Source organism: Mixta theicola, assembly GCF_002895925.1.
Lineage (GTDB): Bacteria > Pseudomonadota > Gammaproteobacteria > Enterobacterales > Enterobacteriaceae > Mixta > Mixta theicola.
On record NZ_NWUO01000007.1, the window covers coordinates 57,672 to 173,014 of the forward strand.

Consider the following 115,343-nt stretch of genomic DNA (forward strand, 5'->3'; position numbering starts at 1 on the left):
GCTGCGTTGGCGTTACCGCTGGCGCTTCTGCGCCAGACATTCTGGTGCAGGAAGTGATCCAACGGCTACGCGAGTTTGGTGGCGAAGAGGTCACTGAACTGAGCGGACGTGAAGAAAATATCGTTTTTGAAGTTCCCAAAGAGCTACGGCTCGAAACCCGTCAAATTGGTTAATCTAACCGCCCGGAATTGGCTAAATTTCGGGCGGTTCTCTCTTCGTTACTCCCGTCAGGATAAACATATAAGTGTTGGATTTTACTCATGTCCTCCGGTTGCATTGAGTTGCAGGAAGGCCTGCAGTAGCATTTTTCTGTTACGCGCTTTTCAGGCGTTAATTTTCACGTTAAATAGCTATTTATTAACCGGGATAATAAATGCCGCGTGTAGCAATCTACTTATAAAGTTAAAAGGAGTTAAAAATGAGAGAGTTGAATCTTAATGAGGTACAGGCAGTGAGCGGCGGAGCAGGCATGACTGCCGATGCAATGCTTGGCTTGGGCTTTGCTGGCCTGACGGTAACCATTCCCGTTATTGTTGGCGGTGCTATTTTTGGCATCCCAACTTTGGGGCTGGGTTTTATCGCCATGACTGTAGGCATCGTAGGGGCGGCGATTTCAGGCGGGATGGCCATCATGGGCGTCGTTGCTTCCGCTGTCAACAGAGGCCGAGTCGACCCGGTTACGCCAGAAGTCTAATTTTTCCTGTGTGGCGTGAGCGTTAACCGCCGGGCTGTTAATTCAACGCGCCGTAAGTCATTTACGGCGTATTTCCTCTCTTATCAAATCGTGTAAGTTACTTTTCTGATATTACGCAGCCGTCAGCATAAAGTACTGGTTGCTGGTTTTATTGGCGATGTGCCAGCAAGGTTGGGCCGACAGTTAATCCAGGTGATACAGCAGGCTGAGAGGGATGGATGATGTGTAATCGTTGGATTTTACTCATGTCCTCCGGTTGCATTGAGTTGTAGGACTGCCTGCAGGAGCATTTTTTCATTACACGTATTCCAGGCATTAAACTTTAGGTTAATTAACTTATTTATGTCCTGGTTATAAATTCCGCGTGTAACTTACTGTTTATAAAGTTAAAAGCAGTTAAAAATGAGAGAGTTAAACTTTACGGAATTACAGGCCGTTAGCGGCTCAGGCATGCCTGCTAATGTGATGATTGGCATGGGCTTTACTGGCCTGGCGGTATCCATTCCCGTTATTGTTGGCGGCGCGGTTTTTGGTTTTGATACGTGGGGCCTGGGTTATGTCGCTATGGCCGCAGGGATTGTAGGAGCGGCGATTTCAGGCGGGATGGCCCTGATGGGCATTATTTCCAATATTGCCGCCCTTTTTAACCAGGGCAACACCGATCCGGAACTGCCCGTTCTGACTGTATAACTCTTCCCGTCAGAAGTTATAGTAAACATCTGGCATTTCGTCTGGCGCGTCGTAAGCATTTACGGCGTGTTACCTGTCTTGCGCATGCATATAAGTTACTTTTCTGATAATACTCAGCCGTCAGCATAAAATTCTTATTATCTGATTTAATGGTGGCGCGCCCTGCACCCGCTGTTTAACCTAATTGCGCTTTGTATGCACAGACTTAAGTCAGGAATGAATAAATATGAGTAATAATATCCGCATAGCTATTGTCGCGCGCCAGGACGGATGGGGCGACAGTTAATCCAGGCGATACAGCAGGCCGAGGGAGTCTCGCTTGGCGCAGCGCTGGCGCGGGAAGGTTCCTCACTGGTGGGCAGCGATGCCGGCGAACTGGCAGGCATCGGCACGCTTGGCGTGGCCGTAAGCGACAGCCTTGAGGCGGTGGTTAATCATTTCGATATTTTGATCGATTTTACCCGCCCGCAGGCAACGCTGGCCTGGCTGGATTTCTGCCGTCGTCATAAAAAAGGGATGGTGATTGGCACCACCGGGTTTGATGAGGCAGGTAAGGCGGCGATTAAACAGGCGGCGCAGGAGATCGGTATTGTATTCGCCGCTAACTTCAGCATTGGCGTTAATCTGATGCTGAAGCTGCTGGAAAAAACGGCGAAGGTGATGGGTGAGTATGCGGACATTGAAATTATCGAAGCGCATCATCGCCATAAAGTTGATGCTCCGTCCGGCACCGCGCTGGCAATGGGAGAAGCTATCGCCGATGCGATGAACTGGTCGCTTAACGATCATGCGGTTTACGCGCGTGAAGGTCACACCGGCGAGCGCGCCGCGCAAACCATCGGATTCGCTACCGTTCGTGCAGGCGATATTGTTGGCGAGCATACCGCCATGTTTGCCGATATTGGCGAACGTCTGGAGATAACCCATAAGGCTTCCAGCCGTATGACCTTTGCAAAAGGCGCGGTAAAGGCGGCGGCATGGGTTAGCCTGGCGAAAGAAGGGCTTTATGATATGCGTGACGTGTTAAATCTCGATGATTTATGATGTTTTTTAAGCTTTATTAATTTAAATTGCGATTAATTTATTGATTTTAAGGGTTATTAATCTAACCCTTTTTTATTTTTGTAAAAATAAAGGCTTTGAATGTTATATTCGGTTAAATGCGTATTTTTAATTCTTTTTCTGCTTTTTTTGCGCCACTAAAGCTAAATTTGACCATTTGGTCCACTTTTTATCTCTGAGATTTGATTTTATGTACATCCTGCCTCATGCAATCGGTTTTTCCGCCATGAATTGCCTGCTTTTTAAGGCTAATATTATCTTTTTGCTTCAGGATGGCTGAAATAACCATAAAAAAACGCCTTTAGGGTAGACATTCCGGAAGTCGATCATTAGAATGCGCGCAATTTGCCAAAAATCGACTGTAGCAGCGGTTTTTGCATTGATTCAGCCATGCATTATGAATTAATATGCAAATATTATGACTGTTTATTCCCTGGAGGACGTTTTGAATAAGTCAGCGATTTTGGTTCTGGAAGACGGAACCCAATTCCACGGTCGGGCCATTGGGGCGACAGGATCGGCGGTGGGAGAGGTAGTTTTCAATACTTCAATGACCGGTTATCAAGAAATCCTCACAGATCCTTCCTATTCCCGCCAGATTGTCACTCTCACTTATCCCCATATCGGTAATGTCGGCACTAATGCCGCTGATGAAGAATCTTCTCAGGTACACGCGCAGGGCCTGGTTATTCGCGACTTGCCGCTAATCGCCAGCAACTACCGCAATGAAGAGGGGCTGTCGGCTTATCTGAAACGCAACAATATCGTCGCCATCGCCGATATTGATACGCGTAAACTAACGCGTCTGCTGCGTGAAAAGGGTGCGCAAAATGGCTGCATCATTGCGGGCGACGCGCCGGATGCTCAACTGGCGCTGCAAAAAGCGCAGGCGTTCCCCGGCCTGAAAGGTATGGATCTGGCAAAAGAAGTTTGTACCCGCGAAACCTACAGCTGGACGCAGGGGAGCTGGACGCTGGCTGACGGACTGCCAGCCGCAAAAACTGCAGAAGAGCTGCCTTACCATGTGGTCGCTTACGATTTCGGCGTGAAGCGTAATATCCTGCGCATGCTGGTGGATCGCGGCTGCCGCCTGACGGTGGTTCCGGCACAGACTCCGGCAGAAGAGGTGCTGAAGCTCAACCCGGACGGCATTTTCCTGGCAAATGGCCCAGGCGATCCGGAGCCGTGCGACTATGCCATCAGCGCGATTCAACGTTTTCTGGAAACGGAAATCCCGCTATTTGGCATCTGCCTCGGTCATCAGCTGCTGGCGCTGGCCAGCGGGGCAAAAACGGTAAAAATGAAGCTGGGTCATCACGGCGGCAACCATCCGGTAAAAGATATTGATAACAACACCGTTATGATTACCGCGCAAAACCACGGCTTTGCGGTTGATGAGAACGATTTGCCCGCCAGCCTGCGCGTTACCCATGTTTCACTGTTCGATCAGACGGTTCAGGGCATTCACCGCACCGATAAACCCGCGTTTAGCTTCCAGGGACATCCGGAAGCCAGCCCAGGCCCGCATGACGCGGCGCCGCTGTTCGATCACTTTATCGAACTGATTGAAGCGGCCCGTGCCGGCCAGAAATAAATTTCAGGAAAGGAACAGAGATAATGCCAAAACGTACTGACTTAAAATCCATCCTGATTCTGGGCGCTGGCCCGATTGTTATCGGCCAGGCGTGCGAGTTTGACTATTCCGGCGCGCAGGCCTGTAAGGCGCTGCGTGAGGAAGGCTACCGCGTTATTTTGGTTAACTCCAATCCGGCGACCATCATGACCGATCCGGAAATGGCGGATGCCACCTATATTGAGCCGATCCACTGGGAAGTGGTGCGTAAAATCATCGAAAAAGAGCGCCCGGATGCGGTGCTGCCTACCATGGGCGGCCAGACGGCGCTTAACTGCGCACTGGAGCTGGAGCGTCAGGGCGTGCTGGCGGAGTTTGGCGTCACCATGATTGGCGCCACTGCCGACGCGATTGATAAAGCGGAAGATCGTCAGCGTTTCGATAAGGCGATGAAGAAGATCGGTCTGGAAACGGCGCGCTCCGGCATTGCGCACAATATGGAAGAAGCGCTGCAGGTGGCGGCAGATGTCGGCTTCCCCTGCATTATCCGTCCTTCCTTTACTATGGGCGGCAGCGGCGGCGGCATCGCCTATAATCGCGAAGAGTTCGAAGAAATCTGCGAGCGCGGGCTGGATCTTTCCCCCACCAAAGAGCTGTTGATTGACGAATCGCTGATTGGCTGGAAAGAGTATGAGATGGAGGTGGTGCGCGATAAGAATGATAACTGCATCATCGTCTGCTCTATCGAAAACTTCGATCCTATGGGCATCCACACCGGCGACTCGATCACCGTTGCGCCGGCGCAAACGCTGACCGATAAAGAGTATCAAATCATGCGTAACGCCTCGATGGCGGTGCTGCGTGAAATCGGTGTGGAAACCGGCGGTTCTAACGTGCAGTTTGCGGTGAACCCAAAAAACGGTCGTCTGATTATTATCGAAATGAACCCGCGCGTATCGCGCTCCTCGGCGCTGGCGTCCAAAGCTACCGGCTTCCCCATCGCTAAAGTCGCGGCGAAGCTGGCGGTAGGCTACACGCTGGATGAGTTGATGAACGACATTACCGGCGGCCGCACGCCTGCTTCGTTCGAGCCTTCGATCGATTACGTCGTGACCAAGATCCCGCGCTTTAACTTCGAAAAATTTGCCGGCGCCAACGATCGTCTGACGACCCAGATGAAATCGGTGGGCGAAGTGATGGCGATTGGCCGCACCTTACAAGAATCAATGCAGAAAGCGCTGCGCGGACTGGAAGTTGGCGTTAACGGCTTCGACCCGAAAGTCCATCTGGACGATGCCGATGCGCTGACGCGTATTCGTCGCGAGCTGAAAGATGCAGGCGCCGAGCGTATCTGGTACGTGGCCGACGCGTTCCGTGCTGGTCTGTCGGTAGACGGCGTATTTAACCTGACTAATATCGATCGCTGGTTCCTGGTACAGATTGAAGAGCTGGTGCGTCTGGAAGAGCAGGTTGCTCACGAAGGCGTCAACGGTCTGAATGCCGACTTCCTGCGCACGCTTAAGCGCAAGGGTTTTGCCGATGCGCGCCTGGCGGATCTGGCCGGCGTGAGCGAAGCGGAAGTGCGCAAGCTGCGCCAGCAGTACAACCTGCATCCGGTTTACAAGCGCGTTGATACCTGCGCCGCCGAGTTTGCGACCGATACTGCTTATATGTACTCCACTTATGAAGAGGAGTGCGAGGCGAATCCGAACCGGGACCGTGAAAAAATCATGGTGTTGGGCGGCGGGCCGAACCGTATCGGTCAGGGCATCGAGTTTGATTACTGCTGCGTTCATGCTTCGCTGGCGCTGCGGGAAGATGGTTATGAAACCATCATGGTCAACTGCAACCCGGAAACCGTTTCAACCGATTATGACACCTCCGATCGCCTCTATTTCGAGCCGGTAACGCTGGAAGATGTGCTGGAAATCGTGCGTCTCGAACAGCCGAAAGGCGTTATCGTACAGTACGGCGGACAGACGCCGCTGAAGCTGGCGCGTGCGCTGGAAGCAGCAGGCGTACCGGTTATCGGCACCAGCCCGGATGCTATCGACCGTGCGGAAGACCGCGAGCGCTTCCAGCAGGCGGTTGATCGCCTGGGCCTGAAGCAGCCCGCGAACGCCACGGTAACGGCGCTGGAGCAGGCGGTACAGAAAGCGGTAGAAATCGGTTATCCGCTGGTGGTGCGTCCTTCCTACGTGCTGGGCGGACGGGCGATGGAGATCGTTTACGACGAACAGGATTTGAAGCGCTACTTCCAGACGGCAGTCTCCGTATCTAACGATGCGCCGGTGCTGCTGGATCGTTTCCTGGACGACGCTGTGGAAGTCGATGTTGATGCGATTTGCGACGGCGAGCGCGTGCTGATCGGCGGCATTATGGAGCATATCGAACAGGCCGGGGTGCATTCCGGTGATTCCGCCTGTTCACTGCCAGCCTATACGCTGAACAGCGAAATTCAGAACGTGATGCGTCAGCAAGTTGAAAAGCTGGCGTTTGAACTCTGCGTACGCGGCCTGATGAACGTGCAGTTTGCGGTGAAAGATAACGAAGTTTATCTGATTGAGGTTAACCCGCGCGCCGCACGTACCGTGCCTTTCGTCTCTAAGGCGACCGGCGTGCCGCTGGCGAAAGTCGCCGCTCGCGTAATGGCGGGCAAAACGCTGGTGGAGCAGGGCGTAACTGAAGAAATTATCCCGCCTTACTATTCAGTGAAAGAAGTGGTGCTGCCGTTCAACAAGTTCCCGGGCGTGGACCCGATTCTTGGCCCGGAAATGCGCTCTACGGGTGAAGTGATGGGCGTTGGCCGTACCTTTGCCGAGGCGTTCTCTAAGGCGATGCTGGGCGCACAGTCCACTATGAAAAAGCAGGGCCGTGCGCTGTTGTCGGTGCGTGAAGGCGATAAAAAACGCGTGGTTGACCTGGCCGCCAAGCTGCTGAAGTTTGGTTTCGAACTCGACGCCACTCACGGCACGGCGGTTGTGCTGGGTGAGGCGGGTATCAACCCGCGCCTGGTGAACAAAGTGCATGAAGGACGTCCGCATATTCAGGACCGTCTGAAGAACGGCGAGTACAGCTATATCGTCAACACCACGGCTGGACGCCAGGCGATTGAAGATTCTCGCGTTATTCGCCGCAGCGCCCTGCAGTATAAAGTGCATTATGACACCACGCTGAACGGCGGCTTTGCTACCGCGATGGCGTTGAATGCCGATCCCACGGAGAAAGTAATTTCCGTACAGGAAATGCATGCTCAGCTTAAACGTTAATAACGCGTTTTCAGCGACTGGCTGAGGCGATCAACGGCTCCTGCGGGAGCCGTTTTTTATGGCAGCGCTTCAGATGCCTGCGGCGTTTACAGACGTTTTTTACCGGGCGGAACGTCCGCCTTTTCTACGTTAATTATGGTTTCGCCAGGGATGGCGGCTGAAGCGGATGCCAGCCCGATAATATTCGTTTGAGGATTCGCGTCAGGTTTTCTGGAGGTTTCCACGCTCCCCACAAACATGGCGCCCTTTTTCACCGACAGCGTGACATAATCGAGCGCACCGTTAATATTGGCGTGTTCGCCAATATCCATCGATTCAGCTTTGCATTCGCCTCTGACCGTGCCGTTGATAATTAACTCCTGGCTGGTAATATTGCCGTTGACCAGGCCGCTGCGCATAACTTTTACTATTCCCTCGTTGGCGATAATATTTCCCTGCACCTCGCCGTAAATATAAACCTGGCCTACGGCCCTGAGGTTGCCTTCAAAGCAGACATCACGGGCAATCACCGTATTATTTGCCTGATCCTCCGCAGGAGAGGCGCCTTTGTCCATCGATACCGTTGGTATAATAATGTCTTTTTTCGTCTGTATTTCTGCCGATTTATTTTGCTTTTTAAACATAGTGAAAACCTTCCGTTGTAATGCGTAAAGTAAAAATGACCCGGCTGCCAGAAGGCCAAAAATTCCCGCCCAGGTAAAAGAGAAAAAGCTGGCTACCAGCGCCAGCAGCCAGCAGCAGATCCCGCTATTAAAAAAAACATATTGCCTGTCCATAGTTGCGTTATAAAGGCTCCCTGTGCGAGGTAAGACTGTATTAATAATCCGAATCGGTATGGTGTAAAGTGCAGAGTGGTATTATTTACCTGTGGTCATCTGCCCACGTAACGGCGCATCCTTTGCCTGAAGATTTGAACGGATTTGTTATGTTTTTGTTTCGAAATTCATTTCTTCCTGAAATAGATGGTTTTTCTGTGAGTTTTAAATGCAAATAATAAGCCTGACGTTAACCGCTATTCTGGCAATAAATGGATAATCGGGAGTTATTAATTGACCTGTCCTTAAAATTATCGATATTTCAGCAAATATTCAAGCGGTGTTATGCCACTCCTGGCAATGCCGCACAGAAATAATGGCTGAGCATATGAAGAGTCGCTGAATATTATTATCTGTCCGATACAATAATTAAGGGGACAGGAAGTTGCTCGCTTTGGCGATGACGGGCGTCTGGCTATGCTTTTTTCATCCTGAGCCGCCGCGTTGTCATGTCCCTGAAGTGATGAAGAGGAAGGCTAATCTGGCCACAGCGCAGACTAATCTCAGGGTAAACCAGGGGGCCTGCTAAAGCTTGCCGAACCGTAAAAAAATGCTGGGTCGGCGCTGAAGCCGCCGCCGTTGTAACGAATAAGCACGGTTTAAAAACCTTTACGTAAATCCATTCACCAGACTATCGACGAAAGTTTCGCCTTTACGTATGATGGCGCCAATTTTACACCCTGTTGAGTAACTTATGATGATAAGCCTGATAGCGGCTTTAGCAGCCGATCGCGTTATTGGGATGGAAAACGCTATGCCGTGGGATCTGCCTGCGGATTTAGCCTGGTTTAAGCGTAATACGCTGAATAAGCCAGTAATTATGGGGCGTCTGACCTGGGAATCGATTGGCCGTCCGCTGCCGGGACGCCATAATATTGTGGTCAGCAGCCAGCCAGGAAACACAACGGATAGCGTGACCTGGGTTACTTCACTGGAGGATGCCCTGGCTGCGGCGGGCGACGTTGAAGAGATCATGGTGATTGGCGGCGGCCGCATTTATGAGCAGATGTTAGATCGTGCCGATCGTATTTATCTGACGCATATTGATGCCGAAGTGGAAGGCGACACCCATTTCCCGGACTACGAGCCGGACGAATGGCAGTCGGTATTCAGTGAGTTTCATGATGCCGATGAGAAGAACTCCCACAGCTACTGCTTTGAAATCCTTGAGCGCCGCTGATAACGTCGGTTAAACTTCTCTCATCCGCCAGCTGTAACATGGCTGTCATTTTTGCCCTCTAGCATTGCTTTCACTCTGGGAAACCATAATGGGAAGCAATGCTATATGAGCGACAAACTCCTTGAATTAAATCTGGATTCGCTGCCAAGCCCGGCGCGTCGTAAGCTACTGGCCGGAACCGGCGCGTTAGGGCTGGCAGGCTTTCTTAGCGGCGGCGTCAGTTTTTCCGCTTTGGCCAAAATGCAGACGACGCCGAAAGGAAGCCCGCTGCTGGGATTCACGGCAATTCCTGCCTCTACCGCTGATGAAATTGCTATCGCGCCCGGCTACCGGGCAGAGGTGCTTATTTCATGGGGCGAGCCGCTGGTAGATGGCGCGCCGGCGTTTGATCCACAGGGAAACAATAGCGCCGCCGATCAGGAAAAACAGTTCGGTGATAATAATGACGGTATGAGTTTTTTCGCCCTGGATGATAACCGTGGCGTGATGGCCATTAATAATGAATATGTGAATGAACAGTACCTTTTCCCCCACGGCGGTAGTAAAGCCATCAGCCCGGAAGATGTAAAAAAATCGCAGGCGGGGCATGGCGTATCGATCGTGGAGGTCGCGCGTAGCGAAGATAATCGCTGGCGCGTAGTGCGTCCGTCACGCTATAACCGTCGTATCACGGCCAATACCCTGATGCATTTTTCCGGCCCGGCGGCAGGCAATGCGGCGTTGCAAACCCGCGCCGATCCGGAAGGTAAAACGGTACTGGGCACCTTCGGCAACTGCGCGAATGGGAAAACTCCCTGGGGAACCTATCTCACCTGCGAAGAGAACTTTGATACCTATTTCGGCACCAAAGCCGCCGATTTTAGCCCCACGTCCCAGCAGAAGCGCTACACTCTGAACGCCAGCGAGCCTGAGCGCAACTGGTCTGATTTTGATGAGCGTTTTGACGTGGCGAAAAACCCCAACGAATTTAACCGCCATGGTTGGATTGTGGAAATCGATCCGCTCGATCCGCATTCGGTGCCGGTAAAGCGCACCGCGCTGGGTCGCTTTAAACATGAAAACGCGGCGGTTACGGTAGCGAAAAGCGGCGAGCTGGTGGTCTATATGGGCGACGATGAACGTGGGGAATATATCTATAAGTATGTCTCAACGGGCAAAGTTGACCATGCCAATCCCGCAGCGAACAAATCGCTGCTGGATGAGGGCACGCTGTATGTCGCGGTATTCAAGGGTGATAAAAGCGGTACGCCGCTGAAGGGAACGGGCCGTTGGCTGGCGCTGGTTCACGGCGAAAACGGGCTGACGGCGGAAAACGGTTTTCATCATCAGGCGGATATTTTAATTAATGCGCGTGCGGCGGCGGATGTGGTTAAAGCGACGCGCATGGATCGCCCGGAGTGGATAGCTGTCAACCCGCACGATGGCCGCGCCTACTGCACGCTGACCAATAACAACAAGCGCGGCAATGAGAAGATGCCGGTTGATGCGGCTAATCCGCGTCCTGATAACATTTATGGCCAGATTATTCGCTGGGATGAACAGGGCGACGCCACGGCGCAGCAGTTTAGCTGGGACATTTTCGTGCTGTGCGGAAACCCGATCGCGCATCCACAGGGAGTACAGCGCGGTACGCCGAATATCACCGCAGACAATACATTTAATAGCCCGGATGGGCTGGGCTTTGATAGCGCCGGACGTTTGTGGATCCTGACCGATGGCAAATACAGCAATGAGGGCGATTATCAGGGGCAGGGCAATAATCAGATGCTGGTCGGCGATCCGAACAGCGGCGAAATCCGCCGTTTTATGGTAGGGCCGAAATCCTGTGAGCTAACGGGCATCACCTTTACGCCGGATTACCGCACGCTGTTTGTTAACGTACAGCATCCGGGCGAAGAGGGCGATTCTCATTTTCCCCATAATAGCCCGCGGCCACGTTCATCGGTGATCATGATCACCCGCGAAGATGGCGGTATTGTTGGGGCCTGATAATCATTACCGGGCCGTCTGGTCCGGTAGTTACTCAGCGCGCAGCGCGGCCGGGGCGGTTTCACCGGCTTCGCTGGTCTGCTGGCGGTTAGAAGGCTGGATAAACAGCTGGCGGTCTTCCCAGCGCAGCATGGTCAGCGTGCCTCCCCAACAGCAGCCGGTATCCAGGCCAATAATCCCTTCCGGGGTGCCTTTACCTTCCAGCGAAGCCCAGTGACCAAAAATAATCGTATATTCACGCGCAACCGGGCCAGCGATAGTAAACCACGGCTTAAGCGGCGGCGGAGCAGAGTCGGGCGCGTCTTTGCAGATCATATCCAGCTGTCCATTCGGAAAGCAGTAGCGCATCCGCGTTAGCGCATTGGTGCTGAAGCGCAGGCGCGCCAGTCCGGTGAGCTCAGGCGTCCAGTTGTTCGGCATATCGCCATACATCGCATTAAGAAAAAGCGGATAGCTGTCGCTGGAGAGCACGGATTCCACTTCCCGAGCGCATATTTTCGCCGTTTCAATGTCCCATTGCGGCGTAATGCCGGCATGGGCCATAACCAGCTTTTTCTCTTCATCCACCTGCAGCAGCGGCTGACGGCGTAGCCAGTTAATCAGCTCATCCACGTCCGGTGCTTCCAGCAGCGGGGTGATACGATCTTTCGGTTTATTACGGCTGATCCCGGCGAAAACCGCCAACAGATGCAAATCGTGATTGCCCAGCACCAACCGCACGGCGCTGCCCAGCGAGCGCACATAGCGCAGCACTTCCAGCGAGCCTGGGCCGCGAGCGACCAGATCGCCGGTCAGCCACAGCGTATCTTTTTCAACGTCAAAGGCGACCTGCTGCAGCAGGGAATGCAGTTCATCGTAGCAGCCGTGAACATCGCCAATAAGATATGTACTCATGAAATAATTATCCGGAGAAGAAACGGCAAACCCGGCCGCAGCCGGGTTTCTCATCAGTGAATGCGCGAAGGCACGGCGAGGCGAAAGACGGGAATATCGACATGAAACTGTTCGCCCCGTTCGTCAATCATCACATAGTGTCCCTGCATGGTACCCATCGGCGTTTCCAGCACCGCGCCGCTGGTATACTGGAATTCATCGCCCGGCGTAATATAAGGCTGTTCGCCGATTACGCCGTCGCCCTGAACTTCCGTTTCGCGCCCGTTGCCGTTGGTAATTAACCAGTAACGGCTACGTAGCTGCACTTTTTCGCGCCCCAGATTGCGGATGGTAATGGTATAGGCGAACACGTAGCGATCTTCATCTGGGGCAGACTGCGACTCGACGTAAAAACTCTGTACCTGAACACAAACTCGGGACGACTCAATCATGCGTTTAGCTCTCCTGCGGCTCGGGATGCGCAGATAACCAGTTTGCTAACTGGCAATATTGTGCAACGGTAACATTTTCCGCACGCAGACTGCCATCAACGCCCAGATTTTCCATCACCTCAGCGCTGAACAGATGGCCGAGGCTATTACGCAGCGTTTTGCGGCGCTTGCCAAAGGCTTCGGTAGTAATGCGGCTCAGCACGCGAATATTCTCAACCGGATGTGGCTGCACCGCGTGCGGAACCAGCCGTACCACGGCGGAATCCACTTTTGGCGCTGGCGTAAAGGATTCCGGCGGCACTTCCAGTACCGGAATAACCTGACAATAATATTGCGCCATCACGCTTAAGCGTCCATAGGCTTTACTGTCAGGGCCGGCAACCAGGCGGTTGACTACCTCTTTTTGCAGCATAAAGTGCATATCTTTGATCGCACTAGTATAGCTGAAAAGGTGGAACATTAACGGCGTGGAGATGTTATAGGGCAGGTTGCCGAAGACACGCAGCGGCTGACCGCGCTCAGCAGCGAGCTGAGCAAAATCGAAGGTCATGGCATCCTGCTGAAAAATGGTCAGCTTAGGTCCCAGGAACGGATGGGTTTGCAGACGCGCAGCCAGATCGCGATCCAGCTCAATAACGGTCAGCGCATCAAGGCGCTCGCCGACGGGTTCAGTCAGGGCGCCAAGGCCGGGCCCGATCTCTACCATCGCCTCGCCGCGCTGAGGATGAATAGCCGCAACGATGCTGTCGATAATGTAGGAGTCGTTAAGGAAGTTTTGCCCAAAACGTTTACGGGCGAAATGACCCTGGTGGACGCGATTATTCATTGATTTATGATCATATTAATGGCGAGATTAAGCGCCGTAATGAAGCTTCCCGCATCAGCGTTGCCCTGACCGGCCAGTTCCAGCGCGGTGCCGTGGTCAACGGAGGTGCGGATAAATGGCAGGCCAAGGGTGATATTCACCGCGCGGCCAAAGCCCTGATATTTTAGTACCGGCAGGCCCTGATCGTGATACATCGCCAGAACCGCGTCGGCATGCTGCAGATATTTTGGCTGGAACAGCGTATCCGCCGGCAGCGGGCCGGTAAGCTGCATTCCCTGCTGACGCAGTTTATCCAGCGCCGGGATAATGGTATCGATCTCTTCGCGGCCCATATGTCCGCCTTCGCCAGCGTGTGGATTCAGGCCGCAAACCAGAATATGCGGCTGGCTGATGCCGAACTTACGCTGTAAGTCCTGATGCAAAATAGTAATTACTTCATGCAGGCTGGCTTCGGTAATTGCGTCCGCCACCGCTTTTAGCGGCAGATGCGTGGTCGCCAGCGCCACACGCAGTTCTTCGGTCGCCAGCATCATTACCACGCGCTCACAGGCGGCGCGATCGGCAAAAAATTCGGTATGGCCGCTGAAGGCAATACCGGCATCGTTAATCACGCCTTTATGCACCGGGCCGGTAATCAAGGCGGAAAACTCCCCGCTGAGGCAGCCGTCGCAGGCGCGGGCAAGAGTATCCAGCACATAGTGGCTGTTAGCCACCGCCAGCTGCCCGGCGATAACCGGCGTAGCCAGCTCAACCGGTAAGATAGTCAGCGTGCCAGCCTGTTGCGGCTGCGCTGGGGTATCTGGTTGATATTGCCGCAGCGACAGCGGTAGTCCCAGCCGTTGCGCGCGTTCAATCAGCAGCTGGGGCGAGGCGCACACCACCAGTTCAACCGGCCAGTCGCGCTGCGCCAGTTGTAGGGTAACATCAGGACCAATCCCGGCGGGTTCGCCGGGAGTGATAACGACGCGAGCATTACTGAGCATTGGCATCCAGAACTTTCACATAGGCGCTGGCGCGCTGTTCCTGCATCCAGGTTTGCGCTTCTTCAGCGAATTTACGGTTAAACAGCAGACGGTAAGCGCGCTCTTTCTGCGCCGCATCGGTCTTATCAACCTGACGCGTGTCCAGCAGCTGAATCAGATGCCAGCCAAAAGAGGAGTGAACCGGCTGACTGGTTTCGCCTTTATGCAGGCGCAGCAGCGCATCACGGAAGGCCGGATCGAAGATTTCCGGTGAACTCCAGCCCAGATCGCCGCCCTGGTTTGCCGAGCCCGGATCGTCAGAGAACTGCCTGGCTGCCGCTGCAAAGCTGGTTTTTCCGCTTTTAATGTCGCTGGCAATCTGCGTCAGTTTCTGGCGCGCCTGGTCATCGGTCAGAATCGGCGACGGCTTAAGCAAAATATGACGCGCATGTACTTCGGTCACCGAGATATTCTGTTTTTCGCCGCGCAGGTCATTAACTTTCAGGATATGGAAGCCGACGCCGGAACGAATAGGCCCCACGATATCGCCTTTTTTCGCCGTGCTCAGCGCCTGAGCAAACAGGGTCGGCAGCTCTTCGATTTTGCCCCAGCCCATGTTGCCGCCCTGCAAAGCCTGCGGATCGGCGGAGTAGGTCACCGCCAGCTTACCGAAATCAGCGCCGCTGTTCAGTTCGCTCATCAGCTGCTTCGCCAGGGTTTCCTGATCGTCAACCTGCTGCTGCGTCGGGTTTTCCGGCAGCGGCAGCAGGATATGGCTGATATTCAGCTCGGTGCCCTGCGTATTTTGTGCGGAGATCTGCTTTGCCAGCGTATCCACTTCCTGCGGCAGAATGGTTACGCGACGGCGCACTTCATTGTTACGCACTTCCGCAATCTGCATCTCTTTGCGGATCTGCTCACGGTAGGCGTTGTAGTTCACGCCGTCATACGCCAGACGGCTGCGCATCTGATCCAGCGACATATGGTTCTGGGCGGCAATATTGCTAATCGCCTGGTCCAGCTGTTGATCGGAGATCTGTACGCCCATCTGCTTGCCCATCTGCAGGATAATATTATCCATTACCAGACGTTCAACAATTTGATGGCGCAGCGTGCGGTCATCGGGCAGCTGCTGTCCAGCCTGCTGCGCCTGCGCTTTCACCGAATGCATCATGCCATCAACATCACTTTCCAGTACGACGCCGTTATTGACCACGGCGGCGACTTTATCAACTACCTGCGGGGCTGCGATCGCGGCGTTAGCGGCCAGCGCCACACCCAGTATCAGCATTCTCCAGTTCTTCATACTTTTTCCATTTTCTTTCCGCACTGCGGGTTTGCCTGTCAAACATTACAACATCAGAAAGCGCGCTGGTAAGGCAGAATGCCCTGACGTAGCATTTGGTTGGAGCCCAGTCCGTAGTTCGGGCTCAGGCCACGCAGCTCAATGTTGAATGAGATTTGGTTTTCATACTTACTGTCGTCGTTTTCCCAGCCGTTAATTTTACGCTGGTAACCCACGCGGACGGCATAACAGCACGAACTATACTGTAAGCCCACCAGTTGCTCAGCCGCCTTTTTCTCTTTGGTGTCGTAGTAGTACGCGCCTACCACGGCCCAGGAGTCAGCAATTGGCCAACTGGCCGTCATCCCAACCTGCGAAATACCGTTTTCGTAAATCGGATTGTTGGTAATGTTGCGGTTCAGCGCGCTGGCCACATATTCCGGGCTGCTGTAACGGTAGTTCAGCTGCACCATGCGGTCAGCATCACGACGGTATTCCACTACCGCGTTGCCCTGCGCAATATTATCCAGACGCGTATCGTACTGAACGCCGCCACGTACGCCCCAACGGTCGCTGACGCGCCACCAGGTATCACCGGCCCAGATCAGGCTTCCGGTATCATCTTCGTCGCTGGTGGTATTCAGCCCGGTACGCGACGGGGTAAACGAGTAGATTTGACCTACGGATACGTTAAAACGTTCAACCATATCGGTATCATAAATACGCGTGGTCAGGCCGCTGGCGACCTGGTTGGCTGAAGCGATACGATCCAGGCCGCTGTAGGTACGGTCGCGGAACAGGCCGGTATAGTCGGTTTGCAGCAGCGTGGAGTCGTACGCCTGGATATGGCTCTGGTCGCGATACGGCACATAAAGATACTGTATGCGCGGTTCAAGCGTCTGGGTGTAGCCTTCCGCCCAGTTCATATTGCGCTCGAACACCATGCGTCCATCCATTTTGAACTGCGGCATGACGCGGTTAACATCTTCTTTTAATTGATTATTTTCATTGCCACTCAGGGAGTTATAATAATCAATATTGCTTTGCTGGTAGTGGGTCGCCAGCAACTTCACCTCGGTGTTCAGGCTGCCCCATTCATTAGCCAGCGGCAGGTTGATGGTCGGCTCCAGATGCAGGCGCACCGCATCCGGACGATCGTCATTAACGTTGGTAAATTGTACCGCCTGCGCATAAAGATGCATGTCAAACGGGCCAACGTCATTCTGGTAATAGTTGAAGTCAAACTGCGGCTGCGCACGATAAATGTTGCGCGTGCTGTTGGTGTCAAAAATCTGGAAATCTTTACTGGAGAGCGTGGCGTCCCAGTGGGTATCCGCATAGCCGACGCTGAATTTCTGCGAAGCGTAGCCATCGGTAGTGGAATAGTACTTAGAGTCGAGATCGTTGAAGTAATAGGGATCGCTGACTTTGGTGTAGTTAGCGCTAAAGCGCCAGTGCTGCTGATAAACGCCGGCATGGCGCCAGTAGAACAGCCAACGGTTAGCGTCGCCATCGTCGCTGCCGCGCGCCGCTTCGTCACGCTTGTATTCATCATCGCTCGGCAGATAGTCAAACTCGACCAGGCCGGTACCGGCGGTGGTGAGATAGCGGAATTCGTTCTGCCACTGCAGGCCGCGCTTGCTCTGGTAGTTTGGCGTGATGGTGGCGTCCATCTGCGGCGCGATATTCCAGTACCAGGGCAGCGCAAACTGAAAGCCGTCATTGTTACTGTATTTAGCGTTGGGGATCAGAAAACCAGAGCGGCGACGATCGCCGATCGGCAACTGCAGGTAAGGGCTATAGAAGACCGGGACGGCGCCGATTTTAAAGCGCGCGTTCCAGATTTCAGCCACTTCCTCTTCACGGTCCTGAATGACCTGCGAGCCGACCACGCTCCAGCTATTGCTGCCCGGCAGGCAAGAGGTAAAGGAGCCGTTTTCCAGGATGGTGTAGCGGCTGTTGCCGCGCAGTTTCATCTGATCGGCGGTGCCGCGCCCCTGACGACCGACCATCTGATAATTGCCGTTCCAGACGTTGGTATCTTTGGTGTTCAGGTTAGACCAGGCTTTTGGCCCTTTCAGAATGACCTGGTTGTCATCATAGTGCACATTGCCCAGCGCATCGACGGTGCGAAGCGGCGTGGTCTGGCCTGGCTGTTGGCGCTGATGCAGCTGAACTTCGTCGGACTGCAGGCGGCTGTTGCCCTGCTGAATATCCACCTTGCCGGTAAACACCGCATCGTCGGGATAGTTACCCTTCGCATTATCAGAATGTATCGTTACCGGCAGTTGATTGGCGTCACCCTGAACCACGGGACGAGTATAGTTTGGTACGCCCAGCATACACTGCGACATTAAATCGTCGGCGAGGGCGTGCTGACTATAAAGCGCTGCGCCAATCATTGTGGCCAGCAGTGTGGGTATACGTTTTTTCATACGCGGTATCGAGAATTCCGTAATTACTGGCATCATGCCGACAAAACGGTCAGAGACTAACGTACTGAACTGCGTTGCGCCAGTGTTAATCCTTGTCTGTCCGCGTTGCCGTTAGGCAGTGAGATAAATGACAGGTATGATAATGCAATTTTTAGCCTTCGGCATGGCGAATTGAGGAGTATATGCGCTATTGGGGAAAAGTAATTGGTCTGCTGCTGGGATTGTTATCCGGCGCGGGCTTTTGGGGTTTGCTGTTAGGGCTGATGCTTGGCCACCTGGTAGATAAAATCCGCGCAACGCAGGGAAAATCCTGGTTTTCTAACAATCAAACCCGGCAAACCATTTTTTTCCGCACCACGTTTCAGGTGATGGGACATCTTACCAAGTCAAAAGGGCGGGTAACCGAAGCGGATATTCAGATCGCCTCACAGCAGATGGATCGTATGCGGCTGCATGGCGCGGTGCGCACTCAGGCGCAGCAGGCGTTTCGTGAAGGCAAGCAGAGCGATTATCCACTGCGCAACAAGCTGCGTGAGCTGCGCAGCGCCTGTTTTGGTCGCTTTGATCTGATTCGAATGTTTTTAGAAATTCAGATTCAGGCCGCGTTTGCTGATGGCTCACTGCATCCTAACGAGCGTCAGGTGCTGTACGTGATAGCTGAGGAGCTGGGAATTTCGCGCATGCAGTTCGAGCAGTTTCTGCGCATGATGGAAGGCGGCCAGCAGTTTGGCGGCGGGCAGCATTCATGGGGCGGAGCCGGGCAGGGCTATGGCGCGCAGCAGGGACCGACGCTGGAAGCAGCCTGTAAGGTGTTGGGCGTGAAACCTACCGATGATTACATGACGATTAAGCGCGCCTGGCGTAAGCAGATGGCGGAGCATCATCCCGATAAGCTGGTGGCGAAAGGCTTGCCGCCGGAGATGATGGAGATGGCGAAGCAGAAGGCGCAGGAGATTCAGGCCGCCTGGGATCTGATTCGCAAGGAACGAAATTTTAAATAATTTTTCGGGAAGGCTGAGTCAGTCTGCAACAGGTTGGTGCCGGTTGCGGCAGGGCTGGTTCAGTCTGCAACGGGTTCGTGCTTATTGCGGGAAGGCTGGTTCAGTCTGCAACAGGTTCGTGCTTATTGCGGGAAGGCTGAGTCAGTCTGCACCAGGTTCGTGGCGGTCGCGGAAGGGCCGGGTCCATCGGCGGCACGGCATGAACCCATCCCTGGGGCCTCCGCCCACGCCTTCCCTGGCGCGGGAGGTCCGCCTCCCGGCCCCGGCCCTTCCACTCCCTCAATCCCGCGCTTCGATACTTAACCATACAAACCACATTGTTATCTAATCAGCGGCAAACAGAAATCACCACCGTTGAAACAGCGGCGCACAGGCGACTCAGAAGTGTGGGAACGGGCCGCCCGCCGCTGACGGCTCCATAATCAACAAACCACGCACACCTGCCGCTGTGTCACCATAACCATCGGCCACACAAACCCGCCGCAAACAGCACCGCAAAACCAATCAAAAATCGGCAGGCTGGCGAAAAGTCATCTTATTGCCAAACGCGGGATGCGTAATGGTTAGCCACTCCGCATGCAGCTGCAGACGCGGCGCCATCGCCAGGGCCGCCTCGTGCGCATAAAAACGATCGCCTAAAATTGGATGTCCTAACGCCTGCATATGCACGCGCAGCTGATGCGAGCGTCCGGTAATCGGCTTCAGCTGGATGCGGGCGCTATTATCCGCCGCCCGCTCCAGCACCTGATACTCCGTTTGCGCCGACTTGCCGGTATCAAAGCACACCTTCTGCATCGGACGATTCGGCCAGTCGCAAATCAGCGGCAAATCCACCACGCCTTCATCTTTCTGTGGATGGCCCCAGATGCGGGCAACGTAGCTTTTTTCCGGCTCGCGCTCGCGAAACTGACGCTTCAGTTCGCGCTCGGCGGCCTTGGTCAGCGCCACAACCAGCACGCCGCTGGTGGCCATATCCAGACGATGTACCGATTCAGCCAGCGGGAAATCGCGCTGAACGCGGATCATTACGCTATCCTTATGCTCCTCAAGACGCCCAGGGACAGACAATAACCCGCTCGGCTTATTGACCACCATAATGTGATCGTCCTGATACAGAATATGCAGCCAGGGTTCCAGCGGCGGGTTATAGGGTTCCATAGCCTGTGTGTTCTCCGGTTAGCTTACTGATGAGAAACGACGATCAGACGCAGCGCATCCAGACGCCAACCGGCATCGTTCAGGCTGGCTAACACTTCGCTGCGATTGCTTTCCAGCGCGGCTATCTCATCCTCACGGATATTCGGGTTAACCGCTTTCAGCGCCTGCAGACGCTCCAGCTCGGCGCTCAGCTTCTCATCCGCCTCAACGCGTGCCGCGTCAATCAGCTTACGTGCCGCTTCCGCTGCCTGCGGCTCCGCCAGCTGAAGAATAGCGTGCACATCCTGCTGCACCGCATTCACCAGCTTACTGCCGTTATGACGATTCACCGCGTTCAGCTGACGGTTAAAGCTCTCAAACTCCACCTTATCGGCCAGATTAGTGCCTTTACGATCGACCAGTAGACGCATCGGCGTCGGTGGCAGGAAACGCGTCAGCTGCAGATGCTTCGGCGCCTGCGCCTCAACCACGTAAATCAGCTCCATCAGCAATGTGCCGACCGGTAGCGCCTTATTCTTCAATAGCGACAGGGCACAGCTGCCGGTATCGCCCGACAAAATAAGATCGAGGCCGTTGCGAATAATCGGATGCTCCCAGGTTATATACTGCGCGTCTTCACGCGACAGCGCCTGAGCGCGATCGAAGGTAATGGTACAACCTTCTTCCGGCAGGCCTGGAAAATCAGGCACCAGCATATGATCGGACGGCGTCAGTACAATCAGATTATCGCTGCGATCTTCCTGATTAATGCCGACAATATCGAACAGGTTGAGCGCGAAATTCACCAGCTCAATATGATTATCCTGCAGGCTGATTTCATCGGCCAACGCTTCGGCTTTCGCGCCGCCGTTGGAATTCAGCTCCAGCAGCCGGTCGCGGCCCTGTTCCAGCTGGGAACGCAGCGCGTTGTGCTGCTTGCGGCAGGCCTGAATAAATTCGTCCAGCCCTTCGCTGTTCTCCGGCGCGGCCAGATACCCGATCAGCTGCTCATGCACGCTATCGTACACGGTGCGGCCGGTCGGGCAGGTATGCTCAAAGGCGTCCAGTCCCTCGTGATACCAGCGCACCAGCACCGACTGTGCGGTCTTCTCCAGATACGGCACCATGATCTCAATATCACGCGCCTGACCGATACGATCGAGACGGCCAATACGCTGTTCCAGCAAATCAGGGTTAAACGGCAAATCGAACATCACCAGCCGATTAGCGAACTGGAAGTTACGGCCTTCTGAACCGATCTCAGAGCAAAGCAGCACCTGCGCGCCATCCTCTTCCGAGGCGAACCAGGCAGCGGCGCGATCGCGATCGATCAGCGAAAGACCTTCATGGAATACCGCAGCGTGAATACCTTCACGTTCGCGCAGCACCTGCTCCAGCTGCAGGGCGGTCGCCGCCTTGGCGCAGATCACCAGGACTTTCTCATCGCGGTTACTGGTCAGATAGCCCATCAGCCATTCGACGCGCGGATCAAAATTCCACCAGGTGCCGCTGTCGCCTTCAAATTCCTGATAAATCTGCTCCGGATAAAGCATATCGTGCGCGCGCTCTTCGGCCGATTTGCGCGCCGCCATAATGCCGGAAACCTTAATTGCCGTCTGATACTGCGTCGGCAGCGGCAGACGGATCTGATGCAGCACGCGCTGAGGGAAGCCTTTTACCCCGTTACGGGTGTTGCGGAACAGCACGCGGCTGGTGCCGTGACGATCCATCAGCATACGAATCAGCTCTTCGCGCGCCGCCTGCTTGCCTTCGCCCTTACCGTTAGCGGTCTGCAGCAACGGCTCAATATCCTGCTCGCCGATAAGATCGCTCAGCGCGTTCATCTCATCGTTACTGATTGCCTTATCTTCCAGCAGCGTGGCGACCGCATCGGCCACCGGGCGGTAATTTTGCTGTTCGGCGACAAACTGCTCAAAATCGTGGAAACGATCGGAGTCCAGCAGGCGCAGACGGGCGAAGTGGCTCTCCATGCCCAACTGTTCAGGCGTTGCCGTCAATAGCAGCACGCCGGGGATCTGCTCCGCCAGCTGCTCAATCACCTGATATTCACGGCTCGGCTCGCCTTCGCTCCATGCCAAATGGTGCGCTTCATCCACCACCAGCAGATCCCATTCGGCGTCGGCCAGCAGTTCCAGACGCTGCTTGTTACGGCGCACGAAATCAAGCGAACAGATAATCAGCTGCTCGGTATCGAACGGGTTATCGCTGTCGTGCTGGGCTTCAGCATAGCGCGCGTCGTCAAACAGCGAAAAGCGCAGGTTAAAGCGGCGCAGCATTTCCACCAGCCACTGATGCTGCAGCGTTTCCGGCACCACGATCAGCACGCGATCGGCGCGACCAGCCAGCAGCTGTTGATGAATAATCATCCCGGCTTCGATGGTTTTGCCCAGGCCAACCTCATCCGCCAGCAGCACGCGCGGCGCATGGCGACGGCCTACATCATGGGCAATATGCAGCTGATGCGGGATCAGGTTAGTGCGCATTCCGCGCAGCCCGCTGATGGGCAAACGATACTGCTCGCTCTGATAGCGGCGCGCACGGAAACGCAGCGCAAAGCGATCCATACGATCAAGCTGACCGGCGAACAGACGATCCTGCGGCTTGCTGAACACCAGCTTGCTGTCGAGCAGCACTTCGCGCAGCTCTACGGGTTCCTGAGTATCCAGACGGGTACCGATATAGGTTACCAGGCCATTATCATTGCGCACTTCGACCACTTCCAGCTGCCAGCCTTCATGGCTGGTAACGGTATCGCCGGGATTGAAGATCACACGGGTAATGGGAGAATCATTTCGGGCATAGAGACGGTTTTCACCGGTAGCAGGGAAAAGCAGGGTAACCATACGGGTATCCAGTGCAACCACAGTTCCCAGTCCCAGTTCGCTTTCCGTGTCGCTGATCCAGCGTTGACCAAGTGTAAAAGGCATAGATAATTAGCTCGATTCTCGTAATAACAGATGTCATGCTCCCGCTCGGACAATAGCGTTGCGGCCAGGCAATAATGTGTCTGGTTGATGCTCAGGAGCGGTGAAGTTCAGGAAGGGCGCTATGGTACTGGAAGGTAATGGATTCGTCACCTGTCAAAAAAGCCCCAGCTGCCCGGTAATCAGTGTAGCAAAGTCATCCTGCACAAAGGGCAATATCCCGTCGGCCACCGGCTGCAGCTGCTTATGCAAATAATGATCGTAGTCCAGCGGCGACGTTCGCGCCTCCAGCGGCTCCGGGCCGGAAGTGGCGATCACGTAGCGAATAGAACCGCCTTTTTGATACTGCAGCGGACGGCCCAGCTTTTTATTATGCTCGTCTGCCAGGCGGCCGCGCGCACGTGCGGCGGCACATTACGCTCATATTCGTGCAGCGGACGGCGCAGCCGCTTTTTATACACCAGCTGCGCATCCAGCTCGCCGTTCAGCAGCTGGCGCACCGTGGTGCGAATATAGTCCTGCCAGGGCTGCCCACGAAAAATACGACCATACAGTTCCTGCTGGAACTGCTGCGCCAGCGGCGTCCAGTCGGTACGTACCGTTTCCAGCCCTTTAAACACCATCCGTTCCCTGTCGCCTTCGCGAATTAAACCCGCGTAGCGCTTTTTGCTGCCCTGTTCCGCGCCGCGAATGGTCGGCATCAGAAAACGGACAAAATGCGTTTCATATTCCAGCTCCAGCGCGCTTTCCAGCTGATATTCCGCCTGTAAATGGGTGCGCCACCACTGATTTACGTGGCTGACCAGCTGTCGGCCAATGGTATCGGCGCTGGCGCTGTCATGAGGGGCTTTCAACCAGACAAAGGTGGAATCGGTATCGCCATAAATAACCGTGAAACCCTGTGCCTCTATTAGCTGGCGCGTCTGCTGCATAATTTCGTGCCCGCGCAGGGTAATCGACGAGGCCAGACGCGGATCGAAAAAGCGACAGGCGCTGGTGCCCAGCACGCCGTAGAAGGCGTTCATAATAATCTTTAATGCCTGCGACAAGGGTTTATTGCCCTGACGTTTCGCCTCTTCCCGTCCCTGCCAGATTTGGTTAACCATCGCGGGCAAACAGTGGTTATGCCGGGAAAAGCGCGCGTGACGGAAACCGGGCACCGAGGCGTCATCTTGCGGATGCGCCAGCCCTTCGATCAGGCCCACCGGATCAATTAAGAAAGTACGAATAATAGCGGGATAAAGGCTTTTATAATCCAGCACCAGCACCGAGTCGTACAGGCCGGGACGCGAATCCATCACATAGCCGCCGGGGCTGGCCTCCGGCGCAATCTCGCCGAAATTAGGCGCAACAAAGCCGGCGCGATGCATACGCGGAAAATAGAGCTGGCTGAAGGCCGCCACCGATCCGCCGTGCCGATCCGCCGCCAGGCCGTTGACGCTGGCGCGCTCCAGCAAAAAAGGCATCAGCTCGGTTTTCTGGAAGATGCGCGTGACCAGCTCGCAGTCTTTCAGGTTATAGCGCGCCAGCGCGGGCTTATCGCTGGCGAAGCGCTGATTGATCTCTTCCATCCGCTGCCACGGATTATTAATCGCCTTACCTTCGCCCAGCAGCTGTTGCGCAACCGACTCCAGGCTAAACGAGTCGAAGCTCCAGAAGGCGGACTTCAGCGCCTCGATGCCGTCGATAATCAGACGGCCCGTCGCCTGCGCAAAAAACACGCCGGGCTTAAAACCGTGTTCGCGCCATTCCAGCGGCTGCTGGTTGCGCCCCAGACGCAATGGAATGCCATAGCGGTCGGCATGTTTTTGCAGGACGCGCAGATCAAACTGCACGACGCTCCAGCCAATCAGCACATCAGGATCGTGCGCGGCGAACCAGGCGTTCAGTTTTTCCAGCAGCTGCGGGCGGCTGGCAACATAGTGCAGCTCAAAATCGATCTGGCTGGCATCGCCGTTTTCCGGCCCTAACATCCAGACAATGCGCTGACCGCAGCCTTCTATGCCAATGCAGTAGAGTTCGCCGTGCTGGTTAGTTTCAATATCGAGCGAGGCCCACTTCAGCGGCGGACGATAATCGGGATGCGGCTTAAGGCGGGCATTGATTAAATCAACGCCCGCTGGCTCACCGCTAAACCAGACCGGCGCGGTAATAAAGCGCTCCATCAGGAAACGATCAGGCGGACGCACGTCCGCTTCATACAGTGGGATGTTGTTTTCACGCAGCAGCTTTTCCAGCCGCTGGAGCTGGCGATACTGTGAACAGTAAAGGCCCAGCACCGGACGCTGACGGAAATCTTTCAGATCGAGCGGCGTCAGCCGCCAGTGGCGTTCATTGGTCAATAGCCGCTGCGCTTGCTGCTGATATTCGGCGGGCAAAAAGGCGACTGATTCCTGCGGCGGCAGCACCAGACGCTGCGGCCCGTTATCGGTCGCCAGCCATAGTACGATCTCGGTGCCGTTTGGCGTATCGCGCCAGTGGCGCGTTAGCAAAAAGCCTGCGCGGATATTGCTCACCAGAAGCCTCTGAAAACCTGAAAACTGCGCTGATTATAACATGTTTATTTATACAGTGCTCAGGCCGCTTGCGACGTGGCGAAGGGTTTGAATTCGGGACAGGTCTTGCATCAGCTTCTCATTTTCACCGGTATCAATGAGCGGTTAACGATACCGCATTGGACGCGGCTGCGTAAAAAGCCGCGTCGGCAGGGAGCGCACTGAATGACAGCTTTAACCTTTCCTTGTACTGTTTTTTCTACTCAGAGAAAAATGGATGACAGGGCGGCGGCGGATATGCGATACGGCGACCTGACGGCTTCCCAGCTGAAAAAGGGTTATCTGCTTACGGACGTATCGGAAAAAGTCGATCCTTATAGCGGCACGCAGCTTACGCCGTTTAATTTACCGCAGTCGCGCTTTTACACCCATCCTTCCGCCAGAAATGCGGAAACCTGCTCGTATGAGGCCAGCGCGAAGCTGCTGTTTGATGAAATGCGCAGCCTTAGCTGGCCTTTTTCTGTTTACAGTCCCTATCGGCAGCTGATTAATAAGATGATTGACCATATGCAGTACGGTAACGGTATGCCCTTCAGCGATGCGGCACTGGATATGGCGCTGAGGAATCAGAACTGGAAGATAATTCGGATGATAGCTCTTTGAAAGCGATAAGAGGAACCCTTGACAAATATGTTGATTACAAAAATCTTACCTATTCGCAAGACATTATCTCATTATTAAATAATGCTATTAGTAAAACCAGATTGCCTAAGTTCAATAGTACAAGCGATAATGCTAATGGTTTAGGTATTACGGTGCATGATATTTATTCGGTTAAAATAGAAGTATTGGCATTGGAATTTAATGAGAAAAACTGGCAGGTCAGGCTGCGATATAGAGCTCAGGATCATTTCGGTCTCGACGATAACGATATTATGCAAAAAAAATTTCATCAGTTTAATTTTTTTAGAATTTGGTTCGTTTTACAAAGATTTGAAAAATTTGGCTTTAAGCCCTTCTTTACTAATATGAGTGCGGGTATAAATATTAACGGCGAAAATAAATGATGAAATTAATAGAGCTCATACTATTGGTGGGTATTATTGCAGTTAGTATAGCCTTATGGGGCTTTTATTTTGGATGGAGAGAGGTGAGAATTATCGCCGTACATAAAGATAAATATAGTTATTCTGTGTTGGTGGATGATTTCCCTAAGCTAGCCAGGCAAAAAATTATCTGGTGGGTAAAAAATAAAGAAAGGGTGATAAATATGTATGGTCTGTCAGATTCCAGTGATACGGCGGATTTTAATATCTATTTTTGGCGCTTTGGCGATGGTTATAATGAACTGGGGAAATATGATCGCCTTTGCTTTGAAGATATGCCGCCGCCAAAAAACTGCATTGAGAAAGATCGGCTGATGTATATTACCTTAACCCGTAATGGTGAGGTCAGCTACTGGCTGAACGATACCCGCTATATCCAGAAAGCAGACGGCAGGCTTGTAGAAGTGGGATTTAACTAAGCCGTGAAACATCCGGTCGTCACGCCAGTATCAGAGCAAATGCAAAGGCCTTAATATGGCAGGCGCAACGCTTCTTATCCCGCACGACGCTGCAATAAAGCTTCCTGCCAGCACCTGACAATATCCCCATACAAATCATCCCTTGACGCTATGTCATCTGCTCAGGACAATCCAGCCGAAGATTATTCTGAGGTAGCTTATGGAAGCCTGGCTGGAACACCTGATTACCCAATCGCTTGAATGGGCGCTGTTTGCCGTGGCGCTGGTGACGTTTCTTGAGTCGCTGGCGCTGGTAGGGCTGTTGCTGCCCGGCACGGTGATGATGGCCAGCCTGGGCGCGTTAATCGGCGGCGGCCAGCTGGGGCTTTATCCCGCCTGGGCGGCAGGTCTGGTGGGCTGCCTGCTGGGCGACTGGCTTTCTTATGGCATTGGCTGGAAATTCCAGGGGCCGCTGCATCGCTGGCCGTATCTGAAAAAACATCAGAAAATGCTGGATAAAACCGAGCATGCGCTGCACCAGCACAGCATGATCACCATTCTGGTAGGACGTTTTGTTGGGCCGACGCGGCCGCTTATTCCGATGGCGGCAGGGATGCTGGAACTGCCGGTGCGTAAATTTGTGCCGCCGAGCGTGATCGGCGGTATCTTTTGGCCGCCGCTTTATCTGCTGCCGGGCATTCTGGCCGGGGTTGCGATTGACGTGCCGAAGGATGCGCAGAGCGGCGGATTTACCTGGCTGCTGCTGGCGGTGGCGCTGCTGGTCTGGTCTGGCGCGTGGCTATGCTGGCGCTGGTGGCGTGCCGACAAACAGCGTGACTGGGCGACGCGCTGGCTGCCCGTGCAGCGGCTGCGCTGGTTGGCGCCGCTTGGCTTTATTCTTGGCGTTGGCAGCCTGACGGCGATCCAGTTTCATCCAATGATGCCGATTTTCCGCCAGCTGTTATGGAAGGTATTTGTCGGTTAAGCCTGTTTAATTCTGGGCAAATATCAAAAGCGAACCCGGTAGCCTGCTTACTGACCGCTTCCGGCGTGGCGAAAGGTTTGAATTCGGGACAGGTCTTGCATCAGCTTCTCATTTTTGCCAGCATCAATGAGCGGATAACGATACCGCATTGGGCGCGGCTGCGTAAAAAGCCGCGTCGGCAGGGAGCGCACTGAATGACAGCTTTAATCTTTCCTTGTACTGTTTTCTCTACCCAGAGAAAAATGGATGACAGGGCGGCGGCGGATATGGCGCTGAGGAATCAGTTACTAAAGGATAATTCTGGGAAATCCTCGTTAAAAGCGATTGAGTCTGTTATTAACAATGGTATTAATTATAAACAAAAAAACTTTCCTAAAGAAAAATTTAGAAATTTTGATATTGCTATTCAGACAACTATACTTCCTAAGTTTGCCAGAAAAGAGGATAGTATAAACGGGTTAGGTATAACCGTACATGATATTTATTCTATAGAGATAAAATTGTTATCATTGCAGATATTTGATTGTTCATGGGAAGCTGCAATGCAATATGTAGCTCAGGACCACTTTGGTCTTGATGATAATGACATTATGAAAAATAAGTTTCGCCAGTTTAAATTTTTCAGGATTTGGTTTATTCTGCAACATTATGATGATTTTGGTTATAAGCCTTTCTTTACTAATATGAGTGCTACAATTAAACTGAGCGGTAGTAAAAAATGAACTGCAGATTGAAAGTCTTCTTAATATTACTGGCGTCAGTTTTTATTGCCGTAATTATTGGGGTTGTATATCTGTCATGTCAACTGATTAACATAGTTGCTACTCATCAGTATTATAGCCGAAGTGATATTCTTGTTAATCGATTTCCGTGGACTGATAAGGGTAAAATAAAATGGTGGGAAAATAATAAGCTTTTTTTTCCAAAATAAATATCATATTCCTAAACCCGATGGCTCAGGCGACTATAGTATTGCTGTCTGGCGCTTTGGCGATGGCTATAAAGAGCTGGGAAAATATGATCGCCTCTGTTTTGACGATATGCCGCCGCCAAAAAACTGCATTGAAAAAGATCGGCTGATGTATATTACCTTAACCCGTGACGGAGAGGTCAGTTACTGGCTGAACGACACCCGCTATATTCAAAAGGCGGACGGCGAACTGGTTGAGGTAGGATTTAACTAAACCGTAAAGCGTTCAGTAGCCCAGCCAGGTTTCATCCGAACGCATCCACTTTCTGATACAGCGCATTGAGCCACTCTGGCAGCGGTAACGTGCCCGTCAGCGCCTGGCAATATGCCATACAAATACTGCTGATGGCGCATAGCAAAAGCTAATGCTGATAGCGGATACCCAGCACTTCCGCCGCCTCGGTTTCTCCACGCAGCAGCGTGTCGGTTGCGCCGTCCCAGTAAATTCGCCCGTCAACCACCAGTACGCTGCGTGCGGCAATTTGGGCGGCATCTTCCAGGCTGTGCGATACCATCAGCAACGTAAGCTTACGTTCGCGGCAAACTTCATCCACCAGCGTCAGCATCTCTTTACGCAGCGCCGGATCGAGCGCGGAAAACGGCTCATCCAGCAGCAAAAGCGGTTTTTCACGCACCAGACAGCGTGCCAGCGCGGCCCGCTGGCGTTGGCCGCCGGAAAGCGCGCCCGGCAGACGATCGAGACAGGCTTCCAGTCCTACCCGCTGCGCAATCTTCTCAACCTGTTGCTGCTGCGCCGCATTCAGTTTTAAGCCCGGATGCAGCCCAAGCCCAATATTTTGCGCCACGGTCAGGTGCGCAAATAAGTTGTTGTCCTGAAACAGCATCGATATTGGCCGCTGCGCGGGCGTGCTGTGCGTATGATCTGCGCCGTTCAGCACGATGCTTCCACTGTGCGGCGTCAGAAAACCGGCCACCAGGCTGAGCAGGGTACTTTTACCGGCGCCGCTTGGCCCCAGCACCGCCACGCGCTCGCCCGGCTGCAGCGACAGTGTGAAACGCATCGGCAAATGATGGTACATCCAGGTGAGGTTAGTCAGCGTTAGCATGGCGTCCCGGTAGCTTTTCAATAAGGGTGAACAGAATAAAGCAGAGCAGCAGCAGCAGCAGCGCCGTTACCGCGCCATCGGCGCTGCGATAGGCGCCAATCTGCTGATAAAGATAGAAGGGCAACGTACGGAAATCGGCGCTGCCAAACAGCGCCACCACGCCAAAGTCGCCAATGGAAAGTACGCAGGCAAAGGCCAGCGCCTGAGCCAGCGGCCGCTTCAGCGCCTTCAGCTCAATCATCCGCACCCGCCGCCAGCCGTGAATATCCAGCGATAAACAGAGACGATGATAGCGTTCGGTAATGTCATACATGGGATTTTCCAGCACTTTCATCGCGTACGGGATCGCCATCAGCGCGTTGGTAAAAATCACGATGCCGTCCGCCTGCTGTGGCAGCCCGACAGAGCCGTTAAGCAGCAAAAAGAAGCCGGTCGCCAGCACAATGCCCGGCATGGCGAGGATTAGCATCCCGCTCAACTCCAGCGCTTGTCCGGCCAGCAGGCGTTGACGCTGACGCAGCTCACGGCTGCTCCACAGCAGCAGCATGGTCAACAGCACGGCAAACAGGCCGGCGGCCAGCGCGATACGCAGTGAGGTCCAGGCCGCCTGCCAGAGAGCAGGCTGGTGCAGCAGGCCGCTAAAGCCCTGACGCGCGCCGTCAACGATGACCGCCAGCAGCGGCGGCAGCAGTAACAGCAGCGCCAGCATAATAAATAGCGTATCCCGCAGCCGTGAGCTCAGGCTGCTATTGGCCGCGCGCCAGCCGCTCAGGGAAGCATTGCCGGTTGGCAGCGCCTTGCTCAGACGCTGGCTTAGCATCACCAGCCCCAGGCAGCAAACCATCTGCAACAGAGAGAGCAGGGCAGCACGGGCGGGATCGTAGTCGTAGCTGAGCGCCTGGAAGATCGCCAGTTCAATGGTGGTCGCCTGCGGCCCGCCGCCCAGCGACAGCACGGTGGCAAAGCTGGCGAAGCAGAGCATAAAAATCAGCGCTGCCGCCGGTAAAACCTGGCGGCGCAGCCAGGGCCACTCGACCAGGCGGAAAAAATTGAAACCCTCAATCCCCAGTTGAGCCGCCAGCTGACGTTGCTCGCCGGGAATATTTTCCAGCGCCTGCAACAGCAGGCGCGTCGCCAGCGGCAGGTTAAAGAACATATGCGCCAACAAAATGCCCTGTAACCCATACGGGGAAAAATCATACCTGATGCCGAACAGCGTACAGAGCTGCGCCAGCCAGCCTTCGCGTCCGTAGACGCTCAGCAGGCCGAACACCGCTACCAGCACCGGCAGCACCAGCGTCATCGCGCACAGTCGCAGCAGCAGCTGGCGTCCGGGAAAGCGTCGCCGCCAGAGCGCACGGGCCAACGGAATTGCCGGAACCACCGACAAAAGCGCGGAAAGTAACGCTTGCCAGAATGAAAAGGCGACGACATGCCGCAGATAGCTATCCTGCAGCAGGCTGCGCCAGTCGTTGTCCGGCGCGTTAAACCACAGCGCGCCAAAGGCCAGCAGCGCCACGCCAACCAGCAGCGTGGCGGTCAGCAGACCCGGCCACAGCCAGCCGGGGATCAGCGGCTGACGGCGCGTTGCCATGCGTTAATCCATTCAGCGCGCTGCTGCGCGACCTGTTGAGGCGTAAATTCCAGCGCGGTTTTCGGTACCGTCATCTGGTTGAAACCGTCAGGCAGTACGGTTTTGGTGACCGGATACATCCAGTTGCCGGTGGGGATAGTCTGCTGGAACGGCTCACTGAGCATAAACTGTATAAACTGCTGCGCCAGCTGCGGGTGGCTGCTGTTTTTCAGCTGCGCCGCCACTTCAACCTGCAGGTAATGCCCTTCAGCAAAATTCGCCGCCGCATAATGATCCTTTTTCTCAGCAATCAAGTGATAAGCCGGTGATGTGGTATAGCTCAGCACCAGATCGCCTTCGCCTTTCAGGAACAGGCCGTAGGCTTCGCTCCAGCCTTTGGTGACGGTAACGGTTTTTTGCGCCAGCTTCTGCCACGCCTGCGGCGCATCGTCACCGTACACTTTTTGCATCCACAGCAGCAGGCCCAGGCCCGGCGTGCTGGTGCGCGGATCTTCATAAATCACCCGCCACTTTTGATCGCTTTCAACCAGTTCTTTCAGGCTTTGCGGCGGATTTTTCAGCTTGTTTTTATCGTATACGAAAGCGAAATAGCCATAGTCATAGGGAATAAAAGTACGGTTATGCCAGCCGCCCGGCAGCGTCAGGCTGGCGGTATCGACGTTGCCGGGCGTGAACAGGCCGGTCTGTTCTGCCGCCTGTACCAGGTTATTATCCAGGCCAAGCACCACGTCAGCCTTGCTGTTTTTACCTTCCATCCGCAGACGATTCAGCAGCGATACGCCATCTTCCAGCGCGACAAACTTCAGCTCGCAGCCGCATTGCGCTTCAAACGCTTTCTTTACCGCCGGGCCGGGGCCCCATTCAGCCGCGAACGAGTCATAGGTATAAACGGTTAAGGTGGGTCTGGCAGCAAAAACCGGGGCGGACAATAACAGCAGGACGGGCAAAGCTTTTTTTAACACGTTGCGCTCCTTAAGGAGGAAAAATAACAGGGCGCATGATCTGAGGGGATACCGCATCTCAAATCCCTACGCCGGTATCAACCGGATCAGGTTCGACGGGTTTCTCTCAGTGGAAAACAACCGCGCTTTCCACACCCCGTTGAGAACGGCTGTTAGTGTAGTGTTTTCGTTGGGTTTACGAAAGCGTCAGGTTTCCGGCGGCGCAAACCACGCCGATTTAAAATCAAACCAACCCAGCGTATTCATCCGTACGCCGCGCATGCTGCGCTGTCCCTCCAGCAGAAGCCAGTGATGAAACAGCGGATGCAGATAATGGCCGTCCACCAGATTTTTACACCAGTCCGCCAGCGACAGTTCCTGCTGACGCCAGCGCCCGGCATCAGCCTCCCAGTCAATGTCGATGCAGTGATGCAACAGCGGCAGCTCATACAGCAGGGCAAAAACGGAAAACTTCAGCGGCAGGGTGAAGTTAACGCTGCCCAGCCAGAGATCGCTTTCCGCTGTGCCGTGATACCAGCAGGCGTAATCTACCTCCTGAGTAATCAAGCGGATACCCTGCGCCGCCAGCAGCGGCTCCAGCAGTCTGGCGATACCCTGATGCTCAATATGATCGCTGTACCAGGTCAGCGTCAGCTCAGTTAGCCCTTCCGGCTTAGCGGCGATAGGCTGTTCCGGGCGATGTTGCCAGCGTGGCAGCAATCCCCAGGCGGGAAACCAGTAGCGTTGATAGCCGGCACTGGCGTTGTTCAGCAGGTTTATTGGGTTTAACAGCGTGCTGACCCAGCGGCGTATCTGCCGATCGCGTCCTTTTTCTGAACGCCGATCGAACAGCAAAAAGTAGCAGCCTTCTTCCAGCCGACTCTCTTCCGATTTTTCATCTTCGCTGCCGCCCTGCAGCTTAACGCCAGCGTAAACCAGCTCTTCGCTGATCTCAGGCAGTACCCAAATATTGACCTCGTCAATTAACGCGCGATAGCCGAAATAGTCATCAAACGCCTGTATCTTAAGCTGCGACTGCTGGTTGTGGATGACCGCATAGGGGCCGGTGCCGATCGGCTGGCGGCTATAGTCTGGCAGCTCTGGCCACTCCTGCGGCAGGATCATGGCGCTGGCGCTGCCCAGCAGCCACGGCAGCCAGCGATCGGGTTGGCTAAGGTGAATATCCAGCGTCCATGACGTGGGCGATTCGATCGCGGTCAGATGGGAAAATAGCGGCTGCGACGTCAAACGTTGCAGGCTGTAGATCACATCCGCCATATCCAGCTCGCGGCCGTGGTGAAACTGAATGGCCGGACGCAGATAAAAGCGCCAGTGACGTGGCGAAAGGCACTGCCAGTGGTGGGCAATATCCGGTTCCGGTTCCCCATTTTCCTCATTTATGCGCACCAGACTGCTAAAAATTTGCCGTGCCAGATGCGTTTCCGAACGGCGCAGCGGCGAGCCGGGCAGCAGGTTAAGTAGCGGACGATAATAGAGAATGCGCAGGATATGCTTGCCCTGACGGAAGCTGCGTCCCAGCCGCGCGGTAATCATCTGTCGCGCCTGGTTTTTATCACCGACCAGCTGTACCAGCTGGTCGATGCGATCTTGCTCCAGCAGCTCTGCGGCACGCTGCTGCTGCAGCGCCAGCCCGCTGGTATAGAAATGCAGCCGTGAGCGTTTGCCGCGTCCCGCCTCCGCCTGCCAGCTCAGCCAGCCTTCGGCCTGCATCGCATTTAACAGGTTACGCATATGGCGACGCGAGCAGTGCATCTGTTGCGCCAGCTGCTGCAGCGTGGTTTCCTGCGGCTGGCCGTTACAGTTTTGCCACAGGCGAATAAAATGATGTTGCAGGCGCGATGAAGGCATAAAAGAGGAACTCTGTTGAAAGATTGGTCAGTTTTTTTGTTCCCTTATTATGGCGATAATTGCGACGGATAAAAGTGCGGGAGGCAGCCTTATCGGCTGGCGTACTTTTATCCTGACGGGGCGCGTTTGATGTTGTGGAACCGTAGCCCCGTTATTTCATCTGAGTAGAGTGCAATTACACCGCCAGCAGGCATTTACGCTGCTGGCTTTTTTCGTTTTCCTGTGCTTTCTTCTACAACGATAACTGCTGCCATATGCCTTACGTCTGCCTGCGGCGTCTCTTTTGCGGGTATTTGCCGTTCTCTTTTTCCAGGTACAGGAAAACTTATGAAATTTCTGCTGACGCGCCGCCGCCGTCTCAATCCGGTTTATCTGGCTTTTATGGCCGTCTCTTTTATGGTGGGCATCGCCGGCGCCCTGCAGGCACCGACGCTGAGCCTGTTCCTTTCGCATGAGGTGGGCGTACGGCCCTTTTGGGTTGGCCTGTTTTATACCGTTAACGCCGTGGCCGGGATTGTGGTCAGCCTGCTGCTGGCGAAGCGCTCGGATAACCGGGGCGATCGCCGTAAGCTGATCCTGTTTTGCTGTTCGATGGCGTTGGTTAATGCCCTGCTGTTCGCCTTTAACCGCCATTACCTGACGCTGATAACCCTTGGCGTGCTGCTCTCCTCGTTGGCCAGCGTTTCCATGCCGCAAATCTTTGCGCTGGCGCGTGAATATGCCGATCGCTCGGCGCGTGAAGTGGTGATGTTCAGTTCGGTAATGCGTGCCCAGCTTTCGCTGGCGTGGGTTATTGGGCCGCCGCTCTCTTTTGCGCTGGCGCTGAATTATGGTTTTACCACCATGTTTGTAGTGGCGGCGATCCTGTTTCTGATTTGTCTGGCGCTGGTGGGCTTCGCGCTGCCTTCGGTGCCGCGCGTAGAGCAGTCGCCAGAAGTGCTGCTGACGCAGATCAGCGCCTGGCGTAATAAAGATGTGCGTCTGCTGTTTGTCGCATCCATGATGATGTGGACCTGCAATACGATGTATATCATCGATATGCCGCTTTATATCAGCACGGTGCTGGACCTGCCCGAACGGCTGGCCGGTCTGCTGATGGGCACCGCCGCCGGGCTGGAGATCCCGATTATGCTGCTGGCCGGGCATTTCGTAAAACGCACCGGCAAGCGGCGTATTATGCTGATCGCCGTCGCATCCGGCGTGCTGTTTTATCTGGGGCTGGTGCTGTTTCAGTCGCGTACCGCGCTGATGGCTCTGCAGATTTTTAACGCGCTGTTTATCGGCGTTATCGCCGGGATTGGTATGCTCTGGTTTCAGGATTTAATGCCGGGGCGGCCTGGGGCGGCAACAACGTTGTTTACTAACAGTATTTCAACCGGCACGATTCTGGCCGGGCTGTTACAGGGGACGCTGGCGGAGTCGTTTGGACACTATACGGTTTACTGGCTGGCGTTGGGGCTGGCGATGATAGCCTTTGCCCTGGCGACGCGGGTGCGCAACGTATAAGGCTTGACAGAAAAGCAGAAGCCTTCCGGGCCGAAGCGCCGGAAGGTCCGTTATCGATTAATGCAGGAAAGCGGGCTGTTTCTGCTCGTAGTCGGCGATAGCCGCATCGTGTTGCAGCGTCAGGCCAATACTGTCGAGGCCGTTAATCATACAGTGGCGACGAAAGCTGTCGATTTCAAAAGTATAGATTTTATCGCCGGCGTTAACGGTCTGGCTGGTTAAGTCAACCGTAAACTGAATGCCAGGCTGCGCCGCGACCAGACGGAACAGCTCATCCACTTCCTCTTCGCTTAACCGTACCGGCAGCAGCTGGTTATTAAAGCTGTTGCCATAAAAAATATCGGCAAAGCTGGGGGCGATCACCACCTGAAAACCGAAGTCGGTTAATGCCCAGGGCGCATGCTCGCGCGACGATCCGCAGCCGAAGTTTTCTTGCGCTAGTAAAATGCTCGCGCCGTGAAACTGCGGCTTATTCAGCACAAAATTCGGGTTCGGCTGCGTGCCCGCGTCATCTTCAAAACGCCAGTCGTGAAACAGGTGCTGTCCAAAGCCGGTACGGGTAACCTTTTGCAAAAACTGCTTGGGGATAATCGCATCGGTATCCACGTTAGCCGCATCCAGCGGGGCGACAATGCCGGTATGTTGGGTAAATTTTTTCGCCACGATCGATTCCTCAGTTCAGTTCACGAATATCAGCAAAGCGGCCGGTTACGGCGGCGGCGGCGGCCATCGCCGGGCTGACCAGATGCGTGCGTCCACCACGGCCCTGACGGCCTTCAAAGTTACGGTTGCTGGTGGAGGCACAGCGCTCGCCGGGATTCAGGCGATCGTTATTCATCGCCAGGCACATAGAACAACCCGGCAGACGCCATTCAAAACCCGCCTCAAGGAAGATTTTATCCAGACCTTCCGCTTCCGCCTGCGCTTTTACCGGGCCTGAACCTGGCACCACCATCGCGACCACGCCCGGCGCAACTTTACGCCCTTTGGCGATTTCAGCCGCGGCGCGTAAATCTTCAATGCGTGAGTTCGTACAGGAGCCGATAAAGACTTTATCGATGTTCACCTCGGTCAGCTTAATGCCTGGCTGCAGATTCATATAAGCCAGCGCTTTTTCCGCCGATGCGCGCTCTACCGGATCGGCAAAAGAGGCGGGGTCGGGGATCTGCTGATTAACAGCGATCACCTGGCCTGGGTTGGTGCCCCAGGTGACCTGCGGCGCGATCCCGGCTGCATCCAGCGTAACCACGACATCGAAGTGCGCGTCGCTGTCTGATTTCAGGGTACGCCAGTAGTTAACGGCCTGTTCCCACTGTGCGCCCTGCGGCGCAAACTGACGACCTTGCAAATAGTTAAAGGTGATGTCATCGGGCGCGACCAGGCCCGCTTTCGCCCCCATTTCAATCGCCATATTACATAACGTCATGCGGCCTTCCATGCTCAGCGCTTCAATCGCCGGGCCACAAAATTCCACTACGTGACCGGTGCCGCCCGCACTGCCGGTTTTACCGATAATCGCCAGCACAATATCTTTCGCCGTAATGCCCGGCGCGGCCTGGCCTGTCACTTCGATTTTCATCGTTTTGGCGCGGCCCTGCTTCAACGTCTGCGTCGCCAGCACGTGTTCCACTTCCGAGGTGCCGATGCCGAAGGCCAGCGAACCGAAAGCGCCGTGGGTTGCAGTATGCGAATCGCCACAGACGATGGTCATGCCCGGCAGCGTCATACCCTGTTCCGGGCCGATAACATGCACAATACCCTGATAAGGATGGTTCAGGTCATACAGCTGTACGCCGAACTCAGCGCAGTTTTTAATCAGCTCCTGCATCTGAATACGCGCCATCTCGCCGGAGGCGTTGATGTCTTTGGTTTGCGTCGAGACGTTATGGTCCATGGTCGCGAAGGTTTTAGACGGCTGGCGAACCTTACGGCCGTGAGCGCGCAGGCCGTCGAAGGCCTGCGGTGAAGTCACCTCATGAACCAGGTGACGATCGATATACAGCAATGGCGTCTCGTTGGGCGTTTCATACACGACATGGGCATCAAACAGCTTCTGGTATAATGTTTTGCTCATTTTTTAGACTTCCTCGGCGATAAAGCGGGCGATAATCGAGCCCATCTCATCGGTGCTTACAGACGGACCATTACCGGCCAAATCACTGGTGCGATAACCTTCTTCCAGCGCGCGGTTAATGGCGCTTTCAATCGCGTTAGCGGCGTCATCCGCATCCAGGCTATAGCGCAGCAGCAGCGCCAGCGACAGGATTTGCGCAATCGGGTTGGCGATATTTTTACCGGCAATATCAGGAGCTGAGCCGCCAGCCGGCTCGTACAGACCAAAAGCCTGCTCGTTCAGGCTGGCCGAAGGCAGCATCCCCATCGAGCCGGTGATCATCGCGCACTCGTCAGACAAAATATCGCCAAACAGGTTAGAGCAGAGCAGAACGTCAAACTGCGAAGGATCTTTAATTAACTGCATGGTGGCGTTATCGATATACATATGGCTCAGCTGTACATCGGGATAATCTTTTGCCACTTCGCTGACGATTTCACGCCACATCACCGAGGTTTGCAGCACGTTAGCCTTATCGATCGAGGTGACTTTGCTGCGACGCTTGCGCGCCGACTCAAAGGCGATACGGGCGATGCGTTCGATTTCGAAGCGGTGATAAACTTCGGTATCAAACGCTTTTTCATGCATACCGCTGCCTTCGCGGCCTTTCGGCTGACCAAAGTAGATGCCGCCGGTCAGTTCACGTACGCACAGAATATCGAAGCGCGCGCGGCAATATCGCTGCGCAGCGGACAGAAAGCTTCCAGACCGTTATATAAACTGGCAGGACGCAAATTGCTGAACAGTTTGAAATGCTTACGCAGCGGTAACAAAGCGCCGCGTTCCGGCTGCTGGGCGGGCGGCAGATGTTCCCACTTCGGCCCGCCGACCGATCCAAACAGAATCGCGTCTGCCTGTTCACAACCGGCCACCGTAGCCGCAGGCAGCGGCTCACCGTGACGATCAATAGCGATGCCGCCCACGTCATATTCACTGGTGGTAATGCGCATGCCAAAACGCTGACGAATCGCCTCCAGCACTTTTACCGCCTGAGCCATTACTTCAGGACCAATGCCGTCACCCGGTAATATTGCGATATGATGAGTTTGCGTCATGGTTATACCGTTTCCTTCTGTTCTTTAATCGATTTACGCTGGAGCTCCTGCTCCACCTGTTTGGCACGCCAGATATTATTTAATGCGTTAACCATCGCTTTAGCGGAGGATTCAACAATATCGGTCGCCAGGCCAACGCCGTGGAATTTCCGGCCGTTGTAGTTGATAACAATATCTACCTGACCCAGCGCATTTTTACCGTGGCCCTTAGCGGAGAGCTGATAGTTGACCAGTTCGGTATCAAACGTGGTGATACGGTTAATCGCCTGGTAAACGGCATCAACCGGGCCGTTGCCGGTGGCGGCCTCTGACTGAATCTCATCGCCGCAGGTCATATGTACCGAGGCGGTGGCGGTAATTGAGGAGCCTGACTGGACGTTGAAATCTTTCAGCTGAAAATATTCCGGCTCTTCGTTTTGCTTATTGATAAAGGCCAGCGCTTCCAGGTCATAGTCAAATACCTGACCTTTTTTATCCGCCAGCTTCAGGAAGGCGTCATACAGGGAATCGAGGTTATAATCGCTTTCCTGATAACCCATCTCTTCCATACGGTGTTTTACCGCTGCCCGGCCAGAGCGCGACGTCAGGTTCAGCTGTACCTGATTCAGGCCGATCGACTCCGGCGTCATGATTTCGTAGTTTTCACGGTTTTTCAGCACGCCATCCTGATGAATACCGGAAGAGTGGGCGAAAGCGTTGGAGCCAACCACCGCTTTATTGGCCGGGATCGGCATATTACAAATTTGGCTGACGGTTTGGCTGGTGCGCCAGATTTCATGGTGTTGAATATTGGTGTGAACGTTCATCATGGCGGCGCGGGTCTTAATCGCCATAATGACCTCTTCCAGCGCGCAGTTACCGGCGCGTTCACCCAGCCCGTTCAGCGCACCTTCAACCTGGCGGGCACCAGCCATTACCGCCGCGATAGAGTTGCCGACCGCCATGCCTAAATCATCATGGGTATGGACCGACAAAATCGCTTTATCAATATTAGGGACACGCTCACGCAGCGAAGCGATAATGTGGGCGTATTCCTGCGGCAGGGTATAGCCAACGGTATCAGGGATATTGATAGTGGTAGCGCCGGCATCAATCGCCGCTTCCACGATGCGGCACAGATCGTCAATCGGCGTACGGCCGCCATCTTCACAGGAAAACTCAACGTCACTGGTATAATTACGGGCGCGCTTTACCATATAGACCGCACGCTCAATAACTTCCGGCAACGTACTGCGTAACTTGGTCGCAATATGCATCGGCGAGGTGGCGATAAAGGTATGAATGCGGAAAGCTTCTGCTATACGCAGCGCTTCATAAGCGGCATCAATATCTTTCTCAACGCAGCGCGCCAGCGCACAGACGCGGCTGTTTTTAATGGTGCGGGCAATGGTCTGAACGGATTCAAAGTCGCCAGGCGATGAGACCGGAAAGCCGACTTCCATTACGTCAACGCCCATACGTTCCAGCGCCAGTGCAATCTGCAGTTTTTCTTTAACACTCAGGCTGGCCTGCAAAGCCTGTTCGCCGTCGCGCAGAGTGGTATCGAAAATAATGACTTGTTGGCTCATCGTATTTTTCCTTTCAGTTTGGCTTTTACCGGTTCGCCTGTGTCACGAGCATAAAAAAACCCGCGCATCGGCGCGGGTTTTTTCGTTTTGTGAACCTGAATCAGCGACTGATTCCGCCCACACGACTACCGCGCAAGTGATATGCGTTTAGTAGTAGTCCGAGTAGGCGAAATGAACGAATCATTGAATCAGGCTCCCTAAATTTCTGTGCTGTTTTTATTGGTACTTGATTGCGTCAGGGATGTCAACCCTGCCCGTAGCCGCGAGTTGCATAAATGGAGCTGATGGAAAAGAGATAAATGCCACAGCCGCGGATGTCAGCAGAATATATGATGGTTATTGTAATTAAATCAATTTAAAGCATTAATAATCAATTGCTTAGTTATTTCTCCTGGTGCGGGTTATTGAATGTTAAGGAGTTATTAATGCAAAAGCAGAAATTTTTATGCCAAAGCATTGGCGCATTCACCGGATAAAATAGCAAAGCCAATGGATACGGTAGAATATCTTACCGGCGTTATTTTTTTGGTCTTTTCTTACCGGGCAGCGGCAAGGGTGAAAAAACTAATAATGATAAGTTATTGCCATGAATAAACCGATGCGCAGCACAATACGCTGATATTAAGCGGCTGTTGTAGCGTTTTTTCTGCCAATCAGCCAGGTTAACAGCTGAATAAAGAAAACCTGGCGGAAGCCGCCGATAAGTTTAGGGTTTACCCAACAAGATTTCTGCGGTTATGGTAATTGTCCAAAGCCAAGATAAAAATCTGCAAGGGCTTCATTTCCCCTGTACCTGCCCCTGAAAATACATTTCAGGGTTTGAGCATTAACACTGTTTAACTCTGCGTAAAGCCATCGCCGGGCGCTGGCGCGGTGATGGTGGGTAACGACCTGAGTAGAGAGCAAACTGAAAGCCGGGAGGCAAAAATGGAGATGTTATCAGGAGCTGAGATGGTGGTCCGATCGTTAATCGATCAGGGCGTAAAGCATGTATTTGGTTACCCCGGCGGGGCAGTGCTGGATATTTATGACGCGCTACAAACCGTAGGCGGCATCGATCATGTGCTGGTGCGTCATGAACAGGGCGCGGTGCATATGGCCGATGGCTATGCGCGCGCTACGGGAGATGTCGGCGTGGTGCTGGTCACCTCCGGTCCCGGCGCAACCAATGCCATTACCGGCATCGCGACTGCCTATATGGATTCTGTTCCGATGGTGGTGCTGTCCGGCCAGGTTCCTTCTTCGCTTATCGGCTACGACGCGTTTCAGGAGTGCGATATGGTGGGCATTTCACGCCCTGTCGTAAAGCACAGCTTTCTGGTGAAGCAGACGGAAGAGATCCCGACCATCATCAAAAAAGCGTTCTGGCTGGCCGCCAGCGGTCGTCCTGGTCCGGTGGTTATCGATCTGCCAAAAGATATACTCAATCCTGCCAATAAGCTGCCGTATGTCTGGCCGGAAAGCGTCAGTATGCGTTCTTATAATCCGACAACCCAGGGGCATAAAGGCCAGATTAAACGCGCGGTTCAGGCATTGCTGGCTGCTAAAAAGCCGGTGATGTACGTGGGCGGCGGCGCCATTATTTCCGGCTGCGATGAAGAGCTGCGGACCCTGGCGGAAAAGCTGAATTTGCCGGTCACGAATTCGTTAATGGGGCTGGGCGCGTTTCCGGGAACTCATCGTCAGAACCTCGGCATGTTGGGGATGCATGGAACCTATGAAGCCAATATGACGATGCATAACGCCGACATTATTTTTGCCGTTGGCGTACGTTTTGACGATCGCACCACCAATAACTTGGCGAAGTATTGCCCGAACGCCACCGTACTGCATATTGATGTCGATCCGGCGTCAATTTCAAAAACCGTGGCGGCGGATATTCCGGTAGTTGGCGATGCGCGTCAGGTGCTGCAACAGATGCTGGAACTGCTGCCGGAGGGCGATACGCGGCAGGATTTCGATAGCCTGCGCGACTGGTGGCAGAGTATTGAAGGCTGGCGCGCGCGTCAATGTCTGGAATTTGACCGCAGCAGCGACAAGATCAAGCCGCAGGCGGCGATCGAGACGCTGTGGCGTCTGACCAAAGGCGAGGCGTACGTTACTTCCGACGTGGGTCAGCATCAGATGTTCGCTGCGCTCTACTATCCTTTTGATCGCCCGCGCCGCTGGATTAACTCCGGCGGTCTCGGCACCATGGGCTTCGGCCTGCCTGCGGCGATCGGCGTTAAGCTGGCGCTGCCGCAGGAAACGGTGGTTTGCGTCACCGGCGACGGCAGTATCCAGATGAATATTCAGGAACTTTCCACCGCTCTGCAGTATAACCTGCCGGTTCTGGTGCTAAACCTGAACAACCGCTATCTGGGCATGGTTAAGCAGTGGCAGGATATGATCTACTCAGGTCGCCACTCCCATTCCTATATGGAATCGCTGCCGGATTTTGTGCGTCTGGCTGAGGCCTACGGCCACGTTGGCATCTCCATTTCTCATCCGTCAGAACTGGAAGAGAAACTGGCGCTGGCGCTGGAAATGGTAGCACGGGATCGCCTGGTATTTGTTGATGTTAACGTAGACGGCAGCGAACACGTTTACCCGATGCAGATCCGCGGCGGCAGTATGGACGAAATGTGGTTAAGCAAAACGGAGAGGACTTAATTATGCGTCGTATTTTATCGGTTCTGCTGGAAAACGAATCTGGCGCATTGTCCCGCGTGGTTGGGCTGTTTTCACAGCGCGGCTACAATATCGAAAGCCTGACGGTCGCGCCTACTGACGATCCGACGCTGTCACGCATGACGATCCAGACCGTTGGCGATGAAAAGGCGCTGGAGCAGATTGAAAAGCAGCTGCATAAGCTGGTCGATGTACTGCGCGTTACCGAACTGGGGCAGGGCGCGCATATTGAACGTGAAATCATGCTGGTGAAAATTCAGGCCAGCGGCTACGGACGTGAAGAGGTAAAGCGTAGCGCGGAAATTTTCCGTGGGCAGATTGTTGACGTGACGCCAACGCTTTATACGGTTCAGCTTGCCGGCACCAGCGATAAACTGGATGCATTTCTCAATACGCTACGTGACGTAGCGGAAATTGTCGAAGTTGCGCGCTCCGGCGTGGTAGGGGTTTCACGCGGCGATCGTATTATGCGTTAATTACCTATTGTGATAATCCATTCTGTTGCTAACCCGGCGTTCTGCCGGGTTTTTTTATTTTCTGATGCGCCTCATTTTTGCATTAAAAGCGGTTGCCCGCTGGCGCTTTCTGCGGTTAGATGTAAAAAAAGCTTATCCTTAGCCATGCTGCGGCTATTGGCCGGCATCATGACGTTACCGATGTGGAGTGATTGTGAAACTGGATGAAATAGCGCGTCTTGCCGGCGTGTCGCGTACCACCGCCAGCTATGTCATCAATGGCAAGGCCAGGCAGTATCGTGTCAGCGATAAAACCGTTGAGAAAGTAATGGCCGTCGTGCGCGAGCATAACTACCATCCAAATGCGGTAGCCGCCGGTCTCAGAGCGGGCAGAACGCGCTCGATCGGCTTGGTTATTCCTGATCTGGGGAATACCAGCTATACGCGCATTGCTAACTATCTGGAGCGGCAGGCACGCCAGCGCGGCTATCAGCTGCTTATCGCCTGTTCGGAAGATCAGCCGGACAACGAAATGCGCTGTATTGAACATCTGTTGCAGCGTCAGGTCGATGCCATTATCGTTTCAACCTCGTTGCCGCCGGAACATCCCTTCTATCAACGCTGGGTGAATAACGCTTTACCGATTATTGCGCTGGATCGCGCGCTGGATCGTGAACACTTTACCAGCGTCGTCGGCGCCGATCAGGAAGATGCGCAGGCGCTGGCAGCTGAATTGCGTCAGCTGCCAGTAAAAAATGTGCTTTATCTGGGCGCATTGCCTGAACTCTCGGTGAGCTTTCTGCGTGAAATGGGCTTTCGGGAAGCCTGGCGCGACGATCGGCGGCCCATTGATTTCATCTATGCCAATAGCTTTGAACGCGTAGCGGCGGCGGCGCTGTTTGAAAAGTATCTGGAAGATCATCCGATGCCCGATGCGCTTTTTACCACCTCTTTTGGCCTGTTGCAGGGCGTGATGGATGTGACATTGCAGCGTGAAGGCCGTTTGCCGACCGAACTGGCCATCGCCACCTTTGGCGATCATGAGCTGCTGGATTTCCTTGAGTGTCCGGTTTTGGCGGTGGCGCAGCGCCATCGCGACGTTGCGGAGCGCGTACTGGAATTAGTACTGGCCAGCCTGGATGAGCCGCGCAGGCCAAAGCCGGGTTTAACCCGAATCCGACGTAATCTGGTTCGCCGGGGGAAATTAAGCCGGGCGCAAGGTTAAAAGTAACGCGCAAGGTTAAAAGGGAAATAGCAAAGGCAGCCCACGCTGCCTTTTTTACATCTTTAAATACTTTTGCTTTTAAATTCGCCAGTAATAAAGAAAAGGGTTATTTCAAAACCACCTGAAGAAATACTAAGTAAATTAAAGTAAAGCAGCAGCAACCTTTTTTCTCACGGAGCCATTTTTCTATTCTCTTAACCTGCGTCAGGCCCGCTGCCGCACGCTTTCCCGGCGCGCCGCGTGATTTTTATCGGAATGTCCCTAAAATGTCGCCTGTGTCGCAAACCGTCACCCTGCCTGACAGCGAATAAAAATTGCTCTCTTTTTACCCGTTTTTATTTTCGCTCTGATTTTTTTACCACTATTCATTAGTTTATTTTTTTTATAAGCCTGCTGATTAAGTTCATTCTTAACTTTTATCTTTTTATTACCTAAGAAATAATTCCGCTTCGCCCATTGGGCGGCTTGACAATGATTTCCTCCGCTCCGTAAACTCCTTTCGTGGGAAATTGTGGGGTAAAGTGGCAAAAAAGGGTAACTGAGGGCATTAGCTGACATGTTTCGTGGCGCAACCTTAGTCAACCTCGATAGCAAAGGGCGGCTGGCCGTGCCTACGCGTTATCGCGAAACGCTGATTGAGGAATCGCAAGGCCAAATGGTATGCACCATTGACCTCCATCAGCCTTGCCTGCTGCTTTATACCTTACCCCAATGGGAAATCATTGAACAAAAATTATCTCGCTTATCCAGCATGAACCCTGCAGAGCGCCGCGTGCAGCGGTTGCTGTTAGGACATGCGAGCGAATGTCAGATGGATAGCGCAGGGCGTTTGTTGCTGGCCGGTACGCTACGCCAGCACGCCAGTCTGACAAAAGAAGTGATGCTGGTTGGACAGTTCAATAAGTTTGAGCTGTGGGATGAACAGACCTGGTATCAACAGGTCAGGGAAGATATTGACGCTGAGCAAGCCGCTCAGGAGCCGCTTTCAGAGCGGTTGCAGGATTTGTCGTTATAACTATGGATAATTTTATACATACCACGGTGCTGTTGGATGAAGCTGTCAACGCGCTCAATATTAAAGAAGATGGCATTTACATCGATGGTACCTTCGGTCGAGGCGGACACTCACGCCTGATCCTTTCTCAGCTGGGAGAGCAGGGCAAACTGTTTGCTATCGATCGCGATCCGCAGGCGATTGCCGCTGCCGCAGCGCTTGACGATCCGCGCTTTAGCATTATCCACGGCCCGTTTTCAGCCCTGGCGGATTACGTTGAGGCCCGCGCTTTAACCGGCAAAATCGACGGTATTTTACTGGATTTAGGCGTCTCTTCGCCGCAATTGGATGATGCCGAACGCGGCTTTTCTTTTATGCGTGACGGGCCGCTGGATATGCGCATGGATCCGACGCGCGGACTTTCGGCCGCCGAATGGCTGCAGCAGGCGGAAGAAAACGATATTGCGTTTGTATTGAAAACCTATGGCGAAGAGCGTTTCGCCAAGCGCATTGCGCGCGCCATTGTTGAACGTAATCGTCTGCAGCCGATGACGCGCACCAAAGAGCTGGCGGAGGTCATTGCCGCCGCGACGCCGGTGAAGGACAAATTCAAGCATCCTGCCACGCGCAGCTTTCAGGCTATTCGCATTTGGGTTAACAGCGAGCTGGAAGAGATCGAACAGGCATTAAAAGGCGCGCTGGTCGCACTGGCTCCGGGCGGACGCCTGTCAATTATCAGCTTCCATTCGCTGGAAGATCGGCTGGTAAAACGGTTTATGCGGGAACAGAGCCGTGGGCCGCAGGTGCCGGCCGGGCTGCCGATGACGGAAGCGCAGCTGCAAAAACTGGGCGGTCGTCAATTAAAAGCGCTGGGTAAAATGATGCCGGGTGAAGCGGAAGTCGCTGAAAATCCCCGTGCGCGTAGCTCGGTGCTGCGTATCGCGGAGCGTACCGCATCATGATCGGGAATGAGCGGCACAGCCTGCCTGGCGTTATCGGCGGCGATCTGCTGCGGCACGGCAAGATCTCGCTGCTGCTGCTGATTGCTGTGCTGGTTTCAGCGGTGCTGGTGGTTACCACCGCGCATAAAACGCGTTTGCTGACGGCACAGCGTGAACAGCTGGTTCTGGAGCGTGACGCGCTGGATATTGAATGGCGCAACCTGATCCTGGAAGAGAACGCGCTGGGCGATCATAGCCGCGTTGAGCGCACGGCGACGGAAAAATTACAGATGCAGCATGTCGACCCGGCACAGGAAAACATCGTGGTACAGCAATAAGGAATCCCGGACTCCATGAGATCCGCTACCAAAGCGCTTAAGTTGAAAAAACAGGAAGATCAGGCCAGCTTTGTCAGCTGGCGTTTTGCGTTGCTGTGCGGCGGCATCTTTCTTGCGTTAATGGGATTACTGTTGCGTGTTGCCTGGTTGCAGGTCATTAATCCCGACAGGCTGGTACGCGAAGGCGATATGCGTTCCCTGCGCGTCCAGTCCATTCCCACCGCGCGCGGTATGATTACCGACCGTGCCGGCAGGCCGCTGGCGGTTAGCGTACCGGTTAACGCCATTTGGGCCGATCCTAAAGAGCTGCACGATCGCGGCGGCATTACGCTCGACAGCCGGTGGAAAGCGCTGGCCGATGCGCTGTCCGTACCGCTCGATCAGCTGGCTAACCGCGTTAATGCTAATCCTCAAGGCCGCTTTGTCTATCTGGCGCGCCAGGTTAATCCGGCCATTGGCGATTACATCAAAAAACTCAAGCTGCCGGGCATCCACTTACGGGAAGAATCCCGCCGCTACTATCCTGCCGGCCAGGTGACCTCTCATCTTATTGGCTTTACCAATATTGACGGGCAGGGCATTGAAGGGGTGGAAAAAAGTTTTGACCGCTGGCTAACCGGCCAGCCGGGCGAAAGGACGGTGCGTAAAGATCGCTTTGGCCGCGTCATTGAAGATATTTCCTCAGTGGATAGTCAGGCGGCGCATAACCTGGCGCTCAGTATCGATGAGCGTTTGCAGGCGCTGGTTTATCGCGAACTGAACAATGCCGTGGCTTTTAACAAGGCGGAATCCGGCACGGCGGTACTGGTTGATGTCAACACCGGCGAAGTGCTGGCGATGGCTAACAGCCCGGCCTACAACCCAAACAATCTCAGCAATACGCCAAAAGATGTGATGCGCAATCGCGCCATTACCGACATCTTTGAACCCGGCTCGACGGTGAAGCCGATGGTGGTCATGACCGCGCTGCAGCGCGGCGTGGTGCGCGAAAACAGCGTGCTGAATACGCTGCCTTATCGCGTTAACGGCCATGAGATCAAAGATGTGGCGCGCTACAACGAGTTAACCCTCACCGGGGTTCTGCAGAAGTCGAGTAACGTCGGGGTATCAAAACTGGCGTTAGCGATGCCCTCCTCAGCACTAGTGGAAACATATTCACGCTTTGGACTGGGCAAACCAACCAATTTGGGGTTGGTTGGGGAAAGCAGTGGCCTGTATCCCCATAAACAAAGGTGGTCCGATATTGAAAGGGCCACCTTCTCATTCGGCTATGGGCTGATGGTAACGCCGTTACAGCTGGCGCGCGTTTACGCCACCATCGGCAGCTATGGCATCGCTCGTCCACTGTCGATTACCAAAGTGGACCCGCCGGTACCGGGCGAACGCGCCTTTCCTGAACCGCTGGTGAAAACCGTGGTTCATATGATGGAAAGCGTAGCGCTGCCGGGCGGCGGCGGCGTAAAAGCCGCGATCAAAGGTTATCGTATCGCCATCAAAACCGGGACCGCGAAAAAAGTCGGCCCTGATGGCCACTACGTGAATAAATATATCGCCTATACCGCCGGCGTGGCGCCTGCCAGCCATCCGCGCTTTGCGCTGGTGGTGGTCATTAACGATCCGCAGGCGGGTAAATATTATGGCGGTGCGGTGTCGGCACCGGTATTTGGCGCCATCATGGGCGGCGTTCTGCGCACCATGAATATTGAGCCGGATGCCTTGCCGACCGGTGAAAAGAATGAGTTGGTTAACAACAAGAAAGAGGAATCAAGTGACAGATCGTAACTTGCGCGACTTACTGGCTCCGTGGGTGCCTGGCGCGCCGGAGCGTCCGCTTCGTGAAATGACCCTGGACAGCCGCGTGGCGGCGTCCGGCGATCTGTTTGTGGCTGTTGCCGGCCATAACGTTGATGGGCGACGTTTTATTCCTCAGGCTATCGCACAGGGCGTTTCGGCGATTATCGCTGAAGCTGCCGGCGAGGCGGAGGATGGTGAAATTCGCGAGATGCATGGCGTACCGGTTATTTATTTGTCGCAGCTGCCGCAGCGTCTGTCGGCCCTTGCCGGGCGCTTTTATCAGCAGCCTGGCGAGCAGCTGCGTTTAATCGGCGTGACCGGTACTAACGGTAAAACCACCACTACGCAGCTGCTGGCGCAGTGGGCGAATCTGCTCGGCGAAACCGGCGCGGTCATGGGCACCGTCGGTAACGGGCTATACGGCCATCTGATCCCGACTGAAAACACCACCGGTTCGGCGGTAGATGTACAGCATATGCTGAACTCACTGGTTGAGCAGGGGGCGACCGTGGCGGCGATGGAGGTCTCCTCGCATGGCCTGGTGCAGCATCGCGTGGCGGCGCTGCCTTTTGCCGCCGCGGTGTTTACCAATCTGAGCCGCGATCACCTGGATTATCACGACGATATGACGCGCTATGAATCCGCTAAGTGGCTGCTGTTTTCTGAACATCAGGTTGGCGAAGCGATCATTAATGCCGACGATGAAGTCGGGCTGCGCTGGCTGGAAAAACTGCCGGATGCCGTTGCCGTCACGATGGCCAATAATGTGCTGCCCGCCAGGCATAACCGCTGGCTGAAAGCCACCGACGTTCATTATCACGATAATGGCGCAACTATTCGTTTCGCCTCCAGCTGGGGCGATGGCGAGCTGGAAAGCCGCCTGATGGGCGCTTTTAACGTCAGCAATCTACTGCTGGCGTTAGCGACCCTGCTGACGCTGGGTTATCCATTGGCCCGGTTGATTGTCAGCGCACGACAGCTGCAGCCCGTTTGTGGACGAATGGAAGTATTTAGCGCGCCGAATAAGCCAACGGTGGTGGTGGATTATGCCCATACGCCGGATGCGCTGGAAAAAGCGCTGGAAGCGGCGCGTCTGCACTGCAAAGGCCAGCTGTGGTGCCTCTTTGGCTGCGGTGGCGATCGCGATAAAGGCAAGCGTCCGTTGATGGGTGCCATTGCCGAACAGTTTGCCGATATTGTGGTGATCACTGACGACAACCCACGCAGCGAAGACCCCGGCGCGATCGTTGAGGATATTCTCAGCGGCCTGCTCGATCCGGGCCGCGCCCGCGTAATGGCGGGACGTGCGCAAGCGGTAACTAATACTATTATGCAGGCCGGGCCGCAGGACATCGTATTGGTCGCGGGTAAAGGCCATGAAGACTATCAGATCGTCGGTAATCGCCGTCTGGACTACTCCGATCGCGTTACCGTCGCGCGTTTACTGGGGGTAATCGCATGATTCCTGTTTCCCTGGAAACGCTGGCGCAGGTAACTAACGGTACGCTAGCCGGCAATGACCTGCAGATCGCCGAGGTGACCACCGACACGCGTAAGGTCACCGCGGGCTGTCTGTTTATTGCCCTGAAGGGCGAGCGCTTCGATGCGCATGATTTTGCCCGCGAAGCGGTTGCCAACGGTGCGGCAGCATTATTAGTGAGTAAGCGCTTGCAAATAGATGTGCCGCAGGTGGTGGTAAGTGATACGCGTATCGCCCTGGGAGAGCTGGCCGCCTGGGTTCGCCAACAGGTGAATACCCGTGTGGTGGCGCTGACCGGCTCTTCCGGTAAAACCTCGGTAAAAGAGATGACCGCCGCAATTCTGCGTCAGTGCGGCGAAACGCTCTATACCGCAGGCAACCTGAATAATGATATTGGCGTGCCGCTGACGCTGTTGCGCCTGACCGGGGCGCACCAGTATGCGGTGATTGAGCTGGGTGCTAACCATCAGGGCGAGATCGCCTGGACTACCGGATTAACGCGTCCGGAAAGCGCGCTGGTGAACAACCTCGCCGCCGCGCATCTGGAAGGCTTTGGTTCTCTGGCTGGCGTTGCGAAAGCGAAAGGCGAAATTTTTCTCGGCCTGCCGGCAAACGGTACGGCAATTATTAATGCCGACAGCAATGACTGGCCGCGCTGGCAGACCCAATTAACCCAGCAGCGTGTCTGGCAATTTTCTGCCACCGCAGGGGCAACAGCTGATTTTTATGCCTCCGGTGTGACGGTGAAGCCACAGGGAACGGCTTTTACCCTGCATACGCCGCAGGGCGAAGTGGTGGTGCTGCTACCGCTGCCGGGACGTCACAATGTCGCCAATGCGCTGGCGGCCAGCGCGCTGGCGCTGTCGGTTGGCGCGCCGCTTGAGGCCATTGCGCAAGGATTAGCGACGCTGCAGGCGGTGCCGGGACGTCTGTTCCCGATTATTCTCGGCCCGCAAAAGCTTCTGCTGGATGATAGCTACAACGCCAACGTGGGGTCGATGACCGCCGCTGCGCAGGTGCTGGCGGATATGCCGGGCTACCGCGTGATGGTTACCGGCGATATGGCGGAGCTGGGCGCGGAAGCGGTTGAATGCCACCGTCAGGTTGGCGATGCCGCCCGACAGGCCGGTATCGATAAGGTGCTGAGTGTCGGATCGTTAAGTCAGCATATCAGCGACGCCAGCGGCGTCGGCGAACACTTCAGCGATAAAGCGGCGCTGAGCGCACGTTTATTGTCGCTGCTTGCCGGGCATCCGGTGATTACCGTTTTAGTTAAAGGCTCTCGTAGCGCCGCCATGGAACAGGTAATACAAACCTTACAGGAGAAAGGAACATGTTAGTTTGGCTGGCCGAACATTTGGTCGCTTTTTATTCCGGCTTTAACGTCTTCTCATATTTGACGTTTCGCGCCATTGTCAGCCTGCTGACCGCGCTGTTTATCTCATTGTGGATGGGCCCGCGACTGATCGCCTGGCTGCAAAAATTACAGATTGGACAAGTCGTGCGTAGCGAAGGGCCGGAGTCGCACTTTAGCAAGCGCGGCACGCCGACCATGGGCGGCATCATGATCCTGACCTCCATTACCATTTCGGTATTGATGTGGGCTTATCCATCCAACCCTTACGTCTGGTGCGTGCTAACGGTGCTGATCGGTTATGGCATCGTGGGCTTTGTGGACGACTACCGTAAAGTGGTGCGTAAGGATACTAAAGGCCTGATCGCCCGCTGGAAATATTTCTGGCAGTCGCTGATCGCGTTGGCGGTCGCCTTCACCATGTACGCTATTGGGAAAGATACGCCGGCGACGCAGCTGGTGGTGCCGTTTTTCAAAGATATTATGCCGCAGCTGGGGCTGCTTTATATCCTGCTCTCCTACTTCGTTATCGTCGGCACCAGCAACGCGGTTAATCTGACCGATGGGCTGGACGGCCTCGCGATTATGCCGACGGTCTTCGTTGCCGCCGGTTTTGCGCTGGTCGCCTGGGCGACCGGTAATATGAACTTTGCGGCCTATCTGCATATTCCTTATCTGCGTCACGCCGGTGAACTGGTGATTGTTTGCACCGCCATCGTGGGTGCCGGGCTGGGCTTCTTATGGTTTAACACCTATCCCGCTCAGGTCTTTATGGGCGATGTCGGCTCGCTGGCCTTAGGCGGCGCGCTGGGCACCATCGCGGTGCTGCTGCGTCAGGAGTTTCTGCTGGTGATTATGGGCGGCGTGTTTGTTGTGGAAACGCTGTCGGTCATTCTGCAGGTGGGGTCCTTTAAGCTGCGCGGCCAGCGTATTTTCCGTATGGCGCCGATCCACCACCACTATGAACTGAAAGGCTGGCCGGAGCCGCGCGTTATCGTGCGTTTCTGGATCATTTCGCTGATGCTGGTGCTGATTGGCCTGGCAACCCTTAAGGTGCGTTAATTATGGCTGACTATCAGGGTAGAGAAGTTGTCATTATCGGGCTGGGGCTGACCGGGCTCTCCTGTGTTGATTTCTTTTTAGCGCAGGGCGTAACGCCGCGCGTGATGGATACCCGTGTGTCACCGCCTGGCCTGGATAAGCTGTCTGACAGCGTGGAACGTCATCTGGGATCGCTTAACGGCGACTGGCTGCTGGCGGCAGATCTGATTGTCGCCAGTCCAGGCATGGCCCTGGCGCATCCGCTGCTGATGGAGGCGGCAGAGGCGGGCGTTGAAATTATTGGCGATATTGAGCTGTTCTGCCGCGAAGCGCAGGCGCCGATCGTGGCGATTACCGGCTCTAACGGAAAAAGCACCGTCACCAGCCTGGTGGGCGAGATGGCGCGGGCCGCAGGCTGGGCCGTGGGCGTGGGCGGCAATATCGGCCTGCCGGCGCTCAGCCTGCTGCTGCAGCCGGCTCAGCTTTACGTTCTGGAGCTTTCCAGCTTCCAGCTGGAAACAACCCACAGCCTGAAGGCGGCGGCGGCGACCATCCTGAACGTCAGCGAAGATCATATGGATCGCTATCCGCTGGGGCTGCAGCAGTATCGCGCCGCCAAGCTGCGTATTTATGAAAACGCGGCGGTTTGCGTCGTGAATGCCGATGATGCGCTGACCATGCCGGTACGCGGCGCCGATAAGCGCTGCGTCAGCTTCGGCATTGACGTAGGCGATTATCATCTCAATCGTCAGCAGGGCAGCATCTGGCTGCGGGTGCATGGCGAAAAAGTGCTGAATACCGACGAGATGACGCTGGTTGGGCTGCACAACTATACCAATGCGCTGGCGGCGCTGGCGCTGGCGGATGCGGTCGGCATTCCGCGCGCCAGCAGCCTGAAAGCCTTAACCACATTTCATGGCCTGGCGCATCGTTTTCAGCTGGTGCATGAACGCAACGGCGTGCGCTGGATCAATGACTCGAAAGCGACCAACGTAGGCAGCACCGAGGCTGCGCTAAGCGGATTACAGGCGCAGGGCACGCTATGGCTGCTGTTGGGGGGCGATGGCAAATCCGCTGATTTCTCCTCGCTGACGCGCTATTTGCAGGGCGACGCTATCCGCGTCTGGTGCTATGGCCGCGACGGTGCGGCGCTGGCGGCGCTGCGTCCGGAAATCTCCAGCCAGACCGAAACGATGGAACAGGCGATGAGAGCCATCGCGCCACAGGTGCAGCCGGGCGATATTGTTCTGCTGTCGCCAGCCTGCGCCAGCCTCGATCAGTTCCGTAATTTTGAACAGCGCGGCGACCGCTTCGCCCAGCTGGCGCGGGAGCTGGGCTGATGCGTATTCCAGGCTTAGGGCTGGCGGGCGGCGTGGTGACACGCCTGCGCGAGTGGGTGATGGGCAGCCGGGAGAATGGCGATACCGCCACCATGGTGCTGTACGATCGTACCCTGCTGTGGCTGACTTTCGGGCTGGCGATTATCGGCTTTGTGATGGTGACTTCCGCCTCAATGCCCGTAGGACAGCGCCTGTCGGAGGACCCGTTTTACTTTGCCAAGCGTGATGCTTTTTATCTTCTGCTGGCATTCGGCATGGCGCTGGTAACGCTGCGTATACCCATGGAGGTTTGGCAGCGTTACAGCAATATGATGCTGCTGGCCTCGGTATTGATGCTGTTGATTGTATTGGTGGTCGGTAGCTCGGTAAACGGCGCATCGCGCTGGATTGCGCTGGGGCCGCTGCGTATTCAGCCGGCTGAGCTTTCCAAGCTGTCGCTGTTTTGCTATCTCGCCAGCTATCTGGTGCGCAAAGTCGAAGAAGTGCGCAATAACTTCTGGGGCTTTTGTAAACCAATGGGCGTAATGGTAGTGCTGGCCGTGCTGCTGCTGGCACAGCCCGACCTGGGAACGGTGGTGGTGCTGTTTGTCACCACGCTGGCCATGCTGTTCCTGGCGGGCGCCAAGCTATGGCAGTTTTTGGCAATTATCGGCTCCGGTATCTTCGCGGTCATTCTGTTGATTATCGCCGAACCGTACCGTATGCGCCGCGTCACCTCATTCTGGGATCCCTGGGAAGATCCGTTTGGTAGCGGCTACCAGCTAACCCAGTCGCTGATGGCTTTTGGACGCGGTGAGTTTTGGGGGCAGGGACTGGGTAACTCCGTGCAAAAACTGGAGTATTTACCCGAAGCGCATACCGACTTCATTTTCTCCATTATCGGGGAAGAACTCGGTTATATCGGTGTGGTTTTAGCGCTGTTAATGGTATTCTTCGTCGCTTTTCGGGCGATGTCCATTGGCCGACGCGCGTTGGAACTCGATCAGCGTTTTTCCGGCTTTTTGGCCTGCTCAATCGGCGTCTGGTTTAGCTTTCAGGCGCTGGTAAACGTCGGCGCGGCGGCGGGTATGCTGCCTACCAAGGGCCTGACGTTGCCGTTAATTAGTTACGGTGGTTCCAGTCTGATCATTATGTCGACGGCCATCGTGTTGTTGTTACGCATAGATTATGAAACGCGTCTGAGCAAAGCACAGGCGTTTACCCGAGGTGCGCGATGAGTGGAAAGCGGTTGATGGTAATGGCTGGCGGTACCGGCGGACACGTGTTCCCCGGCCTGGCCGTTGCGCATCATCTGATGGCGCAGGGCTGGCAGGTACGCTGGCTGGGAACCGCCGATCGTATGGAAGCCGATCTGGTGCCGAAGCACGGCATCGAAATCGATTTTATCCGCATTAGCGGTTTACGCGGCAAAGGTATTAAGGCGCTGCTGGCAGCGCCGGTGCGGATTTTCAACGCCTGGCGTCAGGCACGCAGCATTATGAAAGCCTGGAAACCGGATGTGGTGCTCGGTATGGGCGGCTATGTTTCGGGGCCCGGCGGGCTGGCGGCCTGGAGCTGCGGTATTCCGGTGGTGCTGCATGAACAGAATGGCATTGCCGGGTTAACCAACAAATGGCTGGCGAAGCTGGCGACGAAAGTTATGCAGGCATTTCCTGGCGCGTTTCCCCATGCCGACGTGGTGGGCAACCCGGTGCGTACCGATGTGCTGGCGCTCAGCGCGCCGGAACAGCGTCTGGCTGGACGTGAAGGTCCGGTCCGCGTTCTGGTTATCGGCGGCAGTCAGGGCGCGCGCGTGCTTAACCAGACGATGCCGCAGGTTGCGGCGCTGATGGGCGATGGTATTACGCTGTGGCATCAGACCGGGAAAGGCGCTCAGAGCGAGGTACTGGCAGCCTATGCCGCAGCAGATGGACAGCATCAGCATAAAATCAGCGAATTTATCGATGATATGGCGGCGGCCTACGACTGGGCCGATGTGGTGGTATGCCGCTCCGGCGCGCTAACGGTGAGCGAAGTCGCCGCTGCGGGCCTTCCGGCTATTTTCGTGCCTTTTCAGCATAAAGATCGACAGCAGTACTGGAATGCGCTCCCGCTGGAAAAAGCAGGCGCGGCCAAAATTTTTGAGCAGCCGCAGTTTACTGCGAATGCGGTGGCGGAAACGTTAAAGCAGTGGGATCGACCCACGCTGCTGCTGATGGCGCAAAAGGCGCGTCAGGTAGCGATTCCCGATGCCACCGAACGGGTAGCGGCAGAAGTCAGCGCCGTAGCGCGCTAACAGAATAAAGAGAAGGTACTGCGGTACCGACAGGCAAAAGAAACGATGAATACTCAACAACTGGCGAAACTGCGTTCTATCGTGCCCGAGATGCGTCGCGTCCGGCACATTCACTTTGTCGGCATCGGCGGTGCCGGCATGGGCGGTATTGCCGAAGTGTTGGCCAATGAAGGTTATCAGATTAGCGGTTCCGATTTGGCGCCGAATGCCGTCACGCAGCATCTGACCGCGCTGGGCGCCACCATCTATTTTCACCATCGCCCGGAAAACGTTAGCGATGCCAGCGTTGTGGTGGTCTCCAGTGCGATAACGCAGGATAACCCGGAAATTATCGCGGCGCGTGAAGCGCGTATTCCGGTGATCCGCCGGGCTGAAATGCTGGCCGAGCTGATGCGTTTCCGCCACGGGATTGCGGTGGCCGGCACGCATGGCAAAACCACCACGACGGCGATGGTAACCAGTATCTATGCCGAAGGCGGACTCGATCCGACTTTCGTGAACGGCGGTTTGGTTAAGGCGGCGGGAACGCATGCGCGCCTGGGCAGCAGCCGTTACCTGATTGCGGAAGCGGATGAGAGCGATGCCTCCTTCCTGCATTTGCAGCCGATGGTGGCGATTGTGACCAATATCGAAGCCGACCATATGGATACCTACCAGGGCGACTTCGAAAATCTGAAGCAGACATTTATTAACTTTCTGCACAACCTGCCGTTTTACGGTCGGGCCGTACTCTGCGTGGATGATGCGGTGATCCGCGATTTAATTCCGCGCGTGGGACGTCAGATCACGACCTACGGCTTCAGCGACGATGCCGACGTGCGCATCGAAAATTACGAGCAGCACGGCGCGCAGGGGCACTTTACCCTGGTGCGTCATGACAAACCGCTGATGCGCGTTACGCTCAACGCCCCTGGTCGTCATAACGCCTTAAACGCGGCGGCGGCGGTAGCGGTGGCAACGGAAGAGGGCATCGACGATGAAGAGATCCTCAGCGCGCTGGAAAGCTTCCAGGGCACGGGTCGTCGCTTCGATTTCCTGGGCGAGTTCCCGCTGCAGCAGGTAAACGGCACCGTGGGTTCCGCCATGCTGGTCGATGATTATGGCCATCATCCGACCGAAGTGGATGCCACCATTAAAGCGGCACGGGCGGGCTGGCCGGATAAAAAGCTGGTCATGATTTTTCAGCCGCATCGCTATACGCGCACGCGCGATCTTTATGATGATTTCGCTAACGTACTGTCGCAGGTAGATGTATTGCTGATGCTGGATGTCTATTCCGCCGGTGAGATGCCGATTCCTGGCGCTGACAGCCGTTCGCTGTGCCGGACGATCCGTGGACGTGGCAAGGTGGATCCGATCCTGGTGCCCGATCACGATGCGATCCTGGATTTTCTGGCCCCGACGTTAAGCGGCAACGATCTCATCCTGGTTCAGGGCGCGGGTAACATTGGTAAGATTGCCCGTCGACTGGCTGACCAAAAACTGAAACCGCAGACCAATGAAGAGGAACATCATGGCTGATAAAGTAGCGGTACTGCTGGGTGGTACCTCCGCTGAACGCGACGTCTCGTTAATGTCTGGCGAGGCGGTGATTGCGGGTCTGAAAGAGGCGGGTATTGACGCGCACGGCGTCGATCCGCGTGATTTCCCCGTGATGCGGTTGAAAGAAGAAGGCTATACGAAAGTGTTTATCGCCCTGCACGGTCGCGGCGGTGAAGACGGTACTTTACAGGGCGTTCTGGATTTCCTGCAGATCCCCTATACCGGCAGCGGCGTGATGGCCTCGGCGATTACTATGGATAAATGGCGCTCCAAGCTGCTTTGGCAGGGCGCTGAACTGCCGGTTGCGCCCTATGTCTGGATCAATCGCCAACGGATGGAAGCTGGAATGGATGATGCGCTGGTACAGCGTATCGCCCGGCTGGGGATGCCGCTGTTTGTCAAACCCAGCAGCGAAGGCTCCAGCGTCGGTATTTCACGCGTTAATCAGCCGGCAGATTTGCCAGCGGCGCTGGAAGAGGCGTTTCGTCATGATGATGACGTGCTGATTGAAAAATTTATTAGCGGTCCGGAATATACGGTCGGCATTCTTGGCGAACAAATTTTGCCTTCGATCCGTATTCAGCCAGCCAGTGATTTCTATGACTATGAAGCAAAATACATTTCTGACGATACTCAATACTTCTGCCCAGGCGGATTGAGCGCGGAGAAAGAGGCGGAACTGCAAGAGCTGGTACTGAATGCCTGGCGTAGCCTGGGCTGTAGCGGCTGGGGACGCGTGGATGTCATGATGGACAGCGACGGTGCGTTTTATCTGCTGGAGGTGAATACCTCGCCCGGCATGACCAGCCACAGCCTGGTGCCGATGGCGGCGAAGCAGGCGGGAATGAGCTTCTCCCAGCTGGTGGCGCGTATTCTGGAGCTGGCCGACTAAGATGTCGCAGGCGGCTCTGAACGTACGTCGGGATGCGCAGGAGAAAGCGAAAGCGCGCACCGGTCGCAGCAATGGCTCACGGTTAGCAGGGATTCTGTTTCTGCTGTTGGTGATCGGCACGATGTTGGCGGGTGGCTTCGTGGTGTTGAAGTGGATGAATGACGCTTCGCGCCTGCCGCTTTCAAAGCTGGTGGTGACCGGACAAACGCATTACACCACTAACGACGATATTCGTCAGGCCATCTTGTCGCTGGGTGCACCCGGTACTTTTATGTCACAAGATGTAAATGTGATTCAGCAGCAGATTGAACGTCTGCCGTGGATTAAACAGGTCAGCGTACGCAAGCAATGGCCGGACGAATTAAAGATTCATCTGGTTGAGTATGTGCCGGTAGCGCGGTGGAATGATTTACATATGGTTGATGCGGAAGGCAAATCTTTTAGCGTGCCGGCTAACCATATTGGCAAAGTAACGCTACCGTTGCTGTATGGCCCCGAAGGAAACGAGCAGGATGTACTGGCAGGCTTCCGTCAAATGAATGAGGTTTTAGCGGCCAGCAAGTTTAGCTTAAAAGCAGCATCAATGACCGCTCGTCACTCCTGGCAGCTGGTCACCGGTGACGATGTACGTATTGAGCTGGGCCGTAGCGATAACATGAAGCGTCTTAAGCGGTTTATTGAACTCTGGCCGATGCTCCAGCAGCAGGCCGCCGCGGATAATAAGCGCGTCAGTTATGTCGATTTGCGCTATGACTCCGGCGCTGCCGTTGGCTGGGCTCCGGCATTTATTGAGCCTCAGGACAGTAATCAGCAACAGAATCAGGCACAGGCTAAACAACAATGATCAAGGCGACGGACAGAAAACTGGTAGTAGGACTTGAGATAGGCACCGCCAAGGTCGCCGCTTTAGTAGGGGAAATTCTGCCCGATGGCATGGTCAACATTATTGGGGTCGGCAGTTGTCCGTCCCGCGGTATGGATAAAGGCGGCGTAAACGATCTGGAATCGGTGGTGAAATGCGTACAGCGCGCCATCGATCAGGCGGAACTGATGGCGGATTGTCAGATTTCATCCGTTTACCTTGCTTTATCCGGCAAACATATCAGTTGTCAGAATGAGATCGGGATGGTTCCGATTTCTGAAGAAGAAGTCACGCAGGAAGATGTTGAAAACGTTGTGCATACTGCTAAGTCGGTGCGCGTGCGTGATGAGCATCGCATCCTGCATGTGATCCCGCAGGAGTACGCTATCGACTACCAGGAAGGGATTAAAAACCCGGTTGGGCTGTCGGGCGTGCGCATGCAGGCAAAAGTGCATTTGATCACCTGTCACAACGATATGGCGAAAAATATCGTTAAGGCCGTTGAACGTTGCGGCCTGAAGGTTGACCAACTGATTTTTGCCGGTCTGGCATCCAGCTTTGCGGTGCTGACCGAAGATGAACGCGAGCTGGGCGTCTGTGTAGTCGATATTGGCGGCGGTACGATGGACATCGCCGTCTATACCGGCGGCGCGCTGCGCCATACCAAAGTGATCCCCTATGCGGGGAATGTGGTTACCAGCGATATCGCCTATGCCTTCGGCACTCCGCCGACCGATGCGGAAGCGATTAAAGTCCGCCACGGTTGCGCGTTAGGATCGATTGTCGGCAAGGATGAGAACGTTGAGGTGCCAAGCGTGGGCGGACGTCCACCGCGCAGCCTGCAGCGTCAAACGCTGGCTGAGGTGATCGAGCCGCGTTATACCGAGCTGCTGAATCTGGTTAACGACGAGATCCTGCAGCTGCAGGAACAGTTACGCCAGCAGGGCGTTAAGCACCACCTGGCAGCAGGTATTGTGCTTACCGGCGGCGCGGCGCAGATTGAAGGGTTAGCCGCCTGCGCGCAGCGAGTATTTCATACTCAGGTGCGCATCGGTCAGCCGCTAAATATTACCGGATTAACGGATTATGCGCAGGAGCCTTATTACTCAACGGCGGTTGGTCTCCTGCACTACGGAAAAGAGTCTCACCTGAGCGGTGAGGCGGATGTTGAAAAACGTGCTTCAGTTGGCAACTGGTTTAAACGTATCAACAGCTGGCTGAAAAAAGAGTTTTAATTTTTCTAAAAGGGGATCATGCTAGCTCTAATTTATGATCTCCAGGCGACAGGCACATAACGGAGAGAAATTATGTTTGAACCTATGGAATTAACCAACGACGCGGTGATTAAAGTCATCGGCGTCGGCGGGGGCGGCGGCAACGCCGTCGAGCATATGGTCCGCGAACGTATCGAAGGCGTTGAGTTCTTCGCAGTGAATACGGACGCACAGGCGTTGCGCAAAACTGCAGTTGGCCAGACCATCCAAATCGGCACCAACATTACTAAAGGTCTGGGTGCAGGCGCGAACCCTGAAGTGGGTCGTACCTCTGCGGAAGAAGATCGTGAAGCGCTGCGTTCTGCGCTGGACGGCGCGGACATGGTATTTATCGCAGCCGGCATGGGCGGCGGTACCGGTACCGGTGCGGCGCCGGTCGTGGCTGAAGTGGCGAAAGATTTAGGTATCCTGACCGTTGCGGTGGTAACCAAGCCGTTTAACTTCGAAGGCAAAAAGCGCATGGCGTTTGCCGAACAGGGTATCGCCGAACTGTCTAAGCACGTTGACTCGCTGATCACCATCCCGAACGATAAGCTGTTAAAAGTGTTGGGCCGTGGTATTTCACTGCTGGATGCGTTTGGTGCGGCTAACGACGTGCTGAAAGGCGCGGTTCAGGGTATTGCCGAGCTGATCACCCGTCCGGGTCTGATGAACGTTGACTTCGCCGACGTGCGCACCGTGATGTCCGAAATGGGTTATGCCATGATGGGTTCCGGCGTCGCCTGTGGTGAGGATCGCGCTGAAGAAGCGGCAGAAATGGCTATTTCCAGCCCGCTGCTGGAGGATATCGATCTCTCCGGCGCGCGCGGCGTGCTGGTTAACATCACCGCTGGTTTCGATCTGCGTCTGGATGAGTTTGAGACCGTAGGTAACACTATCCGTGCATTTGCTTCAGATAATGCCACCGTGGTTATCGGTACTTCTCTGGATCCGGAAATGAACGATGAACTGCGCGTTACCGTCGTTGCTACCGGGATTGGCATGGACAAACGTCCGGAAATCACTCTGGTAACCAACAAGCAGGCCACCAGCCAGCCGGTTATGGATCATCGTTACCAGCAGCACGGTATGTCTCCGCTTCCGCAGGAGCAAAAGCCCGCGGCGAAAGTGGTTAACGATCAAAGCTCGCAGCCTGGCAAAGAGCCTGATTACCTGGATATTCCTGCCTTCCTGCGTAAACAGGCAGATTAGGAATATCCTGAGAATTGGGATTCTCCGCTCTTTGTGCTAAAATGTTCGCCCGTCAGTAATATAGACTGACGGTCGGATGATGATTTTGCGAGATAATACGATGATCAAACAACGGACATTAAAACGTATTGTTCAGGCGACTGGTGTCGGTTTGCATACCGGCAAGAAGGTCTCCCTGACGTTACGCCCTGCGCCGGCTAATACCGGGGTCATCTATCGTCGCACTGACTTGAATCCACCGGTTGATTTCCCGGCTGATGCAAAATTCGTGCGCGACACCATGCTAAGTACCTGCCTGGTGAATGATGAAGGCGTACGTATTTCCACCGTAGAGCATCTGAACGCCGCGCTGGCAGGCCTTGGCATCGATAATATCATTGTCGAAGTGAATGCGCCTGAAGTGCCGATTATGGACGGCAGCGCCGCGCCTTTCGTCTACCTGCTGGTCGATGCGGGCGTTGAAGAGCTGAACAGCGCGAAGAAATTCGTGCGCGTTAAACAAGCTGTGCGTGTTGAAGATGGCGATAAATGGGCTGAGATTAAACCCTATAACGGTTTCTCACTCGATTTCACCATCGATTTTAAACACCCGGCGATTGACTCCAGCTCGCAGCGTTATCAGCTGAACTTCTCTACGGAAGCGTTCATGCGTCAAATCAGCCGTGCGCGTACCTTCGGCTTTATGCGTGAAATCGAATACCTGCAGTCCAAAGGTCTGTGCCTGGGCGGTAGTTTAGATTGCGCGATAGGTTTAGACGATTTCCGCGTACTGAACGAAGAAGGTTTACGCTTCGAAGATGAATTCGTTCGTCACAAAATGCTGGACGCCATCGGTGACCTGTTTATGTGCGGCCACAATATTGTAGGTGCGTTTTCTGCCTATAAATCAGGCCATGCGCTGAACAATAAACTGCTGCAGGCGGTACTGGCGAAACAGGAAGCCTGGGAATGGGCGACCTTTGAAGACGAAGCTGAACTGCCGGTGGCATTCAGGGCAACAAATCTGGTTCTGGCGTAACACGCTATAACCTTTTAAAACGACTGGTAGCGCTGGCTCACTCTCTCCGGCCAGCAAAGCCGGTCGTTTTTGTTTCTGCATTGCGGTGCGCGTTATTTGCGCCGTGGTCGATCGGAATGTCGCTGTTTTCTTCTCCTCCCGCTACGATCTGATGTTTCTCGCGCGCAATGATGATAAGATTTGCCCTTGCTAAAGGCGGCAACCGGCGTAATACGCCAGATGGAACAAAGCCGCTAATTATTCATTGAAGAAGGGCAGGTCGCTACCTGCCAGACGGAAACCGTTGTGATCGCTATTTTTCACCGTTGGCGACAATTAGGCAGGCGTTACTTTTGGCCGCATCTGTTATTTGGCATGGTGGCGGCAAGCCTTGGCCTGCCTGCTGCGCACGCCCAGAGTGCTGAACAAAATAATCGCCCTGAAGCCACAGCGAAAAAACTGTTTACCAGCGCCATACGGGTCGATAATCTCGTGCTGCTGCAGGGAAATGTCCGTCGCGCCAATTTTAGCGTGGATTACTGGCATCAGCATGCGATCCGCACCGTAATTCGTCACCTCTCCTTTACGCTTACGCCACAAAATCTGCCCGATGCGGAAGAAACTTTGCCGCTCGCCGTACAGAAAATGGCGCTGCTGGATACGCTTAACGCCCTGCTCACTCACGAGCCGCGTCAACCGGTAATTATCCGCCATACGCAGCAGCCTGCCGTTTCTGTTACGCCGGATTATCATATCGGCATCTGGCTGGCCCAGGTGCGGGGAATCCGCGCGGGTCCTTACATTCTCAGCTGAAGCCTGAGCAGTCCTTAATCCATATACTATAAAAAATGAACCGCAAACACGGCGGTAAAGATGAGAATGTATTTATTATGCTAACTAAGTTGTTAACCAAGGTTTTTGGTAGTCGTAACGATCGTACGCTGCGCCGCATGCGCAAGACGGTTGAAATCATCAACAAAATGGAGCCTGATTTTGAAAAGCTCTCTGATGATGAACTGAAAGCGAAAACCCAGGAATTTCGCGCCCGTCTGGAAAAAGGCGAAGAGTTGGATAGCCTGATCCCGGAAGCTTTTGCCACCGTCCGCGAGGCCAGCAGGCGCGTATTTGGCATGCGCCACTTTGATGTGCAGCTGATTGGCGGCATGGTGCTGAACGATCGCTGTATTGCTGAAATGCGCACCGGTGAAGGTAAAACGCTGACCGCGACGCTGCCTGCTTATCTGAATGCTTTAAGCGGGAAAGGCGTACACGTAGTTACCGTCAACGACTACCTGGCCCAGCGCGATGCGGAAAATAACCGTCCGCTGTTTGAGTTCCTCGGCCTGTCGGTGGGTATCAACCTGCCGGGAATGCCGGCACCTGCCAAGCGCGAAGCCTACGCTGCCGATATTACCTACGGCACCAATAACGAATATGGTTTCGATTACCTGCGCGACAACATGGCGTTCAGCCCGGAAGAGCGCGTCCAGCGCAAACTGCACTATGCGCTGGTGGATGAGGTGGACTCCATTCTTATCGATGAGGCGCGTACGCCGTTGATTATCTCCGGTCCGGCGGAAGACAGCTCTGAACTCTATATCAAAGTAAACAAAATCATCCCGCACCTGATCCGTCAGGAGAAAGAAGATTCAGATACTTTCCAGGGCGAAGGCCACTTCTCGGTGGATGAAAAAGCCCGTCAGGTGCACCTTACCGAACGCGGCCTGGTAACCATTGAAGAGCTGCTGGTGCAGGAAGGCATTATGGCGGAAGGGGAGTCGCTCTACTCGCCGACCAATATTATGCTGATGCATCACGTTACCGCAGCCCTGCGTGCGCATGTGCTGTTCACGCGTGACGTTGACTACATCGTTAAAGATGGCGAAGTGGTTATCGTTGATGAGCATACCGGCCGTACCATGCAGGGCCGCCGCTGGTCAGATGGTCTGCATCAGGCGATAGAAGCGAAAGAAGGCGTTGAGATTCAGAATGAAAACCAGACGCTGGCCTCGATCACTTTCCAGAACTACTTCCGCCTGTATGAGAAGCTGGCCGGTATGACCGGTACAGCGGATACCGAAGCGTTTGAATTCAGTTCTATCTACAAGCTGGATACGATTGTTATCCCGACCAACCGTCCGATGGTGCGTAAAGATCTGCCCGATCTGGTCTACATGACAGAGAAAGAGAAGATCGACGCGATCATTGAGGATATTCGTGAGCGCACCGCAAACGGCCAGCCGATCCTCGTAGGTACGATTTCGATCGAAAAATCTGAAGTGGTATCCAACGAGCTGACGCGTGCCGGCATCAGGCACAACGTGCTGAACGCCAAGTTCCATGCGCGTGAAGCGGACATCGTTGCGCAGGCCGGTCAGCCTGGCGCTGTTACCATTGCTACCAACATGGCGGGCCGTGGTACTGACATTATGCTGGGCGGTAGCTGGCAGGTAGAAGTCGCCGCGCTGGAGAACCCGACCGAAGAGCAGGTTGCAGCCATTAAAGCCGCCTGGAAAGAGCGTCATGAGGCGGTACTGGCATCGGGCGGTCTGCATATTATCGGTACTGAACGTCATGAATCGCGTCGTATCGACAATCAGCTGCGTGGCCGTTCTGGCCGTCAGGGCGATCAGGGCTCATCCCGTTTCTATCTGTCGATGGAAGATGCGCTGATGCGTATTTTCGCCTCCGATCGCGTATCGAATATGATGCGTAAGCTGGGAATGAAGCCGGGCGAAGCTATTGAGCACCCGTGGGTAACCAAAGCGATTGCTAACGCGCAGCGTAAAGTAGAAAGCCGCAACTTTGATATTCGTAAGCAGCTGCTGGAATATGACGATGTTGCCAACGATCAGCGCCGTGCTATTTACTCACAGCGTAATGAACTGCTGGACGTGGCCGACGTTAGCGAAACCATTAACAGCATCCGCGAGGATGTCTTCAAGTCCACTATCGATAGCTACATTCCGCCACAGTCGCTGGAAGAAATGTGGGATGTGGCCGGGCTAGAAGAGCGCCTGAAAAACGACTTCGACCTTGAAATGCCGATTAGTCAGTGGCTGGACAAAGAGCCTGACCTGCATGAGGAAACGCTGCGTGAGCGTATTCTGACGCAGGCGAAAGAAGAGTATCAGCGTAAAGAAGAAGTTGTCGGCACCGAGATGATGCGCAGCTTTGAAAAAGGCGTCATGCTGCAAACGCTGGATTCACTGTGGAAAGAGCATCTGGCGGCGATGGACTATTTACGTCAGGGTATCCACCTGCGCGGCTATGCGCAGAAGGATCCGAAGCAGGAGTACAAGCGCGAATCCTTCGCTATGTTTGCTGCCATGCTGGAATCGCTGAAATATGAAGTGGTCAGCACCCTGAGCAAAGTACAGGTCCGTATGCCGGAAGAAGTCGAGGCGATGGAAGCGCAGCGTCGTGAAGATGCGGAGCGACTGGCACAGCAGCAGCAGCTAAGCCACGTTGATGATGAAACGGAAGCGGCCGCAGCGCTGGCAGCTGAAACCGGCGAGCGTAAGGTTGGACGTAACGATCCTTGCCCGTGTGGCTCAGGTAAAAAATACAAGCAGTGCCACGGTCGTCTGGCCTGATATAAGCTAAAGCGGAAAGGGAGCCGAAAGGCTCCCTTTTTTATTGGGCCGCATTGAGCGGCGCTGGCGCCAGCCTCTCCTGCCTTATTACGCTCTCATTTAGAAAAATTTCTTTGTAAATCAGCGTCCTGATTAGATGAACCGCTAAAGCCTTTACCCGGTCGGCAAGATATACTCGGCTGAACGGAAAACGGATGCCTAAGGAGAGCACTATCATGAACAGCCTTTATCTCAACGTTGATCACGTAGCCGGGGAATCTCAGGACGCGCATCATGCTGGTTGGATCGATGTGCTTTCTCATAGTTGGGGAAACAGGCGCGGCGCGGCTGGCAATGCGCTGGTTAACTATCAAAATTTAACGGTTCATGCGCTGATTGATAAAGCCACGCCGACGATGCTCCTCTACGCTTCTAACGGCTGCAGGCTGCGTAAAGTCGAGCTGTCAGCCTGCAAGGCGGGATTTGGCGCCATCGAATATTATCGCATTACGCTGGAAAACGTATTTGTTGCTCAGGTGATGTTAAATGACAGCGGCGATCTGCCCAGCGTTGAATATGAGTTTGAGGCAGATACGGTGAAAATGCAGTACTGGGAACAAACGGCAAAAGGTGGGAAAGGCGCGGAAACACGCTACGGCTGGGATATTAAAAACCACCGCTCGGTGCTCTGAATAAGAGCGGGCGTTCCCTCTTATTTGAGCAGTTTATCCTGTAATTTTTCCCAATACCAATAGAGCGCAGGAAGAGTCACCGTTCCCCAGTACTCCAGGAAATAAGCTGCATAAAACGCACCCGGCAAAATCAGTAGTAAAAAAGGGAAGCAATCTTCAATAAAGGGCTTAAAAATAGTGACTTTAATGAATCTTAAAATTGCCATAAGCATTAATGATGCTCCTAAGCTACTCTTACTGCCGCTTTAATTGATTAAGAGGGGTTTAATTCACTTGTCCATGCGGGTAAATAACTTTATGAAAAAGTAGCTGACAAAGAAAACGCTAAGTAGCATCAATTTCCCCCAGTGATCGGGGAAATATAAAGAAAAGAAGACACCAGGCAGGACGATAGCGATAACGGGGATGGTTTCCAGTAAAATAAATTCTAAAAATGCTTTTTTTAAAAACTTTATCATGAAACATTCCTTCTTAAAATATCAATGATATTCTTCGGGTTGGGCTCTGGTAACCCATTTATTTCTAAGATTATTTTATAAAGGACAGGTTCAACATAGATATAAAGCATTTCTACATTCGCTTGATAGAGGATTTTATAAAATTATGAATCCAGTTCTTTCAATCGACGTGCGGCTAATGCTAATTTTTAAGCTTTACCATAAAATTGAACCATACTGAAACCATGGAAAGCCGTTGTGTTTAATGCGCTTCTTATGGTGGCGCTGATAAGAAGGGACTCAGAAATAGCTTTTGCTAGTGAGTACGCTAATAGTTTATTGGTTGTTTTTGCGGTAAACCTCTCTGCATTAAAACCGAACGTCTTTACCGCCATGTTTTTAGCATGCTCAATTTTCTTGTTTTGTAAAACATAGTTAATGTAAAATTGAAATATTTCGGCGATTACATCCTTTCTTTTGTAAAGTGACAGTAAAGCTTTATATAACCTGACGTCTTCTGTCTTTAACTGCTTGCAAACATCATGATGCTTATCGATAAAGCAGCTTGAATGCCATGTCAGCCGCTCCGCGCCATGATAAATATCATCCCGCGTTTTGCCCGCCGTAATAAAAGATTGCCGGATGCCTTTCTCCAGCGATTGCGCTATTTTTCTTTCTGCGATTAATTGCCGCTTTAAATAGCAGGGGCGCCGACTCTTATTTAATTAATTTTACATGTAATTTACCCCAGTACCAGCAGAGTGCTGGGATAGTAACTATTGTTAACTTCCCCCAATGATTGGGGATGATAATATAATATATAACAGGTATTGCTATAATTAATAGGATAAAAATAAAATCCATAAGCATATCGATAAATGTGTTTTTTAGCGTTTTGAACATTATTGATATTCCTGAAAGATTTTAATGGCTTCTTCCAGAGTAATGACTGGTAATGAATTTATCTTTTTTATGATCCCGGAGAGTAGTGGCTCTACATATATATAAAGCATTTCCAAATCCATTAGATAAAGAATGTTATAAAAGTTGGGGTCAAGACTTTTCAAACGACGAGAAGCCATTGCCGCCTTTTGAACTTTCCCATAAAACTGTATGGCACTGAATCCGTAAAATATTTTCCTGGTTAATGTTCCCCTCAAAGAAGAACTGAATTTATCTGAAGTAAAAATTGACTTTACTAATGAGTAAGCGATTAACTCTTTAGCGACTTTACCGGTACGATATTCAGCGGTAAAACCGGTTATGCTTACCAATAAACTTCTGGCCTCTACTGAATCAGTGCGCCTCAGTACATAGTCAATATAAGTTAAAAAAATGTCAGCCATAGCATCTTTCTTTTTATAAAGACAAAGAACTGCTTTTATCATCCTTACGTCTTCTGTCTTTAACTGCTTGCAAACATCATGATGCTTATCGATAAAGCAGCTTGAATACCATGTCAGCCGCTCCGCGCCATGATAAATATCATCCCGCGTTTTGCCCGCCGTAATAAAAGATTGCCGGATGCCTTTCTCCAGCGATTGCGCTATTTTTCTTTCTGCGAGCAATTGCCGCTTTAAATAGAGTGACGCATCCATGATTTATCCTCCCTGATTAAATAAGCATCAGGGATTATAGCCGCTGGCAAAGGTGTTGTATATTAACTGACCAGTTAATGCGCTCGCGCTGGGTAGCCTTAAATAACAAAAAGGCGATGAAAGGGGGCGTTTTCAGGTCAGCCTGACCGGCCGTACCCGATACCGCAGCGGTATAAAACGTAACAAAATCAGGCTATACTGCCCCTCATTCTATTAACAAGGATGCGAAAATGAAACATCTTCAGGTTGCCGTTGGCATCATCCGTAATGCACAACAGGAAATCTTTCTGACGCGCCGCCCGGCCAGTTCGCATATGGCGAATATGTGGGAATTTCCGGGTGGAAAAATTGAGCCAGGCGAGAGCGCGGAACAGGCGCTTAAGCGTGAGCTGCTGGAAGAAACCGGCATCGTCGTGCTTGCCGCCACCGCGTTTGGTAATGCCGATCATACCTATCAGGATGTGCGCGTAACGCTACACTTCTTTCTTGTGGAACAGTGGCAGGGTGAGCCGTGGGGCCGTGAAGGGCAGCCGCAGCGCTGGGTGCCGCAGCGCGAACTGATCGCCGACGAATTTCCGCCCGCGAATCACAAACTGGTCACGCGCCTGCTGGCCGAAGCGCGCCCGTAATCAGGGGCAGCATCGCTGCCCTGAATGTTAATGGCGAGGGAGCTCTTCTTCGCTCCAGTCATCGCTATCTGACAGATCGTTACTGCTGGCGATGCGTTTTTCTTCAGCAGCCCATTCGCCCAAATCGATAAGCTGGCAGCGTTTACAGCAGAATGGTCGAAACGGGCTCTGTTCTCCCCAGATGACCGCCTTGCCGCAGGTTGGGCAGGCGACCGTAGTAATATCTTTGTTCATCATTACACCTCTAACAACAGGCCAGCTCGAAATCGAGACGTGCCGGTATTTCGCCACGTTCGCTGTCGAGCGGTAAAAAACGAATCGCATAGCGGGTTTTATGGCCCGAAACCTGCGGATAAAGACTGGCTTCCAGTGCCAGCTGCAGGCGCAGCAAATCAGCGCCTTCGGCGTTGTCCTGATAAAAGCCGTTCAGGCTGGTCTGATGGCGAAAGACGCCGGATTGACGAATCAGTTCCAGAATCATAAACAATGCCTGTCGTAGCGGATCAAGCGTCCCCATCCAGCTGGCGACCTGAGCATCCCGCAACGATTGATCGAGATGCAGCCAGACGTGCAGCGTAGGCAAGTCAAAACTGCAGCAGCCGCCGGGAATACTCAATCGCTGACGCACCAGCGCAATTAGGCGATCTTCACGTAAGGCCTGACCAATACGCGGCGCCGCCATCAGTTCGCTGGTATACAGTTTTAGCTGCTGACGCAGCGCGCCCACCCGTTCCGTATCCACGCCCGGAACATCACTCCATGCCAGCAGCTTTTGCTGCTGGCGATCCAGCTCTTTAAGGATCTCGGTACGCAGTTCTCCACGCTCAAGGACATCTAACAGCTCACTGATATTGCGGAAAAATGTCAGAGCGGTAAGGTGACTGGTTATATCAATGCTGGCCTGGAGCTGCTGGAGCAAAAACTCAATTCTTAGCCAGGTACGCATTTTCTCATTTAACGGATGTTCGAAAAGGACAATTTTACTCATGCTGTTAATCCTGTTTTATCGCTCCGGCCAGCGCCAGATAGCGCTGATTCAGTTCGGCGACCAGCGGCAACACTTCATGAGGCGGCCCGCTGTTTTCAATGATGTCATCCGCTACGGCCAGCCGCGCCGCACGCGTGGCCTGAGCAGCAATAATTTTTTCAGCCTGTTCGCGCGTAATTCGATCGCGGGCCATGGTTCGTTCAATTTGAATCTCAGGCTCGACGTCCACCACCAGCACCCGATCGGCCAGTTTTTCCAGGTGGTTTTCCACCAGCAGCGGCACAACCCATAAACACCAGGGCGAGCGGGCCGCCAGCAGCTGTTGGCGCGTTTCTGCATGGATCAGCGGATGTAATAACTGATTTAACCAGGTTTTATCAGCCGGAGAGTTAAAGATAGTCTGACGCAGCGCGGCGCGATTTAGCGTACCGTCCGCATGAAGGATCGCCGAACCAAAGCGCGTAGCAATCTCATTCAGCGCGGGCTGGCCTGGCTCTACCACCTGACGGGCAATGATGTCCGCGTCAATAATTTCCACACCATGCCCGGCAAAGGCTGCTGCAACGGTACTTTTCCCACTGCCGATACCACCGGTCAGCGCAACTGTGTAAGGCATCTGTTTCAGTTCCTGCTTCGTCTGTAAACGCCGTGTTGTCTGCTATTAACCTTTAACCTTTAGCGACAATAACAAATTTTGCAATAGCGATCACATTGACTACCTTCAGGTAAATTTAGCGGATTGTAGCGTACTTAAAGGTGTTTTCGCAGTCTTGTACGCGCGTTTTTAGAGCGTATGATAACGTCACTGGAGCTGGCTGCAGCACCCGATCGTCAGATCGTCGCCAAAAACCCAGGAATGATGGTATGCGTATTGAAGAAGATTTAAAGCTTGGTTTTAAAGACGTGCTGATTCGTCCTAAGCGTTCTACTCTGAAAAGCCGCTCGCAGGTGGATCTGAGCCGTCAATTTACTTTTAAACACTCCGGTATCGCCTGGTCTGGCGTTCCGATTATTGCCGCGAACATGGATACCGTGGGCACCTTTCGCATGGCGGAAGTGCTGGCCAGCTTTGATATTTTAACTGCGGTGCATAAACATTACAGCGTTGATGAATGGCGCGCCTTTGTTCAGCGCGTACCTGAACAGGTTCTACAGCACGTTATGGTTTCCACCGGAACTTCGGATGCCGACTTCACTAAACTGCAGGCGATCCTGGCGCTTTCGCCGGCTCTCAAATTCATCTGTATCGATGTAGCGAACGGCTATTCCGAGCATTTTGTACAATTCCTGCAGCGCGCACGCGAAGCCTGCCCGGATAAAACCATTTGCGCCGGTAATGTGGTAACCGGCGAAATGGTCGAGGAGCTGATTCTTTCGGGGGCGGATATTGTGAAAGTGGGGATCGGCCCCGGCTCGGTGTGCACCACGCGAGTAAAAACCGGCGTGGGTTACCCGCAGCTGTCGGCGGTGATTGAATGCGCCGATGCCGCGCACGGCCTGGGCGGGCAAATCGTCAGCGATGGCGGCTGTTCGGTGCCGGGGGATGTGGCTAAGGCCTTCGGCGGCGGCGCGGATTTCGTCATGCTCGGCGGCATGCTGGCCGCGCATGACGAATGTGAAGGTCGCGTTGTCGAGGAAAACGGAGAAAAATTCATGCTGTTTTATGGCATGAGTTCTGAATCGGCTATGAAGCGCCACGTCGGCGGCGTAGCGGAATATCGTGCAGCCGAAGGCAAGACGGTTAAGCTCCCGCTGCGCGGCCCGGTAGAAGCAACGGCGCGTGATATTCTCGGAGGCCTGCGTTCCGCCTGTACTTACGTTGGTGCCGAGCGGCTGAAAGAGCTGACTAAGCGCACCACTTTTATTCGCGTGGCGGAGCAGGAGAACCGCGTTTTTAACCGCTAACCGATAACTTCGCCCAGATTAAAGATTGGCAGATACATAGCGACCACCAGGGTCCCGACAATGGCACCGGTAATGATCATCATTACCGGTTCCAGCGTCGCCGCCAGCGTATCCGCCAGTTCATGCGTCTGGTTTTCATGCCACTGCGCCAGGCGCGCCAGCAAATCATCCAGCGCTCCGGCTTCCTCTCCCACTTTTATTAACTGACGACAAAGCGGCGTAAAAAGCGCGCTACCTGCAATTGCCTGATGTAGCTGCGTGCCATTAGCGATTCGTTTCTGTAGCTGCTGCACCGCTTCACGCCACAGCAACGGCGTAAGGGTTTGCTCAACCGCCTGTAGCCCATGCAGCAGTGGCAATCCTGCCTGCTGCGTTAAAGTGAGCGTAGTAAAGATCTGACTGAGCAGGCTACCGCGCCACAGCGTCGCAAGCAGCGGCATCCGCAGCAGGCAGCGTTGCTCACGGCGCTGCCAGCCGGGTCGGCGTTTACGCAGGTAGCGCCACGCGGCAATCAGACCTGCGCTGGTGATAGCCAGCGGAACAAAGAGCCGCTGCAGACCGGCAGAAAGAGCCAGTACGGCGGCGGTAAAAGCGGGCAATGGCGCGTTAAACGCATGATAAATAGCCACAAACTCAGGCAGCACCAGTAACAGCATGCCAACCGCTACCGTCAGCGCAACCAGCAAAATAAACCCCGGATAACGCAGCGCCGTAATCACCTTTTTATGTAAGCGTAACTGTCGCTCCTGTTGGCTGGCCAGCTGTGAGCAGCAGCGATCCAGCTGGCCGGTCAGCTCACCAACCTGCATTAAGGCCGAATAGAGTGGCGGAAAGATCGTCGGCCATTTTGCCAGCGCGACAGAAAAAGGCGTGCCCTGAGCAACCTCTTCCTGCAATGCCAGCAGCAGGGCGCGCCAGCCCGCATGCGTCTCGCCCTCGCTCAACAGATGCAGCCCGGCGGAAAGGGTTAACCCCGCCTTTAACAGCGTTGCCAGCTGATGCATTAGTGCAATTTTTTGCTGCGTCTTCCAGTCTCGGGAACGGTAATACCTGCCGCGTTTACAGGAGAGCGGCAGAAGCTGCTGCTGCGCCATTATTGCCATAATTTGCTGTTCTTCCGACAGCAGCCAGCTTCCCGCGATGATTTCGCCTTGCTGATTCATCGCCTGCCAGTGCCAGAGACGACAGTTAGCCATGACCGACGCCTATCACCCGATACACCTCTGCCAGGGATGTTTCCCCACGATTAACCGCGTTCAGACCTTCAACGAACAGGCTGTTAAGCTGTTGCCGCTGAGCCAGCAGGCTTAAGGTTTCGCTACTGGCATTGTCGGCAATAGCCGTTTGCAGCTCGCTGTTGATCGGCAGCATTTCAAACAGCGCCAGTCGGCCATAATAACCGGAAAAGCAGTGATCGCAGCCTACGGCCTGCCAGTTCTGCAGCGAGCCAGTCCAGCTCTGCGCAGGCAGGTCCTCAATCTTTTCTGCCGGCGCGCGGCAGTGAGGACAAAGGCGGCGCACCAGACGCTGTGCAATAACCAGGCGCAGCGCTGAAGCCAGCAGGTAACCGGGAATGCCCATCTGCCCAAGCCGGGTTAGCGTTTCAGTCGTAGAATTGGTATGCAATGTGGATAACACCAGATGTCCGGTTTGTGCCGCCTTGACTGCGATCTCGGCGCTTTCCGCATCACGAATTTCACCCAGCATAATAACGTCCGGATCCTGGCGCAGCAGGGCGCGCAATACGCGTTGAAAATCGAGCCCGGCGCGAGGATTAATTTGCGTCTGATTGACCCCCGGCAGCGGGATTTCCACCGGGTCCTCAACGCTGCACAAATTACTTCCCGGCTGATTAAGGGCGTTCAGGCCGCTGTAGAGCGTAAAGGTTTTACCGCTGCCGGTCGGGCCGGTAACCAGAATTAATCCCTGCGGCTGGGCCAGCGCGCTACGAAAATGCGTCAGCGCGGCTGGCGGCATGCCCAGCTTGTCCAGCGCCAGATCCTGCGATTCGCTTTGCAGCAGGCGAATCACCGCTTTTTCTCCTGCGCGAACGGGCAGCGTGGAAAGCCGAAACGCCGCCTGCACGCCCTGCAGCTGCAACGTAAACTGTCCATCCTGCGGCAGTCGCCGTTCAGCAATATCAAGATTGCCAAGAATTTTAAGGCGGGCGATCAGCGCGGCCTGCTGGGTTTCGCTGATGTTTTGCAACGGCTGCAGAACACCGTCAATACGTAAGCGAACCCGCATACCAGCAGCGCAGGGTTCAATATGTATATCTGACGCGCGGCGTTGGAAAGCACGCAGCAGAAGATGATCGACCAATGGCGTAATCGGCTCCGGCATGCTTCCCGCGCCGGAGGCCTCCGCCTGCTGATATTGTTCCAGCCGCGCCTGCGGCCAGCGCTCGATCTGTACGCGGCGCTGGCTGGTAAAATGCAGCGCTTCCAGCATTTCGGTTGTTGGCATACCGGCCAGCGCAACGGTAATGGTTTTCTCGTCTTCGTTTAGCAGCAGTGCCTGATATTGACGACAAAGCTCGCGCAGGTTCCGTTCTGCCTCGCTCATTATGAATTCCCGCTATCATCGAAGCGGAAAACGGCGTGGCAGCTATCTTTCAGGCTGCTGTTGCTGCTGTCACAGCTGCGTTGCCAGATCATCTGGCCTTCATTGCTTTGCCACTGCGGCGTCAGCGTCACGGTCAGCCCGTTCAGGCTCTCCTGCCCGGTTAGCGTAATCGCGCCCGACGCTACGCTCACTGCGGAGACATAACGCGAACCTTTTTCGGTGGGGACGCCATTACTGCCCGCACTACAGCCAGACGTAGCGCCATGCTCAACGGCGCATAGCTCAACCGCCGTTTTATACGGCAGCATGGTTTGCAGCATATCGGTAAGGGCTGCCTTTTGCAGATAGCTCTGGTACGCCGGCATGCCGATCGCGCTGAGTATGGCGACGATCCCAATCACGATCATCAGCTCAATTAGTGTAAAACCCTGTTGTTGCATATTTATCTCTCCATGTTGATAACCCGACTGACGTTAATCGACAGGAGAAGATGGAGCGAGGGGAGGATAAGCCAGCGGGAAGCCGGGTCGGGAAAAAGTTGGGTTTGTTACCGCGAATGGAACGCCAGCTGGAAGCGGGATCGCATATTTAGCTTATCCCGCCGGATAACGTGACGCGCAAACCTGGCGCCACGAGAGGGCTTACTGAAAACGCATTGAAAGATCCAGCGCGCGGACGTGTTTGGTTAATGCGCCAACCGAAATATAGTCAACGCCGGTTTCAGCAAACAGGCGTAACGTCTGGTCGGTGACATTCCCGGAAACCTCCAGCAGCGCACGGCTCTGGTTGATTTTTACCGCCTCGCGCATTTGCTCAACGGTAAAATTATCCAGCATTACAATATCGGCACCGGCGGCCAGCGCCTGCTCCAGTTCATCCAGCGTTTCCACTTCCACTTCTACTGGCACATCCGGATGTAGCCAAAGCGCTTTCTCAACCGCCTGGCGAATAGAGCCGCTGGCGATAATATGGTTCTCTTTAATCAGAAAGGCATCGGTTAAACCGAGGCGATGATTCTCGCCGCCGCCGCATAAAACGGCATATTTCAGGGCGGTACGCAGGCCGGGCAGGGTTTTGCGCGTATCCAGCAGCCGGGTTTGCGTACCTTCCAGCAGCGTGACATAGCGCTTCACTTCGCTGGCGGCGCCGGAAAGCGTTTGCACAAAATTAAGCGCGGTGCGCTCAGCGGTAAGCAGCAGGCGCGCCGGACCGGCAACGTCAAAAAGCTTCTGCTCCGGCTTGATAATGTCACCGTCGGCGACGTGCCAGGTCAGCCTGGCCTGATTCCCCAACTGAATAAACACTTCCTCCACCCAGCGTTTACCACAGAAAACACCGGCTTCACGCGTGATAACGGTTGCCTGCGCCTGTTGATCGGCGGGCAGCAGGCTGGCGGTAATATCATTATCAGCGTTTATTTCGCCGCCGAGATCTTCCCGCAATGCCTGCTTCACGCTGCCTGGAATATCATCTTCGATACGTGAAAGCAGATCCGCCCGTCGGCTGTCTGGATTATAACGTCGCTGTGTCATAAGGTTCCCGTAATGGTTTTTGGCGTGGGCTTAATGTAGCGTGAACGGCTGGCCGGCACCAGTAGAGGGTAAGAAAGTTTAGTATACTAAACTTATTTGGAACGGATTTTTTTAAGGTGGCACTTTTGTTAACACCAGGGTATTGGTGAATAAATACAGTAACCAGGGAAACCCTAAATGTTCTCTTTAACTTGTCCACAAAAAGGCCTGCCGGTTACCGGACGGCACCTGTTAACTGATATTTCCCTGCCGGCGCTGGTGGTGCATCAAACCGCGCTTGAGCATAACCTGCACTGGATGCAGCGGTTAGCCGATCGGCACGGCGCCGTTCTGGCGCCGCATGGCAAAACCACGATGGCGCCCGGTCTTTTCCGTCGCCAGATAGCAGCCGGCGCGTGGGGAATCACGCTGGCGACCGCAGTACAAAGTGCGGTGGCGGCGAAAGAGGGGATTGAGCGCATTTTAATGGCCAACCAGCTGATCGGGCGCGCCAATATGCAGATTGTCGCGGATATGCTGCGTCAGTACCGGGTGGATTTTTACTGTCTGGTGGATAGCGTTGAGAACGTACGGCAGCTGGGGCAATTTTTCGCCGCGCAGCAGTTAACATTACAGGTACTGCTGGAACTGGGCGTCGCCAACGGGCGCTGTGGCTGCCGTAGCGATGAGCAAATCGATGCGCTGATCGCCGCCGTGCAGGCTGAACCGGCGCTGGAACTGTGCGGCGTTGAAGGCTATGAAGGCGTCATTAACGGCGAACAGCCGCAGGTTGATGGCTTTATTGAACGTCTGGTCACGGTCGCGCTGGGGCTAAAAAACACCGGTGCTTTTAACCGGGCGCAGCCGTTAATTACCGCTTCCGGCTCAGCCTGGTACGATCGTGTGGCGGCGGCGTTTTCTCAACAACAGGCGCGCGATGCTTTTCTTACCGTAATGCGGCCCGGCTGTTATCTGGTTCACGATCACGGCATTTATCAGCAGGCGCAGCAGGGCGTGCTGGCGCGTCAGCCACGGCTGGAAGAGGCTCTGCTGCCCGCTATGGAAATTTTTGCCTGCGTACAGTCGGTGCCGGAGCCGGGCAGGGTGATTGTGGCGCTGGGCAAGCGCGATATTGCTCATGATGATATGCCGGTGCCTTTGCGCGTCTGGCATGGTCACGCCACGCAGCCGGTCGCGCTGGATAACCGCTGGCGCGCCATTAAGCTGATGGATCAACACCTGTTCCTGCAGGGCCCGGCGGAACATGCTCTGCAGCCGGGCGATATTATCGCCTTTGGCGCATCGCATCCCTGCCTGACCTTCGATAAATGGCGTTATTTTTGTCTGGTCAATGAGCAGCTGGAGGTCGCAGAGGGACTGGAAACCTGTTTTTAACGGCGGCACAAGGTATGTAAATAGAGTGACAAATTCATGTTAGGCTGTGGAAAAAAACAAGCAGGAGACCCAGGCATGGAGTTAAAAGATGGCTGGCTATTAGGCGTTCGCCACGTGCCGTCACCGCATTTCAATATTCGTCCACAGGAAGAGGTTCCCAGCCTGTTGGTGGTACATAGCATCAGCCTGCCGCCCGGCGAGTTTGGTGGCCCCTGGATCGATGCGCTGTTTACCGGCACGCTCGATCCTACGGCGCATCCTTATTTTGCCAACATAGCGCATCTGCGCGTGGCAGCCCACTGCCTGATTCGGCGCGATGGTGAAATCGTGCAGTATGTTCCTTTCGATAGGCGCGCCTGGCATGCGGGCATATCGTGCTGGCAGGGCCGGGATAACTGCAATGATTTCTCGATTGGGATTGAGCTGGAAGGAACCGATACGCTGGCTTATACCGACGCGCAGTATCACTCGTTGCAGACCATAACGCGTCTGCTGATGCACTATTATCCGATTACGCCTGCACAGATTACCGGGCACAGTGATATTGCCCCGGAACGTAAAACCGATCCTGGCCCAGCATTTGACTGGGCTCGCTTTCTGCGCGGCCTGCCGGATGCCGCCAGCTTACATTTACCGGAGCGGAATGCATGACGCTTTTTTCTTTGTTACTGGTTTTAGGTTGGGAACGCCTGTTCAAAATGGGTGAACACTGGCAGCTTGACCATCGGCTGGAGCCGTTTTTTCGTCGGCGCCGTCATTTTTCGCTATGGCGAACTATCGCCATGACGCTGGTCGCGATGCTGGTGGTTCTGGTGATAATTTTATCGCTGCGCGGATTATTTTTTGGCGCGGTACAGCTGCTGTTCTGGATTTTGATGGGGCTATTGTGTATCGGTGCGGGCTCGGTGCGGCTGCATTATCACGCTTATCTGCAGGCGGCCAGCCACGGCGATGCCAATGCCTGTAGCGCAATGGCGGAAGAGCTTACGCTGATTCACGGCATGCCGGTAGAGTGCAATCAACAGGAAACGTTGAAAGAGCTGCAAAACGCGCTGCTGTGGATTAATTACCGTTTTTATCTGGCGCCGCTGTTCTGGTTCGTCGTCGGTGGCGCTTACGGACCGGTGCTGCTTACCGGTTACGCTTTTCTGCGCGCCTGGCAGAGCTGGCTGGCAAAGCATCATACGCCGCTTGAGCGCGCCCATTCCGGGATCGATCGTATTTTGCACTGGGTTGACTGGCTGCCGGTTCGGCTGGCTGGCGTGGCTTATGCGCTGCTGGGACACGGCGAGCGGGCGCTGCCGGCCTGGTTTGCGGCGTTAAGCGACGTGCGTCGCCCGCAGTATCAGATATTAACCCAGCTGGCGCAGTATTCGCTGGAGCGCGACGAGCGGTGGGATAGCGTGGAAACGCCACGGATAGCCGTGGCGCTGGCCAAAAAGGTCTCGCTGGTGATTGTGGTGGTGGTGGCGCTACTGACTATTTACGGCACGCTGGTTTAACAGCGTATCCGCTGACGGCGCGCCGAAGTCGGGCATGCCGTTAGCGTCCCAGCGTATCGCTTTAATGCGGGTATGGCGGTTCGGGTCCCACAGCGGATCGCCTTCGATTTCCGTATAGTTGCGGGCGTGATAGACCAGCAAATCATTGCCCGCCTCATCCACGGTAAAGCTGTTATGGCCCGGCCCATACTGGCGGTTTTCCCAGCTGGTGGTAAATACCGGTCGGGCAGATTTATTCCACTGGGCCGGCTGCATGGGATCGTCATTCACATCAATCCACAATAGCCCCAGACAGTAATTCTCATCCGTTGCGCTGGCCGAATAGCTCACAAACAGCCGGTTGCCGTGACGAACCACCGCTGGCCCTTCGTTCACGCTAAAGCCGGCGCATTCCCATTCATATTCAGGACGGCTGAGCATCACCGGCTTGCCTTTTAGCGTCCAGGGGTTCTCCAGCTCTGCCAGGTAAAGGTTTGAGTTGCCAGGGATCGCCGGATCTTTCTGCGCCCACAGATACCACTGTTTGTCCTGATGACGAAACGTGGTGGCATCCAGCGCGAAGCTGTCGATAGGGGTACGAATGCGGCCCCTTTCCTGCCAGTTTCCGTTTAACGGATCGGCATCATCACAGGTCAGGGCATACATGCGATGCTGAAACAGGCCTTCTTTAATGTCCCGCATTGGCGCAGCGGCAAAATAGATCACCCACTGTCCGTCAATATGATGAATTTCCGGGGCCCAGATTAGCGCGCTCATCGGGCCGATGTCGGGTTTACGCCATACCACCACCGACTCCGCTTCCACCAGGCCGACAATGGTATCAGCGCAGCGCAGTTCCAGGCGATCGTATTCAGGGACGGAGGCGATAAAGTAGTAGCGATCCTGGTAGCGTAAAATAAAGGGGTCCGCTCGCTGTTCAATTAACGGATTGGGCCACTGAGTCATAATGCCGTTCCTTCTGGTTTAATATCAAAAGCATTGTCTTCGCGCAGCGCGCTCAGTTCACGATAATTTTCCCGCCGTTTCGCCAGATCCTGCTGAATGGTTTGCATCAGGTGTCGATCGACTTTTAACAGGCGTACTACGCCAGCGGTAATTAAATAACCGATGCCGGGGATCACGGTAAACAGCAGCACGATACCGTGCAGCGCGCTGCTGCCTTGCTGCTTAGCCCCTGCATCGTAGCCATAAAATGAGAGCAGGAAACCGACCATCGCACCGGCTACCGCCAGGCCGACCTTCAGGAAGAACAGATTCCCGGAGAAACTGATGCCGGTAATACGCTTGCCGGTTTTCCATTCGCCGTAATCATCCACGTCTGCCATCAGTGACCAGTGCAGCGGAGAAGGGATTTGATGCAGAATATTCAGCAGGAAATACATTACGGTAACCAATACCGTGGCCTGCGGATTAAGGAACCAGAAGCCGCAGGAGAAAATAGCCAGGGCGATATTGGTCCAGAAAAAGACCTTCAGCTTACACCAGCGGTCGGTCATGACTTTCGCCAGCGTACTGCCGATCATCATGCCAACCACGCCGAGGCTGATAAACAGCGTAGCGAAGTGGGTCGATTGCCCCATTACCCAGGTCACGTAATACATGGTTGCCGCCATGCGAATAAAGCCCGGACAAACGTTGCAGAAGGTCAGCAGCAAAATGCGCACCCACTGATCGTTTTTCCAGACGTCACGCAGATCGTTTTTCAGATCGTCATTGCTGGGGACGGCAGGGCGGATACGTTCGCGCACCGTGGCGAAGCAGTAAAGGAACATCAGCAGCCCGATAACGGCCATCACGCCCATCGCCATCTGATAACCCCGCGCCCGATCGCCGCCGCCGAACCACTCCGTCATTGGCAGCAGGGTAAGCGACAGGATCAGCGTTGCGATGCCCACCATCACAAAGCGGTAAGACTGACAGGAAACGCGTTCATGGGGATCGTTAGTAATAACGCCACCCAGCGAGCAATAGGGAATATTGATCGCCGTATAGGCCAGCGACATCAGGAAGTAGGTCACAAAGGCGTAGGCCACCTTGTATTCATAGCTCCAGTTCGGCGTGGTAAACATCAGCACGCTGAATACAACATACGGAACTGAAATCCACAGCAGCCAGGGACGAAAGCGGCCCCAGCGGCTTTGGGTACGATCGGCAATCGCGCCCATAAGGGGATCGGTTACCGCATCCAGTACGCGTACCGAAAGCAGTAACACGCCGACCAGCGCAGGCGCCAGGCCAAAGACATCGGTATAAAAATAGTTAAGGAACAGCATTATGGCGCCGCCAATCATATTACAGCCAGCGTCGCCCATGCCGTAACCCAGCTTTTCTTTAAAAGAAAGCGCAGAGCCGTTCATCATTTTATTCTCCCACTGAGCAGTGGAATGATTATTGAGGCTTAACGAACGCGGGGCTAATACAGGTTGGTCATCGAGATGGACAAAATAACTGCGAAGAGAAAAGTGTGAAGAACATAACGCTTAGCGTAAAGGAAACCGGGCGCATAAGCGCCCGGTAAATCGTCAGCGTTGCTGCGATCGTTTATTAATGGCGTAGCCAATTGCCAGCACTATTAGCCAGACCGGGATAAGCCAGACGGAGATCGCCATGCCCGGCGTCATAAGCATAATCACCAGAATCGCGGCCAGAAAAGCCAGGCAAATCCAGTTACCGGCCGGATAAAGAATGGCACGGAAGCGCGTCTGTATGCCCTGGCGATTTTTCGCCCTACGGAATTTCAGGTGCGCCAGGCTAATCATCGCCCAGTTAATCACCAGCGCCGAGACCACCAGCGCCATCAGCAGGCCAAAGGCCTCGCCCGGCATCAGATAGTTAATCAGCACGCAAATCGCCGTTGCCAACGCCGACACGCCCAGCGCAACATAGGGAACGCCGCGACGGTCAACTTTCAGCAGCGCCTGCGGGCCGCTGCCCTGTTTCGCCAGGCCGTAGAGCATACGGCTGTTGCTGTAGACGCAGCTGTTATAAACCGACAGCGCCGCCGTCAGGAACACGACGTTCAACACGTTGGCCACCAGCGTTTCGCCGAGGTCGTGGAAAATCATGACGAACGGGCTGCTTTCGCCAACCACTTTGACCCACGGATAGAGCGAGAGCAGTACCGCCAGCGAACCGATATAGAAAATAAGAATACGGTAGATAACCTGATTAGTGGCGCGCGGAATACTTTTCGCCGGATCGTCCGCTTCAGCGGCGGTAATGCCGACCAGCTCCAGGCCGCCGAACGAGAACATAATCACCGCCATCGCCATCACCAGCCCGCTAATGCCGTGCGGGAAAAAGCCGCCCTGCGCCCAGATATTGCTGACCGAGGCCTGCGGCCCGCCTTGTCCGCTCAACAGCAGCCAGCCGCCGAACAGGATCATCCCGACGACCGCGACGACTTTAATAATGGCGAACCAAAACTCCATCTCGCCGTAAACTTTAACGTTGGTCAGGTTGATGACGTTTATCAGCACGAAGAACAGCGCGGCGGTGGCCCAGGAAGGAAATTCCGGCCACCAGACCTGAATATATTTTCCTACGGCGGTCAGTTCGGCCATCGCGACCAGCACATACAGCACCCAATAGTTCCAGCCGGAAGCGAAGCCAGCAAAATTGCCCCAGTATTTATAGGCGAAGTGACTAAAAGATCCGGCCACCGGCTCTTCGACTACCATTTCGCCCAGCTGACGCATAATCAGAAAAGCGATAAAGCCCCCGATGGCATAGCCTAATAATACCGAAGGCCCGGCCATCTGGATGGTCTGCCCAATTCCCAGAAACAGGCCGGTACCCACGGCGCCGCCCAATGCAATCAGCTGAATATGACGGTTTTTTAATCCGCGCTTCAGCGTATCGCCCTGCTGTTGTTCCATAAAAACCCTCGTGTTAGTTCTTCGCCTTCCCTGAAGAGTTGGCGCTGTAGTGCCTGCGGACAGGCGGTACGCTTGTATGGGTACCGTTACACTTTATGTATTGTTTATTTTACAGAGTGGGTTGGCGCAAATCGCCTGCGATGCTACCCCGACGCCAAGAATAGTGTTAAGCGTGCCCGAATGCACCTGCTTTCTCTGTCCGTGCGTAGCGGCTCCTAAAAAACGCTGTTGCCGTCACGTCAGATTTTCTTTTTTGTGCCATTGAATTCGAATAAAGGCGAATAGCTTGCGCTTATGTCGTAAAATGAGATGCAGGTCTAAACCCACGTTAAGGTTTGTAAAAAACAGCGGTTAAATTTAAGACTTCGCAGGAAATAGCGCATTTTCATCGCTGTTTTCCCCGTTTTGTGACGTAACGTTTCCCCCCGGTTCTGGCAGATGCCATATAGACAGAAGGTGAATACTTTGTTACTTTAACGTCACTTTTTTTCAATTGGTATTACCAATTGACTTCGGTGCCTGGCAGAAGAAGGGACAATGGCCTACAGTAAGATTCGCCAACCAAAGCTCTCGGATGCAATTGAGCAACAGCTTGAGTCCCTGATTATGGAGGGTACGCTGCGTCCGGGGGAAAAGCTTCTCCCTGAGAGGGAACTTGCTAAGCAGTTTGACGTTTCTCGCCCCTCTTTGCGTGAAGCGATACAGCGCCTGGAGGCAAAAGGGCTTCTGCTGCGTCGTCAGGGCGGCGGCACCTTCGTCCAGAAAAGCCTGTGGCAAAGTCTGAGCGATCCTCTGGTAGCGTTACTCGCCGATCATCCCGAATCCCAGTTCGACCTGCTGGAAACCCGCCATGCGCTTGAAGGTATCGCGGCTTATTACGCTGCTCTGCGGGGAACCGAAGAGGATTTGCAGCGCATACGCGACTGCCATCTGGCGATTGAACATGCCCAGCAGAGCGGCGATCTGGATGCCGAAGCCGATGCGGTTATGCAGTATCAGATTGCCGTAACAGAAGCGGCGCATAATGTGGTGCTGCTGCATTTGCTACGCTCAATGGGCCCGATGCTGGAAAAAAACGTCCGTCAGAATTTTGAATTGCTCTACTCACGCCGGGAAATGCTGGCGCAGGTAAGCAGTCATCGCGCCAGTATTTTTGCGGCGATTGTGGCCCGCGAGCCGGAAAAGGCGCGCGAAGCTTCACACCGTCATCTGGCGTTTATTGAGGAGATATTGCTGGACAGAAGTCGGGAGCAGACGCGTCGTGAACGCTCCCTGCGTCGTTTACAGCAACGTAAGGAATAACGCGTAAACTGAATAACCATAGATTTTGCAGGGCGCTCCAGGCTGCCTGGCAAGACAAAAGGAATACGCGGCAACCAACGACGGGCCTGTCTCCTTGCATTTTGTAATGAATCAGAATGCAGGGAGACAGGCTCCAGACAATTCAACGTATTAGACACAGATAAGGAATACCCCCCATGTCAGAACGTTTACATAATGACGTGGATCCGATCGAAACCCGCGACTGGCTACAGGCGATCGAATCGGTCATCCGTGAAGAAGGTGTTGAGCGTGCGCAGTTCCTGATCGATCAGGTGCTGAGCGAAGCGCGTAAAGGCGGCGTGAATGTCGCTGCAGGCTCTGCTGTCAGCAACTACATTAACTCTATCGCCGTTGAAGAAGAGCCGGACTATCCGGGCAATACCTCTCTGGAGCGTCGTATCCGTTCCGCAATTCGCTGGAACGCCATGATGGCGGTACTGCGGGCGTCGAAAAAAGATCTGGAGCTGGGCGGTCACCTTTCGTCTTTCCAGTCCTCGGCGACGATTTATGAAGTGTGCTTCAACCATTTCTTCCGCGCGCGCAATGATAAAGACGGCGGCGATCTGGTTTACTTCCAGGGCCATATTTCTCCGGGCGTTTATTCACGCGCCTTCCTGGAAGGTCGTCTGACTGAAGAACAGATGAATAACTTCCGTCAGGAAGTGCATGGCAAAGGCCTCTCTTCCTACCCGCATCCTAAACTGATGCCGGATTTCTGGCAGTTCCCGACCGTTTCTATGGGCCTGGGCCCGCTGTCGGCGATCTATCAGGCGAAGTTCCTGAAATATCTGGAGCACCGCGGCCTGAAAGATACCTCCGCCCAGACCGTTTACGCTTTCCTTGGCGATGGCGAAATGGATGAGCCGGAATCTAAAGGCGCTATCACTATCGCTACCCGCGAGAAGCTGGACAACCTGGTCTTTGTCATCAACTGTAACCTGCAGCGTCTGGATGGTCCGGTAACCGGCAACGGCAAGATCATCAACGAACTGGAAGGCATCTTTGGCGGCGCCGGCTGGGAAGTGATCAAGGTTATCTGGGGCAGCCGTTGGGATGAACTGCTGCGTAAAGATACCAGCGGCAAGCTGATCCAGCTGATGAACGAAACCGTTGACGGCGACTATCAGACCTTTAAATCCCGCAACGGCGCCTATGTGCGCGAGCACTTCTTCGGTAAATATCCGGAAACCGCTGAGCTGGTGAAAGATATGTCCGACGACGAGATTTTTGCGCTGAACCGCGGCGGCCACGATCCGAAGAAAATCTATGCGGCGTTGAAAAAAGCGCAGGATACCAAAGGCAAGCCGACGGTCATTCTGGCGCATACCATTAAAGGCTATGGTATGGGCGACACCGCAGAAGGTAAAAACATCGCTCACCAGGTGAAGAAGATGAACATGCAGGGCGTGCGCTACGTCCGCGATCGCTTCAATGTACCGGTAACCGATGAAAACCTGGAAACGCTGCCGTACATTACTTTCCAGGAAGGTTCTGAAGAGTACAACTACCTGCACGGTCAGCGTCAAAAGCTGGGCGGTTATCTGCCAAGTCGTCAGCCGAACTTCTCTGAGAAGCTTGAACTGCCGACAATGGAGGATTTCGCTCCGCTGCTGGAAGAACAGAATAAAGAGATCTCTACCACCATCGCCTTTGTCCGTGCGCTGAACGTGATGCTGAAGAACAAGTCGATCAAAGATCGTCTGGTGCCGATCATCGCTGACGAAGCGCGTACCTTTGGTATGGAAGGCCTGTTCCGTCAGATTGGTATTTACAGCCCGAACGGCCAGCAGTACACGCCGCAGGACCGTGAGCAGGTTGCTTACTATAAAGAAGATGAGAAAGGCCAGATTCTGCAGGAAGGGATCAACGAGCTGGGCGCAGGCGCGTCCTGGCTGGCTGCTGCGACCTCTTACAGCACCAACAACCTGCCGATGATTCCGTTCTACATTTACTACTCCATGTTCGGCTTCCAGCGTATCGGCGATCTCTGCTGGGCGGCGGGCGACCAACAGGCGCGTGGCTTCCTGGTTGGCGGCACCTCCGGTCGTACCACCCTGAACGGCGAAGGTCTGCAGCATGAAGATGGTCACAGCCACATCCAGGCGCTGACTATTCCGAACTGTATCTCCTACGATCCGGCTTATGCCTATGAAGTCGCGGTGATCATGCAGGACGGCCTGACGCGCATGTACGGCGAAGCGCAGGAAAATATTTACTACTACATCACCACGCTGAACGAAAACTACCATATGCCGGCGATGCCGCAGGGCGCAGAAGAGGGTATCCGTAAGGGTATCTACAAGCTGGAAACCCTGGAAGGCAGCAAAGGTAAAGTGCAGCTGCTGGGCTCTGGCGCCATCCTGCGTCACGTACGCGAAGCCGCAGAGATCCTGGCGAAAGATTACGGCATCGGCTCTGACATTTACAGCGTGACCTCCTTCACCGAACTGGCGCGTGACGGCCAGGATTGTGAACGCTGGAATATGCTGCATCCGACAGAAAAAGCCCGCGTGCCTTATATCGCTCAGGTGATGAATGATGCACCGGCCGTTGCGTCTACCGACTACATGAAACTGTTTGCTGAACAGGTTCGCAGCTATATCCCGGCCAGCGACTATCGCGTACTGGGCACCGACGGCTTTGGCCGTTCTGACAGCCGTGAAAACCTGCGTCACCACTTCGAAGTGGATGCATCCTATGTGGTGGTAGCAGCGCTGGGCGAACTGGCTAAACGCGGCGAAATCGAGAAGAAAGTGGTGGCGGACGCCATTACCAAATTCAATATCGATGCAGATAAAGTCAACCCGCGTCTGGCATAAGAGGTAAAGATAAATGGCTATCGAAATTAATGTCCCGGACATCGGCGCCGATGAAGTTGAAGTGACCGAAATCCTGGTAAAGGTTGGCGATAAAGTTGAGGCGGAACAGTCACTGATCACCGTTGAAGGCGACAAAGCCTCAATGGAAGTGCCTTCGCCGCAGGCTGGCGTGGTCAAAGAGATTAAGGTTAACACCGGCGACAAAGTTGAAACCGGCTCGCTGATTATGATCTTTGAGGCAGAGGCTGCCGCGAATGCGCAGCCAGCACCGGCCGCTGAGAAAAAGGCTGACGCACAGCCAGCGCCAGCCGCCGCTGCAGAAAGCAAAGAGGTTAATGTCCCGGACATCGGCAGCGACGAAGTCGAAGTGACCGAAATCCTGGTTAAAGTTGGCGACAAAGTCGAAGCGGAACAGTCGCTGATCACCGTTGAAGGCGATAAAGCCTCAATGGAAGTACCGGCGCCGTTCGCAGGTACGGTTAAAGAGATCAAAATCAACACCGGCGATAAAGTCAGCACCGGCTCGCTGATTATGGTATTCGAAACCGCAGCTTCCGGCAGCGCGGCGGCGGCCAAACCGCAGGCGAAAGAGGAAGCGGCCACTGCGCCTGCGGCCTCCGGCGGTTCGGCCACCAAAGAGGTGAACGTTCCGGACATCGGTGGCGATGAAGTTGAAGTGACCGAAATTCTGGTGAAGGCGGGTGATAAAGTCACCGCCGAGCAGTCGCTGATCACCGTTGAAGGCGATAAAGCCTCAATGGAAGTACCGGCGCCGTTCGCGGGTACGGTTAAAGAGATCAAAATCAACACCGGCGATAAAGTCAGCACCGGCTCGCTGATTATGCTGTTTGAAGTGGAAGGCGCACCAGCTCCGGCTCCGGCAGCGCAGAAAGAAACGTCGGCGCCGGCAGCTAAAGCTGAGCAGGCGGCTCCGGCTGCATCCGCTCCGGCAAAAGCATCCGCTAAAGATGAATTTGCTGAGAACGACGCCTATGTACACGCTACGCCGGTTATCCGTCGTCTGGCGCGTGAATTCGGCGTCAACCTGGCGAAAGTCAAAGGCACCGGCCGTAAAGGACGTATTCTGAAAGAAGACGTACAGGCCTACGTGAAAGATGCGGTGAAACGCGCTGAATCCGCGCCAGCCGCCGCTACCGGCGGTGGTTTGCCGGGCATGCTGCCGTGGCCGAAGGTTGACTTCAGCAAGTTTGGTGAAGTGGAAGTCGTTGAGCTGGGACGTATCCAGAAAATTTCTGGCGCTAACCTGAGCCGTAACTGGGTCATGATCCCGCACGTTACGCACTTCGATAAAACCGATATTACCGAGCTGGAAGCGTTCCGTAAGCAGCAGAACGTCGAAGCCGAGAAGCGTAAGCTGGATGTGAAGATCACCCCGGTTGTCTTCATCATGAAAGCGGCCGCTGCCGCGCTGGAGCAGATGCCGCGCTTCAACAGTTCGCTGTCTGAAGATGGCCAGAAGCTGACGCTGAAAAAATACATCAACATCGGCGTGGCGGTTGATACGCCGAATGGTCTGGTGGTTCCGGTGTTCAAGGATGTTAACAAGAAAGGCATCATTGAGCTCTCCCGCGAGCTGATGGCTATCTCCAAAAAAGCGCGTGACGGTAAGCTGACCGCTGGCGAAATGCAGGGTGGCTGTTTCACTATCTCCAGCATCGGCGGCCTGGGCACTACCCACTTCGCGCCGATTGTGAACGCGCCGGAAGTCGCTATTTTGGGCGTTTCCAAGTCCGCAATGGAGCCGGTGTGGAATGGTAAAGAGTTTATGCCGCGTCTGATGCTGCCGATCTCTCTGTCCTTCGACCATCGTGTAATCGATGGTGCTGATGGTGCGCGTTTCATCACCATCATCAACAACACCTTAAGCGATATTCGCCGCCTGGTGATGTAATAACCATAAAGGCCGGCTTATGCCGGCCTTTTGACAGGTGAGGTTATTAGCGCTGAGCCTGGCTGAAATAAGGGAAATGGGATCTTACTGAGCCGAAGCGGTTTGCAGTCTGTTAACAATTCTGTAAACTCTTGCGGTGAACGCGTCCCGGTGGATGAAGGGCGTACTGTGAATCAGGTAAGTGACGTCTGACCGCCGGATAGTCAATTAAGAGGTCATGATGAGTACAGAGATTAAAACCCAGGTCGTCGTGCTTGGGGCAGGTCCTGCGGGCTACTCTGCAGCCTTTCGCTGCGCGGATTTAGGTCTGGAGACCGTACTGGTAGAGCGTTTCAGCACCCTTGGCGGTGTTTGTCTTAACGTGGGCTGTATCCCTTCTAAAGCGCTGCTGCACGTAGCGAAAGTTATCGAAGAAGCGAAAGCGCTGGCGGAACACGGCATCGTTTTCGGTGAACCGCAAACCGACATTGACAAGATCCGTACCTGGAAAGAAAAAGTCATCAACCAGCTGACCGGCGGTCTGTCTGGCATGGCGAAAGGTCGTAAAGTCAAAGTGGTTAACGGTCTCGGTAAATTTACCGGCGCGAATACGCTGGTGGTTGAAGGCGAAAACGGCGCGACCACAATCAACTTCGATAATGCCATTATTGCGGCGGGTTCACGTCCGATTCAGCTACCTTTCATTCCTCATGAAGATCCCCGCGTTTGGGACTCTACGGTTGCGCTTGAGCTGAAAGAAGTGCCGAAGCGTATGCTGGTGATGGGCGGCGGTATTATCGGCCTGGAAATGGGCACCGTTTATCACGCGCTGGGTTCAGAAATTGACGTGGTTGAGATGTTCGACCAGGTTATCCCGGCCGCCGATAAAGACGTGGTTAAAGTCTTTACTAAACGCATCAGCAAGAAATTCAATCTGATGCTGGAAACCAAGGTTACCGCGGTTGAAGCCAAAGAAGACGGCATCTACGTTTCTATGGAAGGCAAAAAAGCGCCGGCTGAAGCGCAGCGTTACGACGCGGTGCTGGTCGCTATCGGTCGCGTGCCGAACGGCAAAAACCTGGATGCTGGTAAAGCGGGCGTAGAAGTGGACGATCGCGGCTTTATCCGCGTTGATAAGCAGATGCGTACTAACGTGCCGCACATTTACGCCATTGGCGACATCGTCGGTCAGCCGATGCTGGCGCATAAAGGCGTACACGAAGGTCACGTTGCGGCAGAAGTTATCGCCGGTAAGAAACACTACTTCGATCCGAAAGTGATCCCGTCCATCGCCTATACCGAACCGGAAGTAGCATGGGTTGGCCTGACCGAGAAAGAAGCGAAAGAGAAAGGCATCAGCTATGAAACGGCCACCTTCCCGTGGGCTGCTTCCGGCCGTGCTATCGCTTCTGACTGTGCAGACGGTATGACCAAGCTGATTTTCGATAAAGAAACGCATCGCGTGATCGGCGGCGCCATTGTCGGCACCAACGGCGGCGAGCTGCTGGGCGAAATCGGCCTGGCGATCGAAATGGGCTGTGATGCGGAAGATATTGCGCTGACCATTCATGCTCACCCGACGCTTCATGAGTCGGTTGGCCTGGCGGCGGAAATTTTTGAAGGTAGCATTACCGACCTGCCTAATCCGAAAGCGAAGAAAAAATAACGTTTTTGTAGGTAGATAAAAGCTAACGGCTCCGAAAGGGGCCGTTTTTTATTAGGTAAAGCAAAAGACGGGATAATTTTTCTGTTGATGCTTTTATTTTGTGATAAAGCGACAGGTGCTGGTAGACGTCGGTTGTTATTATCCAAAAGTCTTCAAAATCAAAGAAATAGTGTTATTTAAAAAAGTGGAATTTACTGGTGGATTTTTGCTCCTTGTTTTTTGTTTTTAAAATCAGTGAGATAATTTTAGAGTGTTCCCCGCGCCAGCGGGGATAAACCGACCATAATCGCCGAGCGCAGCAGTTCTTTTATGTGTTCCCCGCGCCAGCGGGGATAAACCGCGTTTTATAACCGCCCAACAGAACAGCGCGATGTGTTCCCCGCGCCAGCGGGGATAAACCGCCGCTTCTAATACGGTAGACGCCACGCCCGTCGTGTTCCCCGCGCCAGCGGGGATAAACCTTCGCCCAGCTCGGCCGCAATGGGTAAAACGCGGTGTTCCCCGCGCCAGCGGGGATAAACCGGCTCATTTCACAGGTTAGGGTTCGGTGTGTTTGTGTTCCCCGCGCCAGCGGGGATAAACCGCAACCGAGGCGACCGTGACAGCCACCATGATCGTGTTCCCCGCGCCAGCGGGGATAAACCGCTGCCGCGCGAGTTCTGTCATGTTGCCCCGAGGTGTTCCCCGCGCCAGCGGGGATAAACCGGCCGTCCGTGAGTCGATGGTGAATACCTACGAGTGTTCCCCGCGCCAGCGGGGATAAACCGGCTATCTGTATACCGTGGATGATGAGTTTGCCGTGTTCCCCGCGCCAGCGGGGATAAACCGGTTAATAACAATGTCTGAAAAATTGATAGGTGGTGTTCCCCGCGCCAGCGGGGATAAACCGCGTTCGACACCGACACTGACAACGGCGCGCTACTGGCCGTGTTCCCCGCGCCAGCGGGGATAAACCGCAGATGCGTTCTACAACAGGGCTCATCAGGAGGTGTTCCCCGCGCCAGCGGGGATAAACCGCCTGGCGTCGGGGAATGAAGCACCGATGGGAGGTGTTCCCCGCGCCAGCGGGGATAAACCGCAACGGGTGAGTAATTCTGCTCAATATAGTGGGTGTTCCCCGCGCCAGCGGGGATAAACCGCGACCAATTCTGTCAGAGACATCGAGAATTATGTGTTCCCCGCGCCAGCGGGGATAAACCGGAAATTCTGTCGTTCACCACCTCCCGAAACCCGTGTTCCCCGCGCCAGCGGGGATAAACCGCGTCCACCAGCGAGGTTTGGTGGCCGGAGAATGTGTTCCCCGCGCCAGCGGGGATAAACCGGTTCCATTTTCAACCTTGTTTAATTTATCCTTGTGTTCCCCGCGCCAGCGGGGATAAACCGCGCGCTGCTCGTGGGCGAACCACCAAAAAGAGTGTTCCCCGCGCCAGCGGGGATAAACCGAATACGACGAGCTATGCCCGGCTTCTTCTTGAGTGTTCCCCGCGCCAGCGGGGATAAACCGGTGCCCGACAGCGAAATTAACTGGGAGCAGTTGTGTTCCCCGCGCCAGCGGGGATAAACCGGTATATTGCGACCAGTCCATGTCAGTCATTACGTGTTCCCCGCGCCAGCGGGGATAAACCGCGGCCAGTAAATAAAAAAGAACCAAAACCGCTGTGTTCCCCGCGCCAGCGGGGATAAACCGATGAATTTGAACATATTTACCTCGGCGTGCCGGTGTTCCCCGCGCCAGCGGGGATAAACCGGCGGCATTTGATATGGCACGGTTAATAATTTCGTGTTCCCCGCGCCAGCGGGGATAAACCGTTTTCCAGAGCGTTCCTGCGCGCGGGCGATGAGTGTTCCCCGCGCCAGCGGGGATAAACCGCAGGAAATGATCGCCTGCCTTAAGGGTCAAATGTGTTCCCCGCGCCAGCGGGGATAAACCGGTTTTCAATACGTGTACGCCATTCTTTGAAAAGTGTTCCCCGCGCCAGCGGGGATAAACCGGAGGCGCTGCTTATGTTTGATGAGCTGAGCAAGTGTTCCCCGCGCCAGCGGGGATAAACCGGAATCCGTTATCATCAAAATGCGCCTTTATTTGTGTTCCCCGCGCCAGCGGGGATAAACCGAGCTTTTAATGTCTAACACAGAATTTCCTGCTGTGTTCCCCGCGCCAGCGGGGATAAACCGACCCGAAAACGCCGAAAGGTAAGGCGTACACCGTGTTCCCCGCGCCAGCGGGGATAAACCGTGAACCTGACTTATCCGACAGCCTCCGGCAATGTGTTCCCCGCACCAGCGGGGATAAACCGCTACCGGCGAGAAAGGTCGCCCCGGACGTGGCGTGTTCCCTGCGCCAGCGGGGATAAACCGCCTGTCCCGCTCAATACCATACCATCAACAGCAAATGCCGCTTGTGCCCACCGAACGCTTCTGTGAAGCCTAATGGCGCATCTGGCGTATGGTGCAGATCTTTATCTTACGGCACTGCTTTTGAGCTGGCTGGGTTAAATTTTTTATTCAATGCCGGGGCGACACCTGAGGAATTTCCTGCGGGCCAGACTGGTTTTTAATGCGCGCTCGCTGACAGTGACAGGCCCTGACGGGAAAGCGTGAAACAGATAAATATTGTCGAAAATAACGACAGGATTCACTATAGCTAATTCACTAATTCACTAATTCACTAATTCACTAATTAACTGATATAAATGGTTTTTTATGGTTGATGTCTAAATAAAGTTGTGCAATCGTGCAGGCGACAGTTTCCATCATAAGGATATGATGTATGAGCTTCAGCCTGCCCGGAACCGATCTTTATTATCTGCCGCGCGACGATTTGGCCCCGGAGAAATATGAGGAAATTGTCTCTCCTCATTCCGCCTGGTCACGAATCGACAGCCAATATGTTTTTGATGACCGTCCGCTTTTGTGTTTTCAGCTTATCAATATGTATGAACGCGCCTTTAACGGCTATACAAACCAGCCGCCGCCGCACGGGCCACGGGAGCGGGAAAAGCTAAAAAGTATGATTTACTGCGGCGAGGCGGTGATGCTCGGCGGATTTTCTGCCTTAAAAGGCCGGCTGTTTTATATCAACGACGATGGCGAGCTGATTTGCCGCGACCCGCTGGTGTTTAAGTTTAACGGGGCGCAGGATATTATCCGTGAATATAAAAGATCGGTTGCCCGCCGGGACTACAGCAGCAGGGGCGGAAAGCCACGTCCCACCGTTTTACCTGCCCGGCAGGCCGGGATAAAGCAGCCCGTTCCGCTCAGTACTATCAACAGTAAAGCCGCCGGTGGAATTTATAACGGCAACCCTGAAGGATTCAGACAGACTGCAGAGCAGCTGGGAGGCGATGCGCCTGCCGGTTATGACCAGATGATATCTGACCAGGCCAAAGGGTTGCTTATTGCGGGCGCCTCAATAGCGGCTGGCCTGACACTGGGCAGAATGCCTGTCAGTAAAACCAGGGTAAAAGGAGCTGTGGCGAAAGCGGAGGCTGTGGCTGGTAATTCGCTGAAAAATATCGGGAATAGCACCGCCAAAAATTTGTTTAAAAATAGAGCGGAAACACAAGCTAGTATCGATCAGAAATTAGCTAACTACCTGTTGAATAAAGATAACCCCGTTGGAAGCAGCAAGGCGGAATGGTTCGATAGCGCTCTTGGTTTTAACACAACAAATTCAGGTGAGCTTACAAAATAAATAATCTTTGATGCCACTAAAGCTATCAAAACAGCAGAAACGCAGTTTGGTACTAAATATGTCAAATGATGCCAATAACTGGTCTGAATGGTAGAACTATTAACATTAAATTTGGTTGGATTAGGAATAATGATGGATTTGTCAGGCTCGTAACCGCTATTCCGGCCCAAAAATGAAAATTTATCGGAATTTACTTTATGTTAAAAGAATATGATGTAGTAAAAGCAAAAAAAGAGCTGACTAAAAAAGTATTAAAAAATTGTACAGGAGCTATAGTTTTGATATATCAAGAACCTACTTTAGGGTATGAAGTAGATTTCGTGGATAATCAAGGAGATACGTTAGAAGTGCTAACAGTTTACCCTGAAGATGATATTGAACCAGTAAAATTTTGATTCAGCCAGGATAAGGAAGCTTGTCCCGCTCAGTACCATCAATAGCAAAACCGCCGGGAGGCTTCTGGCCGCCGGTAGAATTTATAACGGCAGCTCTGGATTGTTGGATCCTAAAATGCTGAAATAAAGATATAGATAATGATTTTGAAATAAAATTTTTTATTGATTCTAAGTATGAAGAAATCACGGTGGAAATTTGTTATGGGGAAATACTCTACCAATGAAACAAAGATAAAGGCCCTGATAATATTGAAATAGAATTTTTTTCAGACGTCAAAATCTTAGCTGAACAAAATGCCATGAAATTTATCCTGAGTAGGTTCTTACAGATTTTAGCGGAAACAATACAAGAACTGGAAATATCTTAGCCAATACGAATCCCTGCCAACTGGCCGGGATGTTAATGTATAACCAGCCTGCCTGAACTCAAAGTATGACGAATAATAAACAAGGAATGTTAGATGCTGCAGGGCGTAAGAAATACATTCTGGCAGACCATGAGGAACACCCGAACCTATAAAGGGTGGCCAGGCCGAGAAAAATGCGGCAGCGGAAGGCTTCATTCGTGATGTTTTGCACAATCCTGATGTGTTCCCTGCGTCAGGGAGGATCAACCGAACGTCAGCTGTTGAATGTTGATAGGGCGGTGTGTTCTCCGCCCAGGTGACGATAAACTTTTATATCAAAATGAGAGTTTATCGCAGTGGATTCAACTGGAATAAAATAATAGCCTGCCATTATATTTATTGCTGCGCCTTCGGGGATTAATTATTTATTCACTACATTACTACCACATAGTCCGTAGCGCTGGCTGTAATATGACGATTCCCCTGTTGATGACACCAAAATGACGTATGCTGCGGGACGATGCTGCTTTTTGCGAAACTGCTCCAGCGTTTCATCGTCAGGGCAAGCAAAATTTCCTGATTGTTTCTTCCACCACGACAGGCGTACAGACAGGCGACTTTTTTCCCAAACAAAATCACCTTCGCTAACTAGGGGGTGTAACACTCTATTTTCATCCTGCCAGGCAAGATATAGATCAACGCTTTCCTCGCCCAGGCGTGTTGAAAACTCTCGCTCTTTATCCCATAGAAAATCACTGGCTTCTCTGTCGTAGCCTTTATCTCGTCGCAATAAGTTTTGAGCCGCAACAGCGCGTTGGCTTAATATTTTACCGAACGCTATATCAGAAATAGTTAATAAGTCGGAAGGCGCTGTTATTTCTTGTCCATAAACGCCATCGATCAACATTCGGGCGCTTTCGGGCATGCGTATTTCCCCAGCTTGTTTAAGCAGCGCCTGCGTACGCCATAAACAGGCATGATCGGGATAAACGGCTCCGGTGCCGCGCAGTTCCTGTCCCAGCCAGTCCCGTTCCGCCTGCGGCTGCCATTCAGGCGCGAGGATATGCAGCACTGGCGGGTGCCGCTCATCAGGCAAAGTGGTTTTACATTTTCCCTGTACATTGCGGATATGACGCTGCAAACGGCCTGCTCGTTGAATAAGTAAATCGATGGGCGCTAAATCAGAGATCATCCAGTCAAAATCGAGATCCAGACTCTGCTCAACAACCTGCGTTGCAATTAGCACTTTCCCGCGACGTTCCGAAACCGGCGCATCCTTGCCGAACCAGCTTAACGTTTTTTCTTCAATCGCCATTCGATCCGCAAAGGCAAAACGGCTATGGAACAACAATAGGTCCTGCTCGGGTATTTTCGCTTCATTTAGGAGCTGCCGAAAAACATTCAGCGCATCGTCAACGGTATTTCGAATCCAGCAAACGCATCCGCCGAATTCCACTACCTGATAAATAATATCCAGCGCATCTTTGCACGTATGGATCCAGTTCACAGCTACCGTACGCTTTACTTCCGAACGCGTTGTTAGCGGTTGTTCTGAAAGGCCAGCAGAAGAAAGATGACTTAACCATGGGTAACTGGCTTCTTCACTAATATTTGTGGTGGGGTATCCGGCTCCTTCATTAAATGCGCAGATTAATTTTTCTCGCAGTGCGGCGGGTAATGTCGCGCTTAAAATGATGGCGCTGCCGCCCTGGGCGGCATGAAAGCGGAGCAGCCCCTCCAGCAGCTTCACCATATAACCATCGTAGGCATGCACCTCATCCAGCAACAAAATTTTGTCGAGCATTCCCAGCAGACGCAAGGATTGATGGCGAAATGGCATCACCGCCATCAGTAGCTGATCCAGTGTGCCAACGCCAACTTCCGCCAGTAAGGCTTTTTTACGCGAATCGGCAAACCAGGCATGGCATTCCGCCTGCGCACTGCTTTCATTGCGCGCATAATCTTCAGCCTGATTTTTTTCACCGGGTTGCCAGATGGACTGCTGAAAAGAGGCGGCCATTTCGCGCCCGCCATGCGCCAGTATCAGCGAGGGTCTGGCATCATCAACAAACAGCGCGCGATAAGCTTTTGCCAGTCGCGAGTACATCGCGTTAGCGGTCGCCATCGTCGGCAGACCGACATATAACCCTTTCCCTTTACCGGCAGATAATAAACGATGGGTCAGAATCATCGCTGCCTCAGTTTTTCCAGCACCTGTGACATCTTCCATAATAATCAGCTGTGGGCCAGACGCTGAAATATCCAGCGTAGCCGCTCGTTGCTGGAGCGGCGTTAGCGTTTTGATAAACGGGAACAGTGCCTGATGGCTGGTATAATGACTATATGCTGATAAAGGCGGGATATTTTCAATCGCTCGCCGGGCTTTTTCGCAGGCGAGCGGCCAATAATCTTGCAGGGTAACCGGAGCGGCAATAAGCGGAAACTGAGTTTCGTCAGATCCTATCCAGTCCGCCAACGTCATTATGCCGGCAAAAAACCAGCTTTGCTGCCTTAAAATTTTTTTTGCTGTTTTTTTCTGCCATTCCTGCGGCAGTGTGAAAGGAAACAGCTGGCTCAACGTCTCAAGATAATTTTTGGCGGCAACGATATCGTCGCCGTCGAACGCCAGCGGGCTGCTATTTTTTAACGTATCTGGAGGAATGCCATGATGTCCGGTGCTAATGGATAACCAGATAGTTAACGCGCTTTCAAATTTTTCGCGATCTTCTCGGGCAACATTAGAAATTATTTGATTGCTATCACTACACCAGTCTTTAAATAATCTATCCCATAAATAAAAGCCCAGCGAATCATGGCGTTCAGGCGCGAAAATATGGCTTACAGGCGGAGCTAATGGCGAATCAGGAAACACAGCATATTTTTGAAATCCCCTGGCGAACTTACCTATATCATGGCAGGCGAAGAGCCAGGCAATCCAGTTAGCGGTATCTTTCTCAGCAATGCCACATTTATGAAGCATGTTATTAATATTAAAGATATTATGTTTAACTAAATAATATCCGCATGCGGCGACATCAAGGCAGTGATAGGGCAGCAGATGATAAGGATCATTTTTATTGTTGCTGGATTTGTTAGTTTTTCCCCAGTAGAGAAGAAAGTCAGGAGTTGTTAACACCGTCATGTTTTTATCCTACACCTTATACGGAATAATGCTGACGATTTTAATATGCTACCAGAATGAACTGAACACAATTTTATACAACGCTTATATGAATGTAATTAAGATTAAAGTCTATTTTCCCCCGCTGACGGGGAAGCGCTCTGTTAAAGATTGTATAACTGGTGTTTTATCCCTGTAAGCATCAAGGAAGTTTCTTTCGTGCTAACCCATGAGGAAATGCTGTTGTTGGCATTCCTAGTCTCTGTAATGAAGCGCTAACGTCCGGCTGGCCCCTCTTTGGGCCAGTCTTACAGGAGTAACAAGATGGATTTGACTCAGGAGAAATGGCTTCCTGTCGTTCTGCATGATGGAAAGAAAACCCGAATTTCTCTGTCGGAGCTGTTAAACGACAATATTATTGATGTCGCCTGGCCACGGGCTGATTTTCAGGGGGCGTCATGGCAAATGTTGATCGGCGTGCTGCAATGTGCCGTTGCGCCAGAAGAAGAGGATGACTGGAAAGATACCTGGGATGACGGTATTGATGCTGAAGAATGGGCGCTGGGGTTGCAACGTATCTCTTGCGCCTTACGCTTTGGCGCTGAAAAGCCTTCCTTTCTGCAAAGCTTTGAGCCGTTAGAAAGTGAAGCCAGCCCCATTTCCGGGCTATTGATTGATGCGCCTGGCGGTAACACGCTTAAGTTCAACAAAGATCATTTTGTGAAGCGAGGCCGCACAGAACGTATCTGTCCCCACTGTGCGGTAATGGCGCTGTTTGCCATGCAAACCAACTCGCCGGCTGGCGGGGCAGGCTATCGGGTTAGTATGCGCGGTGGCGGGCCGCTAACCACCCTGGCTGTCCCACTGGAAGAAGAAAAATTCCCGCTGTGGAAAAAGCTTTGGCTGAACGTATTGCCGCAGGATGAGGCTTTGACGCCTGTACAGTTCCCCTCGGTTTTCCCCTGGCTTGCGCCGACCAAAACCAGCGAAAAAGCGGGGAACGTGGTGACGCCGGAAAACGCGCATCCGCTTCAGGCTTACTGGGGCATGCCGCGACGTATCGAACTGGATTTTAACCATACCGTAAGCGGCATCTGCGATTTATGTGGCGAACCCCATGAGCAACTGCTGCTGCAAATCCGCGTAAAAAATTATGGTGTTCAGTATGAAGGTTGGCTACACCCACTTTCGCCGTATCGCCAGGCGCTGAAAGATCTCTCCGCGCCCTGGCTGGCGTTAAAAGGCCAACCGGGCGGGTTAAGTTATAAAGACTGGCTGGGCCTGAGCCTGGAGCGTGCCGATAAATTTAATAAAAACCAGCCTGCGAAAGTGGTGCGCGCCGCCAGCAGAAGAATTAATGGCGGAATGTGGTGCTTCGCCTGGGATATGGACAATGCCAAAGCGCGCTGTTGGTATCAGCATCGCATTCCACTTATTCCCGCTGATTCAGATCTCTTGCAGATCGCTGTTTATCACGTGCTGCAGCTGGCGACAGAAACATTGCCTCTGCTAAGAAATGCGCTGAAAAGCGCTAAATTTGAGCATCCTAAAGAGGCGAAGTTTGATTCCAGTATGGTGGATATCGCTTTCTGGCAGGAAACTGAACCCGCTTTCCGCAAACTGCTTGATATTTTAATAGCGGACCCGCCGCGTAAGAATGCGCCTGCGCGCCGGGCGCTGCGCCAGTGGGATAGTGAGCTGCATACCTACGCGCTGCGCGTTTTCGATCGTGATGCGCTAACCGACCCCGATAGCCCAACGGATATTCTGCTGCGACAGATTGAAGCCCGACGCACGCTGGATGGCAGCTATCGTAAGCTCAAAGCGCGCAAAGAAGTCCTGGCGCTGGCAGAAGAAGAAAAGGAGACCAAACGTGCTTAACAATGATACTGCCGCGATGCGAAAAATTACCCACCCTGAGGCGCAAAAAGCGCTGCTTGACTGGTTCGCTATTTTGTCGGAGCGCTATGCAATTTCAGATAAAAAGCAGGTCAATGGCCGCGCCTGGCGCGCTGAGCTTAAACGTATGGAACTACCTTATGGCGTAATGATGTGTGAAGGCTATAACAATCTTCGGCAGCGGCTTAATGAACATATGCCGCTGCGCCCTGTTGATGAAATGGCGCTGGCGTTATTCGTCAGCGTTGCTGCACATATCAAAAGCGATGAACGTGCATTAAGTTTCGCCGCGCAGCTGGGTGAACAGATCACAGGAGCTAAATCGGTGCTTTCTTCCCTGCGCTTTGAACGCCTGCAAAAAGCCAACGATCCTGAAAATTTTTGTCAGCTGCTTATTCGGGCGGTAAAAATTCGCGCGGAGTATGGCGTTAATGTGCTCTCTCTTGCCGACAGTATCTTCCTGTGGATGGAGGAATGGCTACGACGGGAAGAGCATCTGCCTGAAAACAGCAACCCTTTTGCACGTAACCGTATCCGTTGGGCCAGCGAATACCTTTCTACCGCACGCGCTAAATAAACATTTTTAGAAGGATTTAACGATGACCACTTTTATTCAGCTTCACTTACTCACTGCGTATGCGCCCGCTAATCTCAACCGCGATGACGCCGGGCGGCCGAAAACCGCCTTCATGGGCGGCGTAGAGCGTCTGCGCGTATCATCACAAAGCCTGAAGCGCGCCTGGCGTTGTTCGGAAACCTTCGAAGATACAATGGGTGGCTATATCGGTAAACGTACCCGTCGCATCGGCATAGAGTATGTTTATCAGCCGATGACAGACGCAGGCGTTGCGGAAAAAATGGCATCTGCCGCAGCGGAAAAAATTGCCGCTCAGTTTGGCTCGCTTAAAAAAGATAAGAACGCATCATCGGTTGAGAAAAAACTCGAAATTGAACAAATCGTTCATGTCAGCCGCTACGAAATCGATCTGATTAAACAGCTGGTTGACGTTCTGATTGCCGAACAACGTACTCCTGGTGAAGAGGAGGTGAAGTTACTGCGTAAAGAACAGCGTAGCGTAGATATGGCCTTGTTTGGTCGAATGCTGGCTTCCTCGCCGGAGTTTAATGTAGAAGCCGCCTGCCAGGTTTCGCATGCGTTAGGCGTCAGCGCCGTCACCATTGAGGATGACTTTTTCACCGCCGTTGACGATCTGAACAAGAAAGAAGATGCAGGCTCCGCCCATATGGGCGAGCAGGGTTTTGCTTCAGCGCTTTTTTATACCTATATCTGCATCAGCCGCGATTTACTGATAAAAAATCTTGGCGGTGATGAAGAACTGGCGAAACGTGTTATCGCCGCGCTCACAGAAACGGCCTTAACAGTATCGCCGACCGGAAAACAGAACAGCTTTGCTTCCCGTGCTTATGCTTCCTATGCCCTGGCTGAAATTGGCCAACGGCAGCCGCGTTCGCTGGCTGCGGCATTTTTTCAGCCGGTGCGTGAAGCCGATCAGATCCCGGCGGCCATTGTCCGTTTAAAACACCAGCGGGAGAGCTTCGAGCATGCTTACGGAAAATGTACTGATGCGCATCAAGAGCTGAATGTACCGGAAGGTCAGGGAACCCTGGCGGAACTGCTGGCCTTTGTCAGCCAGTAAGGATGAACAATGAAGGAATATCTGGTTTTCCAGCTTTATTCGCCGCTCGCCTCATGGGGCGAAGAGGCGGTTGGCGAAATCCGCCATTCCGCTACGGTGCCTGGTCGATCCGCACTGCTGGGATTACTGGCGGCAGCGATAGGGATAGAGCGTGATGAAGAACAAAAGCTGAACACATTTAATCAACATTATCATCTGGCGGTACATGCGCTGGCGTCGCAGGATCGCTGGCTGCGTGACTACCACACCGTTAGCGCCCCGCGGGAAAATAAAAAGTATCGCTACTACACGCGCCGGGATGAGCTTTGCCTCGCGCCTGAGGAGGTCGGTACCTTGATCTCGCAACGGGAGTATCGCTGTGACGGCTACTGGCATGTAGCGGTGAGCGCAACGCCCGGTGCGCCATATTCACTTACGGCTTTATGTGATGGATTATTGACGCCGCATTTTCCTCTTTATCTGGGACGAAAATCCTGCCCTCTGGCGCTGCCCCTGGCGCCACAATTAATGGACGGTTCGCTGAAAGATGTTTTTATCCGCGCGGCAAAAGAGATAACGCCAGCAGAATTAACCGGCTTTACGTTGAGCGAAGGCCTTTGTTACTGGGATGATCCGCAAGAGGCGAGCCTGAAGTGGCAGCAGAAGCAGCGTAGCAACAGTCAACCACTAAGCCGGCAGCGCTGGCAGTTTGGCAGTTATACCCGTTTTTGCGGGCAGCTGCAGGAGAGGGAATAATGTATCTGTCTCGTATTCAGCTTTTGTTTAACCAGCTTACTCCCGACATGCTGAAAAAATGGGATTCTGCGGCTCCGTACGCCAGCCACCAGTGGCTATGGCAACTTTTTCCCGATCGGGAAACACGTCAGTTCCTGTTCCGTCAGGACGATCGTGGATGTTTTTTTATGTTATCGGCCATACCGCCGTTAGCACAGCATGCTCTGTTCAGGATCGAAACGAAGCCCTTTCAGCCGCAGCTAACCGAAGGCGTTTTGCTTGATTTTCAGCTGCGCGCTAATGCGGTTGTCACGCGTAATAACAAACGTAGTGATGTAATGATGGATGCTAAATATCAGGCGAAGACACAGGGTGTGCCGCAAGAACAATGGTGGGAACTACAGCAGCAGGCGGCCCAAGCCTGGCTTCAAAAGCAGGGCGAAAAACACGGGTTTCGTCTGGTTGAGCCGGAAATCGATGATTTCGCTCTCTGGGCCGGTGATGATGATGGGGAAAATCTGACGCGGGTCACCTGCGTAAAGACTTATCAACAGCACCGTTTTTTACGCAAACCGCATGAGAACCCGGTCGTTTTCAGCAGCGTGGATTTTGAAGGGACGCTTTGCATCACCGAACCCGCCTTATTTGAGCAGGCATTGTTTTCTGGGCTTGGCAAAAGCAAAGCGCTGGGCTGCGGTATGCTAATGATAAAAAGAAAACGCTGATGAGCTGGCTTCCTCTTAATCCGGTTCCATTAAAAAATCGCGTTTCGATGATTTTTCTGCAGTACGGACAGATCGACGTAATCGACGGCGCGTTTGTCTTAATCGACAACACCGGTGTTCGCACACATATTCCTGTGGGATCGGTTGCCTGCATCATGCTGGAGCCTGGAACGCGTGTTTCTCATGCCGCCGTTCGTCTGGCGGCGACGGTAGGAACGTTACTGGTTTGGGTTGGGGAGGCTGGTGTGCGCGTGTATGCTGCCGGCCAGCCCGGTGGCGCGCGTTCAGATAAGCTTCTTTATCAGGCGAAGCTGGCGCTGGATGCGGAGCTACGTCTTAAAGTGGTACGCAAAATGTTTGAGCTGCGCTTTGGCGAACCGGCGCCGACTCGCCGTTCAGTAGAGCAGCTACGCGGCATAGAGGGCAGTCGGGTCAGGGCGACTTATGCCTTGCTGGCGAAGCAATATGGCGTGAAGTGGAATGGACGCCGTTACGATCCGAAAGAGTGGGGTAAAGGCGATACCGTTAATCAGTGTATCAGCGCGGCAACCTCCTGTTTATACGGCGTGACGGAAGCCGCAGTACTGGCGGCGGGATATGCGCCAGCCATTGGTTTTGTTCATACCGGTAAGCCGCTTTCCTTTGTTTATGATATTGCTGATATCATTAAATTCGATACCGTAGTACCAAAAGCTTTTGAAATTGCTCGTCAACAACCTCCTGAACCTGAGAGGGAGGTTCGTCTTGCCTGTCGCGATATTTTCCGCAGCGATAAAACGCTGGCAAAGTTAATCCCTCTTATCGAAGACGTGCTGGCGGCGGGGGAAATTGAGTCGCCAGCTCCTCCTGAAGATGCTCAGCCTGTTGCTATTCCGCTTCCGGTATCGTTGGGGGATGTGGGGCACAGGAGCAGTTAACTATGAGTATGTTAGTTGTTGTGACTGAAAATGTGCCGCCACGTCTGCGCGGCAGGCTGGCTATCTGGTTACTTGAGATTCGTGCGGGCGTTTATGTTGGCAATGTATCGGCGCGTATACGTGAAATGATATGGGAGCAAATTTCTGTATTGGCCGAAGCCGGAAACGTTGTTATGGCCTGGTCGACAAATACTGAATCCGGTTTTGAATTTCAGACGTATGGTGAAAACCGTCGTATTCCGGTAGATCTGGATGGCCTGCGGCTTGTGTCTTTCCTGCCTCAATAAAATCAAGAGGTTATTGATCTTTAAAAACAGAGGAAATTTGGTGGAATTAAATGATTTAAATAAATCCTTTAAATTCAATCATATAATTTTAGAGTGTTCCCCGCGCCAGCGGGGATAAACCGGCGATAAGACCCACTGGATTCTGTTTCTGAAGGTGTTCCCCGCGCCAGCGGGGATAAACCGGGCGGGTATAGCTCATTCAATAAAATTCAGCGGTGTTCCCCGCGCCAGCGGGGATAAACCGGTTCGTATTTCCTGTTCTCTGGCACTGCAAGAGTGTTCCCCGCGCCAGCGGGGATAAACCGCGATCCCCACCATGCCAGATGTAGGCATCGACGTGTTCCCCGCGCCAGCGGGGATAAACCGCACATCCTTAAGATCAAGAAATGAGCGACATTGTGTTCCCCGCGCCAGCGGGGATAAACCGCCAACCACTCATCCGGGCAAAACTGCATTTAAGTGTTCCCCGCGCCAGCGGGGATAAACCGGTCCGTTGAGTTAGCGTTACGGGCAGTCTCACGTGTTCCCCGCGCCAGCGGGGATAAACCGCATTCTCATATGCCCTGTACGCGGGATTCTGAGTGTTCCCCGCGCCAGCGGGGATAAACCGCGACCAGTACACGTCAGCAGAGATGCCCAGCAGTGTTCCCCGCGCCAGCGGGGATAAACCGCACTGAATTTGCCTCCCATGTGAAGGCCACCTGTGTTCCCCGCGCCAGCGGGGATAAACCGAACATAGTCACAATCGGCATACAAAAGCGCGTGTGTTCCCCGCGCCAGCGGGGATAAACCGCTATGCGTGAGCATTGAAGATAAGAGAAAATAGTGTTCCCCGCGCCAGCGGGGATAAACCGTTGTTTCGTTGCGAGGTCAGCACCATAGTGGTGTGTTCCCCGCGCCAGCGGGGATAAACCGGATAATCTGAGGTTTAACCCCAAGGTTATCTAGTGTTCCCCGCGCCAGCGGGGATAAACCGGCATGGTTCCATTGGTTCTTGCTCTTCTTGTTGTGTTCCCCGCGCCAGCGGGGATAAACCGTGATAACTCATATTTAACTCCATTTATTTAATGTGTTCCCCGCGCCAGCGGGGATAAACCGCCGCTTTTATCGTTGTTCCTGATCCCATAAAAGTGTTCCCCGCGCCAGCGGGGATAAACCGGTTCGTTGGGGGTGTAACTCATGAGGTGCTCCGTGTTCCCCGCGCCAGCGGGGATAAACCGGCTCATTAGGGTCCACGCATGGCCTGACCATTGTGTTCCCCGCGCCAGCGGGGATAAACCGAACATCCGTCTAACGCTATTCCCCGTCTTTCGGTGTTCCCCGCGCCAGCGGGGATAAACCGCAATTGGGTCTGGAGTACCTGAGTCGTTGTGGGTGTTCCCCGCGCCAGCGGGGATAAACCGTCACTGTAGTTATAATACTCTATTAAATAAATGTGTTCCCCGCGCCAGCGGGGATAAACCGGCTCACATAATAACGATAACAACACACACGCAGTGTTCCCCGCGCCAGCGGGGATAAACCGATGTTTCGGTTTGCCCACAGCTCGTTCCAGTGGTGTTCCCCGCGCCAGCGGGGATAAACCGTAAGCAAAAAAGTCTCCTGCTGGGGTTGGTGCTGCGTATAAGAAGATTCACGTACGCGGTAAATCCTTAACCTCAACTGCGCACTAACGGAAAAGCCATTTCTTTCCTTAACAAAACCGCGCCAGCCATAAATTATTTTTATCGTTAAAAAGAGGAAAAAGCGCTGCGCCAGGCATCGTAGCTGGAAAACAGCCTTGATAAATAATGTTGCTTTTTTGTAAACGCATTAACAAGTGAAGCAAATCCTGCTATGCTGGCCGACGCGAAACCGGACACCTTACCCTACATAAGCATCCTACAGATCGCCGTGAAAAAAGGTGGCCGGAAAGCCCTATACAATGAGAGCGAGGAGAACGTCGTGCTAGATGAATACCGTAAGCACGTTGCCGAGCGTGCTGCCCAGGGAATTGTTGCTAAACCTTTAGATGCATCCCAAATGGCCGCGCTGGTTGAACTGCTGAAGAACCCTCCTGCGGGTGAAGAAGAATTCCTGTCCGATCTGTTAATTAATCGCGTGCCGCCGGGTGTTGATGAAGCGGCCTATGTCAAAGCCGGTTTCCTGGCTGCTATCGCCAAAGGCGAAACGACCTCTCCTCTGGTAACACCTGAAAAAGCGATCGAACTGCTGGGTACTATGCAGGGCGGCTATAACATTCATCCGCTGATTGACGCGCTGGATGATGAGAAGCTGGCGCCCATCGCGGCGAAAGCGCTGTCCAATACGCTGCTGATGTTCGATAACTTCTACGATGTGGAAGAGAAAGCCAAAGCGGGCAATCCGCACGCGCAACAGGTAATGCAGTCGTGGGCGAACGCCGAGTGGTATCTGAACCGTCCGGCGCTGGCTGAAAAAATTACCGTGACCGTATTTAAAGTGACCGGCGAAACCAACACCGACGATCTCTCTCCGGCACCGGATGCCTGGTCACGTCCTGATATTCCGCTGCATGCGCTGGCTATGCTGAAAAATGCCCGCGAAGGCATCGTTCCGGACGAGCCGGGCAACGTTGGCCCCATCAGACAGATCGAAGCGCTGCAGGCGAAAGGCTTTCCGCTGGCCTACGTTGGTGACGTCGTCGGCACCGGCTCCTCGCGTAAATCCGCCACCAACTCGGTGCTGTGGTTTATGGGCGACGACATCCCGCACGTGCCGAACAAAAAAGGCGGCGGCGTGGTGCTGGGCGGTAAAATCGCGCCGATTTTCTTTAACACCATGGAAGATGCTGGCGCGCTGCCGATCGAAGTGGACGTTAATAACCTGAATATGGGCGATGTGATTGATATTTACCCATACAAAGGCGAAGTGCGTAATCACGAAACCGGCGAGCTGTTGGCTGAGTTCGCACTGAAAACCGACGTGCTGCTGGATGAAGTTCGCGCCGGCGGCCGTATTCCGCTGATTATCGGTCGCGGCCTGACCACCAAAGCGCGTGAAGCGCTGGGTCTGCCGCACAGCGATGTATTCCGTCAGGCGAAAGATGTGGCGCAGAGCACGCGCGGCTTCTCGCTGGCGCAGAAAATGGTAGGTCGCGCCTGCGGCGTGGACGGCATTCGTCCGGGCCAGTACTGCGAACCGAAGATGACCTCTGTGGGCTCTCAGGATACTACCGGTCCGATGACGCGCGATGAGCTGAAAGATCTCGCTTGCCTCGGCTTCTCCGCCGATCTGGTGATGCAGTCTTTCTGCCATACCGCCGCCTATCCGAAGCCGGTTGACGTGCAGACGCACCATACGCTGCCGGACTTTATTATGAACCGTGGCGGCGTGTCGCTGCGTCCGGGCGACGGCATTATCCACAGCTGGCTGAACCGGATGCTGCTGCCGGATACCGTGGGCACCGGCGGCGACTCGCATACCCGTTTCCCGATCGGCATCTCTTTCCCGGCGGGCTCCGGCCTGGTGGCGTTTGCTGCCGCAACTGGCGTAATGCCGCTGGATATGCCGGAATCGGTGCTGGTACGCTTCAAAGGCAAAATGCAGCCGGGCATCACCCTGCGCGATCTGGTACACGCGATCCCGCTGTACGCCATTAATCAGGGCCTGCTGACCGTTGAGAAGAAAGGCAAGAAGAACATCTTCTCTGGCCGCATTCTGGAAATTGAAGGCCTGCCGGAGCTGAAAGTGGAGCAGGCGTTTGAACTGTCCGACGCTTCCGCCGAGCGTTCCGCTGCCGGTTGTACCATCAAGCTGGATAAAGAGCCGATCGTTGAGTATCTCAACTCCAACATCGTGCTGCTGAAGTGGATGATTGCGGAAGGCTACGGCGACCGTCGTACGCTGGAGCGTCGTATTCAGGGCATGGAGAAATGGCTGGCCGATCCGCAGCTGATGGAAGCCGATGCCGATGCGGAATACGCAGCGGTTATCGAAATCGATCTGGCGGAAATCAAGGAGCCGATCCTGTGCGCGCCGAACGATCCGGACGATGCGCGTCTGCTGTCGGACGTACAGAACGAGAAGATCGATGAGGTCTTTATCGGTTCCTGTATGACCAACATTGGTCACTTCCGCGCGGCGGGTAAACTGCTGGACAGCCATAAAGGCCAGTTGCCGACCCGCCTGTGGGTAGCGCCGCCGACCAAGATGGATGCGGCACAGCTGACGGAAGAAGGTTACTACAGCGTATTCGGTAAGAGCGGCGCGCGTATTGAGATCCCAGGCTGCTCGCTGTGCATGGGTAACCAGGCGCGCGTGGCCGATGGCGCAACCGTGGTTTCTACCTCGACGCGTAACTTCCCGAACCGTCTGGGCACCGGCGCGAACGTCTATCTGGCCTCCGCCGAACTGGCCGCAGTCTCTTCACTGCTGGGCCGTCTGCCGACGCCGGATGAGTATCAACAGTTTATGTCTCAGGTTGATAAAACCGCAGTAGATACCTATCGCTATCTGAACTTTGACCAGCTGGAACAGTATACGGACAGAGCGAAAGATGTCATTTTCCAGACTGCAGTCTGAGATAAATAACAGCGATACAGAAGGGCGGAAGTTTCCGCCCACAAACGGCTAACCCACTCAAAGCGTGGAGAGCCCAGGCAGAAGAGTAAAGCGTCCCGCGCCATAGACGGCGCGGACCGAGCTGTCAGGGATGATATTGTTTGCGTCTTTACGATCGGCCAGGGCTCCCCATGCAGACGTGTTGTTAGCAGTTACAGGGCGGAAATTTCCGCCCTTTTTTTACGCCTGCAAAAAGCCAGCGCCACCCTCTGGTTATTTATCTCTGCTTATTGCCTGCTTTTCTCCCTAAAGCGCCGTGCCGGGCGCTGCTTTTCGCGCGTCGGGCTGCGATAATGCGCACAACGTAGTGAATTGAAGCGCAGCAGCATGCGCTAAGGGCAGCAAGATGGAATATGAATTTTTACGCGACGTCACCAACCAGGTAAAAGTGCGCATGAGCATGGGGCATGAGGCGGTAGGCCACTGGTTTAATGAAGAAGTAAAAGGCGATATGGCGCTGCTGGATGAGGTAGAAGCGGCGGCGGCGCAGGTAAAAGGCAGCGAAAGAGAATGGTTGCTCCAGGGTCATGAATACCAGCTTTCGCTGAATGGCGAAGAGGTAATGATCCGCGCCAATCAGCTTGCCTTTGATACCGATGAGCTGGAAGAGGGCATGAGCTATTACGATGAGGAAAGCCTCTCGTTTTGCGGCCTTGAAGATTTTCTGGCGGTGATTGCCGCCTATCGCGCCTTTATGCAGGGACGCTGACGACGTTTAGGCAACCCGCCGTTGCCCGGACGATACCGTTAGCGATATATCGGCGTATATCGCCGATAGGTTATCTTTCCTGACAGGCTATGCTGCCGCTAAGCCGTCATTATGGCGCTTCCCGGAGCGGCTATTCCAGTTATCTGTTTCGATTTTTTCCAGCAGGAATTTGGCTACCCGATGGCTTTCCTGCTGACGCTAATCGTCTGGTTAGCGTCACTCTTTCCTTTTGATGACGTCGGCTGATGCAGAAGAAAAACCATCCGCGCCATTTTTGATTAATTTTAATCATAACCCCATAGTGTAATCTAACCCGCTAATCTGCCGATTAGAGATAAAATTTCCACTTTCTATTAATCCTGCACCGATCACATTTAATCACTGATGATTTTGTATAATCATTTTTCGGGCACGAGGCTGTTTAGCAATCACCAGAGGAAAAGAGAGATGAGATTAAAAAAAACGATCGAGAAGGTGCCGGGCGGGATGATGGTGGTGCCGTTGGTTATCGGCGCGTGTCTGAATACCTTTTTCCCGCAGGCGCTGGAAATCGGCGGCTTCACTACCGCCCTGTTTAAAAATGGCGCGGCAGCGCTAATTGGCGCTTTTCTGCTGTGTATGGGCGCGGGCATCAGTTTTCAGGCTGCGCCGCGCGCGCTGCTGCAGGGCGGCACTATTACGCTGACCAAGCTGGTTATCGCCGTGGCAATGGGGCTGGGGGTGGAATACCTGTTTGGCGCAGGCGGTATCTGGGGGCTGAGCGGGGTAGCGATTATCTCCGCCATGAGCAATTCCAACGGCGGGCTTTATGCCGCGCTGGTGGGAGAGTTCGGCAATGAACGCGATGTCGGCGCGATCTCAGTGCTGTCGCTGAATGATGGGCCGTTTTTTACCATGATCGCGCTGGGCGCGGCCGGAATGGCGACGATCCCGCTAATGGCGCTGGTCGCCATCCTGGTGCCGCTGGTGGTGGGAATGCTGTTGGGCAATATTGATGCCGAAATGCGCGACTTCCTGACCAAAGGCGGGCCGCTGCTGATTCCGTTTTTCGCCTTTGCTCTGGGCGCGGGGATTAACCTCGAAATGTTACTGCAAGGCGGCGTGGCAGGCATTCTGTTAGGCGTGCTAACCACGCTGGTCGGCGGCTTTTTTAATATTCGCGCCGATCGTCTGGTTGGCGGGTCCGGCATCGCCGGAGCGGCGGCCTCCAGCACCGCCGGTAATGCGGTTGCCACCCCGCTGGCGATAGCGCAGGCCGATCCCTCGCTGGCGGAGGTGGCCGCCGCCGCCGCTCCGCTGATCGCTGCTTCTGTGATCACCACGGCTATCCTGACTCCGCTGTTGACCTCGTGGGTGGCGAAGCGTAACGGCCGATTACAGGCAGCCAGCAAGGAGAGCGTATGAAAATGATTGTGATTGCTGATGACTTCACCGGAGCCAATGATACCGGCGTTCAGCTGGCGAAAAAGGGCGCACGCACCGAAGTGATGCTGACGAACCGGCAAAAGCCCTCCCGGCGCGCCGACGTGCTGGTGATCAATACGGAAAGCCGGGCCAGCGACGCCAGCGAGGCGGCCCGCGCGGTCGCCGATGCGTTGGCACCCTGGCGTCAGCCGGACGATCTGCTGATGGTATATAAAAAAATCGACTCCACCTTTCGCGGCAACGTAGGCGCGGAAATTGAAGCCGCGCTGCGCGCCAGCGGAAAAGCTCTGGCGCTGATAGCGGCGGCGATTCCCGGAGCCGGACGCACCACTCTGGAGGGTGAATGCCTGGTGCATCAGGTACCGCTGGCGCAGACCGAGTTCGCCAGCGATCCGCGTACGCCAATCGTTTCTTCCCGCATCAAAACCATTCTTGAACAGCAAAGCAGGCTGCCGGTTTTTGAGATCGCGCTGGCGCAGATCCGCGCAGGCAATCTGAAAAGCCTGCTCGCTGAATACGCCCGACAGGCTCCGGCGATGATAGTGGCCGACGCGGTTACCGATCATGACCTGTCGTTGATTGCCGCTGCGGCGCTGGCACAGCCGAAAACGCCACTGCTGGTGGGCGCAGCAGGCCTGGCGAGCGCGCTGCCTTCCTCGGTTTATCTGACGGCACGTCGGGCGCTGCCGGTTCTGGTTATCGCCGGTTCGATGAGCGAGGTCACGCGCGGGCAGGTTGCGCTGGCGCTCAGCAGCCAGCGGGCCGGGGCCGTGGATATTGACGTCGGGCAACTGCTGGGCAGCGAGACGGAGGCTTACTGCCGCCAGCTTGTTCAGCAGGCCTGCGCCGTAATCGATCGGCAACAACACTGCATTTTACGCACCAGCCGTAGCGAAGCGGATCGCCATCAGATCGACCTGCTTTGTCAACGTACGCAGCTCAGCCGCGCGGCGCTGGGAGAGCGGCTCAGCCAGCAGCTGGGCGCGCTGACGCTGATGATTATCGAACAGGCCAGTATCGGCGGTCTGTTCCTGACGGGTGGTGATATGGCCACTGCGGTCGCTCGTGCGCTGGGTGCGGAAGGGTATCGCATCCGGCAGGAGGTTGCGCCCTGCATTCCGTGTGGCGCGTTTATCAATAGTGAAATTGATGATTTGCCGGTAATTACCAAAGCCGGCGGATTTGGCTCGGAGAGTACGCTCTGTGACGCGCTCTCATTTATTGAGGAGATGTACAGTGACCACTAAAACCATTGCGGTAACGATGGGCGATCCCGCCGGTATCGGCCCGGAAATTATTGTTAAAGCGCTTTCTGCAGGGGAATTAAACGGCGCGCCAGCCGTGGTGGTGGGGTGCCTGGAGACGTTAAAGCGCGTGATGGCGCAGGGCAAGATCCCGCAAGTAAAACTGAAAGAGATTACCTCCGTGGCGCAGGCGCATTTCACGCCCGGCACCATCAACGTGCTGGACGAGCCGCTGGCCGATCCGGCGGGGCTGACGCCGGGCAAAGTACAGGCGCAGGCGGGCGATCTGGCCTACCGCTGCGTGCGGCGCGCGGCCGAACTGGCGCTGGCGGGCGAGGTGCAGGCGATCGCTACCGCGCCATTAAATAAAGAGGCGCTGCATTCTGCCGGTCACCTTTATCCCGGCCATACCGAACTGCTGGCGCAGCTGACCGACAGTAAAGATTACGCCATGGTGCTCTATACTGACCGGCTGAAGGTGATCCACGTCACCACCCATATCGCGCTGCGCAAATTCCTCGATACGCTGAACCAGCCGCGCGTGGAAACGGTAATCGGCATGGCGGATACCTTTTTACGCCGCGTCGGCTATACGCATCCGCGCATTGCGGTGGCCGGGGTGAATCCGCACGCTGGCGAAAACGGGCTGTTTGGCGATGAAGAAATTAACATCGTCGGCCCGGCGATTAAGGCGATGAAGGCGCGGGGCATTGATGCTTACGGCCCCTGTCCGCCCGATACGGTTTTCCTGCAATGTTATGAAGGCCAGTACGATATGGTGGTGGCGATGTATCACGATCAGGGCCATATTCCGCTGAAGCTGCTGGGCTTTTATGACGGCGTCAATATCACCGCCGGCCTGCCGTTTATTCGCACCTCGGCGGACCACGGCACCGCATTTGATATTGCCTGGACAGGTAAAGCGAAGTCTGAGAGCATGGCCATCTCGATTCAGCTTGCGATGCAACTTGCATAGGGAAAGATGAAAGGACAAAGTCGCCTCGACCAGATTATGGATTATCTGAAGGGTCATAATCTGGTTACCGTTGATCAACTGGTGACGGCCATCTCCGCCTCGCCCGCCACTATCCGCCGCGATCTGATTAAGCTGGATCGGGAAGGGGTCATTAGCCGGACGCACGGCGGCGTGACGTTAAACCGTTTTATTCCTGAACAGCCCACAACCTCAGAAAAAAGCCAGCGCAATCTGGCCGAGAAACAGGCGATTGCGCGCGCTGCGGCAGCACGGGTTAAAGCGGGCGATGCGGTGGTGCTGGATGCGGGCACCACCATGTTGGAGCTGGCGCGTCAGCTGACGCACCTGCCGCTGCGGGTGATTACCGCCGATCTGCATATTGCGCTGTTTCTTTCCGGCTTTCGGCAAATTGAAGTGACGATTATTGGTGGACGCATTGATGATTCCAGCCAGTCGTGCATCGGGGAACACGGACGCCGCCTGTTGCGTACGCTTCATCCTGATATTGCTTTTGTCAGCTGCAACTCGTGGAGCCTGGAAAAAGGGATTACCACGCCCACCGAGGATAAAGCCGGTCTGAAGCAGGATCTGCTGCTGAATGCGCGCCAGCGCGTACTGCTGGCGGACAGCAGTAAATATGGTTCCTGGTCGCTGTTTTGCGTAACGCCGTTACGGGCGCTGACGGAAGTAGTGACCGATGTCAGGCTAAGTGAAGAGGCGCAGGCGCTGCTCAAAACGGAAGATTTTGAACTAACGC

At 54.1% G+C, this 115,343-nt stretch carries 92 protein-coding genes, 4 pseudogenes, 2 CRISPR repeat arrays and 1 riboswitch (2 of these 99 cut by a window edge); of the genes and pseudogenes, 63 read left to right on the forward strand and 33 right to left on the reverse strand.

Features of this window, described 5'->3' with window-relative positions; all coding sequences use genetic code 11:
- The 6 genes and pseudogenes from ispH to carB form a co-directional block, all read left to right on the forward strand.
- Positions 1-173: the final stretch of a 4-hydroxy-3-methylbut-2-enyl diphosphate reductase gene (gene ispH / locus COO59_RS10915; RefSeq protein ID WP_103059828.1), read on the forward strand. It extends 781 nt beyond the left edge of the window; only the last 173 of its 954 coding nucleotides appear in the window; its start codon lies beyond the left edge, outside the window; its stop codon occupies positions 171-173.
- A gap of 245 nt (positions 174-418) precedes the next feature.
- Entirely contained in the window at positions 419-694 is a 276-nt protein-coding gene (locus COO59_RS10920; protein ID WP_205960865.1) for a hypothetical protein, read from the forward strand.
- A gap of 402 nt (positions 695-1,096) precedes the next feature.
- The gene (locus tag COO59_RS10925) at positions 1,097-1,384 is read left to right on the forward strand and encodes a hypothetical protein (RefSeq protein WP_205960866.1); all 288 of its coding nucleotides are present in this window, start codon (positions 1,097-1,099) and stop codon (positions 1,382-1,384) included.
- A gap of 226 nt (positions 1,385-1,610) precedes the next feature.
- Positions 1,611-2,428 (forward strand): annotated as a pseudogene (gene dapB / locus COO59_RS10930) (4-hydroxy-tetrahydrodipicolinate reductase).
- A gap of 463 nt (positions 2,429-2,891) precedes the next feature.
- Positions 2,892-4,040 carry a glutamine-hydrolyzing carbamoyl-phosphate synthase small subunit gene (gene carA, locus COO59_RS10935; RefSeq protein WP_103059985.1) on the forward strand — a complete coding sequence of 383 codons (1,149 nt, stop codon included), beginning with the start codon at positions 2,892-2,894 and terminating at the stop codon, positions 4,038-4,040.
- 23 nt (positions 4,041-4,063) lie between these two features.
- Positions 4,064-7,288 carry a carbamoyl-phosphate synthase large subunit gene (gene carB, locus COO59_RS10940; RefSeq protein WP_103059830.1) on the forward strand — a complete coding sequence of 1,075 codons (3,225 nt, stop codon included), beginning with the start codon at positions 4,064-4,066 and terminating at the stop codon, positions 7,286-7,288.
- Positions 7,289-7,374: 86 nt separating this feature from the next.
- Here carB and COO59_RS10945 read toward each other — a convergent pair whose 3' ends face one another.
- A complete protein-coding gene (locus COO59_RS10945; protein WP_165786509.1) occupies positions 7,375-7,911 on the reverse strand; it encodes a bactofilin family protein in 537 nt (178 codons plus the stop codon).
- Positions 7,912-8,800: 889 nt separating this feature from the next.
- Between COO59_RS10945 and folA the strand changes: the two genes are divergently transcribed.
- Together folA and COO59_RS10955 are read left to right on the forward strand one after the other, a co-directional pair.
- Positions 8,801-9,283 carry a type 3 dihydrofolate reductase gene (folA, locus tag COO59_RS10950; RefSeq protein ID WP_103059986.1) on the forward strand — a complete coding sequence of 161 codons (483 nt, stop codon included), beginning with the start codon at positions 8,801-8,803 and terminating at the stop codon, positions 9,281-9,283.
- Positions 9,284-9,388: 105 nt separating this feature from the next.
- Entirely contained in the window at positions 9,389-11,272 is a 1,884-nt protein-coding gene (locus COO59_RS10955) for a PhoX family protein (RefSeq protein ID WP_103059832.1), read from the forward strand.
- Positions 11,273-11,302: 30 nt separating this feature from the next.
- Here the strand turns inward: COO59_RS10955 and apaH are convergent, their stop codons facing one another.
- From apaH to lptD, 6 genes are read right to left on the reverse strand one after another with little or no spacing between them, the layout of a single operon-like run.
- Entirely contained in the window at positions 11,303-12,166 is an 864-nt protein-coding gene (gene apaH / locus COO59_RS10960) for a bis(5'-nucleosyl)-tetraphosphatase (symmetrical) ApaH (protein WP_103059987.1), read from the reverse strand.
- A gap of 53 nt (positions 12,167-12,219) precedes the next feature.
- Positions 12,220-12,597, reverse strand: coding sequence for a Co2+/Mg2+ efflux protein ApaG (apaG, locus tag COO59_RS10965; RefSeq protein ID WP_103059833.1), 378 nt, complete (start codon positions 12,595-12,597; stop codon positions 12,220-12,222).
- Between the two features lie 4 nt (positions 12,598-12,601).
- Positions 12,602-13,423, reverse strand: coding sequence for a 16S rRNA (adenine(1518)-N(6)/adenine(1519)-N(6))-dimethyltransferase RsmA (gene rsmA, locus COO59_RS10970; RefSeq protein WP_103059834.1), 822 nt, complete (start codon positions 13,421-13,423; stop codon positions 12,602-12,604).
- On the reverse strand, positions 13,420-14,406 hold the full coding sequence (gene pdxA / locus COO59_RS10975) for a 4-hydroxythreonine-4-phosphate dehydrogenase PdxA (protein WP_103059835.1): 987 nt from the start codon (positions 14,404-14,406) through the stop codon (positions 13,420-13,422). Before pdxA ends, rsmA begins: the two co-directional genes overlap by 4 nt.
- The gene (gene surA, locus COO59_RS10980) at positions 14,396-15,691 is read right to left on the reverse strand and encodes a peptidylprolyl isomerase SurA (RefSeq protein ID WP_103059836.1); all 1,296 of its coding nucleotides are present in this window, start codon (positions 15,689-15,691) and stop codon (positions 14,396-14,398) included. The genes pdxA and surA overlap by 11 nt, the downstream gene beginning before the upstream one ends.
- A 53-nt stretch (positions 15,692-15,744) precedes the next feature.
- Positions 15,745-18,105, reverse strand: a complete 2,361-nt coding sequence (gene lptD, locus COO59_RS10985; protein WP_240614127.1) for an LPS assembly protein LptD — start codon at positions 18,103-18,105, stop codon at positions 15,745-15,747.
- Positions 18,106-18,287: 182 nt separating this feature from the next.
- On the opposite strand from lptD, the gene djlA reads away from it, so the two are divergent.
- On the forward strand, positions 18,288-19,106 hold the full coding sequence (gene djlA, locus COO59_RS10990) for a co-chaperone DjlA (RefSeq protein WP_103059838.1): 819 nt from the start codon (positions 18,288-18,290) through the stop codon (positions 19,104-19,106).
- Between the two features lie 504 nt (positions 19,107-19,610).
- Here djlA and rluA read toward each other — a convergent pair.
- The 3 genes and pseudogenes from rluA to polB all read right to left on the reverse strand — a co-directional run bounded on the left by rluA (position 19,611) and on the right by polB (position 25,704).
- Positions 19,611-20,264 (reverse strand): bifunctional tRNA pseudouridine(32) synthase/23S rRNA pseudouridine(746) synthase RluA, encoded by a 654-nt coding sequence (gene rluA, locus COO59_RS10995; RefSeq protein ID WP_103059839.1) that lies wholly within the window; start codon positions 20,262-20,264, stop codon positions 19,611-19,613.
- A 23-nt stretch (positions 20,265-20,287) separates the two neighbouring features.
- On the reverse strand, positions 20,288-23,191 hold the full coding sequence (rapA, locus tag COO59_RS11000; RefSeq protein ID WP_103059840.1) for an RNA polymerase-associated protein RapA: 2,904 nt from the start codon (positions 23,189-23,191) through the stop codon (positions 20,288-20,290).
- Positions 23,192-23,344: 153 nt separating this feature from the next.
- Positions 23,345-25,704 (reverse strand): annotated as a pseudogene (gene polB, locus COO59_RS11005) (DNA polymerase II).
- A 252-nt stretch (positions 25,705-25,956) separates the two neighbouring features.
- Between polB and COO59_RS11010 the strand changes: the two are divergent.
- From COO59_RS11010 to COO59_RS21485, 6 genes and pseudogenes are all read left to right on the forward strand, one after another.
- Positions 25,957-26,750: pseudogene (locus tag COO59_RS11010) on the forward strand (DUF3289 family protein).
- Positions 26,747-27,208 (forward strand): DUF943 family protein, encoded by a 462-nt coding sequence (locus COO59_RS11015; RefSeq protein ID WP_103059841.1) that lies wholly within the window; start codon positions 26,747-26,749, stop codon positions 27,206-27,208. The pseudogene COO59_RS11010 and the gene COO59_RS11015 overlap by 4 nt, the downstream one beginning before the upstream one ends.
- A gap of 199 nt (positions 27,209-27,407) precedes the next feature.
- Positions 27,408-28,172, forward strand: coding sequence for a DedA family protein (locus COO59_RS11020; RefSeq protein ID WP_103059842.1), 765 nt, complete (start codon positions 27,408-27,410; stop codon positions 28,170-28,172).
- 194 nt (positions 28,173-28,366) lie between these two features.
- Positions 28,367-28,894, forward strand: a complete 528-nt coding sequence (locus COO59_RS11025; RefSeq protein ID WP_103059843.1) for a YPO3983 family protein — start codon at positions 28,367-28,369, stop codon at positions 28,892-28,894.
- Positions 28,891-29,103, forward strand: a complete 213-nt coding sequence (locus tag COO59_RS21640) for a DUF943 family protein (protein WP_103059844.1) — start codon at positions 28,891-28,893, stop codon at positions 29,101-29,103. Before COO59_RS11025 ends, COO59_RS21640 begins: the two co-directional genes overlap by 4 nt.
- Complete coding sequence (locus COO59_RS21485; protein ID WP_276308270.1) at positions 29,081-29,356, forward strand: DUF943 family protein; 276 nt, start codon at positions 29,081-29,083, stop codon at positions 29,354-29,356. The genes COO59_RS21640 and COO59_RS21485 overlap by 23 nt, the downstream gene beginning before the upstream one ends.
- A gap of 148 nt (positions 29,357-29,504) precedes the next feature.
- Here COO59_RS21485 and thiQ read toward each other — a convergent pair whose 3' ends face one another.
- The 4 genes from thiQ to sgrR all read right to left on the reverse strand — a co-directional run bounded on the left by thiQ (position 29,505) and on the right by sgrR (position 34,613).
- Positions 29,505-30,209 carry a thiamine ABC transporter ATP-binding protein ThiQ gene (gene thiQ, locus COO59_RS11040; protein ID WP_103059846.1) on the reverse strand — a complete coding sequence of 235 codons (705 nt, stop codon included), beginning with the start codon at positions 30,207-30,209 and terminating at the stop codon, positions 29,505-29,507.
- Positions 30,193-31,803: a thiamine/thiamine pyrophosphate ABC transporter permease ThiP gene (thiP, locus tag COO59_RS11045; protein ID WP_103059847.1), complete on the reverse strand. Its 1,611-nt coding sequence runs from the start codon at positions 31,801-31,803 to the stop codon at positions 30,193-30,195. Before thiP ends, thiQ begins: the two co-directional genes overlap by 17 nt.
- On the reverse strand, positions 31,779-32,765 hold the full coding sequence (gene thiB / locus COO59_RS11050) for a thiamine ABC transporter substrate binding subunit (protein ID WP_103059848.1): 987 nt from the start codon (positions 32,763-32,765) through the stop codon (positions 31,779-31,781). The genes thiP and thiB overlap by 25 nt, the downstream gene beginning before the upstream one ends.
- Positions 32,766-32,810: 45 nt before the next feature.
- Positions 32,811-32,914, reverse strand: a riboswitch (TPP riboswitch).
- Between the two features lie 37 nt (positions 32,915-32,951).
- Positions 32,952-34,613 carry an HTH-type transcriptional regulator SgrR gene (sgrR, locus tag COO59_RS11055; protein ID WP_103059849.1) on the reverse strand — a complete coding sequence of 554 codons (1,662 nt, stop codon included), beginning with the start codon at positions 34,611-34,613 and terminating at the stop codon, positions 32,952-32,954.
- A 327-nt stretch (positions 34,614-34,940) separates the two neighbouring features.
- Here sgrR and COO59_RS11060 point away from each other — a divergent pair, with 327 nt between their 5' ends.
- The gene (locus tag COO59_RS11060; protein ID WP_103059850.1) at positions 34,941-36,119 is read left to right on the forward strand and encodes an MFS transporter; all 1,179 of its coding nucleotides are present in this window, start codon (positions 34,941-34,943) and stop codon (positions 36,117-36,119) included.
- Positions 36,120-36,176: 57 nt separating this feature from the next.
- Here the strand turns inward: COO59_RS11060 and leuD are convergent, their stop codons facing one another.
- The 4 genes and pseudogenes from leuD to leuA form a co-directional block, all read right to left on the reverse strand.
- Positions 36,177-36,782 carry a 3-isopropylmalate dehydratase small subunit gene (leuD, locus tag COO59_RS11065; RefSeq protein WP_103059851.1) on the reverse strand — a complete coding sequence of 202 codons (606 nt, stop codon included), beginning with the start codon at positions 36,780-36,782 and terminating at the stop codon, positions 36,177-36,179.
- Between the two features lie 10 nt (positions 36,783-36,792).
- Complete coding sequence (gene leuC, locus COO59_RS11070) at positions 36,793-38,193, reverse strand: 3-isopropylmalate dehydratase large subunit (RefSeq protein ID WP_103059852.1); 1,401 nt, start codon at positions 38,191-38,193, stop codon at positions 36,793-36,795.
- A gap of 3 nt (positions 38,194-38,196) precedes the next feature.
- Positions 38,197-39,287 (reverse strand): annotated as a pseudogene (leuB, locus tag COO59_RS11075) (3-isopropylmalate dehydrogenase).
- A 2-nt stretch (positions 39,288-39,289) separates the two neighbouring features.
- Positions 39,290-40,855 (reverse strand): 2-isopropylmalate synthase, encoded by a 1,566-nt coding sequence (leuA, locus tag COO59_RS11080; RefSeq protein ID WP_103059853.1) that lies wholly within the window; start codon positions 40,853-40,855, stop codon positions 39,290-39,292.
- A 927-nt stretch (positions 40,856-41,782) separates the two neighbouring features.
- Here leuA and ilvI point away from each other — a divergent pair.
- From ilvI to cra, 3 genes are all read left to right on the forward strand, one after another.
- Positions 41,783-43,507, forward strand: coding sequence for an acetolactate synthase 3 large subunit (ilvI, locus tag COO59_RS11085; protein ID WP_103059854.1), 1,725 nt, complete (start codon positions 41,783-41,785; stop codon positions 43,505-43,507).
- Between the two features lie 2 nt (positions 43,508-43,509).
- Positions 43,510-44,001, forward strand: coding sequence for an acetolactate synthase small subunit (ilvN, locus tag COO59_RS11090; protein ID WP_103059855.1), 492 nt, complete (start codon positions 43,510-43,512; stop codon positions 43,999-44,001).
- Between the two features lie 193 nt (positions 44,002-44,194).
- Positions 44,195-45,205, forward strand: a complete 1,011-nt coding sequence (cra, locus tag COO59_RS11095) for a catabolite repressor/activator (protein ID WP_103059856.1) — start codon at positions 44,195-44,197, stop codon at positions 45,203-45,205.
- Between the two features lie 288 nt (positions 45,206-45,493).
- On the opposite strand, the gene COO59_RS11100 is transcribed toward cra, so the two are convergent.
- Positions 45,494-45,763 carry a hypothetical protein gene (locus COO59_RS11100; RefSeq protein ID WP_103059857.1) on the reverse strand — a complete coding sequence of 90 codons (270 nt, stop codon included), beginning with the start codon at positions 45,761-45,763 and terminating at the stop codon, positions 45,494-45,496.
- Here COO59_RS11100 and mraZ point away from each other — a divergent pair.
- The 19 genes from mraZ to COO59_RS11195 all read left to right on the forward strand — a co-directional run bounded on the left by mraZ (position 45,762) and on the right by COO59_RS11195 (position 67,787).
- Entirely contained in the window at positions 45,762-46,220 is a 459-nt protein-coding gene (gene mraZ / locus COO59_RS11105; RefSeq protein WP_103059858.1) for a division/cell wall cluster transcriptional repressor MraZ, read from the forward strand. The two genes, COO59_RS11100 and mraZ, sit on opposite strands and share 2 nt — an antisense overlap.
- Before the next feature lie 2 nt (positions 46,221-46,222).
- Positions 46,223-47,161, forward strand: a complete 939-nt coding sequence (gene rsmH, locus COO59_RS11110; RefSeq protein WP_103059859.1) for a 16S rRNA (cytosine(1402)-N(4))-methyltransferase RsmH — start codon at positions 46,223-46,225, stop codon at positions 47,159-47,161.
- Positions 47,158-47,478, forward strand: coding sequence for a cell division protein FtsL (ftsL, locus tag COO59_RS11115; RefSeq protein WP_103059860.1), 321 nt, complete (start codon positions 47,158-47,160; stop codon positions 47,476-47,478). Before rsmH ends, ftsL begins: the two co-directional genes overlap by 4 nt.
- Positions 47,479-47,493: 15 nt before the next feature.
- Entirely contained in the window at positions 47,494-49,260 is a 1,767-nt protein-coding gene (locus COO59_RS11120) for a peptidoglycan glycosyltransferase FtsI (RefSeq protein ID WP_103059861.1), read from the forward strand.
- Positions 49,247-50,734, forward strand: a complete 1,488-nt coding sequence (murE, locus tag COO59_RS11125; protein ID WP_103059862.1) for a UDP-N-acetylmuramoyl-L-alanyl-D-glutamate--2,6-diaminopimelate ligase — start codon at positions 49,247-49,249, stop codon at positions 50,732-50,734. Before COO59_RS11120 ends, murE begins: the two co-directional genes overlap by 14 nt.
- The gene (murF, locus tag COO59_RS11130) at positions 50,731-52,092 is read left to right on the forward strand and encodes a UDP-N-acetylmuramoyl-tripeptide--D-alanyl-D-alanine ligase (RefSeq protein WP_103059863.1); all 1,362 of its coding nucleotides are present in this window, start codon (positions 50,731-50,733) and stop codon (positions 52,090-52,092) included. The genes murE and murF overlap by 4 nt, the downstream gene beginning before the upstream one ends.
- The gene (gene mraY / locus COO59_RS11135; protein ID WP_103059864.1) at positions 52,086-53,168 is read left to right on the forward strand and encodes a phospho-N-acetylmuramoyl-pentapeptide-transferase; all 1,083 of its coding nucleotides are present in this window, start codon (positions 52,086-52,088) and stop codon (positions 53,166-53,168) included. Before murF ends, mraY begins: the two co-directional genes overlap by 7 nt.
- Positions 53,169-53,170: 2 nt before the next feature.
- Complete coding sequence (gene murD / locus COO59_RS11140; RefSeq protein ID WP_103059865.1) at positions 53,171-54,487, forward strand: UDP-N-acetylmuramoyl-L-alanine--D-glutamate ligase; 1,317 nt, start codon at positions 53,171-53,173, stop codon at positions 54,485-54,487.
- The gene (gene ftsW / locus COO59_RS11145) at positions 54,487-55,704 is read left to right on the forward strand and encodes a cell division protein FtsW (RefSeq protein ID WP_103059866.1); all 1,218 of its coding nucleotides are present in this window, start codon (positions 54,487-54,489) and stop codon (positions 55,702-55,704) included. Before murD ends, ftsW begins: the two co-directional genes overlap by 1 nt.
- Positions 55,701-56,762, forward strand: coding sequence for an undecaprenyldiphospho-muramoylpentapeptide beta-N-acetylglucosaminyltransferase (gene murG, locus COO59_RS11150; RefSeq protein ID WP_103059867.1), 1,062 nt, complete (start codon positions 55,701-55,703; stop codon positions 56,760-56,762). The genes ftsW and murG overlap by 4 nt, the downstream gene beginning before the upstream one ends.
- 45 nt (positions 56,763-56,807) lie before the next feature.
- Positions 56,808-58,283, forward strand: coding sequence for a UDP-N-acetylmuramate--L-alanine ligase (gene murC / locus COO59_RS11155; RefSeq protein ID WP_103059868.1), 1,476 nt, complete (start codon positions 56,808-56,810; stop codon positions 58,281-58,283).
- Positions 58,276-59,196, forward strand: coding sequence for a D-alanine--D-alanine ligase (locus tag COO59_RS11160; RefSeq protein ID WP_103059869.1), 921 nt, complete (start codon positions 58,276-58,278; stop codon positions 59,194-59,196). The genes murC and COO59_RS11160 overlap by 8 nt, the downstream gene beginning before the upstream one ends.
- A gap of 1 nt (position 59,197) precedes the next feature.
- Positions 59,198-60,040, forward strand: a complete 843-nt coding sequence (ftsQ, locus tag COO59_RS11165; RefSeq protein ID WP_103059870.1) for a cell division protein FtsQ — start codon at positions 59,198-59,200, stop codon at positions 60,038-60,040.
- Positions 60,037-61,293, forward strand: coding sequence for a cell division protein FtsA (gene ftsA / locus COO59_RS11170; RefSeq protein WP_038628246.1), 1,257 nt, complete (start codon positions 60,037-60,039; stop codon positions 61,291-61,293). Before ftsQ ends, ftsA begins: the two co-directional genes overlap by 4 nt.
- Before the next feature lie 72 nt (positions 61,294-61,365).
- Complete coding sequence (gene ftsZ, locus COO59_RS11175) at positions 61,366-62,523, forward strand: cell division protein FtsZ (RefSeq protein WP_103059871.1); 1,158 nt, start codon at positions 61,366-61,368, stop codon at positions 62,521-62,523.
- Positions 62,524-62,623: 100 nt separating this feature from the next.
- A complete protein-coding gene (gene lpxC, locus COO59_RS11180; protein WP_103059988.1) occupies positions 62,624-63,541 on the forward strand; it encodes a UDP-3-O-acyl-N-acetylglucosamine deacetylase in 918 nt (305 codons plus the stop codon).
- Positions 63,542-63,826: 285 nt separating this feature from the next.
- Positions 63,827-64,333 carry a secA translation cis-regulator SecM gene (gene secM / locus COO59_RS11185; RefSeq protein WP_103059872.1) on the forward strand — a complete coding sequence of 169 codons (507 nt, stop codon included), beginning with the start codon at positions 63,827-63,829 and terminating at the stop codon, positions 64,331-64,333.
- A 77-nt stretch (positions 64,334-64,410) separates the two neighbouring features.
- Positions 64,411-67,116 (forward strand): preprotein translocase subunit SecA, encoded by a 2,706-nt coding sequence (secA, locus tag COO59_RS11190; protein ID WP_103059989.1) that lies wholly within the window; start codon positions 64,411-64,413, stop codon positions 67,114-67,116.
- Between the two features lie 215 nt (positions 67,117-67,331).
- Entirely contained in the window at positions 67,332-67,787 is a 456-nt protein-coding gene (locus tag COO59_RS11195) for an Hcp family type VI secretion system effector (protein ID WP_409371608.1), read from the forward strand.
- Between the two features lie 20 nt (positions 67,788-67,807).
- Here COO59_RS11195 and COO59_RS11200 read toward each other — a convergent pair whose 3' ends face one another.
- The 3 genes from COO59_RS11200 to COO59_RS11215 form a co-directional block, all read right to left on the reverse strand.
- Entirely contained in the window at positions 67,808-67,999 is a 192-nt protein-coding gene (locus tag COO59_RS11200) for a hypothetical protein (RefSeq protein WP_103059873.1), read from the reverse strand.
- A 57-nt stretch (positions 68,000-68,056) separates the two neighbouring features.
- Positions 68,057-68,245 carry a hypothetical protein gene (locus tag COO59_RS11205; protein WP_103059874.1) on the reverse strand — a complete coding sequence of 63 codons (189 nt, stop codon included), beginning with the start codon at positions 68,243-68,245 and terminating at the stop codon, positions 68,057-68,059.
- Between the two features lie 881 nt (positions 68,246-69,126).
- On the reverse strand, positions 69,127-69,822 hold the full coding sequence (locus COO59_RS11215) for a hypothetical protein (RefSeq protein WP_103059876.1): 696 nt from the start codon (positions 69,820-69,822) through the stop codon (positions 69,127-69,129).
- A gap of 230 nt (positions 69,823-70,052) precedes the next feature.
- Here COO59_RS11215 and mutT point away from each other — a divergent pair, with 230 nt between their 5' ends.
- Complete coding sequence (gene mutT / locus COO59_RS11220; RefSeq protein ID WP_103059877.1) at positions 70,053-70,451, forward strand: 8-oxo-dGTP diphosphatase MutT; 399 nt, start codon at positions 70,053-70,055, stop codon at positions 70,449-70,451.
- 27 nt (positions 70,452-70,478) lie between these two features.
- On the opposite strand, the gene yacG is transcribed toward mutT, so the two are convergent.
- Genes yacG through coaE form a run of 3 tightly spaced genes read right to left on the reverse strand, consistent with a single transcriptional unit; the run spans position 70,479 to position 72,055 of the window.
- On the reverse strand, positions 70,479-70,685 hold the full coding sequence (gene yacG / locus COO59_RS11225) for a DNA gyrase inhibitor YacG (RefSeq protein WP_103059878.1): 207 nt from the start codon (positions 70,683-70,685) through the stop codon (positions 70,479-70,481).
- 10 nt (positions 70,686-70,695) lie between these two features.
- Complete coding sequence (gene zapD, locus COO59_RS11230; protein ID WP_103059879.1) at positions 70,696-71,439, reverse strand: cell division protein ZapD; 744 nt, start codon at positions 71,437-71,439, stop codon at positions 70,696-70,698.
- Between the two features lie 4 nt (positions 71,440-71,443).
- Positions 71,444-72,055: a dephospho-CoA kinase gene (coaE, locus tag COO59_RS11235; RefSeq protein WP_103059880.1), complete on the reverse strand. Its 612-nt coding sequence runs from the start codon at positions 72,053-72,055 to the stop codon at positions 71,444-71,446.
- 248 nt (positions 72,056-72,303) lie between these two features.
- Here coaE and COO59_RS11240 point away from each other — a divergent pair, with 248 nt between their 5' ends.
- Entirely contained in the window at positions 72,304-73,344 is a 1,041-nt protein-coding gene (locus tag COO59_RS11240; protein WP_085067991.1) for a GMP reductase, read from the forward strand.
- On the opposite strand, the gene hofC is transcribed toward COO59_RS11240, so the two are convergent.
- The 4 genes from hofC to nadC all read right to left on the reverse strand — a co-directional run bounded on the left by hofC (position 73,341) and on the right by nadC (position 77,441).
- Entirely contained in the window at positions 73,341-74,540 is a 1,200-nt protein-coding gene (gene hofC / locus COO59_RS11245; protein WP_103059881.1) for a protein transport protein HofC, read from the reverse strand. The genes COO59_RS11240 and hofC overlap by 4 nt on opposite strands.
- The gene (gene gspE / locus COO59_RS11250; protein WP_103059882.1) at positions 74,533-75,909 is read right to left on the reverse strand and encodes a type II secretion system protein GspE; all 1,377 of its coding nucleotides are present in this window, start codon (positions 75,907-75,909) and stop codon (positions 74,533-74,535) included. Before gspE ends, hofC begins: the two co-directional genes overlap by 8 nt.
- Entirely contained in the window at positions 75,909-76,349 is a 441-nt protein-coding gene (gene ppdD / locus COO59_RS11255; protein WP_103059883.1) for a prepilin peptidase-dependent pilin, read from the reverse strand. The genes gspE and ppdD overlap by 1 nt, the downstream gene beginning before the upstream one ends.
- Positions 76,350-76,550: 201 nt before the next feature.
- Positions 76,551-77,441, reverse strand: coding sequence for a carboxylating nicotinate-nucleotide diphosphorylase (nadC, locus tag COO59_RS11260; protein WP_103059884.1), 891 nt, complete (start codon positions 77,439-77,441; stop codon positions 76,551-76,553).
- Positions 77,442-77,618: 177 nt separating this feature from the next.
- Here nadC and COO59_RS11265 point away from each other — a divergent pair, with 177 nt between their 5' ends.
- The 3 genes from COO59_RS11265 to ampE all read left to right on the forward strand — a co-directional run bounded on the left by COO59_RS11265 (position 77,619) and on the right by ampE (position 80,317).
- Positions 77,619-78,815, forward strand: a complete 1,197-nt coding sequence (locus tag COO59_RS11265) for an amino acid deaminase (protein ID WP_103059885.1) — start codon at positions 77,619-77,621, stop codon at positions 78,813-78,815.
- 75 nt (positions 78,816-78,890) lie between these two features.
- Entirely contained in the window at positions 78,891-79,466 is a 576-nt protein-coding gene (ampD, locus tag COO59_RS11270; protein ID WP_103059886.1) for a 1,6-anhydro-N-acetylmuramyl-L-alanine amidase AmpD, read from the forward strand.
- The gene (gene ampE / locus COO59_RS11275) at positions 79,463-80,317 is read left to right on the forward strand and encodes a beta-lactamase regulator AmpE (protein ID WP_103059887.1); all 855 of its coding nucleotides are present in this window, start codon (positions 79,463-79,465) and stop codon (positions 80,315-80,317) included. The genes ampD and ampE overlap by 4 nt, the downstream gene beginning before the upstream one ends.
- On the opposite strand, the gene COO59_RS11280 is transcribed toward ampE, so the two are convergent.
- The 3 genes from COO59_RS11280 to aroP all read right to left on the reverse strand — a co-directional run bounded on the left by COO59_RS11280 (position 80,288) and on the right by aroP (position 84,195).
- Positions 80,288-81,262: a glycoside hydrolase family 43 protein gene (locus COO59_RS11280; RefSeq protein ID WP_103059888.1), complete on the reverse strand. Its 975-nt coding sequence runs from the start codon at positions 81,260-81,262 to the stop codon at positions 80,288-80,290. The genes ampE and COO59_RS11280 overlap by 30 nt on opposite strands.
- On the reverse strand, positions 81,259-82,674 hold the full coding sequence (locus tag COO59_RS11285) for a glycoside-pentoside-hexuronide (GPH):cation symporter (protein ID WP_103059991.1): 1,416 nt from the start codon (positions 82,672-82,674) through the stop codon (positions 81,259-81,261). Before COO59_RS11285 ends, COO59_RS11280 begins: the two co-directional genes overlap by 4 nt.
- Before the next feature lie 165 nt (positions 82,675-82,839).
- On the reverse strand, positions 82,840-84,195 hold the full coding sequence (aroP, locus tag COO59_RS11290) for an aromatic amino acid transporter AroP (protein ID WP_103059889.1): 1,356 nt from the start codon (positions 84,193-84,195) through the stop codon (positions 82,840-82,842).
- Positions 84,196-84,732: 537 nt separating this feature from the next.
- Here aroP and pdhR point away from each other — a divergent pair.
- The 6 genes from pdhR to COO59_RS11320 all read left to right on the forward strand — a co-directional run bounded on the left by pdhR (position 84,733) and on the right by COO59_RS11320 (position 95,983).
- Positions 84,733-85,497 carry a pyruvate dehydrogenase complex transcriptional repressor PdhR gene (gene pdhR, locus COO59_RS11295; RefSeq protein WP_103059890.1) on the forward strand — a complete coding sequence of 255 codons (765 nt, stop codon included), beginning with the start codon at positions 84,733-84,735 and terminating at the stop codon, positions 85,495-85,497.
- Between the two features lie 176 nt (positions 85,498-85,673).
- Complete coding sequence (gene aceE, locus COO59_RS11300; protein ID WP_103059891.1) at positions 85,674-88,337, forward strand: pyruvate dehydrogenase (acetyl-transferring), homodimeric type; 2,664 nt, start codon at positions 85,674-85,676, stop codon at positions 88,335-88,337.
- Positions 88,338-88,350: 13 nt separating this feature from the next.
- Positions 88,351-90,249 (forward strand): pyruvate dehydrogenase complex dihydrolipoyllysine-residue acetyltransferase, encoded by a 1,899-nt coding sequence (gene aceF, locus COO59_RS11305; RefSeq protein WP_103059892.1) that lies wholly within the window; start codon positions 88,351-88,353, stop codon positions 90,247-90,249.
- A 220-nt stretch (positions 90,250-90,469) separates the two neighbouring features.
- A complete protein-coding gene (lpdA, locus tag COO59_RS11310) occupies positions 90,470-91,894 on the forward strand; it encodes a dihydrolipoyl dehydrogenase (protein ID WP_103059893.1) in 1,425 nt (474 codons plus the stop codon).
- Between the two features lie 250 nt (positions 91,895-92,144).
- Positions 92,145-94,252: direct repeats of the CRISPR family, unit length 29 nt; unit sequence GTGTTCCCCGCGCCAGCGGGGATAAACCG.
- Between the two features lie 412 nt (positions 94,253-94,664).
- Positions 94,665-95,588: a DUF8093 domain-containing protein gene (locus tag COO59_RS11315; RefSeq protein WP_103059894.1), complete on the forward strand. Its 924-nt coding sequence runs from the start codon at positions 94,665-94,667 to the stop codon at positions 95,586-95,588.
- Positions 95,589-95,785: 197 nt separating this feature from the next.
- Positions 95,786-95,983 (forward strand): DUF4926 domain-containing protein, encoded by a 198-nt coding sequence (locus COO59_RS11320; RefSeq protein WP_103059895.1) that lies wholly within the window; start codon positions 95,786-95,788, stop codon positions 95,981-95,983.
- A gap of 768 nt (positions 95,984-96,751) precedes the next feature.
- Here COO59_RS11320 and COO59_RS11330 read toward each other — a convergent pair.
- Positions 96,752-99,472, reverse strand: a complete 2,721-nt coding sequence (locus COO59_RS11330; RefSeq protein ID WP_103059896.1) for a CRISPR-associated helicase/endonuclease Cas3 — start codon at positions 99,470-99,472, stop codon at positions 96,752-96,754.
- Between the two features lie 303 nt (positions 99,473-99,775).
- On the opposite strand from COO59_RS11330, the gene casA reads away from it, so the two are divergent.
- The 14 genes from casA to COO59_RS11400 all read left to right on the forward strand — a co-directional run.
- A complete protein-coding gene (casA, locus tag COO59_RS11340; protein ID WP_103059898.1) occupies positions 99,776-101,332 on the forward strand; it encodes a type I-E CRISPR-associated protein Cse1/CasA in 1,557 nt (518 codons plus the stop codon).
- Entirely contained in the window at positions 101,325-101,927 is a 603-nt protein-coding gene (casB, locus tag COO59_RS11345) for a type I-E CRISPR-associated protein Cse2/CasB (protein ID WP_103059899.1), read from the forward strand. Before casA ends, casB begins: the two co-directional genes overlap by 8 nt.
- Before the next feature lie 22 nt (positions 101,928-101,949).
- Entirely contained in the window at positions 101,950-103,008 is a 1,059-nt protein-coding gene (gene cas7e / locus COO59_RS11350) for a type I-E CRISPR-associated protein Cas7/Cse4/CasC (protein WP_103059900.1), read from the forward strand.
- A 9-nt stretch (positions 103,009-103,017) separates the two neighbouring features.
- Entirely contained in the window at positions 103,018-103,743 is a 726-nt protein-coding gene (cas5e, locus tag COO59_RS11355; protein ID WP_103059901.1) for a type I-E CRISPR-associated protein Cas5/CasD, read from the forward strand.
- Entirely contained in the window at positions 103,743-104,447 is a 705-nt protein-coding gene (gene cas6e, locus COO59_RS11360; protein WP_103059902.1) for a type I-E CRISPR-associated protein Cas6/Cse3/CasE, read from the forward strand. The genes cas5e and cas6e overlap by 1 nt, the downstream gene beginning before the upstream one ends.
- Positions 104,447-105,364: a type I-E CRISPR-associated endonuclease Cas1e gene (cas1e, locus tag COO59_RS11365; protein ID WP_103059903.1), complete on the forward strand. Its 918-nt coding sequence runs from the start codon at positions 104,447-104,449 to the stop codon at positions 105,362-105,364. The genes cas6e and cas1e overlap by 1 nt, the downstream gene beginning before the upstream one ends.
- A gap of 2 nt (positions 105,365-105,366) precedes the next feature.
- Positions 105,367-105,651, forward strand: a complete 285-nt coding sequence (cas2e, locus tag COO59_RS11370; protein WP_103059904.1) for a type I-E CRISPR-associated endoribonuclease Cas2e — start codon at positions 105,367-105,369, stop codon at positions 105,649-105,651.
- 93 nt (positions 105,652-105,744) lie between these two features.
- A CRISPR array of direct repeats spans positions 105,745-107,237; the repeat unit is 29 nt; unit sequence GTGTTCCCCGCGCCAGCGGGGATAAACCG.
- Positions 107,238-107,595: 358 nt separating this feature from the next.
- The gene (gene acnB / locus COO59_RS11375; RefSeq protein WP_103059992.1) at positions 107,596-110,193 is read left to right on the forward strand and encodes a bifunctional aconitate hydratase 2/2-methylisocitrate dehydratase; all 2,598 of its coding nucleotides are present in this window, start codon (positions 107,596-107,598) and stop codon (positions 110,191-110,193) included.
- A gap of 385 nt (positions 110,194-110,578) precedes the next feature.
- Positions 110,579-110,941 carry a protein YacL gene (gene yacL / locus COO59_RS11380; protein WP_103059905.1) on the forward strand — a complete coding sequence of 121 codons (363 nt, stop codon included), beginning with the start codon at positions 110,579-110,581 and terminating at the stop codon, positions 110,939-110,941.
- 111 nt (positions 110,942-111,052) lie between these two features.
- Complete coding sequence (locus tag COO59_RS21490; RefSeq protein WP_276308268.1) at positions 111,053-111,187, forward strand: hypothetical protein; 135 nt, start codon at positions 111,053-111,055, stop codon at positions 111,185-111,187.
- A gap of 201 nt (positions 111,188-111,388) precedes the next feature.
- On the forward strand, positions 111,389-112,345 hold the full coding sequence (locus COO59_RS11385; protein WP_103059906.1) for a 2-keto-3-deoxygluconate permease 1: 957 nt from the start codon (positions 111,389-111,391) through the stop codon (positions 112,343-112,345).
- Positions 112,342-113,613: a D-threonate kinase gene (gene dtnK / locus COO59_RS11390; protein ID WP_103059907.1), complete on the forward strand. Its 1,272-nt coding sequence runs from the start codon at positions 112,342-112,344 to the stop codon at positions 113,611-113,613. Before COO59_RS11385 ends, dtnK begins: the two co-directional genes overlap by 4 nt.
- Before the next feature lie 16 nt (positions 113,614-113,629).
- Entirely contained in the window at positions 113,630-114,586 is a 957-nt protein-coding gene (locus tag COO59_RS11395) for a D-threonate 4-phosphate dehydrogenase (RefSeq protein WP_240614129.1), read from the forward strand.
- Positions 114,587-114,592: 6 nt separating this feature from the next.
- Positions 114,593-115,343 carry the 5' portion of a DeoR/GlpR family DNA-binding transcription regulator gene (locus COO59_RS11400; protein ID WP_103059909.1) on the forward strand. 23 nt of this gene lie beyond the right edge of the window, so only the first 751 of its 774 coding nucleotides appear in the window; it begins with the start codon at positions 114,593-114,595; its stop codon lies beyond the right edge, outside the window.

Excerpts from the sequence above, each read along its gene's own strand:
- folA (WP_103059986.1), top strand. The coding sequence starts at position 8,801 with ATGATAAGCCTGATAGCGGCTTTAGCAGCCGATCGCGTTATTGGGATG.
- COO59_RS11315 (WP_103059894.1), top strand. The coding sequence starts at position 94,665 with ATGAGCTTCAGCCTGCCCGGAACCGATCTTTATTATCTGCCGCGCGAC.
- ampE (WP_103059887.1), top strand. The coding sequence starts at position 79,463 with ATGACGCTTTTTTCTTTGTTACTGGTTTTAGGTTGGGAACGCCTGTTC.
- rapA (WP_103059840.1), bottom strand. The coding sequence starts at position 23,191 with ATGCCTTTTACACTTGGTCAACGCTGGATCAGCGACACGGAAAGCGAA.
- coaE (WP_103059880.1), bottom strand. The coding sequence starts at position 72,055 with ATGCCTTACACAGTTGCGCTGACCGGTGGTATCGGCAGTGGGAAAAGT.
- COO59_RS11120 (WP_103059861.1), top strand. The coding sequence starts at position 47,494 with ATGAGATCCGCTACCAAAGCGCTTAAGTTGAAAAAACAGGAAGATCAG.
- COO59_RS11240 (WP_085067991.1), top strand. The coding sequence starts at position 72,304 with ATGCGTATTGAAGAAGATTTAAAGCTTGGTTTTAAAGACGTGCTGATT.
- dtnK (WP_103059907.1), top strand. The coding sequence starts at position 112,342 with ATGAAAATGATTGTGATTGCTGATGACTTCACCGGAGCCAATGATACC.
- cas5e (WP_103059901.1), top strand. The coding sequence starts at position 103,018 with ATGAAGGAATATCTGGTTTTCCAGCTTTATTCGCCGCTCGCCTCATGG.
- rsmH (WP_103059859.1), top strand. The coding sequence starts at position 46,223 with ATGGATAATTTTATACATACCACGGTGCTGTTGGATGAAGCTGTCAAC.
- COO59_RS11395 (WP_240614129.1), top strand. The coding sequence starts at position 113,630 with ATGGGCGATCCCGCCGGTATCGGCCCGGAAATTATTGTTAAAGCGCTT.
- apaG (WP_103059833.1), bottom strand. The coding sequence starts at position 12,597 with ATGATTGAGTCGTCCCGAGTTTGTGTTCAGGTACAGAGTTTTTACGTC.
- COO59_RS11020 (WP_103059842.1), top strand. The coding sequence starts at position 27,408 with ATGGAAGCCTGGCTGGAACACCTGATTACCCAATCGCTTGAATGGGCG.
- COO59_RS11265 (WP_103059885.1), top strand. The coding sequence starts at position 77,619 with ATGTTCTCTTTAACTTGTCCACAAAAAGGCCTGCCGGTTACCGGACGG.
- thiP (WP_103059847.1), bottom strand. The coding sequence starts at position 31,803 with ATGGCAACGCGCCGTCAGCCGCTGATCCCCGGCTGGCTGTGGCCGGGT.
- pdhR (WP_103059890.1), top strand. The coding sequence starts at position 84,733 with ATGGCCTACAGTAAGATTCGCCAACCAAAGCTCTCGGATGCAATTGAG.
- lpxC (WP_103059988.1), top strand. The coding sequence starts at position 62,624 with ATGATCAAACAACGGACATTAAAACGTATTGTTCAGGCGACTGGTGTC.
- COO59_RS10925 (WP_205960866.1), top strand. The coding sequence starts at position 1,097 with ATGAGAGAGTTAAACTTTACGGAATTACAGGCCGTTAGCGGCTCAGGC.
- ilvN (WP_103059855.1), top strand. The coding sequence starts at position 43,510 with ATGCGTCGTATTTTATCGGTTCTGCTGGAAAACGAATCTGGCGCATTG.
- aceF (WP_103059892.1), top strand. The coding sequence starts at position 88,351 with ATGGCTATCGAAATTAATGTCCCGGACATCGGCGCCGATGAAGTTGAA.
- COO59_RS11160 (WP_103059869.1), top strand. The coding sequence starts at position 58,276 with ATGGCTGATAAAGTAGCGGTACTGCTGGGTGGTACCTCCGCTGAACGC.
- COO59_RS11195 (WP_409371608.1), top strand. The coding sequence starts at position 67,332 with ATGAACAGCCTTTATCTCAACGTTGATCACGTAGCCGGGGAATCTCAG.
- lpdA (WP_103059893.1), top strand. The coding sequence starts at position 90,470 with ATGAGTACAGAGATTAAAACCCAGGTCGTCGTGCTTGGGGCAGGTCCT.
- zapD (WP_103059879.1), bottom strand. The coding sequence starts at position 71,439 with ATGAGTAAAATTGTCCTTTTCGAACATCCGTTAAATGAGAAAATGCGT.
- ilvI (WP_103059854.1), top strand. The coding sequence starts at position 41,783 with ATGGAGATGTTATCAGGAGCTGAGATGGTGGTCCGATCGTTAATCGAT.
- aroP (WP_103059889.1), bottom strand. The coding sequence starts at position 84,195 with ATGGAACAACAGCAGGGCGATACGCTGAAGCGCGGATTAAAAAACCGT.
- ampD (WP_103059886.1), top strand. The coding sequence starts at position 78,891 with ATGGAGTTAAAAGATGGCTGGCTATTAGGCGTTCGCCACGTGCCGTCA.
- ftsW (WP_103059866.1), top strand. The coding sequence starts at position 54,487 with ATGCGTATTCCAGGCTTAGGGCTGGCGGGCGGCGTGGTGACACGCCTG.
- yacL (WP_103059905.1), top strand. The coding sequence starts at position 110,579 with ATGGAATATGAATTTTTACGCGACGTCACCAACCAGGTAAAAGTGCGC.
- ppdD (WP_103059883.1), bottom strand. The coding sequence starts at position 76,349 with ATGCAACAACAGGGTTTTACACTAATTGAGCTGATGATCGTGATTGGG.
- gspE (WP_103059882.1), bottom strand. The coding sequence starts at position 75,909 with ATGAGCGAGGCAGAACGGAACCTGCGCGAGCTTTGTCGTCAATATCAG.
- apaH (WP_103059987.1), bottom strand. The coding sequence starts at position 12,166 with ATGAGTACATATCTTATTGGCGATGTTCACGGCTGCTACGATGAACTG.
- COO59_RS11205 (WP_103059874.1), bottom strand. The coding sequence starts at position 68,245 with ATGATAAAGTTTTTAAAAAAAGCATTTTTAGAATTTATTTTACTGGAA.
- ftsQ (WP_103059870.1), top strand. The coding sequence starts at position 59,198 with ATGTCGCAGGCGGCTCTGAACGTACGTCGGGATGCGCAGGAGAAAGCG.
- COO59_RS11320 (WP_103059895.1), top strand. The coding sequence starts at position 95,786 with ATGTTAAAAGAATATGATGTAGTAAAAGCAAAAAAAGAGCTGACTAAA.
- COO59_RS21490 (WP_276308268.1), top strand. The coding sequence starts at position 111,053 with ATGGCGCTTCCCGGAGCGGCTATTCCAGTTATCTGTTTCGATTTTTTC.
- mutT (WP_103059877.1), top strand. The coding sequence starts at position 70,053 with ATGAAACATCTTCAGGTTGCCGTTGGCATCATCCGTAATGCACAACAG.
- murG (WP_103059867.1), top strand. The coding sequence starts at position 55,701 with ATGAGTGGAAAGCGGTTGATGGTAATGGCTGGCGGTACCGGCGGACAC.
- COO59_RS10920 (WP_205960865.1), top strand. The coding sequence starts at position 419 with ATGAGAGAGTTGAATCTTAATGAGGTACAGGCAGTGAGCGGCGGAGCA.
- pdxA (WP_103059835.1), bottom strand. The coding sequence starts at position 14,406 with ATGCTCAGTAATGCTCGCGTCGTTATCACTCCCGGCGAACCCGCCGGG.
- surA (WP_103059836.1), bottom strand. The coding sequence starts at position 15,691 with ATGAAGAACTGGAGAATGCTGATACTGGGTGTGGCGCTGGCCGCTAAC.
- COO59_RS11330 (WP_103059896.1), bottom strand. The coding sequence starts at position 99,472 with ATGACGGTGTTAACAACTCCTGACTTTCTTCTCTACTGGGGAAAAACT.
- rluA (WP_103059839.1), bottom strand. The coding sequence starts at position 20,264 with ATGGAACCCTATAACCCGCCGCTGGAACCCTGGCTGCATATTCTGTAT.
- COO59_RS11025 (WP_103059843.1), top strand. The coding sequence starts at position 28,367 with ATGACAGCTTTAATCTTTCCTTGTACTGTTTTCTCTACCCAGAGAAAA.
- murD (WP_103059865.1), top strand. The coding sequence starts at position 53,171 with ATGGCTGACTATCAGGGTAGAGAAGTTGTCATTATCGGGCTGGGGCTG.
- hofC (WP_103059881.1), bottom strand. The coding sequence starts at position 74,540 with ATGGCTAACTGTCGTCTCTGGCACTGGCAGGCGATGAATCAGCAAGGC.
- djlA (WP_103059838.1), top strand. The coding sequence starts at position 18,288 with ATGCGCTATTGGGGAAAAGTAATTGGTCTGCTGCTGGGATTGTTATCC.
- COO59_RS11280 (WP_103059888.1), bottom strand. The coding sequence starts at position 81,262 with ATGACTCAGTGGCCCAATCCGTTAATTGAACAGCGAGCGGACCCCTTT.
- COO59_RS11200 (WP_103059873.1), bottom strand. The coding sequence starts at position 67,999 with ATGCTTATGGCAATTTTAAGATTCATTAAAGTCACTATTTTTAAGCCC.
- sgrR (WP_103059849.1), bottom strand. The coding sequence starts at position 34,613 with ATGCCTTCATCGCGCCTGCAACATCATTTTATTCGCCTGTGGCAAAAC.
- leuA (WP_103059853.1), bottom strand. The coding sequence starts at position 40,855 with ATGAGCCAACAAGTCATTATTTTCGATACCACTCTGCGCGACGGCGAA.
- cas2e (WP_103059904.1), top strand. The coding sequence starts at position 105,367 with ATGAGTATGTTAGTTGTTGTGACTGAAAATGTGCCGCCACGTCTGCGC.
- lptD (WP_240614127.1), bottom strand. The coding sequence starts at position 18,105 with ATGAAAAAACGTATACCCACACTGCTGGCCACAATGATTGGCGCAGCG.
- yacG (WP_103059878.1), bottom strand. The coding sequence starts at position 70,685 with ATGAACAAAGATATTACTACGGTCGCCTGCCCAACCTGCGGCAAGGCG.
- COO59_RS10945 (WP_165786509.1), bottom strand. The coding sequence starts at position 7,911 with ATGTTTAAAAAGCAAAATAAATCGGCAGAAATACAGACGAAAAAAGAC.
- COO59_RS11100 (WP_103059857.1), bottom strand. The coding sequence starts at position 45,763 with ATGTCAGCTAATGCCCTCAGTTACCCTTTTTTGCCACTTTACCCCACA.
- COO59_RS11060 (WP_103059850.1), top strand. The coding sequence starts at position 34,941 with ATGAAATTTCTGCTGACGCGCCGCCGCCGTCTCAATCCGGTTTATCTG.
- ftsL (WP_103059860.1), top strand. The coding sequence starts at position 47,158 with ATGATCGGGAATGAGCGGCACAGCCTGCCTGGCGTTATCGGCGGCGAT.
- murF (WP_103059863.1), top strand. The coding sequence starts at position 50,731 with ATGATTCCTGTTTCCCTGGAAACGCTGGCGCAGGTAACTAACGGTACG.
- cas7e (WP_103059900.1), top strand. The coding sequence starts at position 101,950 with ATGACCACTTTTATTCAGCTTCACTTACTCACTGCGTATGCGCCCGCT.
- COO59_RS11285 (WP_103059991.1), bottom strand. The coding sequence starts at position 82,674 with ATGAACGGCTCTGCGCTTTCTTTTAAAGAAAAGCTGGGTTACGGCATG.
- nadC (WP_103059884.1), bottom strand. The coding sequence starts at position 77,441 with ATGACACAGCGACGTTATAATCCAGACAGCCGACGGGCGGATCTGCTT.
- COO59_RS11215 (WP_103059876.1), bottom strand. The coding sequence starts at position 69,822 with ATGGATGCGTCACTCTATTTAAAGCGGCAATTGCTCGCAGAAAGAAAA.
- carB (WP_103059830.1), top strand. The coding sequence starts at position 4,064 with ATGCCAAAACGTACTGACTTAAAATCCATCCTGATTCTGGGCGCTGGC.
- cas6e (WP_103059902.1), top strand. The coding sequence starts at position 103,743 with ATGTATCTGTCTCGTATTCAGCTTTTGTTTAACCAGCTTACTCCCGAC.
- mraZ (WP_103059858.1), top strand. The coding sequence starts at position 45,762 with ATGTTTCGTGGCGCAACCTTAGTCAACCTCGATAGCAAAGGGCGGCTG.
- COO59_RS11385 (WP_103059906.1), top strand. The coding sequence starts at position 111,389 with ATGAGATTAAAAAAAACGATCGAGAAGGTGCCGGGCGGGATGATGGTG.
- COO59_RS10955 (WP_103059832.1), top strand. The coding sequence starts at position 9,389 with ATGAGCGACAAACTCCTTGAATTAAATCTGGATTCGCTGCCAAGCCCG.
- cas1e (WP_103059903.1), top strand. The coding sequence starts at position 104,447 with ATGAGCTGGCTTCCTCTTAATCCGGTTCCATTAAAAAATCGCGTTTCG.
- COO59_RS21640 (WP_103059844.1), top strand. The coding sequence starts at position 28,891 with ATGAACTGCAGATTGAAAGTCTTCTTAATATTACTGGCGTCAGTTTTT.
- leuC (WP_103059852.1), bottom strand. The coding sequence starts at position 38,193 with ATGAGCAAAACATTATACCAGAAGCTGTTTGATGCCCATGTCGTGTAT.
- mraY (WP_103059864.1), top strand. The coding sequence starts at position 52,086 with ATGTTAGTTTGGCTGGCCGAACATTTGGTCGCTTTTTATTCCGGCTTT.
- aceE (WP_103059891.1), top strand. The coding sequence starts at position 85,674 with ATGTCAGAACGTTTACATAATGACGTGGATCCGATCGAAACCCGCGAC.
- secA (WP_103059989.1), top strand. The coding sequence starts at position 64,411 with ATGCTAACTAAGTTGTTAACCAAGGTTTTTGGTAGTCGTAACGATCGT.
- murC (WP_103059868.1), top strand. The coding sequence starts at position 56,808 with ATGAATACTCAACAACTGGCGAAACTGCGTTCTATCGTGCCCGAGATG.
- thiQ (WP_103059846.1), bottom strand. The coding sequence starts at position 30,209 with ATGCTAACGCTGACTAACCTCACCTGGATGTACCATCATTTGCCGATG.
- casA (WP_103059898.1), top strand. The coding sequence starts at position 99,776 with ATGGATTTGACTCAGGAGAAATGGCTTCCTGTCGTTCTGCATGATGGA.
- ftsA (WP_038628246.1), top strand. The coding sequence starts at position 60,037 with ATGATCAAGGCGACGGACAGAAAACTGGTAGTAGGACTTGAGATAGGC.
- ftsZ (WP_103059871.1), top strand. The coding sequence starts at position 61,366 with ATGTTTGAACCTATGGAATTAACCAACGACGCGGTGATTAAAGTCATC.
- COO59_RS11015 (WP_103059841.1), top strand. The coding sequence starts at position 26,747 with ATGATGAAATTAATAGAGCTCATACTATTGGTGGGTATTATTGCAGTT.
- rsmA (WP_103059834.1), bottom strand. The coding sequence starts at position 13,423 with ATGAATAATCGCGTCCACCAGGGTCATTTCGCCCGTAAACGTTTTGGG.